This window comes from Streptosporangium sp. H13245 (genome assembly GCF_055690525.1).
Genome location: NZ_JBSZKT010000003.1, coordinates 1 through 115343 on the forward strand (window position 1 = coordinate 1; position 115343 = coordinate 115343).

The window sequence follows — 115343 nt, forward strand, 5'->3', positions numbered from 1 at the left end:
TCAGGAAGCCCATCATGAAGTCGATCTTCCCGTAGTAGGCCCCGGCCATCACCCCCGCCGCCCCCGCCAGCGCCGACCCGACGAAGAAGGTACGAGAGATCACCGCGTTGACATCGATACCCATCAACGCGCTGGTACGCGGATCCAGCGCGATGGCCCGCATCGCCCGGCCCTCACGGGTACGGGTGACCAGCAGGTTCAACCCGGCCATCAACACCACCGCCACCCCGATCAAAACCAGCTGCTGCACCGTGAGCCGAGCCCCGAACACCTCCAGCGAGGTGCCGCCCAGCCGCACCGGATACACCCGAGGATCGGCCCCGGCCACCGCGCGCATCCCGTACTCCAGGGCGAACGACGCCCCGACCGCGGTGATCAGCAGGGACAGTCGCGGCGCCCGGCGCAGCGGCCGGTAGGCGATCCGCTCCAGCGCCACCCCGGCCAGGCCGGTGACGAGCATGGTCGCCAGGAGCACCGCGAGCAGCAGCGGCAGGGCCAACGAGGAGGACACGCCGCCGACCGCGCCGAGGATGGCGAAACCGGCGAACGCGCCCAACATGTACAGGTCGCCGTGGGCGAAGTTGAGCAGCTTGATGATCCCGTAGACCATGCTGTACCCCAGCGCCACCAGCGCGTAGAACGAGCCGACGAACAACCCGTTCCAAACCAGCTGCGTCATGTCAGCGCGTCCTGCAAAGCGAACACACCGTTCTTGACCACCAGGATCTGGAACCCTCCGCCGGTCAGCGTGTGCTCGGGGGTGAACCTCAGCGGCCCGGAGAACATCGGGAAACCGTCGATCGCCTCAAGCGCCGCGATGACCTTGCCTCCGTCGGTGCCGCCCGCCTTGGTGACCGCCTCGGCGGCCAGCCGCACCGCGTCGTAGGCCTGGTTGGAGTACGGCCCCGGCTCGGCGTTGAACCTCTTCCTGTACGCCTCGACCCAGCCCTCCGCACCCTGGAGGGTGTCGGGCGTCTGGGTCATCGTGGCGTAGACGCCCTCGGCGCTGTCACCTCCGGCGATCTCGGCCAGCTTCGGCGACACCGAGCCGTCGCCGACCATGATCGAGCCCTTGTATCCGGCCTGCCGTAACTGGCGGACGACCAGGCCGCCCTCCTGGAAGTAGCCGGTCCAGTAGACGAAGTCCGGCTTCTTGGCCAGCACGTTGGTGATGTTGGCGCTGTAGTCGCTCTCCTTCGGGGTGACCGCCTCGACGATGACGGCCGACGAGCCGAGGCTCGCCTGGGTGCGCAGCGCGATGTCCTTGGAGTAACTGGTGTTGTCGTGCATCAGCGCGACCCGCCGACCGCCCTGCTCGGCGATCCACTTCTGCGCGGCCGCGGCCTGCTGCGAACCGGTGCCGTTGATCAGGAAGACGTGCTTGAGCTTCTGGTCCACCAGCTCCTGCGAGTTGGCGGCCGGGATGATCATCGGGATTCCGGCCTTACCGAAGATCGGCAGGGTGGGCAGCGTCGCGCCCGAGCAGTAACCACCTACCGATATGTGGACTCCCTCGGTGACCAGCTTGTTCGCCGCCGCGGAGGCCGACTGCGCGTCACAGGCGTCGTCGGCGGTCCTCAGCTCCAGCTTCCGGCTCAGCACCCCGCCCTTGGCGTTGATCTCGTCGATCGCCAGCTGCGCGGCGTTGCTCATGTACGGACCGATCGAGGCCTCGCCGCCCGACTGCGGGATCAGCATGCCGAGGACGATCGGGCCTTCTTTCCCGCCACCGCCGGTTTCTCCACCGAGCAGGCCCTGACCACATCCTGTGGCCAGGAGGCCGAGTGCGGCGACCGCCGCGAGGGACTTCAGAGGGATGGCACGCATATGCGACCCCTCCCTTCTAATGAGGTGTGACATGTCATGACCGGAGGCTCTTCTTCGTGCCGCGGGTCCCCTGTTTCCGTCAGCCGAACGAGATGCCCTGGGCCAGCGGCAACGCGGAGGAGTGGTTGATGGTGTTGGTCGCCCGCCGCATATAGCCTCGCCACGCGTCCGAGCCGGACTCCCTGCCGCCCCCCGTGCTCTTCTCTCCGCCGAACGCGCCCCCGATCTCGGCGCCGGACGTGCCGATGTTCACGTTGACGATGCCGCAGTCGGAGCCGTCGCCGGCGATGAACCTCTCGGCCTCACGCTGGTCCAGGGTGAAGATCGAGGATGAGAGCCCCTGCGGTACGTCGTTGTGCAGCCGGACGGCCTCCTCGAAGGTGTCGTACGTCATGACGTACAGGAGCGCCGCGAAGGTCTCCTGCCGCACGATGCCGGTCTGGCCGGGCATGCGCACGATGGCCGGCCGGGCGTAGTAGGCCTGCGGGGCTCCCTCAAGGTGCACCCTGCTACCGCCCGCGACGATCTCGCCGCCGTCGTTGACGGCGTGATCCAGCGCCTGCCGCATGGCTCCGAACGCGGCGCCGTCGATGAGCGGCCCCACCAGGGTGGTCTCGGCGAACGGGTCGCCGACCACGAGCCCTTCGTAGGCCTTGCTGAGCCGCCCCACCAGCTCGTCCGCCACCGACTCGTGGACGATCACTCTTCGCATGGTGGTGCACCGCTGGCCCGCGGTCCCCGCCGCGGCGAACAGGATGCCACGCATCGCGAGGTCAAGGTCGGCCGACGGCGCCACCACCGCGGCGTTGTTGCCGCCGAGTTCGAGGAGCGAGCGTCCGAAGCGCCGGGCGACCCGGGGGGCGATCGCGGCGCCCATGCGCTCGGAGCCGGTCGCACTGACCAGCGGCACCAGAGGGCTGTCCAGCAGTACTTCGGCCGCCGGGATGTCGCAGACCACCAGCCGGTTGACGTCGGACGGCATCCCGCACTCGGTCGTGGCGCGCTCCATCAGCGCGGAACAGGCGAGTGCGGTCAGGACTGTCGTCGGTGACGGCTTCCACACGACCGTGTCGCCGCAGACGAGCGCGATCGCGGCGTTCCACGCCCAGACAGCGGCCGGGAAGTTGAACGCGGAGATGACCGCGACGACTCCCAGAGGATGCCAGGTCTCCATCAGCCGGTGTCCCGGCCGCTCCGAGGGCATGGTGCGCCCCTCCAGGGAGCGGGAGAGCCCGACGGCGAAGTCGCAGATGTCGATCATCTCCTGGACTTCTCCGAGCGCCTCAGAGCGGATCTTGCCGACCTCGATCATGATCAGTTCGGCCAGGTCGTTCCTGTGTCGGTCGACCAGCTCGCCGAACCGCTTCACCAGTCTCCCGCGCACCGGGGCGGGTACGGTTCGCCACTGGAGGAACGCGTCGTGGGCGGCGTGGACGGCGGCTTCGACGTCAGCGGCACCTACCGCGGGGATGTCGAACAGGTCGTCTCCGGTCACCGGCGTGCGTGCGGTGACGGTGCTCGGTGCCGAGGTGTCGACGGCGACGCCGCACCGCCGCAGGCTTTCCCGAGCCATCTGGCGCAGTTCCTCGGTGGAGAGCGGGTGAGCCGACGTCGGGGGGGATGTTGTCACGATGAGTCTCCGGTTCAGCTCGTTACCAGGCCATGGTTCCGCCGGCCCCGTCGCGCAGCGCGCGACGGTAGGCCAGGTTGGCCGCGACCATGTCCTCCATGCCGATTCCCATGGCCTTGTAGACGGTGATCTCGGTGTCGTCCCGTCTGCCCGCGCGTTGGTCGACCGCGACCGCGCCGAGTGTCGTGGCCTTGGCGGGGTCCGCGGTGGACAGCTCCGCGCAACCGATGGGCACCACTTCGAACGCGTCGAGGGACTCCACGAACAACCGGTGCCGCTGGGCCAGTTCCCTGGGCAGCTCCCCCTCCGGCGGGTAGTAGCCCACGGAGGAAACGTGCGTGCCCGCCTTCAGCCAGTCGGGGTCGATCACCGGTGCGGCCGCGTGTGTCGCCAGGCAGACGACATCGGATTCGCGTACCGCCGCCTCCAGGTCCGCTGACGCGCGCGCCGTCTCGTCGCGCGAGGCCAGCCGCTCGGCGTCGTCGAAGTGGAGTGAGCAGATGTTGATGCGATCGAATCGGCGGATCAACGGCAGCAGTCGCAGGTGTTCGCGAGCCTGGACGCCCGCGCCGACGATCGTGGCGACCCGTGCGTCGGGCCGCGCGAGCAGCCGTGCGGACAACACCGCGGACGCCGCCGTGCGAATCCCGGTGATATACGTCCCGTCCATGACGCAGGTCGTCGCTCCGGTGAGCGGGTCGAACAAATTAATCATGGCGAGATGATTGGGCAACCCGATGTCGAGGTTCCTGTCGAATACGTTCACCACCTTCACGCACATCTGCAGGCCCGGCCGCCAAGCCGACATGGCCAGCGAGAAGCCCTCGCCGGGTACCGTCAGTTCCGGTCTGAAAGGCGACTGCACCTCGCCCAGCTCAAGGCCGCGAAACCCGTCCTCCAGGCCGTCCAGCAGCTCCCGCAGGTCAAGGTTCTCCTCCACCTCCGCCTCGGTGAGGGTGAGGATCTCGCGAACTCCTTTGACGATCTCGAACGCGGCTTTACCCGCCGTCTCGGTCATGAAATCTCCCTGTGCTCAATCAGGATCCGGTGCGTTTGATTGTGCGAGAACGACAGGTATCGTTCAACCGAAAAATCCGCCGTTCACATTATTAAAACTAATGCGACCGATCGGCCGAGAAGGGACGACCCTCAAGATCACTTGAATATCGCTAAAGATCTTTGGGATGGCCCAGAACGGGACGTCCGCCGTCCTGATCGCTACCCCGGTGGGATGCGTCCCTTGAGCCGCATGGCGACGCGGACGCGTTCCTGGGCGATCAAGCGCGCCGCCTCGTGGGGTCGTATGTCCCGCCTGCGGGCCTCCGCCAGCACCGCTTCGGTGTTGCCGCGCAGCTTGGCCGAGATGAGGGAGAAGATCTGCGCCGGGTCGGGCCGGAAGGGAGAGTAGCGGGCGTCCATGGCGAAGCCCGCGGCTATCACACCGCCGGCGTTGGCGATGAAGTCGGGGACCAGGACGACGCCACGTTCGGCCAGGATCCGCTGGGCGTCCGGGGATGTGGGGAGGTTGGCGCCCTCGACGACGATCCGGGCCCGCAGGCGGGTCGCGACGTCGGTGTCGATGACGTCCTGCAGGGCCGCGGGGACGAGAACGTCGCAGGGCACCAGGAGTTCGGCGCCCGGGGCGGACACGGGAACGGAGCCGTACTCGTTGACCAGGGCGTCTCCATGGATCTCGCGAAGCTTCAGGAGCCGCTCGACATCCAGGCCCGCCGGGTCGTGGATGGCACCGTGCGCGCTGGAGACGGCGACGACGGTCGCACCGAGTTCGGTCAGACGCCGGGCGGCGGCGCGGCCGACGGCGCCGAAGCCCTGGATGGAGACCCGGGCGGCGGTCAGGGACAGCCCGCCGACCTCGGCCGCGGCGTCCGCGGCCTCCGCGACCCCGTACCCGGTGACGCCCAACGCGTCGTAGGGAACGCCGCCGAGCTCGTGGGGCGTACCGACGGCGGCGCCCCGGTCCCCCAGTTCGTCCTGAACGATCGCCGCGTCGTTCTCGGTCAGCCCCATGTCCAGGCCGAGCACGTACTCGCGGGGGACCTCGTTGGACAGGGCGCGGACGAAGGCGCGAAGGACGCCCTCCTTGTCGGGTGAAGCCGGATCGGCGACGATGCCCGCCTTGGCGCCGCCGTGGAACATGTCGATGCCCGCCCACTTCCAGGTCATGACACGGGCGAGGCGGGCGACCTCGGCAACGGTGACGTGGGGGCTCATCCGGGTTCCGCCCTTGCCGGTACCTCGGGCGGTGTTGTCGATGACCAGCACACCTTTCATCCCGCTACGGCGGTGTGAGACGACCACGACTTTCTCGGGTCCCCATTCGTCGATCATCGCGAGCGTGTCCGTCACGGCTGATTCTCCTTCTGGCTGTTCTGTTTCCGGCTGTCCTGCGGAGCGGCCGGGGGCCGATGAACGCCCGCGTGTCACCCGGTGCGGTTCGGGGTGGCGGAGGCGAGCAGTTCGGCCATGTGCACGGCGGTGCGGTCACTGAGCTGGTCGATCTGGGTTCGGCAGCTGAAGCCGTCGGCCAGGATCAGCGTCTCCGGCTCGGCGTCGCGCAGCGCGGGAAGCAGGACCTGCTCGGCGGCGGCGGCCGAGACGTCGTAATGGCCTCTTTCGAAGCCGAAGTTCCCGGCGAGCCCGCAGCAGCCGGAGTCCAGGACCGTGTTGTCCACGCCCGCGCGCCGCAGCAGCTCGCTGTCGGCATCGAATCCGGTGTCGGCGTGCTGGTGACAGTGCGTCTGGCTGAGGGACCGGACGTCGATTCGCGGCGGCGTGTAGTGGGGGGCGTGCCGAAGGAGGAGTTCCGCGAAGGTGTGGACGCGCTCGGCGGTGTTCCGCGCGGCCGGGGTGTCCAGCAGTCGAGGCAGGTCGGAGCGCAGGGCCGAGGTGCAACTTGGTTCCAGGCCGACGACGGGCATGTCCGGGAGGGTTTCCAGCGCCGCGACGGCGCGCCCGGCTATGCGGCGGGCGATCTTGAGCTGGCCGGTGCTGATCCAGGTCAACCCGCAGCACCGGGTGCCGGGCGGAACGTGGACCCGGAAGCCGGCGGCCTCCAGGACGGTGACGGCGGCACGCAACACGTGCGGGCTGAAGTGGTTGTTGAAGGAATCGACCCACAACAGGACCGGCTTACCCCCGTCCACACCGGTGCGGTGGCCGAACCAGTCCAGGAAGGTCTCGCCCGCGAAGGAGGGGATGGCCCGCTGGGGCGCGATCCCGCCCAGCCGCTTGATCAGGGGTGCCAGCGATGAGCGCGTGACGGCGTTGACCAGGCGCGGGGCATGGGCGGCCAGCCGGGACCACAGTGGCAGCCATCCCATGGAGTAGTGGGACAGCGGGCGCGCGCGGCCGCTGTAGTGGTGGTGCAGGAACTCCGACTTGTACGTCGCCATGTCGACCCCGACGGGGCAGTCGGAGCTACAGCCCTTGCATGACAGGCACAGATCCAGTGCGTCGCGGACCTCCCGGGAGCGCCACCCATCGTTGATCACCTCGCCCTGCGTCATCTCGTACAGGAGCCGCGCACGGCCGCGGGTGGAGTCACGTTCGTCGCGGGTCACCCGGTAACTGGGGCACATCACCGACCCGTCGGCGCTGCCGGTGCGGCACTTGCCGACGCCGACGCAGCGGCGCGCCGCGCGGTTGAAATCGCCACCGTCGTCGGGGTAGGAGAACACGGTCCGCAGCGGGATCACGGTGCGGTACGGCGCGACGCGCAGGTCGTGGTCGGAGCGTCGAGGATGGACGATCATCCCCGGATTGAGCTTGTTGTCAGGATCCCAGATGTGCTTGAACGCTTCGAACAGGGCCACGGCCTGGCCGCTGTAGACCAGTTCCAGGAATTCCGAGCGTGCCTGCCCGTCACCGTGCTCCCCGGAAGGAGAACCGCCGTGCTCGGCGACCAGACGGGCGGCGTCGGCCACGAAGTCGCGGAACCTCTCCGTGCCTCGGGTGGTGGCGAAGTCGAAGTTGATGCGAACGTGCAGGCAGCCTTCACCGAAGTGGCCGTAGACAGCCCCTCGCAGGCCGTAGCGAGCCATCAGGTCGTTGAGTTCCCGCAGGTAGGCGCCGAGCCGCTCGGCCGGGACCGCGGCGTCCTCCCAGCCCGGCCACGCCTCCGAGCCGTCGGGGAGCCGGGTCGCCAGCCCGGCGCCGTCCTCGCGGACACCCCACAGGGCCCGCTGTTCGACCGGGCCCGCGGTGACGTACGCGCCCTGGAATCCCTGGGTCCGCCCGGCCTCCTCGGCCAGTTCGGTGGCCTTGAGCAAGGCCTCTTCCGGGGTGTCCGCCCCGACCTCGGCGAACAGCCAGGCGTCCCCCTCGGGAAGGCGTTCGAGGGCCGACAGGGCGTCCGGGCGTGTGACCATCCGGGTCAGGGCGCGGTCCAGCCCCTCAAGCGTCATCGGGGATCGCCGGAGCAGGAACGGCACCGCGTCCGCGGCCACGGCCGCCTCGGGGTATCCGAGTACGGCCAGCGCCCGCGCGCGGGGGCGCTGTACCAGGCTGAGCTTGGCCGACAGCACCACTACGCAGGTGCCCTCGGAACCGACCAGGGCCCGCGCGAGGTTGAAGCGCGCCTCAGGCAGGATGTGCTCCAGCGCGTAGCCGGACACCTGCCTCGGGAAACGGCCGAACTCGGTACGCAGCGTGCTCAGGTTGCCCATCGCGAGGTCACGTACGCCGGCCAGCAGCCGTCCGCGCTCGCCGCCCTCGGCGATGGCCTCGTCCAGCTCACCACTCGTCATCGGGCCGACGGTGAGGATCGTGCCGCCGTAGGTGAGGACCTCAAGCTCGATGACGTTGTCGCTGGTACGGCCCCAGGCGATGGAGTGCGATCCGCAGGCGTTGTTGCCGATCATCCCGCCGATGGTGCATCGGCTGTGGGTGGAGGGGTCCGGACCGAACGCCAGGCCGTGAGGGGCCGCGGCCGCCTGGAGGTCGTCCAGGATCACGCCGGGCTCGACCCGTGCGGTGCGCGCCCGCGGATCGAGTTCGAGGATCCGGTCACAGTACCGGGAGAAGTCCACCACGATCCCGGCCCCGATGGCCTGACCGGAGGTACTGGTTCCCGCGCCACGGGAGGTCAGCGGCACACCGTACCGCCGGCATGCCGCCACCGCCGCGATCACGTCGTCGCGGTCTCGTGGGAAGACCACGCCCAGCGGGATCCGCCGGTAGTTGGAGGCGTCCGCGGAGTACTGCGCGAGACGGCCGGGATCAGCGGTCGTCTCGCCTCGGACGGTGCTTCGCAGCGCGGCGAGGACCGCTTCGCGAGCCGGTGGCGCCGTGGCGGCTCCCGGTGTTCTCGCCATGTGAGGCTCCGTTCCAAAGGGTCACAGAGAGCGGCCGGCAGCGGGGCGGGGCCGCGTTCTCAGCCTGGGTTCTCAGCTTGGGTTCTCAGCTTGGAGGGGAGGAATCCGAAAGCCAAGGCCAAGGAGACCGGTAGCTTTTGGCCGTGAGAACAAGGGTTTCTTTCCCTGATGGAGCATGCCGATGTTGAATCCGACCCACCTGCGCACCCTTGAGACGGCCTGCCGAACCGGCTCCTTCGCCGTCGCCGCACGCGAACTCGGCTACACGGCCTCCGGCGTGTCCCAGCAGATGGCGGCGCTGGAGCGAGCCTGCGGCCTCGTGCTGTTCGAGCGTGAGGCCCATGGGATCCGTCCGACCGCGGCGGCCGACCAGCTCGTGGAACGGGCCGGCCGCGTGCTCGCGGTGCTCGGCGAGTTCGAGGACGAGGTGCGGGACCTGGCCGCTGGACGCGTGGGCCGCCTGCGGCTGGGAAGCTTCCCCACCGCCAGCGTGCGGCTGGTACCCGCCGCGCTGGCGGCCCTGGCCGCGGACCACCCGGCGGCGGAGATCCTGCTGGAGGAGGGGGAGCCTCGGGAGCTGGCCCCGATGCTCGTCAACGGCGAGTTGGACGCCGCCCTGCTGTACGAATACGGCCATGTGCCCCAGCGGTGGCCGGAAGACCTGGTGATGGTGCCGCTACTGCACGAGGCGCTGCTGCTTCTGGCACGCCGGCGGCGGCCGGCGGACACCGGTGAGGCCACGGCGCGGTTGTCGGCGATGCGTACGGAGAACTGGATCGCCAGCCGTGAGGGCACCGACGGGGCGATCTCACTGGAGCGGCTGTGTGCCGCCGCCGGTTTCGCGCCCGTCATAACGCGGCGCAGCAACAACTACGACGTCGTGCGGCAGCTGGTCGGAGCGGGCCTGGGGGTGGCCGTCGTGCCCGCGCTGGGACACATCCCCGACGAACGCGTCCACGCCCAGGCCGTCGATTCCGCGCCGGCCCACCGCCGTGTCCTGATGGCCTACCGCAGGGCCAACGTCAACCCACTCCTGCAGCCGGCGCTGCGGGCCATCAGGGCGGCCGTCCCGAGGAACCGTCCCTGGCTCGCCCCGCCGCGGGAATGATCGGGCCACCCCAAGAGAGCCCAAGAGCCCCAAGAGAAAGGACCTCTTGCCCTCACGGCCAAAAGCTACCGGTCTCCTTGGCCTTGGCTTTCGGATTCCTCCCCTCCAGGCTGAGAACCCAGGCTGAGAACCCAGGCTGAGAACGCGGCCCCCACTGCCGGCCGCGTCCCGTTCCACGGAACGACCACACCAGGAGGCTCGCATGATCCCCACCTGGCGGCTGCGCGCCGCATTCGCCCGTCGCCTGTCGGATATGTACGGAACCGAGGTGCCCGCCTACACCACGCTCCTCGACGTCGCCGGCGAGGTCAACCGCGAGGTCGCGCGTGAGAACGCCGACGCCGAACGCCTCGGGAGCATCGAACGGGTCACCGCGGAACGCCACGGCGCCATCCGCGTCGGTACCCCTCGGGAGATGCGTCAGGCGGCCCAGATCTTCGCCGCCCTCGGCATGCACCCGGCAGGTTTCTACGACCTGCGTGACGCGGCCTCCAGCGCCATACCGGTGATCTCCACCGCCTTCCGCCCCCTGGACGCCGACGAGCTGGCCCGCAACCCCTTCCGGGTCTTCACCTCGCTGCTCACTCCCGCCGATCGCCGCTTCTTCGACGCCGACCTGCAGCGCCGCCTGGAGACGTTCCTCTCCCAGCGCGAGATCTTCGCACCGGAGCTGCTCGACCTCGCCCACCGCGCCGAACACGAGGCGGGATTGCCCCGGGAACAGGCCGAACGCTTCCTCACCCTGGCCGTCGCCGCCTTCGAACTGTCCCCCGAACCCGTCGACCACGCCTGGTATGCCGAACTGGAACGCGTCTCCGCCGTCGCCGCCGACATCGGCGGCGTGTCCAGCACCCACATCAACCACCTCACCCCTCGCGTACTGGACATCGACCGGCTCTACCAGCGCATGGGAGACCATGGAATCGCCATGATCGACGAGATCCAGGGGCCCCCACGCTGGGAGGGGCCGGACGTCCTGCTGCGTCAGACCTCCTTCCGCGCGCTCGCCGAACCGCGAAGGTTCCGCCGGCCCGGCGGCGGCGTCACCACCGGCTCCCTGCGCGTCCGCTTCGGCGAGGTCGAGGCCCGCGGTATCGCCCTCACCCAGGCGGGACGCGCGCTGTACGACGAACTCATCACCGAGACCGATCGGCGACTCGCCGACCGTCCCGGCACCACCGGACAGGACCTGGCCCGCGACATCTGGCGGGTCCGCTTTCCTCGCGACGAACGCCAACTCGCCACCGAGAAAATGGCGTACTTCACCTGCCGACCGGCCGCGAGACGTCCCCGCGACGGGCAGCGGCCGCCCACGGACCTCCCCGGTCTGCTGGAGGGGGGCTGGATCACCGCCGATCCCATTGTCTACGAGGACTTCCTGCCCCGCTCGGCCGCTGGGATCTTCCAATCCAACCTCGCCAACGAGGGCACCCGGGACACCACCCAGAGCGGGGCCCACTACGACGCGCGCTGGCTCTCCGAGACCATCGAGCGCCCTGTCCACGACCCCTTCGACCTCTACGCGGCGCAACAGAACGGCTCCCTGCGCCTGGCCCGCCGGGCACTCGGGCTGCCCCCTTCGGCCGCCTGCTGACTCCCGACGAATCCCAGCACGATCACCCACGGCGTCGCGGCGGCGCACAGGGGACCGGCCGGCCGCGCGGGCCTGACCGGCCCTTGAGACGGGTCTGATCGAACCCTGAGAGAAAAAGACGAACGGCCCGGCGGAGAGGCCGGGCCGTTCGCGATGGGACCCTTACTTCTTCTTCTGCCCCTGGCGCTTCTCGCGGATCTTCATGGTGACCTCGATGGGCGACCCGGCGAAGCCGAACTCCTCGCGGATCCGGCGCTCGATGAAGCGGCGGTAGGTCTCCTCCAGGAAGCCCGAGGTGAACAGCACGAACTTCGGCGGCTCCGTCGACGCCTGCGTGGCGAAGAGGATCTTGGGCTGCTTGCCGCTGCGGACCGGGGGCGGGGTGGCCGCGACCAGGTCGGTCAGGAAGGCGTTGAGCCGGGCGGTGGGCACCCGGGTCGACCAGGAGTCGAGCGCCTTCTCGATCGCCGGGACGAGCCGGTCGACGTGCCAGCCGTTCTTCGCGGAGATGTTGACCCGCAGCGCCCACGGCACGCGGACGAGCTGGCGGTCGATCTCCTTCTCCAGGTAGTAGCGGCGGTCCTCGTCGAGCAGGTCCCACTTGTTGAACGCCACGACCATGCACCGGCCGGACTCGATCACCAGGGAGATGATCCGCAGGTCCTGCTCGGTCAGCACGTCGCTGGCGTCGATGAGCACCACCGCGATCTCCGAGCGCTCCAGGGCCCCCCGGGTACGCATGCTCGCGTAGAAGTCGGCGCCCTTGAGCTCGCGGTCGCGCCGCCTGATCCCGGCGGTGTCGACGAAGCGCCAGGTCTTGCCGCCGAGCTCGACCAGTTCGTCCACCGGGTCGCGGGTGGTGCCCGCCATCGGGTCGACGAGCACGCGCTCGGAGCCCGCCAGCTTGTTCAGCAGCGAGGACTTGCCCACGTTGGGCTTGCCGACCAGGGCGACCCTGCGCGGGCCGCGCTCGGGGCCGAAGCGCTGCTCGGGCGTCTCCGGCAGCTTGTCGAGGATCACGTCCAGCAGGTCGCCGCTGGAGCGGCCGTGCAGGGCCGAGACCGGCTGCGGCTCGCCCAGGCCGAGGGCCCACAGCCCAGCGGCCTCCAGCTCCATCTGCTGGTTGTCGACCTTGTTGGCGGCGAGGATGACCGGCTTGCCGGACCCGCGCAGCACGTGGCCGACGATCTCGTCCGCGTCGGTCACGCCCACGACGGCGTCGACCACGAACAGGATCACGTCGGCCAGCTCGGCCGCGACCTGGGCCTGCTCGGCGATCTTCAGCGCCATACCGGTCGCGTCGGGGTCCCAGCCCCCGGTGTCGACCACGGTGAACCGGCGCCCCCGCCAGGTGGCGTCGTAGGTGACCCGGTCGCGGGTCACCCCCGGCACGTCCTCCACGACCGCCTCCCGGCGGCCGATGATCCGGTTGACCAGGGTGGACTTGCCCACGTTGGGGCGGCCCACCACGGCCACGACCGGCTGCGGGGCCGTGTCGGGCCCCACATCCCGCTGCGAGCTGTCTTCGGTCCCCGAATCGGCGAGCTCCGCGTCGATCCAGCCGTTGTCGTCCTCGTATACCCCGGTCACGCCTTTTCCTTAATCACACGCAGTATTTCGGCGATGACCTCTTCGAGGTTCAGCGCCGTGGTGTCCAGCTCGACGGCGTCGGCCGCCTTCGCCAGCGGGTCCGCCTTCCTGGTCGAGTCAAGGGTGTCGCGGCGGGCCATCGCGGCCCGCTGGACGGCCACCGTGGTGCCGGTCAGCTCCGCCGTACGGCGCAGCGCCCTGGCGTCCGCGCTCGCGGTCAGGTAGATCTTGACCGCGGCGCCGGGCGCCACCACCGTGCCGATGTCACGGCCCTCGACGACGATGCCACCCGAGCCGATGATCTCACGCTGCTCGGCCACCAGACGGTGCCGTACCTCGGGCACCGCGCTGACCGCGGAGACGGCCGCGGTCACCTCGGCGGTGCGGATCGGCGCGACGGCGTCGACGCCGTCGACCTCGACCACCGCGGTGTCCGGGTCGGTGCCCAGCGTGAGGACCGGGTCGAGCGCCCTGGCGGCGATCGCCTCGGGATCGGTGAGGTCGACACCCCGCTGGAGCATCCACCAGGTGATCGCCCTGTACATCGCGCCGGTATCGAGATAACGCAGCCCCAAGGCCCGCGCCACCCCTCGTGACGCGCTCGACTTACCCGATCCCGAAGGACCGTCCATGGCGACGACCAGTCCGGTCACGACGCCTCTCCCTTGCAGCCCGCTTCAGTTGTCCGTACGAGGCTACCGGGAGCGGGGAAGGAACCACGCATCGAGCGAGAAGGCGGACGCCCTCACACACGAGCCGTCCTCACATCAGGTCACCACGGGGGTACGGGAGTGGCCACGGCGGCAGACCCCGACGACTCACCGCTGGAACACCGCGTACACGATCACACGGAGGCGAGATCGCGTAAAGACGAGGTCACACGAAGGCGCGATCACGTGACGGGGATCACGGCAGGTGCCAGCCGTTCGCCCGCAGGGCCTCGGCCAGCGCCGTCACCGCCTCCGGCTGCACCCAGAGCTCGGCGGCGCCCAGCGGCAGCCCGGGGGCGTGCTCAAGCCTGACGTCCTCGATGTTGACGCCCGCCTCCTTGGCCACCTGGAACAGCCGGGCCAGCTCACCGGGACGGTCGCCGACGATGACCTGGACGACCGCGTAGGTGCGCGCGGGACCACCGTGCTTGCCGGGAATCCTGCCCGTACCCGTGACCCCCCGGTACAGCAGCTCGGTGACGCGGGCCATGGCGTCGGGGTCGTCGGAGGCCGCCGAGGTGCGGAGCGAGGCCGCCGCGACGGCCAGGTCGGCCGCCACCGCCTCCAGCACCTCGGCCACCGGCAGCGCGTTGCCCGACAGGATCCCGGTCCAGAGCCTCGGGTCGCTCGCCGCGATGCGGGTGACGTCGCGCACCCCGGGACCGGCCAGGCCGAGCGCGGTGGCCGACGCCTCCGCGAGGCGGGCGGCCACCGCGGAGGCTGCCACGTGGGGGGCGTGCGAGACGACCGCGACGGCCCTGTCGTGCTCCTCGGCGCCGACCCTGACCGCCTCGCCGCCGCAGAGCTTGACGAGCCCGTACAGGGCCTCCACGGCGTCGGGAGAGGTCTCCTCGGTCGGGCACAGCGCCCACGGGCGCCCGAGGAACAGGTCGGCTCGCGCCGCGGCGGGCCCGGAGCGCTCACGCCCGGCGAGCGGATGCCCGGCGACGTAGGTCGTCAGGTCGCAGCCGAGGCCCGCGGCCTCCCTGATCGGGAGCGCCTTGACGCTGGCCACATCGGTGTAGAAACGGGCCGCACCGGCCTTCTGGAGGGCGGCGAGCCGCCCCGCGACCGCCTGCGGCGGGACCGCGATGATCGCGATGTCCACGGTCACGCCCTCGGCCCACTCGACTCCGGCGCCCAGCTCCCGCGCCAGCCTCAGGGATCCCGCGTCGCGGTCGGCCAGGTGGACGGCCACGCCCTGCTCGCGCAGGGCCAGGGCGATCGAGGTGCCGATCAGGCCCGTACCGACGACCAGGACGCTTTCCAGGCCGCTCACGCGCGCTCCTCCGAGATGGTGCCGCATAAGGGGATCACTGGGCGATGTCCACGCGAAGGGCGACCGCGCCACGCAGGTAGACGTGCTGGATGTCCTGGCGGGACCGCTCGACGTCGACGTGGGCCATCAGCCGCACCACGCGGGGCAGCGCTCCGGGAACGTCGATCTCGGAGGCGCAGATCAGCGGGACGTCGTGGAAACCGAGCTTGCGGGCGGCGAGGGCGGGAAACTCGGCGGTGAGATCGGGCGTGGCCGTGAAGATCACGCTGATCACGTCGTCGGTGGTGAGCCTGTTGCGCCCCATCACCTCCGTGACCAGCTCGGTGACCCCTGACAGGATCTCGTCCCGGTCGTTGGCCCCGATCTGGGTCGCGCCTCGGATCGCCCGCAGCATCGCCGCTCCTCCAATCCACCGTGCCGGACCACCTCGAGGTGATCCGGCACGTCCTAACACACGTGTCAGGGAAGGTTACAACCCGACGGCGGCGTAAAGCTCCCCGACTTCCGTGAGTGTCAGTGCCCGGACAGTGCCCGGCTTGAGGCGGCCGAGCTTCACCGGGCCGAACTCGATGCGGGCCAGGTCGATGACCGGGTGCCCGACCTCCTCCAGCATGCGGCGGACGATGTGCTTGCGGCCCTCGTGCAGCACGATCTCGATCAGGGCCTGCTGGCCGTGCTCCTGGACCAGGGCGAAGGAGTCGGCCTTGGCGAGGCCGTCCTCCAGCTCGACGCCCTTCTTCAGGCGGCGGCCGAGGTCGCGCTCGATCCGGCCGGGGACCTTCGCCCAGTACTTCTTCTGGACGCCGTAGCTCGGGTGGGTGAGCCTGTTGGCCAGCTCGCCGTCGTTGGTGAGCAGGATCAGGCCCTCGGTCTCGGTGTCGAGACGTCCCACGTGGAACAGCCGCTCGGTGCGGTCGGCCACGAAGTCGGCCAGCGAGGGGCGGCCGTCCGGGTCGGACATGGTGCTGACGACGCCGATCGGCTTGTTGATCGCGAGGTAGACCAGGTCGGGCATGGTCGGCAGGCGCTTGCCGTCGACGTGGATGACCTGCTTGGCGGGGTCGACCCGGGCGCCGAAGCGGCGCACCACCTGGCCGTCGACCGTCACCCGGCCCTCGCCGATCATGTCCTCGCAGGCCCTGCGGCTGGCGACGCCCGCCTGGGCGAGGACCTTCTGCAGCCGGATGCCGTCGGGGACCTCGGTGGTGTCGCGCTCGTCGACGTAGTCGCGGTCGTAGAAGTCGGAGTCGCGCTTGGGCTGGCGGGCGGTCTTGAACCGGTCGTTCGCGATCGTGCCCGGCCTGAGCTGCGCCTTCGCCGCGGGGGCGCGGCTGGCGGACCGGTCTGCGGGGGGACGGCGCTCACCGTACGCCCCGGCGCGGTCGCCGCCGATGGTCTGGACGTCGTCCCGGCGCCCTGTCTTGCCGAAGCGGCCACGGGACCCCCCGGCGGGCGCGTCGCCGCGACCACGGTCGGAGCCGGGCCTGCCCCGCGAGCCGTCACGGTCGGCACGGAAGCCGCCGCGATCGTCACGACGCGGGCCGTCTGAGCGGTAGCCGCCCTGGGAACCACCCGAGGGCCTGCCGTACTGACTCCGCGAACCATCACGCGACCCACCGAACGACGACCCACCGCGATCATCGCGACGTGGGCCGTCGGGACGGTAGCCACCCTGGGAGTCGCCCTCGGGCCTGCCGTACCGGCTGCGCGAGCCGTCACGGGACTCACCATCGCGATCGTCACGACGCGGGCCGTCAGAGCGGTAACCGCCCTGGGAACCGCCGAACGACGAACCACCGCGATCATCACGACGCGGGCCATCCGAGCGGTAGCCGCCCTGCGACCCACCGAACGACGAACCACCGTCACGACGCGGACCGTCAGAGCGGTAGCCACCCTGGGAACCACCCGAGGGCCTGCCGTACTGACTCCGCGAACCATCACGCGACCCGCCGAACGACGAACCACCACGATCATCGCGACGCGGGCCATCGGAACGGTAGCCGCCCTGCGACCCGCCGAACGACGAACCACCGTCGCGACGCGGGCCATCGGAACGGTAACCCCCCTGGGAACCACCCGAGGGCCTGCCGTACTGACTCCGCGAACCATCACGGGACCCACCGAACGACGAACCACCGCGATCATCACGACGCGGGCCATCCGAGCGGTAACCGCCCTGCGACCCACCGGACGACGAACCGCCACGATCGTCGCGACGCGGGCCATCCGAGCGGTAACCGCCCTGCGACCCACCGCGGGACCCGCCCTGGGGGCCACCACGGGACCCGCCGGACGAGGAACCGCCTCGGGAGGAGCCGCCCCGGAATCCACCGGACTGCGAGCCCCCACGGGGATTGCCACCGCGCGGGGCTCCGCCACGGCCTTGACCGCGTCCATCACCGGACGGGGTACTGCGCCTGTTGTTCACTACTTCTGCTCCTCTAGGGATTCCGTGTCGTCGGGCAGGAAGGGCGCCAGTTCGGGAAGCTCACCGAGCTCCCGCAGGCCCATCCGCTCAAGGAAATACGAACTTGTCCGGTAGAGCACGGCTTGGCTCTCCGGTTCGGTGCCGGCCTCCTCGACCAGCCCCCTTGTCATCAGCGTGCGCATGACGCCGTCGCTGTTGACACCTCGGATGGCCGCCACCCGGGCCCGGCTCACCGGCTGCCGGTAGGCGACCACGGCCAGGGTCTCCAGAGCGGCCTGGGTCAGGCGCGTCTGCTGGCCGTCGCGGACGAACCGCTCCACGAGTGGCGCGCACTCGGCCCGCGTGTAGAACCGCCAGCCGCCCGCGACCTCTCTCAGGTCAAAACCCCGCCCGGCGGCGGTGTATTCCGCTGAAAGCTCGCGAATCGCCCGCCCGATCTCGTGGACGGGCCGTTCCAGAACCTGGGCGAGGGTCACCTCGGCGACGGGCTCGTCGACCACCAGCAGGATGGCCTCCAGCCCGGCACGCAGATCCGGCTCGGCACGCGAACCGGCCTCGGCATCCGTACCGGCCTCGACACGCGGGCCAGGCTCGGCATACGGATCAGGCTCGGTACGCAAACCGGGCTCGGGTGCCAGGTCAGTCATCGGCGGGCTCTCTCTTCGGGCTGTTCGGGGTCTCGTCGTAGTCGTCGGCCACGGCGACGTCGCCGTCGTCACTGCCGGTCCAGGTCACGTGCAGCTCCCCGAGAGGCTCCACCTGCTCGAAGGAGACGGCCGCCTCCCGGTAGAGCTCCAGGACGGCCAGGAAACGCGCGACGACCTCGAAGGTACCGGCGCAGTCGGAGGTGAGGGCCCGGAAAGTCGCCCGGCGCATCCGCCGCAGCCGCTCGACAAGGATAACCGCCTGCTCGCGGACATTGGCGAGCGGTTGGTAGATGTGAGCCGTCGAGACCGACGGCGGCACCTTGGGGGCGAAGGCCCGCCGGGCGATCTCCGCGAGCCGGTCGGGGCCGATGCCGAGGATCAGCGCGGGCAGCAGGCTCGCGAACTCGGCCTCCATCGGCACCGTACGGGGGAAGCGCAGCGCCTCCTCGGCCATCCGGCCGGAGAAGACCTTGACGACCTCCTTGTAGGCCCGGTACTGCAGGAGGCGGGCGAACAGCAGGTCGCGAGCCTCCAGGAGGGCCAGGTCCTCCTCGTCGTCGACCTCGCCCGAGGGCAGCAGCCTGGCGGCCTTGAGATCGAGCAGGGTCGCCGCGACGAGCAGGAAGTGGCTCGTCTGGTCCAGGTCCCACTCCGGGCCCCTGGCCCGGATGTAGGAGATGAACTCGTCGGTGACCTGGCTGAGCGAGACCTCGGTGATGTCCAGCTTGTGTTTGGAGATCAGACCGAGCAGGAGGTCGAAAGGGCCCTCGAAGACCTCCAGATGCACCTTGAAGGTGTCATCGTCGGTCTTCGGCTGCTCGGTCATCCCTCCATTGTCCCGCACCCGGAGGCGGGATCACCGCTCCAGCGCGGCCCACCTGGCCAGGACTTCCCTGGCGAGCTCGCGGTACGCGCTGGCGCCGAGCGAGGACGAGTCGAAGCTGGTGATGGGTTCACCGGCCACGGTGGCGTCGGGGAAGCGAACCGTCCGGTTGATCACCGTGTGGTAGACCTTCTCGTCGAACGCCTCGACGACCCGGGCCAGCACCTCGCGGCCGTGCAGGGTGCGCGCGTCGTACATGGTGGCGAGCAGGCCCTCGATGACCAGCTCGTCGTTGATGCGCTCCTGGACCTTGATGATGGTGTCCATGAGCAGCGCGACGCCGCGCAGCGCGAAGAACTCGCACTCCAGCGGCACCATGACGCCGTGCGCGCAGGCCAGCGCGTTGATCGTGAGCAGCCCCAGGGAGGGCTGGCAGTCGATCAGGCACACGTCGTACTCGGGCAGGAGGGGCTTGATCACCCGGCCGAGCACCTGCTCGCGGGCGACCTCCGTGACGAGCTGGACCTCGGCGGCCGACAGGTCGATGTTGCTGGGCAGCAGGTCCATGCCCTCGACGCCGGTCTCCAGGAGCACGTCCCTGGCGGTGATCTGCCGCTCCATGAGGAGGTTGTAGACCGTCAGGTCGAGCTGGAGGGGGTTGATCCCGAGGCCGACCGAGAGGGCGCCCTGCGGGTCGAAGTCGACCAGCAGCACCTTGAGCCCGGCCTCCGCCAGCGCGGCGCCCAGGTTGATGGTGGTGGTCGTCTTGCCGACGCCGCCCTTCTGGTTGACCATGGCGACGACCCTCGCCGGTCCGTGCACCGTGCGGGGGGGCGGGTCGGGGAAGACCGGGCGGGGACGCCCGGTCGGGCCGAGGACTCCCCCACTGCGAGGGGTCCCGGCGGTCTTGGTGTCGCCCCAGGGATTCTCGGGGTTTGCTGGGGTCGTTCCCCGGATAGAACCGTCGGTGGTCACAGTCACCAGTCGAACCTCCCTGACGGCCTCTAACCGGACCGTCCGGACGGACACTATGGCGTCAACACGTATGCGGCAAGGCGGCACGCCCGGACATAAGCAAGGTCAATCCCGCGTGCGCGGATGCGCGGCGGCATAGACCTCGCGGAGCTTGTCGACCGTGACCTGTGTGTACACCTGGGTGGTGGTCACCGAGGCGTGGCCGAGTAGTTCCTGAACCACCCTAACGTCCACACCCCCGTCAAGGAGGTGGGTTGCGAACGAATGTCGCAACATGTGTGGTGACACTCCTTCGAGCCCGCCGCGCTCGGCGGCGCCCTGGAGGACCTCCCAGGCGCCCTGGCGGGTGAGCCGCCCGCCCCTGGCGTTGAGGAAGAGCCCCGAGGTGCCCCGGCCGTACGAGGCGATGCGGGGCCGCGCGCGGGTGAGGTAGGCGCGCAGCGCCTCCCCCGCGAAGCCGCCCAGCGGGACCAGGCGGGTGCGCCCGCCCTTGCCGCGCAGGCGCACCCGCTGCGCCTCGGCTCCCAGGTCGACGTCGTCGACGGCGAGCCCCACGGCCTCGGAGATACGCGCGCCGGTGCCGTACAGGAGTTCGAGCAGCGCCCGGTTACGCAGCGTGAGCGGGGCTCCGTCGGGCCCCGAGGCGGCGATCAGGCGTTCCACGTCGCGGACGCTGATCGCCTTGGGGAGCCGCCTGAGCTGGCGCGGCGAGCGCACCTCGTGGGCCGGGTCGTGGCGGCAGACGCCCTGGCTCAGCGCGAACCGGTGCAGGCCGCGCACCGCGGAGACGGCCCGCGCCGCCGAGGCGGCGACGAGGGCCTGGTGCTCCCCGTCGCCCTCCCCGAGCGCCGCCACGAAGGCGGTCACGTCGTCCTCGGCGACCTCGCCGAAAGTGACGCGGCCGCGCTGCTTGAGGTGCTCCACGTATCGCAGGAGGTCACGGCGATAGGAGGCCAGGGTGTTGGCGGCCAGGCCCCGCTCCACCGCCAGATGGGCGAGGTAGCTGGAGAGGACGGCCTCCGTCTCGCTCAGGGTGTCCTCCTGTCATGCCTCCGGTGCGTCGGCGGGCCGCAGTGAGGCGAATCCGTCCGCCGAAGCGGCGTATGCGGCGAGAATACCGGCCACGGCTTGGGAATTGTGGATCATTCCCGCCATGGCACGCCGAACCGCGTCGGACAGGGGAATCCACACCACCGGCATGTCGGCCTCCTCGTGCCGGTGGACGAAGTCCAGCTCCCCCTCGGGGATGGGGCTGACGTCCCTGGCGAGGAAGATGCGGGTGCGCTCGTCGCTCATCCCGGGCGAGGTGTAGGCGTCGACCAGGGTGTGCCAGGTACCCGCCCGGTAGCCCGCCTCCTCGGCGAGCTCGCGGGCCGCCCCGGCCCGCAGGGACTCGCCCTCGACGTCGCGCAGCCCCGCGGGCAGCTCCCACAGCAGCCGCCGTACGGCGTGGCGGTACTGGCGGATCAGCAGGACCCGTTCCCTGTCGTCGAGGGCCACGACGGCCACAGAGCCCATGTGGAGCACGTAGTCGCGGTTGACGACCTCGCCGTCCGGCATGACGACCGCGTCGGTGACCGCGGTGATGACACGGGCGCGCAGGTGCTCGGTGGAGGAGACGACCTTCCACTCCTCGGGAACGTCCGCCACCTCCAGGACGTCCCGGCCCTCCCCGGCGGCCGCTCGCGAACCGCTCACTTGCCCCGCCCCGCCTTGGCGGCGGTGCCGCGGATGTCGGCGTACGTCAGGGCGGCGCCGATCAGGCCCTTGAACAGCGGGTGCGCCCGGGTCGGCCGGGAGCGGAACTCCGGGTGCGCCTGGGTACCGATGAAGAAGGGGTGGACGTCGGCGGGCAGCTCGGCGTACTCCACCAGGCGGCCGTCGGGCGAGAGGCCGGAGAAGACCAGGCCGACCTTCTCCAGCTGCTCGCGGTAGGAGTTGTTGACCTCGTAGCGGTGGCGGTGGCGCTCGTCCACCTTCGCCATGCCGTACAGCCGCCGGGCGAGCGTGTCCTCGCCGAGCCTGGCCGGGTAGAGGCCCAGCCTCATGGTGCCGCCCATGTCGCGCTCGCCGGAGACGACGTCCTCCTGGTCGGCCATGGTGGAGATGACCGGGTGGGTGGTCTCCGCGTCGAACTCGGTGCTTCCCGCGTCCTCGATGTCCGCGAGGTTGCGGGCGGCGTCGATGACCATGCACTGCATGCCCAGGCAGATGCCGAGCAGCGGGATCTTGTTCTCCCTGACGTGCCGGATCGCGCCGACCTTGCCCTCGATCCCGCGTACGCCGAAGCCGCCGGGGACCAGGACGCCGTCGACGCCGTCGAGCTCGCGGGCCGCGCCCTCGGGGGTCTCGCAGTCGTCGCTCTTGACCCAGCGGATGTTGACGCGGGCGTCGTTGGCGAAGCCGCCCGCGCGCAGCGCCTCGGTGACCGACAGGTAGGCGTCGGGCAGGTCGATGTACTTGCCGACGAGCGCGATCGTGACCTCGTTGGCCGGGCGGTGCACCCGGCGCAGGAGCTGCTCCCACTCCTTCCAGTCGACGTCCCTGAAGGGCAGGCCCAGGCGGCGCACCACGTAGGCGTCCAGGCCCTCGGAGTGCAGGACCTTGGGGATGTCGTAGATGCTGGCGGCGTCGATGGCGGAGACGACGGCGTCCTCGTCCACGTCGCACATCAGGCTGATCTTGCGCTTGAGCGAGTTGGTGATCGGCCGGTCGGAGCGGCACACGATCGCGTCGGGCTGGATGCCGATGCTGCGCAGCGCGGCGACCGAGTGCTGGGTCGGCTTGGTCTTCAGCTCGCCGCTCGGCCCGATGTAGGGCAGCAGCGAGACGTGCAGGAAGAACACGTTGTCGCGGCCGACCTCGTGGCGGACCTGGCGGACGGCCTCCAGGAAGGGCAGCGACTCGATGTCGCCCACGGTGCCGCCGACCTCGGTGATGACCACGTCCACGTCGGGGCCCGCCATCGACCGGATGCGGTCCTTGATCTCGTTGGTGATGTGCGGGATGACCTGCACGGTGTCACCGAGATACTCGCCGCGGCGCTCCTTGGCGATGACGTTGGAGTAGACCTGGCCGGTGGTCACGTTGGCCGAGCCGTGCAGCTCGGTGTCGAGGAACCGCTCGTAGTGACCGACGTCGAGGTCGGTCTCCGCCCCGTCGTCGGTGACGAACACCTCACCGTGCTGGAACGGGTTCATGGTGCCGGGGTCGACATTGAGGTAGGGGTCGAGTTTCTGCATGGTGACCCGCAGGCCGCGCAGCTTGAGAAGGCGCCCGAGGCTGGAGGCCGTCAGTCCCTTCCCAAGGCTGGAGGCGACGCCGCCGGTGACGAACAGATGCTTGGTGTGTGCGGCGCTGCGCAAGAAGGCTCCCGTGGTCGTTACAGATCGTCGGCGCACCCTGATGAATGGCCTACAGGTCCACGGGCTCTCAGAATATCAAACGGTACCGGCGAAGTGCCCGGTCAACCCCCACCCGCATTCCGCCCAAACCCAACCAAGCGGTAATTTGATCCGTTATGTCACTTCGTGATGTGGTACGGCGTGCCCAGGGCAGGATCGTCCACCGACTCTGGGCGGCGGTCCGCACGGCCGGGGCCGTCACCCCCGTCAGCCCCGCCGGATACCGCTTCCGGCGCCTGGGCGAGGGGGCCTGCCTGTCGTTCCCGCTCGGAGCCGTCTTCGGCGAGGCCTGGATCGAGATCGGCGACCACACCCTGATCGGCGAGCGGGTCTCCATCTCCGCGGGCATGGGCCCCGGGGTCGACCTGGGCCCGGACTCGATCGTACGGATCGGCGGGAGCTGCTCCATCGGCAGGGGCAGCCACATCGTGGGCCACCAGTCGATCGACATCGGGAACGACGTCTTCACCGGCCCGTACGTCTACATCACCGACCAGAACCACGTCTACGACGACCCCGAGGCGCCGATCGGCCGCCAGTGGCCGCGCAACAACCCGGTGTCCATCGGGCCGGGGTCGTGGCTGGGCACCGGCGCGATCATCCTGCCGGGCACCCGGATCGGCAGGCAGTGCGTGGTGGCGGGCGGGGCGGTGGTACGCGGGGAGTTCCCCGACCACAGCGTGATCGCGGGCATCCCCGCCAAGGTGGTGCGCCACTACGTGCCCGGCCAGGGATGGCTGCCGCCCCACATGGAAGTCGTGGAGCCCGTGGAGATCTTGGAGACCGAGACCGGAGTGATACCGCGAGAGGGGACGGATCGGGATCGATCGACGGCCGGGAACCGTTGAAGGGGGAGAGAGACACTACGGAGGTACGATGCTCGCGGCACTGACGGGCCTTGGACTCTCCACCGCGGCCGGGCTCAACGCCTACATCCCGCTGCTGGTGGTCGGCCTGCTCGCCAACTTCACCGACCAGGTACGGCTGCCGCAGGAGTTCGCCTGGCTGTCCAACGGCTGGGTGCTCGGGATCATCGGCGTGCTGCTCCTGGCGGAGTTCGTGCTCGACAAGGTCCCGGTGGTCGACAGCGTCAACGACATGATCCAGACGGTCGTCCGCCCCGCCTCCGGCGGCGTGGTCTTCAGCGCCACCGAGGCCGCGGCCCGGCTGGACGGCTCGACCTGGATGAGCCACAACCCGTGGCTCAGCTGGGTCCTGGGGATCGCGATCGCCCTGGCCGTGCACACCCTGAAGGCGACCACCAGGCCCGTGGTGAACGCCACCACGGCCGGGGTGGGCGCCCCCGTGGTCAGCACGGTCGAGGACGCCGGGGCACTGGGCATCAGCCTGGTGGCGATCTTCCTGCCGGTCCTGGTCGTCGTGGTGGTGGCGGGGCTGGCGCTGTTCGCCTGGTGGGCGACCCGCAGGATACGGCGACGGCGGCGGGTGGCCGCCCCGAGCCTGCGATGAGCCCGCGCGACCGCGCCACGAGCCACGCCGCGGCCTTTTCCACGGCCCTTTCCGCGGACCGCACCGTGGCGCCCCTTGAGACCGGCACCACTTCCACGGCCCTTTCCACGGCCTTCTCCGCAGACCGCACCGTGGCGCCCCTTGAGACACCGGCGCCACTTCCACGGACCGCACCGTGGCGTCCCCCGCCGGGCGGGTGGCCCCCCGCCCGCTCCGCCTCGCCCGTCCGGCTCGTTCGGCTCGTCCGGCTTCGCGGGATGTGCCCGCCGCGCGAGGGCCGTGGCGCGGGCTATGCTCGAAACACCCTGTCCAGACACCCCGTCCAGCCCCCGCCGGGAGGTGGCTCCGATCGGCGATTTCCTCATCGTCCTGCTGGTGATCCTGCTGTTCTTCCTTCTCCTCGGAGGAGTCGGGATCTACCTTCTGGTCAAGGTCGGCAAGAAGGCCACGAAGAAGGCCAAGGCCGTCTCCACCAGGGTCGCCACCCACATGGCGGCGATGGGCACCGGCGACGCCGCGGAGACCGAGCGCATGCGCCTCGACCTGCGGCGCGAGGTCTCCCTGACCCGCCAGGCCGTCGACCACGCGCTGCGCGACGGCTGGGGCCTGGGCGACCTGCCCCACCTCGTGGCGGAGATCTCGGTGCACGCCGAGCAGCTCGACGCCCAGCTCGCCCACTACGCCCAGGAGCGCCGGGTCTCGCCCTATGTCGACCACACGGCGCTGAGCCGCCTGCGTGAGCACCACGCCAAGCTGACCACGTCCTGCGCCAGGATCAGGGCCGACCTGCGCGACGACCAGATGGCGCACTCATCCGGGGGCATCGACGAGATCCAGGGCCGCACCGACCTGGAGATCGAGGCGCGCCGCCGTGCCCCCGACCCCCTGGACCAGATCGACGAGCTCTACAACCGCACGATGATCAACCGCACCCACCCCGACGACTCCCGCTGACCGGCCGCTCACGGCGTCTCCCGCCGTGAGCGGAGACCGTCACCGGTGACCCCTTGTGGTCACCGCGTCCCGAACGGCCCGCGAGTCACACACGGTGAGTGGCAGGATGACTCCGTCAGGTAATGTTTCCGGGTGTCGCCGAAGGAGGTTCTCTGATGACAGCCGTTTTCCCCGAGTGGTTCTACCCGGGGCCGACCGGCGGGTGGACCGCCGACATGCTCGATCATCTTCCCCCCGACGCGCCCCGGCATGTCGAACTGATCGACGGGTCGCTCATCATGATGTCTCCGCAGACCGCTTTCCATATGTTCGTCATCAATCTGATGATCGATCAGCAACGCGGCATACGGCCACCGGCTCACCTCATGGTCGTCCGGGAGATGACCGTGACCCTGGGAATGAGGCAGCGGCCCGAGCCCGACATCATGGTGGTGGCGAGTTCCGCGCTGACGAGCCTGAGGACGACCTCGTTCAAGCCCGAGGACGTGCACCTGGTGGTCGAGGTGGTGTCTCCGGAGTCGCTGGAGCGAGACCGCACCACCAAGCCCATCAAATACTCCGATGCCGGGATCAGGCACCTCTGGCGCGTGGAGCAGGAGGGCGACAGGCCCGTCGTCTACACCTTCGAGCTGGAGCCCGCTGTCAAGGCGTACGTCCCGACGGGCATCCATCGGGGACACCTGAAGACGGACGTCGGCTTCGAGGTCGACATCGATCTCGATCTCGGCAGGTTCATCGGCCCTTGACGTCCTCCCCACGGCCGGAGGCAGCGGGCCCCGTATGACCGTCAAAGGCGCAGCCCGAGGGGGGCCGCTCCCACCAGGCCGCCGTCGATGACGAGGTCCTGACCGGTGATGTAAGACGCGTCGTCCGAGGCCAGGAAGGCGACGGCGGCGGCGACGTCGTCCGGGTGGCCGAGTGAGCCGAGCGGCACCTCCGCCATGATGCGGCTCTCCGTGGCGGGGTCGATGGCGGACCGGTACATCTCGGTCTCGATGTAGCCGGGGCTGACGGAGTTGACGCGGATGCCGCGCGGCGCGAGGTCGGTGCCGAGCGTACGGGCGAGATTGTGCACGGCGGCCTTGCTGGCGGCGTAGATCGAGGCGACCGGAAGGCCGCGGTGCAGGGTCCAGGAGGCGTTGATGACGACGGCACCTCCGTCGCTCATCAACGGCAGCGCCTTCTGGATCGTGAAGAACACGCCCTTGAAGTTGATTCCGACGGTGTGGTCGAAGTCCTTCGGGGTGAACTCCGGCTTGAAGTCCGCGATTCCGGCATTGGCGAAGACCACGTCGAGAGCGCCGCGCCAGGTCTCGACACGCCGTACGAGGAGATCGAGGTCGACGTCGACGCTGACGTCCGCGCGGACGGGCAGGACCCGCTCGGAGCCCAGGCGTTCCGCCGCGCTGTCGAGGCGGGCCTGGTCGCGGCCGGTGACGACGACGTACGCGCCCTCGTCGAGAAGCCTGCGCGCCGTCGAGAACCCGATACCGCTGGTACCGCCGGTGATCAGAACTGTCTTGTTCGTGAATCGCTTCATACCGACGATCTTCGAGCGGCGCGAGCCTACGCGGCAGTGTTGGCTGAGCCTAGGTCTGACACCACCACCAAGCGCTCCAGCAGGGCCTCCGTTCCCGTCCCGGGTGCGGGGGTGTGCAGCGACAGGCGGTGGCCGGGCAGTTCGGGCAGCGGCAGGATGGTCGCCTCGAAGGTCAACGTCCCCAGGCCGGGAATCTCCAGGGCCTTGGTGCCGTGGGTGGGACCGCCCACGGGGAGTTCCGCCCAGATCCCGGCGAAGGCGGGGCTCGCGGCGCACAGGTCCGCGGCCAGGCGGCCGAATTCGGGATCGTCCGGGTAGCGGGCGGCGTCCGCCCGGAACAGGCCGATCATCGCTCGCGCCGCGTCGTGCCAGTCCACGACCGCCGCACGGTAGCGGGCGTTGGTGAAGAAGCTGACCAGGCAGTTGTGGTCGTGCTCGTTGCACTGGAACACGATCTCCGCCGCGCGGTTGACCGCGAGGACGTTCCAGTGCCGGTCGATGACGTACGCGGGCCTCGGCAGCCAGCCCTCCAGCAGCCGCCGTACGGCATCGGGGACCTGGCCCTCGGACGGCGCCGCCGGTGGCGGGTTGAGACCGGCGAGGAGGTACAGGTGCTCGCGCTCGGCGGGCTTCAGGCGCAGCACCCTGGCGATGGCGTCCAGGACGTCGGCGGAGACGTTGATGTCGCGTCCCTGCTCAAGCCATGTGTACCAGGACACTCCCAGGCCGGCGAGCACCGCCACCTCCTCCCGCCGCAACCCGGGCGTACGACGGCCCTCGCCCGCCGGCATGCCCACGTCGGCGGGCGTCACCCGGGCTCGTCGCGACCGGAGGAACGCGCGCATCTCGGAACTGCGCCGCTGCCGCGCGTCGGTGGGGAGCCGGGAGATATCCACCGGGTCATGCTATGCCGCGATGACTGTCAGACCCGTTCGGGCCGGTGTCACAGGGCTCGGAGCAGGGGGTATCCCGAGGTCGGGGATGCCTGCCGGAGCCCACCTGCCGGACCGTTCGCCGACATCGACTCTCGGCACGGGTTCTCGATGCTCACCATCCACGACCCCACGCTTTCTCGGCCTCTCGGTCTCTCGGCGGAGTGCCGACAGACGAGGGTCTGCCGACACCGACCCGCGACCGGCCGGGAGGGAAGCGGGGTCAGGAGACCCCGGCCTCGCGCATGTCGCGCACCTCCCGTTTGAGCTCCTTGATCTCGTCGCGGAGCCGGGCGGCGACCTCGAACTGGAGGTCGGTGGCGGCCTGGTGCATCTGCTCGGTGAGCGACTCCATCAGCGCCTCCAGCTGGGCCCTGGGCATCTCTCCGGCGATCGCCCTGGCGTGCTGGCCCGCCTGCTTGACCGCGAAACCGGGCACCGGGGCCTTGCCGCGCGACTGCTGGCGGCCGCTGCCGCCGAGGAGCTGGGCGGTGTCGGCGTCCTCGCGGCTGAGCGAGTCGAGGATGTCGGCGATCTTCTTGCGGAGCGGCTGCGGGTCGATGCCGTTGGCCTCGTTGTAGGCGATCTGCTTGGCCCGGCGGCGGTTGGTCTCGTCGATCGCCCGCTCCATGGAGGGGGTGACCCGGTCGGCGTACATGTGCACCTGGCCGGAGACGTTTCTGGCCGCGCGGCCGATGGTCTGGATCAGGGAGGTCTCCGAGCGCAGGAAGCCCTCCTTGTCGGCGTCGAGGATGGCCACCAGCGACACCTCGGGCAGGTCGAGACCCTCGCGGAGCAGGTTGATGCCGACCAGCACGTCGTACTCGCCCATCCGCAGCTCGCGCAGCAGCTCGATGCGGCGCAGGGTGTCGACCTCGCTGTGCAGGTAGCGGACCCGGATGCCGAGCTCCAGCAGGTAGTCGGTGAGGTCCTCGGACATCTTCTTGGTCAGCGTGGTGACCAGGACCCGCTCGTCCTTCTCCGTACGGGTGCGGATCTCGTGGACCAGGTCGTCGATCTGCGACTTGGTCGGCTTGACGATCACCTCGGGGTCGATCAGGCCGGTCGGCCGGATGACCTGCTCGACCACGTCGCCCTTGGAGCGGCCCAGCTCGTAGGTGCCGGGGGTGGCCGACAGGTAGACCGTCTGGCCGATCCGCTCCAGGAACTCCTCCCACTTCAGCGGGCGGTTGTCCATCGCGGACGGCAGCCGGAAGCCGTGGTCGACGAGCGTGCGCTTGCGGGAGGCGTCTCCCTCGTACATCGCGCCGATCTGCGGGACGGTCTGGTGGGACTCGTCCAGGACCAGCATGAAGTCCTCGGGGAAGTAGTCGAGCAGGGTGTTGGGCGCGCTGCCCGGGGTGCGGCCGTCCATGTGGCGCGAGTAGTTCTCGATGCCGGAGCAGGTGCCGATCTGGCGCATCATCTCCAGGTCGTACGTGGTGCGCATGCGCAGCCGCTGGGCCTCCAGGAGCTTGCCCTGGCGCTCCATGGTCTCCAGGGTCTCGGCCAGCTCGGCCTCGATGCCCCGGATGGCGCTCTCCATCCGCTCGGCGCCCGCGACGTAGTGGGAGGCGGGGAAGATGTAGAGCTCCTCGTCCTCGGTGATCACCTCGCCGGTGAGCGGGTGCATGGTCGCGAGCTTCTCGATCTCGTCGCCGAACATCTCGATCCGCACGGCGAGCTCTTCGTACTTGGGGATGATCTCGACGGTGTCGCCGCGCACCCGGAAGGTGCCCCGGGTGAAGGCCATGTCGTTGCGGGTGTACTGCATGTCGACCAGGCGGCGCAGCAGGGTGTCGCGGTCGATCTCCTGGCCGACCTTGAGCCTGACCATGCGGTCGACGTACTCCTGCGGGGTGCCCAGGCCGTAGATGCACGACACGGAGGCCACCACGATCGTGTCGCGGCGGGTCAGCAGCGAGTTGGTCGCCGAGTGGCGCAGCCGCTCGACCTCCTCGTTGATCGAGGAGTCCTTCTCGATGTAGGTGTCGCTCTGCGGGACGTACGCCTCGGGCTGGTAGTAGTCGTAGTAGGAGACGAAGTATTCGACGGCGTTGTTGGGCAACATCTCGCGCAGCTCGTTGGCGAACTGGGCGGCGAGCGTCTTGTTGGGCTGGATGACCAGGGTCGGCCGCTGGAGGCGCTCGATCAGCCAGGCGACCGTGGCGGTCTTGCCCGTGCCCGTGGCGCCCAGCAGGACGTTGTCCCTGTCTCCGGCCTTGACGCGCCGTTCGAGCTCGGCGATCGCGGCGGGCTGGTCGCCCGAGGGGGTCATGTCGGTGACGACGTCGAAGGGCGCCACACTGCGCTGCAAATCTGTTACCGGCCTCACCTGTCCCACTGTAGGCGGCGTGACCGACAATCCTTCTTCAGAGGTCCGTCGTACGAGTTCACCGGTCCGCGTACGGACGGATCGCCGTCAACCGCGTGGCAAGTGATCCGCAAGCGGGATCCCCTTTACTGTTTCGCGTGTCAATGATCACAAAGCGTGATATATCGGGCTTTCGATATATCACTGACCCGGAGGTGTGATGTCCCGGCCAAGAGAAGCCGCGCAGTACGCGAGGGCCGCAGCGCAGGCCATAGGGCAGGGCGGCGACGTGCGCCAGATGGTCGGCCAGGCCGTGGGGCAGTACGCCGGGCAGGCCGCGGGACAGTACGCCGGGCAGGTGGCCGAGCAGTTCGTGGGGCAGGCGAACACCGGGAGCACCGGCGCGGACAAGGGCTTCGCGCTCAACCCCTCCGACTTCCTGGCCGCCCGCGACCAGGGCTCCTCCCTGGGCACGGTCATCGAGGCCCGCAGCGCCGCGCTCAACGAGGCCGGGGAGATCGTCAACCGGAGCTTCGGCGGCAACGGCCCGAACGGCGAGCCGGTCCACGTCATCTCCCCCGTGGTCATCCCCAAGGGCACCACCGCCAGGGTGGTCGTCCCGCTGGTCGTGCTGGCCGCGCTCGGCCTGGTCGGGCTCGTCGCCACCGGGCTGCCCGAGGGGGCCCGGGTGCTCTTCGGCCCGCACTACTGGGCCGTGCTGGTGCTGGCCGCGGCGTTCCTGTGGTGGCGCAGGAGCGTGGTCATGGTGCCCGAGGGCTGCAAGGCGCTGATCACGAAGTTCGGCAAGCTCGTGCAGATCGCCGAGCCGGGCCGGGTGACGCTGTTCAACCCGTGGAAGCGGGTCAGCTACATCGTCAACACCACCCGCGAGTACCCGTTCAACGCCCCCATCCGCGAGGCCCCCACCCAGCAGGGCGTCAAGGCCAGCGTCGACCTGTTCCTGCAGTTCCGGATCGAGGACCCGGCCGAGTTCATCTTCGTGCTCGGCTCGGTGAGCGGCTTCCAGGCCAAGCTGCAGAACGCCATCAGCGAGGTCACCCGCTCCCTCATCTACGCCCAGCGCGCCGAGGAGATCTACGACCTGGTGGGCGAGAGCACCATGGGCATGCTGGACAACCTCAACCAGCAGTTCCTGCCCGCCGTACGGCTCACCGACGTCAACATCACGCACGCCGAGCCGTCCAGCCAGGAGTACCGGATGGACCTGGCCGCCCCCGAGATGATCAGGGTCGCCAAGGAGGCGTACACCTACGAGTACGAGCTCCAGCTGCGCAAGGAGCAGAACGAGGGCGACCTGATCAAGGAGCTGGCCGGGCTGCAGGAGCAGCTGTCGGCCATCCACGCCGAGATCGCCGGGCACCAGGCCAGGATCGACACCGCGCTGGAGCGCGCCTCCCACCAGGCCAAGGCCCAGGGCGGCCAGCGGCTGGTGGAGGCGGAGTCCACCGCCAAGGCCAACGCGGCGCTGCTGGAGGCGCAGGCGCTGGACATCCGCTCGCTGAGCGCCGCCGAGGCTCCGGAGATCCTCGACTACCGCTTCCAGCAGGACCTGCTCGACAAGCTGGAGTCCGTCGCCTCGCACCTGCCGCGCCTGGTACAGGTCGGCGACGCCGTCGACATCGACCTGCTCGCCCTGGCCAGGCAGCTGGTCGGCAACCCCGAGGCCCAGCTGTTCTCCCCGGCGGACATGGCCGCGATCAGGGCGCGGATGAGCGAGATCGGCGGCCGCGTCGAGGAACGCGGAGCGGAGATCAGCTCCCTGCTCAACACCCCCGCCGACACCGTCGTCCCCGTCCCCGTCGCGGGGCGGGTCGTCCAGGAAGAAGAAGAGGTCCGATGAGCGGCAGAGAGTTCTCCAAGATCAAGGAATCTCTGGCCTCCTGGTCGGAGATCCGCCAGCTGCTGCGCGGCGGCGAGTCGGGCCAGCTGGTCCCGGTGGTGATCCCCAAGGACCGCCGGGGCTTCGCCTGGGTGGCGCTGCTCTTCCTCGCCCTCTACCTGGCCGGCACGGCGGTGTTCGCCGACGGGGCGCTCTCCCTGCTGGCCGCGGTCGGAGCGGTGTTCTCCCTGGTCGCGGCGCTGGTGTGGCTGTGGCGCCGGGCGATCATCGAGATCGAGGAGGGCACCACCGGCGTACGCAGCCGCTGGGGCGCCATCGTCGGCACGCTGCCCCCGGGACGCCACTACCTGTGGCTGCCGTGGGACCGGGTCGACGCGGTGGTCGACACCTCCACCGAGATCCCCTACTCCGCGCCGATCGTGGCCTGCCCGACGGCGGAGAACGTCCCGCTCAAGTCCATCGAGTTCTTCCTGAAGTTCCGCATCGTCGATCCGGTGGCCTTCGTCCGTACGATCGGCGCCGGTAACTTCGACCTGGTGCTCAGCAGCGCCGTACAGGACGCCATCCGCCAGCGCAGCCGCCTGGTGAACACCGAGCGGGCCTACGACCTGCGCGGATCCGACGTCGGCGACATGCAGGAGCTCCTCACCCGCCAGCTCGGCCGGTACGGCGTGCGCATCACCGGCGCCAACATCCCCGACGTGCAGCTGCCCGACCAGTACCAGCAGCACCTGGCCACCCGCGAGAAGGTCGCCAAGGAACTGTCGGCCTTCGAGCGCGAGTGGGAGCTCACCCGCAAGCGCAGGATCGACACCCTGCTGATGGAGATCGAACGTTCCAAAAAGACGCGGGACGCGCGTATCGTCGAGGTGAGAGCCGCCGCCAACACCGCCCGTAAGGACGTCGCCCGCATGCTGGAGGAGCACGAGACCGAGGCGCAGCGGGTGCGCTGGGAGATCGAGGCGAGGGGCCGGGCCGAGCTCACCTCCGCCGAGAACGAGGCGAAGGGGCTGCGCAGGCTCGCCGACTCCTACCGCGACAACCGCGCGGTGCTCCAGTACGAGCTGGCCCGCCGCAGGCTCGACGTGGGCGCCAGGCTCGCCGAGAGCGCCCCGCGCCCCGTCGTCGTCCGCACCTCCGGCGCCTCCGGCGACACCTCCGCCCTGTCCACCCTGCTTCTGGCCCAGATCCTGCCCCAGCTGAACGGCGGCGGCAACGGCCAGGTCAAACCGCAGAACCAAGCCCCCTGATGAGAAAATCTCCAACCCCTGGGAGTTCCAAATGGTGTTCCGTAAGCTGATGGCCGCGTTCGGCGCCGGTGTCGAGGTCGACACCGTGCTGCAGAACTCTCAGGTGCGGCCGGGCGAGGTCCTGCGCGGGCAGGTCAACTTCCGCGGCGGCGGCTCCGACTACAAGGTCGAGGGCATCTTCATCGACTTCACCGCCGTCGTCGAGGTCGAGAGCGGCGACAACGAGTACAAGTCGACGTACAGCTTCCTGCGTCAGCAGATCACCGGCCCGTTCCACCTCGCCGCGGGCGCCCCGCAGTCGGCCCCCTTCGAGATCCAGGTCCCCTGGGAGACCCCGATCAGCGCCATCGGCGGCCACCCGCTGCGCGGCATGCAGCTCGGCGTCTCCACCGAGCTCGCCCTGGCGGGCGCGCTCGACAAGGGCGACCTCGACGCGCTCTTCGTCAACCCGCTGCCCGCCCAGGACCACGTGCTCGGCGCGCTGGACAACCTCGGTTTCCGCTTCAAGAAGGCCGACCTGGAGCGGGGCACCCTGTCCGGCTCGCGGATGCCGTTCTTCCAGGAGATCGAGTACTACGCGGGCAACGACTACCGCCGCCACTTCAACGAGCTGGAGCTCACCTTCATCGCCGGGCCCCAGGCCATGGACATCATCCTGGAGGCCGACAAGCGCGGCAGCTTCGGCTCCAGCCACGACACCTTCAGCCGCTTCACCGTCCACTACAACGACCACCCGGGCCAGGTGGAGCAGTCCCTGCGCGGCGGCCTGCAGTCCATGGCCCAGAAGCGCGGCTGGTTCTAGCCTTCCCTCGCTTCCTCGCGTACGACGGGTGTGCCCTGTTTGCCGGGCACACCCGTTCCGCTTTTCGTCCGGGCGCGGGGAGCACCGGGCCGTGCCGTACGCGGCGTGCTCCTTGACAGGCCGCGATCCCGTCGTGCCTGTCGTAGGGTTCCTGCCAGGGGCCGGGCCGGGGGGCAGGGGCGAGGGGGCGGTTGATGGACGCGGGGGACGGCGACGCGGTGGTGGCCGCCGCGCGGGCGGGCGACGAGCCCGCGTTCGCGGCGCTCGTCGAGCGTCACCGGGGTGAGCTGCGGGTGCACTGCTACCGGATGCTGGGCTCGTTCGACGAGGCGGAGGACCTGGTCCAGGAGACGTTCCTGCGCGCCTGGAAGAGCCTCGGCGGCTTCGAGGGGCGCTCGACGTTCCGGACCTGGCTGTACCGGATCGCGACGAACGCGTGCCTGGACGCCCTCGACGGCCGGGCGTACCGGGTGCTCCCCCACCACCTGGCCGGGCCGTCGGACCCGAGCGCGGCGCTGTCACCCCGTACGGACATCGCGTGGCTTCAGCCGTTCCCCGACCGGCTGTGGGAGCCGGTCGCGCCCAGCGAGACCGAGCCGGACTCGGTGGCCGTCACCAGGGAGACGATCGAGCTGGCGTTCCTGGCCGCGCTCCAGCACCTGCCGCCCCGGCAGCGGGCGGCGCTGATCCTGCGCGACGTGCTCGGCTGGCCCGCCAAGCGGGTCGCGACGCTGCTGGAGGGCAGCGTGGCGTCGGTGAACAGCGCGTTGCAGCGGGCCCGGACGACGCTGAGGGAGCACCTGCCGGAACACCGCCTGGACTGGGCGCCGTCGGCGGAGCCCACCGAGCGGGAGCGGACGGTGCTGCGCCGCTACATGGACGCGATGGAACGCGCCGACCTCACCGCGGTCGCCGACCTGCTGGCCGAGGACGTACGGACGGAGATGCCGCCGTGGCCCATGTGGTTCCGGGGGCGCGACGCGGTCGTGGCTGCGCTGGCGGCGAGCTGGGACCCCGGCTCGCCCGACTACGTGGGCCGGTTCCGGATGCTGCCCACCCGGGCCAACCGGCAACCGGCCGTGGCGGCCTACGTACGGCGCCTCGACGAGCCCGCCCACAGCGCCTTCGGGATCTCCGTGCTGCGGATCGAGGACGACCTGATCGTGGAGGCCACCGCCTTCCACGACCTCGGCCTGTTCGCGACGTTCGCCCTGCCCATGACGCTGTCTCCGGAATCCCGATCTCCCGAACCCCGATCTCCGAAACACTGATTTTCCGAACACCGATGAGTTTTCGCACGGTCCGCCGTCTCAGCACGGGTCAGTTGGAAGTGATCCCGACGGAGGTACCTCATGGGCAGGATGCTGTATTCGGTCACCATGTCACTGGACGGTTTCATCGCCGGTCCCGGCGGTGACATGTCCTGGATGACCGAACACCTCGGCCCCAACCCGACGGTCGACAGGGTCGTCGAGGAGATCGGCGCGCTTCTCGTCGGCAACCGCACCTTCCGCGGCGACGACCCCCACCGGGGCACGGAGAGGGAGGGCAAGGCGTTCGGCGGAGGATGGACCGGGCCGCAGTTCGTACTCACCCACCACATCCCGGACACCCCGGTGCCGGGTGTCACCTTCGTCGGCGACCTCGGCACCGGCGTCGCCGCGGCCAAGGCCGCCGCCGGTGAGAAGTACGTCAACATCCTCGGCGCCGACACCGCCCGGCAGTGCCTTGAGGCGGGTGTGCTCGACGAGATCCTCGTCTTCGTCGCCCCCGTCCTGCTGGGCGACGGCGTCCGGCTCTTCGACCACCCGGGCGGGACCAACGTCCGGCTGGAACGCGTCGAGCTGACCCACGTGCCGCACGCGACGGGCATCCGGTTCCGCGTGGTCGGCTGAGCCGTTCCCGGTGGCAGGACGTTTCGCGGCCACCTCGGCCGCCTCAGATGGCGGCGGCGGTTGGGCGTCCTGCCACCACCGCGAACCTCACAGGTCCAGCTGGTACCTGATCGGCGGTCGGCCGCCTCAGATGGCGGTGGCGGTTGGGCGTCCTGCCACCACCGTGAACCTCACATGTCCAGCTGGTACTGGAACGTCCTGTGGGTGGGCCGGTAGCCGAGCGAGTCGTTGACGGCCCGCATGCGGGTGTTGCTGTCGGCGGTGTCGGCCAGCAGCCCGCCCAGGTCCGGGTGGCGTTCGCGGGCCTGCCGGATCGCCTCGGCCTTCATCCACCTGGCCAGGCCGTGGCCACGGTGTTCCGGCAGGACTCCCGTACCGTAGTGCTGGCCGTCGCCCTTGCCGTCGCCGGGGACGACCAGCTCGGTGAACCCGGCGATCGAGCCGTCGGACTCGTCGACGGCGACGACCGTGTGGAGCGACTCACCACGGTCCGCGATGGCCCGGGCCGCCGCCCTGACCCGTTCGACGTCCCAGACCACGACGCCGTAGTCGGTGTCGTCCATCGGCATGTCGTCCATGGCCCGGCGGGAGGCGGTGAAGGTGTCGGCCAGCTCGTCCGGCACCGTCCCGTCCCAGGAACGCAGCCGATACCCGGCGGGCGGGTCGCCGATGATCGTGTCCACGGCGGCGTCGGCCAGCACGAGCCTGGCGTACGTCAGGGTGAGCACCTTCCTGAACCCCCTGGCCGCCAGGAACAGGTCACCCGGCGTACCGGCCGTGGCCTGGGCGAGCACGCAGCGCCGCCCCTCCCCCTCGGCACCCGCGACCGCTCGCGCCAGCAACTCGGAGCCGACACCCGCGCGCCGCTCCGCCGGGTGCACGTTCAGCTCCAGCTCGGCCAGGTGGTCCTGGCCCTCCCGGTCGAACAGGCGGAGGAACGCCGATCCCACCGGAGTCCCGTCACCGTCGGAGGCCAGCCACACCAGCCGGTGACTGGACGCACCCGGATGAGAATCGACCAGCGGGACAATTCGAATCGACAAGATATCTCCATAGGACGACGGTGTCGTCGCGAGTAGAACAGGGATCAGGGTGCCTTATAGGCGAGGGTGAGCAGGTAGCCGCTCACGCCCAGCAGCGAGGGGACCGACTCCAGGCGACGCTGGGCGTCGAGCATGAGGGCACGGCACCCTGGGTCGCCGCGGCCACCAGGCCACCAGGCCATCGGGCCGTCGGGCCGTCGGGCCGTCGGGCCGTCGGGCCGCACCACCCGTACCGCCTCCGCGTAAGCGAGCGGTTCCGGTGTCATCGCCATGCTCGATCATGTCTTCTACGGGGACTCACGGGCAAACGAATTACATCACCGGGCGGGCGGTGGGGTTCACAGCCGTTCCGGACGATTGAAAGCGATGACTCGTAGAATTGTTATCTCAACGGCCGATTCTCACGCTTATTCTCGGCCGCCAGGCGGCGCACCATTTCCCCGAAGGTGGCCGCGCACATCACGTTGGACAGGTTTCTCGTGTTGAGAAACTCCTCGGACAAGCTGTGGCGGCGTACGGCGTAGTAGCCACCTCCCATCGCCTCGGAAATGAGCCAGTGCCTGCCGTACCGGGCGACGAGAACGGCCATCGTCCCGGGTTTCGGGTCGCCGGGCGTGCCGCTCATCGCCGTGCCAGCTGGAACCAGACGACGCGTCCCGCCGTGCCCTCGTACCAGCCCCACGACAGAGCCACCTCGCGGACCAGCCAGAGCCCACGACCGCCCTCGGCGTCCTCGGCGGGCTCGGCCGGGAGCCCGGGCATGCGGACGGAGGACCCTTCGTCGATCACCGCTATCCGGACGACGTCGACGAGGTTCGCCACCGCGACCGTCACCCGGCCACCGGCGCGTCCCGACTCCGAGTGCCTGACCGCGTTCGAGACCAGCTCACTGACGAGAAGCTCGGCGTCGTACGTATCCCTTCGGCCGGAGTTCTCCAGCACGCTCCGGACGTGGGGTCTGGCCACTTCGGACCGGGAGATCGAGGAGCAGGTCAGCGCCCGCATGCGGCGACAGCTGGTCCTCACAAAGGACAACCCGCTCGTCCTGTGGGCGCTTTTCGACGAGTGGGTGCTCCGCCGCCCCATCGGAGGCCCTGAGGTCATGTACGAGCAGCTCGACCACCTCGTGGCCCTCGCCAGTCGCCAGAACGTGAAGGTGCAACTCGTCCCCCACGACACCCCCTGCACAGCGGGCCTGATGTCCGGCTTCGTGATCGCCCAGCTGACGGACGCGCCGACCGCCGTCTCCGTGGAGTCGGCGGGAGAGGGCGAAGTGTCAGCGGAACACAATCTGGTAGGCGTCGTCTGGGACAGGTATGACAAGATCCGGGCAGAGGCGTACCGTCCCGGACAATCGCTAGAGATGAACAAAGAAGCGAGGGACCAATGGAAGCAGCAAATCTGACCGGCCCTGACCTTTCCGGGGCCGCCTGGAAAAAGAGCTCCCTCAGCGGCGACAGCGGCGGAAACTACGTCGAGGTCGCCGGAAACCTCCCGGTGGTCATCGCCATCCGAGACAGCAAGAACCCCGCAGGCCCGGCCCTCGTTTTCACCCCGGGCAAGTGGGGCACCTTCCTCACCGCTGTGAAGTCGGATCGCTTCGACTGACGGTGCAAGTGCGGCTTGCCACACAGCAGGTGGCGACAGTCCCGACGTACAGCCAGTTAGTAATGCTCAGGAGTCTAAAACAACGTCAACGATCTGCATCTTCTCGATGCTGCGATCCTTCGACAGTTTCATCAGCTCCTCCTGGTGACCTGTCACGAGATATCCGTATACCAGCCCTTCCTTAGCGCGGGCCTGTATCTCCTGCAGATCCAGATTCAGCTGCATTAAAACAGGCGCGTCGTTCGCTTCAAGCAGGGAGGCCCAACGTTGGAACTGCCGTATGGGAGACCGCATCATCTCCTCGTCGCAATCACCGATGCCTTTCCAGGCGCATGCGGAGGGTGACCACAACATGGGAGAGGTATTGTCATCCGGCGAATCCATGAAAACAGCGTCGAATCCTTTGTTCCACGACCTCCGCGCGGCATCCTCGCTCAGCGGGTGTGTCAACCACACAAGAGCTGTCACTACCACTGGCCCCTTCATACCGCGGAGCATGCTCGCAGCGGACTCCACACCAGTCTCTGCCTGATCGAGTGCATCGAGAGCCCTGGCAGCACTCGTGTCCACGAGCTGCGGAAGCTCCAAATCCCCAGACGGAAGAAGTTTCAAACTTGTTCTGTATCGGTGGCTCTGAACCGTTCCGGCAACGTAGGAAGATCGCGGGCCCAGGACAATTGAGATAGACCCTCCATCGGGCCGGACGCTCATATCCTCATCTTTGAGATCCTCAAAGACAACATAATGGCCCGGGTGGCTGACAGCGAACGCGTTGGCGACGACCAGACGAGCTCTGTCGTTGTTGCTGTATTCCTTCCATGGCCCGAACAGACGCCCAGAAAAAAGAAGAAGGATGACGATAGCCGCGGCTCCGATGACAACGGGGCTAGCGTGCCGAAAAATCTTCACGACCATTTACTTCTCCTTTCCGAAAATATGCTTGAGGCATACAGCAAGGGGTGAGAGAACATACGTTCCCCCACCCCCTGATCATCTCGAACGGTTGGCCGCTAGTCTAGCGAACCATACAGCTCAACCGCCTCCCCCTTACAGGCAATGGGATGCAGCTGTACCTCTGTTCCCACCAGACGGGCGATCAGCTTCGCCTCCAGATCACACGTGTAGGCATGCTCTGATCTGACCGAGTATTTCAGCGAACCGGTTTTTCCCGTCTGCGGATCTGTCGTCTTAACCGTGAAGTAGGCCTTGAGAAAGTTTCTCATGTAGTGGCCGTAACGGTCGATTTTACAGGTGCCCGAGAATGGCTCCTCGCATTTGACAACCACCTGACCCGTTTGATCCTTGGCAGTTGTGGGGTTGTTCGGATCCTCGTTCAGCGCGACCTGTTCGTGGCACTTTTCCACCTTGCTGCCACTGAAGGATATAGTTCCCTTCACCCCGTTGCTCGCCGGATCGAGGCTGAGCCCACCTTCCAGGTTCGCCTGCGCCTGAGAAAGATTGTGGCGGAAGCAGGCAATCGCCTTCATCTCCATTCCGCCCATATCCTTTTTTGGATCCTTGCTCTCATACCGGAGAGCCTTCTTGAATGCCTTGGCGAAATCCGTGTTCCAATACTTCTTGTTCTGCGGATATGCATACATGAAGTTGTTGAATTTCGACAGCTCCCACCTCTGCAGCCGATCGGTCGTCCCATACCGCTCAGGGTCGAGCCAGCTCGAATACACGGAGGACAGCACCCACCAATTTTTCTTCCCCAGTTTTTGATTGACCTCGCAGTAGAGGCTGTACTGCCCGATGGCACATTTCTGGCCACCACCGGGAGCGACGCCACCGGCAGAACCACACTGGGTGGCGGCCGACGCTCGGGCCTCCGAAGACTCCCCCGCACACTCGACAGCCCCAGGGTCACCAAAGTCAGTGGAGTCCTGCTCGGCGGGCATCGGGGCCTCGATGATGGTCAGACCGCCGCAACGATCGAAAACAAAGATCGAGATAGTGGATTCACCCGGCTCGACCTGGCCTGGGATGCCGTCGGCCGTCCTCGCGGCGGCCATCCCTTCCTCCGGTGTCGTGGGCACCTCTTCCCAGTCCCGTGTGACCTTGACGGTCACACGCACCATGTCACCCCCCACCTCCTGCACGACCACGTCATCAAGAGTGACGGTGGAATTGGTGCGAGCCAGCCCCAGGGCGGTCAGACTGTTCTTCTGACCGATCAGTGAAAGGTTGAGAAGAGATATCTGGGCAGTGATAGGACTGTCCGGAGTCACTCCGGGTGCTTGCCAGACCGTTGCCGCTTGATCTTCCAGGACCGCGTCCTGCGTCTCGTAGTAACTCCTGACCCTGTCCGTGTAGTCCTGTGTGGTCGACACCGACTGAGCATCTGTGGCTTGAGAACGCGTGTCCAGGTAAGGAACACACCCCTGAGAGGACGAGGGCGGAGGCGGGGGCGGCACCGCCTTGGGAGTAACGGTTGTGGACTCCCATCCACTGACACCGAAGGCAGTACGCGCTCGGACCTTGATCGTGTAGACAGTGCCGTTAGTGAGACCGGCGACCGGGGTGAACGGATCGGTGGCCTTGAGAGTGCGGACGCCGCTGGCACCGGACACCTCGATGTCGTAACCATCCAGGAGCGCGACACTCCCGTTGGTCTCCGGCAACCCCCAGCTCACGACCGCACCACCGTCACCAGCCGAGGCGACAAGATTGAGAACGTTGCCCGGAGGGCCCGCAGGCATGTAGGTAAGGACGATCGACGGCTGGTCGGTGACTCCTGAGCTGCCGAAGGCGATGGCCTCGTCGCTGCCGGAGGTAAGCATCAGCCACTGATACTCACTACCGGCGATGTCGGCCTGCGGCGCGGCGATCGGGAAGGTATAGGCAGCAGTGCTGTCATCGATGTCATCTTCCAGGTCTGATCCCTTGGTTTCTCCGGTCACCTCGCTCTTCAAAGGCACCGCAGTGATCACTGTGTCTGCCGGACACACCCCCGAAGAGCAGGTAGGCGTTCCGAGTTTGAGGATTCCCTCGGACACACCGGCACCGTCGGGCAACTCGCTGAGCTTGATGCCCAGCACGGTCGCGACCTTGTCCGCTCCCGCACCGCCCAGTTGGATGGTGGCGGAATCCGTGAGCACACAAGGGCCACCGTCACAGGCCGTCGGGTCGACCTTGGCGGTCTTGATGACGAAGTTGTCCTTGAGCAGGGTCAGACGGTTGACGGTTTCAGTGGGTGGTTCCGGTGGGGTGCCGGGGATGGTGACGCTGACCGGGGCGGTCTTGGCGGTGCAGATCTCCAGGGCGCAGGCCTGCATCTGCCAGGTGTAGGTTCCGCCGAGCTGGACGGTGTTCTCCGGCACCTGGAAGGACGCGCGCTCTCCGCCGTTGACCGTACGTTCGCCGAGCGGGCTGGAGCCGACCGGAGCGCCGGTGCTGTTGTAGAGGAAATACTTGGCGGTGACCGGACCGCCCGAGGGGCGGTTGACCATGCCGGACAGGATCGGCCGGGTTGGGTCGGCCATGCCGGTCTCGGCGTCCGTGGGAACGTACGGCGCGTCGGTGGTGATGCGGTAGTACGGGCTTTCGCTACAGGTGATGGGGGTGACCCCGTTGATGCACGCCCTGACGGAGATCTTGAAGCTGTCGACGTTGCTGACGTCGTAGGTGATGGACGCGCTCTGGCCGGAGGGCAGGTTGGCGTTGGTAGGCGGCGTGAGGTTGAGCATCCACTGGATCTCGGTGGGGCTCAGGGCCCGGTCGTAGGCGCGGATCTCGTCGTAGGCGGCCTTGACCGAGGAGTAGCCGGTACCGGCATGCTTGCCGTTGCCGAGCTCGAAGATCTGGTCGGCCTGCCAGGGGGTGACGGTGTAGTCGGCTTCGGCGGCCTGGACACCGTTGACGTACAGGCGGATCTTCTTGGCGACGGCGTCGTAGACGCCGGCCAGGTGGGTCCAGGTGCCGATCTGCGCGGCCGCAGAGGACTTGATCTCCGTTACGGCGCTGGTGGCGGTGTTGTCGTGGTGCATCTGCATGTTCCACTTGCCGCCGGTGGAGCTGTAGCCGACGGTGAAGGCGCTGTTGACAGTGCCGCTCTGGCTGATCAGCGGGATCGTGCTGGTGCCGACGTCCAGCCGGACCCAACCGGCCGCGGAGAAGCTCTTGTCGGTGCGCAGCACCGGCTCTTCGGTGGAGGCGGTCGACGGGTTGGCCGAGGTGCCGTTGAGGAACAGGGCCTTGCCGTCCTTGCCGTTGACCCATGAGTAGCGGTTGGCGATGAAAATCAGCGGGTTTCCCTTGCCGCTGGAGTCGGTGCCTTCGGTGCCCTCGGTGAAACTCCACTTGCCTACCTCCCCGCCGCCCGTGGTCCAGGTCGGAAGAGGAGCGGTGGAGTCGACGACGGAAACGTAGTAGTCGATGTTCCTTCCGTCGACGGAGGCGGACTTGTAGCCGACTCTGGCCGACTTCTCGCGGATGATCGCGTGCTCGCCGTCCATCGAGTCGACCGACTCGGCGGTGACCGTCGGGATCTCGGGCGGCAGGATGTACTGGGTGATCAGCTTGGGCGGGGTGGCGCCGGTGCCGGTCGTCTCCGCGGAGTGGTAGACCGCCGAGTAGCCGTTGAAGCGGTCGACGCTCTCGCTGGGTCCCTTGAGCTCGACACCGTAGTTGGGCTGCCCGCTCGCCCACCCCTTGACCCAGTTGGTGATCGGCCAGGTCATCACGCCGGGGGTAAGGACATTCGTGGTCGGGCAGGGGGTGGCCACGAAGTCGTTGGTGCCGGGCTTGTTGGACCAGGTCATCCTGCCCGTGGTCCAGTCGGCGTTGACCCGGCCCGCGTAGACCTTGCCGTCACCGCGCAGGTGGCAGCCGGGTGACTCGGTGCGCCACAGCTGCATGGTCGAGGAGATGATGGGCTTGTTCGCCAGGGTCGCGACGTCGAACTTCAGGTACGAGCGCCAGTAGTTGACCGCGCTCACCCCGTTGCAGCTGGAGTAGGCGGCACCGATCTTCAGCAGCGTGGCGCCCGGCTGGTCGTTGGTGACGCAGTCCGCACCGCTGGAGAGCAGCGTGTCGGTCTTGACGGTCAACGTGGAGGTGGGGTCCACCACGACGGGGTAGACGGTGGCGGGGTCGGCCAGCCAGCCGGTGTCCGGCTTGAGGACCAGTGTCCGTTCGCCACCGTCCTCGACGACGGAGGTGGCGATCGGGGCGTTACGCGGGACGGCGGTGGCCTTGGGGTCCCGCGCGCCGAAGCCGGTGCTGTCCCACATCACCGGCTTCGGCGCCTGGGCGACGACCTTGTCCTTGGCGTCGGTGAGCTCCAGGCCGCCCCGCTTGGACATGGCGAGGGTCAGCTCCGGAGACTCCACCGGGATGCGGATCTCCAGCGGCCCCTTGGGACGCTCACGCAGCACCACGTCGTGCCGGAAGCCGGTGGGCAGGGCGGTGACGACCAGGTCGGCCGCGGGCCCGGCGGCGTCCGGGTAGGTGGCGACGTTGCCCTTCACCACGGGACGGGGCAGTTTCCCGTCCCAGGAGAGGCTGAGGCTCTGTTTCGCGTCACGCTTCATCACCGCGAACGGGGTGTCGCCCCCGCCGAGGGAGAAGGCGAGGTCGGCCTTGGCCACCTTGGGCTTGAGAACACCGTCCTTCTCCACCAGCGTGGTGTCGATCCACGCCCACGAACCATCGGACTGCTCAACCTGCGCGGGGCCCGAGTACGACTCCGTCTTCAGGCTGCCGTCCGGAAAGGCCCAGGTGCGCGAGGTCTCGGTGAAGGCCCCGATGGCCTCGACAGGTTTGTTCTGCTTCCTGGCCTCCGTGATCGCCGCGCGCAGCGGGGCATCGGGGTCCTTCGGGCGGGGAAACGGCGTCTGGACCGGCACCGAGGGACCGGGCGTGGGGTCGGCCTGCGCGGGCAGGGTGCTGCCCGACACCAGGAGCGAGGCGGTCAGGGCCGCGACGGTCACGACCGTGGGCGTGATCCGTCTGAGTGATCCACGTCTTGACGGCGTGGAAGGGTGACTCGGTAAGGGAGACCCCACCGATTACCTCCAGTGCTTGTGGGGAGCCGGCCAGGATTCGAAGACAAAAGCGACCGGCCGGAGATGATCGTCACAAGCATCACGGTTGGCGCTGTTGATCTTGTCATATAGAATGTCATGATCTTGTTATTTGATTCGCCGCCATCTGTTTTCAGCAGGAAATCGCAGTTGAGTGGGCATGCGGCGACAAACATCCATGGGCTGTTCGACGAACAGCGCTTCTTGGCGTCTACCGTGCATCGGGGGTTGGAATGGAGATTCGCGTTCTCGGTCCGGTCGACATCTGGCGTGACGGTCGTTCGATCGCGATCGTCGGGCCGAAACAACGAACCTTGCTGGCCCTTCTGGTCTTGCAGGCGGACCGGGTGGTTTCCCACGACCGGCTCTTGACGGCTCTGTGGGGGACGAAGATCCCGGCCAGCGGACGACGGTTGTTGCACAACCACCTGTGGTCGGTACGACGCCTGCTCACCGACGGCAACTCCGTGGTGAGCACGCCCACCGGTTACTCGCTACGACTACCGGCGGGCGCCTGCGACCTTGACGTCTTCGTCACCGAGACGGCGCTCGCCCGCTCCGCCCTGGCCAAGGGGGACGTCGCCCACGCCTCGGAGGGATTCCACCGGGCACTGTCACTGTGGCGCGGCCCCGCACTCGGCGGTACCAGCTTCGAGCTGCAGGCGACCGAGGGGGCGGTTCTGGAGGAGCTACGTCTCGCCGCGCTCATCGATCGCATCGACGCCGATCTCGCCCTGGGACGGCACGCCGAGCTGGTCGGCGAACTGCGCCTGCTGGTGGCCGAGCATCCGCTGAACGAGAAACTGCGCGGCCAGTTGATGTCCGCCCTCCACCGTGCCGGGCGTACGGCGGAGGCGCTCGAGGAGTTCAGGATCGGCCGCCGGCACTTCCGCGACGAACTCGGCCTGGAACCCGGCGAGGAACTCGCCGGCATCCACCAGGCGATCTTGTCCGGAGGGGACGTCGCCGACGACGTCATGGCGACACCCCCTCCAGTCGGCCGTGCCTCGCACGTACCTCGGCAGTTGCCCGCCGACATCGCACGCTTCACCGGCCGCTTGGAGACACTGCGTCAGCTGAACGCGCTTCTCTCCGAGAAGGAGGGCGCGACAACCGTGGTGATCTCCGCCATCGCAGGCACTGCCGGAGTCGGCAAAACCGCTCTGGCGACACATTGGGGACACAGGACATCCGCCCGGTTTCCGGACGGGCAGCTCTACATCAACCTGCACGGCTATTCAGGAATACGGGCCACGACAGGGGCCCAGGCACTCAATCAGCTTCTCCGCGGGCTCGGCGTGGTGGACGACGAGATCCCGCACGACGTCGACGAACGAGCGACACTCTATAGATCGCTGCTGGCCGAAAGGCGAATGCTCGTCGTCTTGGACAACGCCGCCACACCAGACCAGGTCCGCCCCCTGCTGCCCGGCTCCTCCCCCTCCAGGGTCATCATCACCAGTCGTGACGCTCTGCGAAGTCTGTTCGTCACTCATGACGTGCACAGCATTTCGCTCGACGTGCTGTCGGCCGGTGAGGCGATCGATCTCCTCAGCAGCCTCCTGGGCGGGAACGGTGCGGCTCACGAGGTCGGCGCCGTCGCCGAACTGGCCCAGCTCTGCGGATATCTGCCACTGGCACTACGGCTGGCGGCAGCACAGCTCACGGGGGCTTCCTCTGCCGAGGTCGGGGAGTTCGTCGCCAAGCTCAGACAGGAGAACCGACTGACCGTCCTGGATCTCGACGAAGATCCGGGGATCGGCGTCCGTGCCGCACTGGAGGTGTCCTACCGGAGTCTCACGACACCGGCTCGGCGAATGTTCCGGATGCTCGGCCTGCACCCCGGACCGTCCATCGGACTGGACGCCGCAGCCGCTCTGACCGGTATGTCCGTCGCGAACGCCGCCGCCGCGGTCGGGACGCTGGTCAACGCGCACCTACTGCAGAAGAACGACGAGCAGAGGCTGTCGATGCACGACCTCGTGCGCGTCTACGCGGAAGAGCGGTGCGCTGACGACGAGACCGACGACGACCGTGACACCGCTCTGACGAGAACGCTCGACTGGTACCGGAACTCGGTCGTGAAGGCCATGGAACATCTGTCGCCCGAGGAAGTCACCTCCCCGGCGATCGTCCCGGTCGACGGGACACCGGATTTTCCGGGCTTCGAAGAGGCGATGGCCTGGCTGGAACGGGAGCACCACACCCTCGTGGCTGTGATCGTCCATGCGGCGCGACGAAGCCGGCATATGCACGTCTGCCGGATCTTCAGCAGGTTGTCGTGGTTCTTCTACGCGAGGAACCACCTTGACGATCTCTTCACGACAGGCGAGATCGCGTTGTCCTCCGCCCGTCTGATCGCTGACCGCGCCGGTGAGGCCGAGATCCTGAGCGACCTCGGCTACGCCAAGATGTTCACCGGGCGATACGCCGAGCATCTCGACCACCAGCAGAAGGCGTTGGAGATCCGGCGCGCGTCCGGAGACCGTACGGGGGAGGCGAACGCGCTGAGGCACGTGAGCTACGCCTCATACCTGGCCGGGCACCCCGTCAAGGCGATCGAGGTCGGCGAGCAATGTCTGGCTCTCACCCGCGAGATCGGGAACCGAGTCAACGAGATCGCCGTGATGGACAGCTTGGCGCTCAGTTATTCCTGCCTGGGCAGGCTCGACGAGGCGGCGGAAGTTTTGTCGAGGTGTCTGCGTCATTGGCGTGAAGTCGGCAGGGAGTACAACGAGGCTTACAGCCTCGTGCAATTGGGCATCGTCCACGGGAAATTGAAAAAAACGGTAGCCGCTCTGGACTATTTCGAACAGGCATTGCTGCTGGGGCGCGACCAGGGCAATCAACGAATCGAAGTCGACGCTCTCAACGGCATCGCCGTGGTTCTGCGGCAGGAGGAACGCTACCGCGAAGCCTTCGACTACCATGAGCAAGCGCTTGCCCTCGCGAGGGCTCTGCGGAGCAGGCCGCTTGAGGGCGAGATGCTCAGCAGTCTCGCGAACACCTGCCTTGCGAGCGGGGACGCCCAGACCTCCCTTGAGCACTACCAGGATGCCGTCCGCCGCGCCGACGAAGCGGACGACGTCTACGAGCGGGGATTCGCCCACGAGGGGTTGGGTAACGCGCTACGAGCCCTGGGGCGGGCAGATGAGGCCGTGGAGCACTGGAGGACGGCGTTCGGTATTTGGGCACCCATGGGCGTCCCTCAGGCAGAGGAGATCGCTAAGCGCATGCGCGAGGCCCGTCCGGCCTGACGGCGTCCGCGCTACGGCGAACGAAAGCACAACCGCGGCATCGCAGGCGCTCATCCCGCGTGACACAAGGTCGCGGCCACTGCTCAGGCCGTGAGCAGCAGCGCCGTCACCGTGGCGGTGACCCCCACCACGACCAGCGCCGTCCCCGTCAGGACGAACGTGAGCATCGGCACCCGCACCCCCCTGCGGCGGCACCACTCGAACCACAGCAGGGTGGCGAGGGAGGCCCACGGAGTGATCACCGAACCCGCGTTGGTGCCGACGAGCAGGGCGAGCAGCAGGTCCCGGTCTCCCGGAGGGATGGCCTGCTCTACCACGGTGTAGGCGGGCAGATTGTTGATCAGGTTGGACAGCACCGCGCCGACGGCCGCCACCCGATAGGCCCCGTCGCCTCCCGGGCCCCCGGAGGTCCCGACGAGGGAGCCCATCACCGAGGCCAGGCCGTACCGGCTCAGGGTGGGCACCACCAGGAACAGGCCGACGACGAAGACGAGCAGCTGCCAGGGGAACAGCGCGAAGGTGAGCTTCGAACGGTCGCGCCAGGCGAAGGCGGCGATCATCAGGGCGGCCCCGGCCAGGGCGGCGAACTGGATCGGCAGCTCCAGCAGGATCGCGGCGACGAACAGGACGCACGCCGAGGCCGCGATCCTGAACAGCACCGGGTCGGCGACCGGCCCCGGGGTCGGCGGGTCGTAGCGGACGGCACCGCGTCGGCCACGGCGCCAGAAGAACACCCACAGGAAGATCATGGTGACCGCGATGGAGACGAGCTGGGGGAACCAGAGCCGCCCGGCGAACTCGCGGGCGGACATGCCGAGCCGTTCCATGGCCAGCAGGTTCGTCAGGTTCGACACCGGCAGGAGCAGGGCTGCGGTGTTGGCCAGCCAGAGGGTCGTCATGGCCAGCGGCAGCGCGGCGATCCCGGTCCTGGCCGCGAGGGCGAGCATGACGGGCGTCAGCAGCACCACCGTGGTGTCCAGGTTCAGGAAGATGGTGACCACCGAGGCGAAGGCCGTGCACAGCAGGAAGAGCGCGACGTGGTTTCCCCGCCCCACCGCCGCCAGCCGGATCGCGATCACGTCGAAGAGCCGGGCCTCCTTGACGAGGTCCGCGAGGATGATCACCGCGCCGAGGAACAGCAGGATGGGCGCGATGCGCTCCATCTCGCTCCAGGCCTCCCGTACGGGGAGCAGGCCGGTCGCGACGAACAGGAGACCGAGGCCGAGGAGCCCGAAGCGGATCCGGTCCAGAACGCTCAATCGCCGCAGCACATCGGACATGGTCGCACGCCTCACCTGCGTGAACAGGGCCAGGGCAGGGTTATCACACCCAGGCGTCGCCCCAGAGTCATCGCACCTGGGCGTCGGGGCGGGGTTGTCTCATCCGGGCGTCGGCGCGGGTCATCGAGATCCCCGGACGCCGCCCCGCCCGGGCGGGCACCGAGGCCCGCCAAGGTGACCCCCGCTCGCACGTCGAAAGGGATCCCCACACGACCACCCCGCCCAGACGAGCACCGGGGTCCACCCGGATGACTCCCCGCTCAGACGAGCACAGGGGTCTGTCCGGACGACTCCCCGCTCAGGCGGGCACCGAGCGAGGCCCGCCAAGGTGGCCCCGCTCGGACGTCGAAAGGGATCCTCCACACGACCGCCCCGCCCAGACGAGCGCCGGGGTCCGCCCGGACGAGGCTGAGCCGCCCGTACGACTCTCCCGCTCAGACGGTGGCGCGGCGGGCTGTGAGGTCGGCCCAGACGCCGTCCATCCGGGCTTCCAGCTCCTCCAGGGTCCCCTCGTTCGGGATGACGATGTCGGCGATCTCCAGCCGCTCCTCGCGGGTCGCCTGGGCCGCGAGCCTGGCCCTGGCGTCCTGCTCGCTCATGCCGCGCAGCTCGACCAGCCGGGCGACGCGCACCTCGTCGGCGGCGTCGACGACGATCACCACCTCGTACATGGGACCGAGCTTGTTCTCCGCCAGCAGCGGCACGTCGTAGATCACGATGCTGCGGGGAGCCGCCTGCTCCTGCAGCTCGGCGACCCTCGCGCCGACGAGCGGATGGACGATGGCGTTGAGGGAGGCGAGCTTCTCGGAGTCGGCGAAGACGATCGAGCCGAGCTTCTCCCGGTTGAGCGAGCCGTCCTCGCGCAGGACGTCCGTGCCGAAGACCCCGGTCACGCGCGCCAGCCCGGGGGTTCCCGGCTCGACGACCTCTCTGGCGATCTTGTCGGCGTCGATGACCATGGCGCCACGGGCGCCCAGCCGCCGGGAGACCTCGCTCTTGCCCGACCCGATGCCGCCGGTAAGCCCCACCTTCAACATGATCCGCAGCATACGCCGTACGGGCCGCGATCCGGTGCGGTCGGCGACGGGGTCTTCACCTCGGATCGCCGTCGCCATGTCACGGCCCGCCGTTCGTCCCGCCGTACGAGAGCGATCTTCCCCTGGCCGGGGGCCGGACCCGCACCTCACAGTGCTCACCGGCTGACGATCCCAGCGGTGCCCCCTCGCGGCGCCGGAGAGCACGCCTGCCGCCCTTCTGGCCTACGACGTACGTAAGACCCTCACAGCTCCCTGCGCATGTGTACCAGGGTCAGGTGGTCGGTCATCCGCTCCCTGCGCGTCTCGCGGTAGCCGTGGCGGCGGTAGAGGCGGAGGTTGCCCTCCGACAGGTGGCCGGTGAACAGGTCGAAGGCGAGTGCCGTGGCGGCCTCGTCGTGCAGGGCCGCCAGCAGGGCTCCGCCGATGCCCGCGCCCTGACGGTCGGGGGCGACGACCAGGCGGCCCACCAGGCAGGTCGTGCCGGACATCCGGCCGCGGACCGACCCCACGATCCTCGACCCGTCCCTGGCGACGAGCACGGTGGCCGTCTCTACGGCCTTGCGGACCTGGGCGATCGACTCCACGAGCGGCGCGATGAACGGGTCGCCGTAGAGCTGGGCCTCGCCCACGTAGGCGGCGCGCTGCACGGTCAGGATCTCGCCCGCGTCCTCGGGCTCCGCCCACTCGATCACGGTCACGGCGTCACCCTAGCGGCCGGGAGGAAGGCCGGGGGAAGCGGGCCACCACCGCCGGACGCCGTCACGCCGTCTCAGCGGGCCCGCGGGTCCCATGAACTCACGGGACACACGAAAACACGAAAAACCGCCGCCAAGCCCCCGGGAGCCCTGGGAACCCCGGGAACACGGAAAGGGCCCCGCCCGAGCGGGGCCCTTCCGTCGATCTTCTACCGCGTTGTCAGCACCGTCTCGGCACCGTCAGTTCTGGCCGCCCGCGAGCTTCTCGCGCAGAGCCGCGAGAGCCTCGTCGGAGGCCAGGGCGCCCGCCGCCGGAGCGGAGGAGCCACTGCTGCTGCTGGAGGCGCCGGTGGAACCCGTGGCCGGGGTCTCGCCGGAGTAGGACGTGGGGGCCGCCTCGCCCGCCTCGGCCTCGGCCTTGCGGGCCTCCTCGACCTGCTTCTTGTGAGCCTCGAAGCGGGTCTGAGCCTCGGCGTACTGCCGCTCCCACTCCTCGCGCTGCTTGTCGAAGCCGTCGAGCCACTCGCCGGTCTCGGAGTCGAAGCCCTCGGGGTAGATGTAGTTGCCCGAGTCGTCGTAGGTCGCCGCCATGCCGTACAGCGTGGGGTCGAACTCGACGTCGGCGCCGATCGCACCCTCGTTCGCCTGCTTGAGCGACAGCGAGATCCGGCGGCGCTCGAGGTCGATGTCGATGATCTTCACGAAGATCTCGTCGCCGACCTGAACGACCTGCTCGGGGATCTCGACGTGGCGCTCGGCCAGCTCGGAGATGTGGACCAGGCCCTCGATGCCCTCCTCGACCCGGACGAACGCACCGAACGGCACCAGCTTGGTGACGCGGCCCGGAACGACCTGACCGATCTGGTGGGTGCGGGCGAACTGCTGCCAGGGGTCTTCCTGCGTCGCCTTGAGCGACAGGGAGACGCGCTCGCGCTCCATGTCGACGTCGAGCACCTCGACGGTGACCTCCTGGCCGACCTCGACAACCTCGGAGGGGTGGTCGATGTGCTTCCAGGAGAGCTCGGAGACGTGGACCAGACCGTCGACGCCGCCGAGGTCGACGAACGCACCGAAGTTGACGATCGAGGAGACGACGCCCTTGCGGACCTGACCCTTCTGCAGGGTGTTGAGGAACGTCTGGCGAACCTCGGACTGGGTCTGCTCAAGCCAGGCGCGACGGGACAGAACCACGTTGTTGCGGTTCTTGTCGAGCTCGATGATCTTCGCTTCGAGCTCACGGCCCACGTACGGCTGGAGGTCGCGGACGCGCCGCATCTCGACCAGGGACGCCGGCAGGAAGCCACGCAGGCCGATGTCGAGGATGAGACCACCCTTGACGACCTCGATGACCGTGCCGGTGACGATGCCGTCCTCGTCCTTGATCTTCTCGATCGTGCCCCAGGCCCGCTCGTACTGAGCGCGCTTCTTGGACAGGATCAGGCGGCCTTCCTTGTCCTCCTTCTGGAGGACGAGGGCCTCGACGTGCTCGCCAACCTCGACGACATCCGCCGGGTCGACATCGTGCTTGATCGAGAGCTCGCGCGAGGGGATGACGCCCTCGGTCTTGTAGCCGATGTCGAGCAAAACTTCGTCTCGATCGACCTTGACGACGGTGCCCTCGACGATGTCGCCGTCGTTGAAGTACTTGATGGTCAGGTCGATCGCTGCGAGGAACTCTTCCTCGGAGCCGATGTCGTTGACCGCTACCTGCGGGGTGCTCGAGGTGGCCTCAGTGCTGCTCGTCATGTGTGGAGTTGCTCCGAACGCGGACAGATGTCGATGTGGCGAACGCGCGGCAGGCCTCTTACCGTCAGCCGAAGAATTAGCATCGGCGTGATCGAGCGCGAGCCCACTCCGTCCGAGACACGCGCGAGCCCACAACGCAGCGATCAGCATATGAGACCAGACGGGTATGGTCAATCCAATGACTCTACGCGCCCGCGTGCCGGAAAGATAACGATCTCGCTTAATAGGCGTTGATCTTCTGCCTCCGGTCCGCCCTGATACTACCGCGAAGCCCGCGTGGGACGGAGATGCGGTCGGGATCCCCGTCGGCCGTGTAGCGCTCGCGGGGGTGCTTGTTCAGCCACCCGAGCCAGTATTCGGAACACCACTTCCGGCACTCCCCCTTCCTGCCGTTGCTCTGGATCCGCTGGATCGCGCGCCAGTTGTAGTCCTTGACGAACGGCGAGACCGACGGCTCGGCTCCGGCCAGGAAGACGCCCTTGAATCGATAGGACACGCCGTGCCACTTTCCCGACTGCACGGTAGATCTTTTGCGGGGCATCGCGCCGAACGGCAGCGCCAGCGTCTCCGAGGGGGGAACGCCGAGCTTCCTCAGCAGCCGCTCGACCCTGGCGACCTGCTCGACGATCTTCTTCTTGGGCAGGCCCGGCAGGTTAGGGTGGCTCCAGGTGTGGTTGGCCACCTCGAAGCCCCGCGAGGCCAGCCAGCGCACGGCCCGTTCCTGGTCCTTCTCCTCGCGCAGGCCGAACGGGTGGCGGTTGACCCAGAAGGTGGCGACGGGCCGGAAGCCGGGATACTTCACGGCGACCTGGTAGATGATGCCGACCGCGGTGTCCTTGGCCGGGGTGCCGTCCGCCTCCAGGGCGAAGTGGCTGGGGTGGCCGTCGTCGAAGGTCAGCACGACCGGGTGCTTGCCCGCCGGGATGTCCATCCTCCCGGTGGCGAACTCCCGCGCGGTGACCGGCACGTAGCCGTCCCTGGCGAGCTTCTCCAGCTCCTTGCGCATCTGGGCGGGGGTGCGGTCGATCGACGCCAGCCTCTTGCCGGTGATCCGGTGGTACATCAGGATCGGGACCGCTCCGGCCTCGTTGGCCCCCACCTGCCGCGCGAACTCCACCGAGGCGGTGATCGGCGGCGGCAGCTCGGCCGAGGGCAGGTCGGGCACCGGCGAGGGGACCGGGGGCGGCGGGGACGTGCTGGCCGTCGACACGCCCGGCCGGGACGCGCCGGGCGGCGCGGAGGCTGGCGGGAGGACGAGGAGCACCACCAGCGCCACCGCGACGACCACCACATTGGCGAGGATGATGATCTTCGTCAGGGGGATTGGACTCCGCACAGAACTCCCGTGCCCGTCGAGCTTTTCGGCTTGGATCACCAGCCTAGAACAGACTCGGACAGGCCCGGCCAACCAGCGGGACCCGACCCCTCGGAGACCGTCGCCGCGAGCCCGGGAGTGATCGTCGGCGCCCGGTGTCCTCCCAGGTGGGAGCCGTGACGGCCCCGCTGGCCGACATCCTCACGGATCCGTACGAGAGCCTGTTGGACAGTCCCCCTCGGCGCCCGGAGGAGCCGTCGGCGCCCCGGGGAGTCACCGGCTCCCGAAGGCCCGCCGGTCTCCGGCCGAGGCGACCCCTGCGGGCGCGCCCGCAGGGGCGCCGACTCAGGTCCCGGAGACTCCGGGCGCGCCCGGAGGGGGCCGCCGACGGCCCGGGGGCCGTCAGTGCCCGGCGTCCTCCCAGGTGCGGCCGACGCCCACCGAGACGGCCAGCGGGACGCGCAGGGAGTACGCGGCGTTCATGCGGTCGGTGACCAGCTCCCGCAGGGTCTCCAGCTCGCCGGGGGCCACCTCGAACACGAGCTCGTCGTGGACCTGCAGCAGCATCCGGGAGCCGAGGGCCGCCTCCTTCAGCGCGCTCTGCACGTTGAGCATCGCGACCTTGATGATGTCGGCCGCGGACCCCTGGATGGGCGCGTTGAGCGCCATCCGCTCGGCGATCTCGCGGCGCTGGCGGTTGTCGCTGTTGAGGTCGGGCAGGTAGCGGCGGCGGCCGAGGATGGTCTCGGTGTAGCCGTCGTTCCTGGCCTGCGCGACGATCGCGTTGAGGAAGTCGCGGACGCCGCCGAACTCCTCGAAGTACTCCTCCTTGAGCGCCCGCGCCTCGGAGACCGGGATGTTGAGCTGCTCCGACAGCCCGAAGTCGGACAGGCCGTAGGCGAGGCCGTAGTTCATCGCCTTGATCTTGGCCCGCATCTCCCCGGTGACCTTCTCCGGCTCGACGTCGAAGACCCGGGCCGCGGTGGCCATGTGGAAGTCGTGCCCGGACTCGAAGGACGCGATGAGCGCCTCGTCGCCGGACAGGTGGGCCATGACGCGCAGCTCGATCTGGCTGTAGTCGGCGGTCAGCAGGGTCTCGAAGCCCTTGCCGACCACGAAGCCCTGCCGGATGCGGCGGCCCTCGGCGGTGCGGATCGGGATGTTCTGCAGGTTGGGCTTCTCCGAGCTGAGCCGCCCGGTGACCGCCACGATCTGGTTGAACGTGGTGTGGATGCGGCCGTCGTCGGCGATCTCCTTGATCAGGCCCTCGACCGTGACCTTCAGCTTGGCCTGGTCGCGGTGGCGCAGCATGATCGTCGGCAGCTCGTGCTCGGTCTGGGCGGCGAGCCAGGCCAGCGCGGAGGCGTCGGTGGTGTAACCCGTCTTGGTCTTCTTCGTCTTGGGCAGGTTGAGCCTGACGAACAGGATCTCCTGAAGCTGCTTGGGCGAGCCCAGGTTGAACTGCTCGCCGTCCACGGACGCGTGCGCCGCCTCGACCGCCTGCTTGACGGCGGCGCCGAACTCGGCCTCCAGGCCGCTGAGGTGCTCCCTGTCGGCGGCGATGCCGGCCCGCTCCAGCTCGGCGAGCACGGTGACGAGCGGCAGCTCCACCTCGCGCATGAGGTGGGTGCCGCCCAGCGGCTCCAGGGACGTCTCCAGCGCGTCGGCGAGCTCACCGACCGCCAGCGCCCGCAGGGCCAGGTCGTGGGCGCCGTCGTCGTCCTCGGCGTCGAAGAGGCTGGCCTGGCCGCCGTTGTCGGCCTCGCCGCGCAGCTCGCGCCGCAGGTAGACCCGTACGAGGTCCTCCAGCGGGAACGAGCGCTGCCCCGGCGTCGCCAGGTAGGCGGCGAGCGCGGTGTCGCAGGTGAGGCCGCGCAGCTCCATGCCCTGCGCCCACAGGGCGAGCATCGGGCCCTTGGCGTCGTGCACGGCCTTGGGCTTCGAGGCGTCGGCCAGCCACTCGCGCAGGGCCGTCTCGTCGGCCTCGGTCAGCGTGGTCGGGTCGATGAACGCCGCGCCGGGCCCGCCCTTCGTGTCGGCCTCCGCGCCCGCTCCCGCCCCGGCCGGTGCGATGGCGACGCAGTCGACGCGGCCGGTGCCGCTGCCGTACGCGCCCTTGAAGGCGAGGCCCGCGCGGCCCTCGGGCAGCGCGCGCAGCCACGGGGCCACCTCGTCGGGGCCCAGGGTGACGACCTCGACCTCGAAGCCCTCCTCCGCCTCGGCCTCGGGCGAGCCGATCGTCTTGAACAGCCGGTCGCGGATCTCACCGCGGAACTCCAGCGTGTCGAGGATCTTGTTGACCTCGTCGCGGTCGGCCGCGCCGAGCTCCAGGCTCGTGACCTCGTGCTCCAGCGGCACGTCGCGGATCAGCTGGGTCAGGCGCCGGTTCATCAGCACCTGGTCGAGGTGGTCGCGGAGCTTGTCGCCGACCTTGCCCTTGACCTCGTCGACGCGGTTGACCAGCTCCTCCAGCGAGCCGAACTCGCGGATCCACTTGGCCGCGGTCTTCTCGCCCACGCCGGGGATGTTCTTCAGGTTGTCGCTGGAGTCGCCGCGGATGGCCGCGAAGTCGGGATACTGCGCCGGGGTGAGCTCGTACTTCTCCAGCACCGCCTCGGGGGTGAACCTGGTCATGTTGCTGATGCCGACGCGGGTCATCAGCACGGTGATCCGCTCGTCGACGAGCTGCAGCGCGTCGCGGTCGCCGGTGACGATCAGCACGTTCATGTCCTGGGCCGCGGCGCGGGTGGCGAGGGTGGCGATCAGGTCGTCGGCCTCGTATCCGGCCAGCGACAGGTGCGGCACGCTCATCGCGTCGAGCACCTCGTGGATCAGGCTCATCTGGCTGCGGAAACTGTCGGGGCTCGCGCTCCGGTTCGCCTTGTAGTCGGCGTACTCCTCGTGGCGGAACGTCGGCTCCGAGCGGTCGAAACAGACCGCGACGTGGGTCGGCCGCTCGTCGCGGAGCACGTTGACCAGCATCGAGGTGAAACCGTAGACCGCGTTGGTCGTCTGACCTGTGGTGGTGGAGAAATTCTCCTCCGGCAGGGCATAGAACGCCCGATAGGCCAGTGAATGCCCATCCAGCAGCAGGAGACACGGACGAGTGGGGGTCGCTTCGCTCTTCGGCACAACGAAAGCCTAGTCTCCTGGTGCGACAGAAAACCTGGCCTCGCACGACAGGAGACGTCCCCTTGACCGTGACAGACCCCGACGAAGCCGCCCGGCGGATCGAGGAGGCGCTCGGCGCCTCGCACCGGAACACGCTGGTGGAGCGGATGGGCATCGTGATCACCGAGGCCACCCCCGAGCGGGTGGTCGGCACGATGCCGGTCGAGGGCAACATCCAACCCTACGGCCTGCTGCACGGCGGCGCCTCGTGCGTGCTGGCGGAGACCCTGGGGTCGACGGGCGCGGCCATCCACGCGGGTCCCGGGCGGATCGCCATGGGCATCGAGATCAACGCCACCCACCACCGCTCGGCGACCTCCGGGCTGGTCACCGGGGTGGCCACCCGGATCCACGGCGGCCGTACGCTCGCCACCTACGACATCGAGATCGTCGACGAACAGGGGCGCCGGGTGTGCACCTCGCGCCTGACGTGCATGCTCCGCGACGTCTGAGCGCGCCCGATCACGTCCGCCGATCATCTGATCACATCTCGTCCTCGATCATATTCGGACCGCCTTTTTGCCTTCCTGGCGCGAGGAGTCCGCTACGGTGGGTGACGGCGATGCCCGTGGGGGGGCCGAGTAGAAAACGTACGGGGTCGGGGAAGCTCCGTATGGCGCCAAAGGCCTCCCCCGGGCTCGCCGGGCTCACACGCCCCCGGATCCACGGCACACCGTCCGCGTGATCCCGAGCGGCTTCGTACGACTCCACACGACCCCGTACGGCTTCAGGCACGCCCTGGAAGCGCGTACGGCCCGCGCCGGGCGGCGCGGGCCGTGTGAAGCCTGTGAAGCCGTACGAGGAAGCCGTACGTGGCGGAACCCGTCCGCCGGTGCGTGTCAGATGTCGGTGTGCGTCGGGTCGAGCACGCGGCGCAGGAAGGTCTTCGTGCGCTCGTGCCGCGGAGCGCTGATCACCTGCTCCGGGGTGCCGTCCTCCACGATCACGCCGCCGTCCATGAACACCACCCGGTCGGCCACGTCGCGGGCGAACGCCATCTCGTGGGTGACCACGAGCATGGTCATCCCCTCCTCGGCGAGCTTGCGCATGACCGTGAGCACGTCACCGACGAGCTCGGGGTCGAGCGCGGAGGTGGGCTCGTCGAAGAGCATCAGCGCCGGGCTCATGGCCAGTGCCCTGGCGATGGCCACGCGCTGCTGCTGCCCGCCGGAGAGCTGGGCCGGGAAGGCGTCGCACTTCTCCCCGATGCCGACCTTGTCCAGGTTCTCCCTGGCGATCCGCTCGGACTCCGCCTTCCCCCGCTTCAGCACCCGGCGCTGCGAGATCATCACGTTCTGCAGGACGGTCATGTGCGGGAACAGGTTGAACTGCTGGAAGACCATCCCGACGCCGCGGCGGGCGGCGTCGATGTCGACGTCGCGGTGGGTCAGCTCCACGCCGTTGACGACGACCTTGCCCGAGGTGGGCTGCTCCAGCAGGTTCACGCAGCGCAGCAGCGTGGACTTGCCCGACCCCGAGGGGCCGATGACGCAGACCACCTGGCCGGGGTCGACGGCGAAGTCGATGCCCCGGAGGACCTCGTTCTTCCCGAAGTACTTGTGCAGGTCACGGATCTCGACCGCGTGGTTTCCCGGGGCCGCCTGGGCTTCCGGATTCGCTGGGCTCACTGTCACCGTCCCCTCGCCTGGCGCTTCTCCAGCTGGGACGCGAGATAGCCCAGCGGGATGGTGACCAGTAGATACGTCACACCTACGACCAGGATGGGCGTGGCGTTGGCATAGGTCGAGGCCATGTCGTTGCCGAACTTCGTGAGCTCGACGTAGTCGCCGGAGACGCCGAGGAACAGCACCAGCGAGGAGTCCTTGAGAAGGGACACGAACTGGTTGGTCGTCGGCGGGATGACGATGCGCACGGCCTGCGGGATGACGATGGTGACCATGGCCCGCGTGTACGACATGCCCAGCGAGCGCGCCGCCTCCATCTGCCCCTTGGGCACCGCCTGGAGCCCGGCGCGGAGCGTCTCGGCCATGTAGGCCGAGCCGACGATCGTCAGGCCCAGGATGCCCTGGCCGTACGTGCCGCCGGGCACCTCGAAGCCGGTGATCGCCAGCGGCAGGAACAGGATGAGCAGGAAGATCAGCAGGGCGGGCAGGCCACGGAAGATCTCGATGTAGGCGATCGCGATCCACCGGTAGGGCCGCACCGACGACAGCCGCATCAGCGCGAACAGCAGGCCGAGCAGGAAGGCGAAGACGAAACCGCCGACCGAGTAGATGATCGTGTTCTTCAGCGCGACCGTGAACAGGTCGGGCAGCGTCTTCTCTGCGATGTCGAGCCTGGTGAAGTTTTCCCCAAGCTTGACCCACTCGATGCGCAGGGCGAGGAAGACCACCACGGCCGCCAGTACGAGGTACTGGACGCCTCTGCTGATCTGCTGCCTCTTGCGGGGACTGAGCCCACTCCTGACGGGGACGCCCCCGCCGGGAGTGGGCTCTGTCGTCGTTGGCTGGTCGGTCATCGTCGGTCAGCCGAGCTCGCCGGGCTTCTTACCGAACCACTTGACGAAGATCTGCTCGTAGGTGCCGTCGGCCTTGGCCTCGGCGATCGAGTCGTTGATCGCCTTGAGCAGGATCGGGTCGGAGCCCTTCTTCAGGCCGACGCCGTACTGCTCGCCGGTGTCGAGGCTGGCGGCCAGCTCGAACTTGTCGGCGATCTCGGGCTTCTTCAGCCAGGTCAGGACGACCGGGAGGTCCTGGACGATCACGTCGACCTGGCCGGACTGCAGGCCAAGCAGCTCCTTGGGAGAGTCGGCGAACTCCTTGGGGTCGAGCCCCTTCCCCTTGACGAAGTCGAGGCCCGTGGTCGAGGCCTGGGCGCCGAGCTTGAGGCCCTTGGCCTTCACCTCGTCGAGGGTCTTGACGCCGCTTCCCTTCTTGGCCAGCAGGGCCTGCGTGGCGTCGAAGTAGGGCTCGGAGAAGTCGATGTTGGCCTTGCGCTCCTCGGTGATCGTCATACCGGCGGCGGCGACGTCACACTTGTTGGTGGCCATCGCCGCACCGCTCTTGATGACGGCGAAGTCGATGTCGACGATCTCCTGCGTCAGGCCGAGCTTCTTGGCGGCCAGGTCGACGATGTCGACGTCGAAGCCGACGACCTTGTCGCCCTCCTTGAACTGGAAGGGCTCGTACGGAAGGTTCGTGCAGGTGGTCAGCTTGCCGGGAGTGACGAGCTGAGGACCGGCCGCAGCCGCGGGAGCGCTTGCCGAGGCACCATTGCTCGGGCTGGCGGAGGTGGACTCGCCACCACCGCAGGCCGAAAGGCCGAGCGCACCGGCGACGACCATGGCGCCCACCGCCATCGCACGACGGGAAACAAAACTCAGGCCCACGAAGGCCTCCTTACGGTCAATGTCGCTTCTTGTATGGATACCTCAGTGCAGGTCATGCTTCATCACCTGCATAATCATGCAGATCACCAGTACGACACAATTCGGACAACAACCGCGTCCGGAGTTTTCTGTTCAATACCCTGCCCCCCACGCGGATCGGGGCGCCGACACTTGCCGGATCGTCAACCGTCATCCGGGGAGTCGTTGAACTTCAGGATCCACCTCGGTTACGTTGCCGGGTGTGCGTGATCCCCTGGTCCTGTTCACCGGTGCCGCCCTCGCCGTCACCGTCCTGTCCGGCTGCTCCGGGGCGGGCCCGGCGAGCCCCGCCTCCCCTCAGGCCACGCCCACCCCGACCTACGAGCTCCCGCCGCGCCCCGTACGGCCGAGCGAGAGCCCCGTCAGGGCCGCGCCGGTCACCGACGGCGACACCCGCTTCCAGGTGATCGGCCTGCAGAAGGGCCTGAGCGGCTTCTTCGGCAGCCACGCCGAGTGGCAGGCCAAGGGACAGTACGTGGTCGTGCGGATCCTCGTGGAGAACCCCGGCCGCACCAACGCCCGCTTCGACGCCAAGCGGCAGAGGCTCGTCGCCGCCGACGGCACCACCTACACGATCGACAAGTTCGCGCAGGCCATCAAGCGCCAGCCCGACGAGCTCCCGCTCGGCGCCCAGGTCAGGATCGAGCTGGACCTCTGGTACGACATCCCCAAGGACGCGAAGGTCGCCGCGATCCGGCTGTTCGGCGACCCGCCCCTCGGCGTGACCGGCAGCACCGACGGCGTACAGGTGCCGCTGCCCTGAGCGCTGTCCTGAGCCGCTCCGGGATCGTGTGAAGAGGGCCCGCCGCGGACGCGCGGCGGGCCCTCACCTGTCACGAGGCCGTGAAGGCCGCGAAGATCATCACGGCATCATGGGTCAGGGCAGTTCCTCGGCGACGTCCCGCTTCTCCTGAGGGGCCGGAGCGGAAGCCGGGGCCTTCTGGGCCTTCTGGGCGGGGGTGGCCTGCGCCGCCTCCGCCTCCAGGTCGAGCTCCGCGCCGCCGCCGAGGTAGGCGGCCTGCACGGCGGGGTCGTTGAGCAGCTCGTCCGCGGGCGCGCTCTTGACCACCTTCCCGGTCTCCAGGACGTAGGCGCGGTGGGCCAGCTTCAGCGCCTGCTGGGCGTTCTGCTCCACCAGCAGCACCGTGGTGCCCCGGCGGTTGATCTCCTCGATGATCTCGAAGATCTGCTGCACCAGCAGCGGCGCCAGGCCCATCGACGGCTCGTCCAGCAGCAGCACCTTGGGCTTGGCCATCAGCGCGCGGCCGATGGCGAGCATCTGCTGCTCGCCGCCGGACATCGTGCCGCCCATCTGGGTCCTGCGCTCCGCCAGGCGGGGGAAGAGCTCGTAGACCTCGGCCAGGTCGGCGCTGAAGTCACCCGAGCGGGTGTACGCGCCCATGAGCAGGTTGTCGTGCACCGTCATGCCGGGGAACACTCCCCGGCCCTCGGGCGCCTGCCCCAGGCCCGCGAGGACCCGCTTGTGGCCGGGCATCTTGCTGATGTCCTTGCCGTCGAAGGTGATGCTCCCCGACGACAGGCCGCGCAGGCCCGAGATCGTCTTCAGGGTCGTGGTCTTGCCCGCCCCGTTCGCCCCGATGAGCGTGACGATCTCGCCCTCGTTCACCTCGACCGAGATGCCCTTGAGCGCCTCGATCTTGCCGTAGTGGACACGAATGTCCTTGACCTCAAGAAGCATCGGCGGGAGCTCCCAAATACGCCTCGACGACCCGGGGGTCGGTCCGCACCTCGTCCGGCAGGCCATCGGCGATCTTCTGGCCGAAGTCCAGCACCGCGATGCGGTCACTGATGCCCATGATGAGGCTCATGTCGTGCTCGATGATCAGAATCGTCCGGCCCGCGTCGCGGATGTCCCGGATCAGCTGCTGCAGCGCCACCTTCTCCGCCGGGTTCATACCGGCGGCGGGCTCGTCCAGCAGCAGCAGCTTCGGGTTGGTCGCGAGCGCGCGGGCGATCTCCAGACGGCGCTGGTCACCGTAGGGCAGGTTCTTGGCGTGCTCGTTGGCGCGGTGCGCGATGCCGACGAAGTCGAGCAGCTCCATCGCCAGCTTGCGCCCGTCCTTCTCGGCCCGGCGGTGCCAGGGAAGCCCCAGCGCCACGCTGACCATGCCGGACCTGTGGTGCGCGTCCGCGCCCACCATGACGTTCTCGATGGCCGTCATGTTGTGGAACAGCCGGATGTTCTGGAACGTGCGGGCGATGCCCCGCTTGGTGATCTTGAAGCGCTTGACGCCGCTGATCTTGTCGTCCAGGAAGCGGACCTCACCCTCGGTCGGCTGGTAGACGCCGGTCACCACGTTGAAGACCGTGGTCTTTCCGGCGCCGTTCGGGCCGATGAGAGCGAAGATCTCCCCCTCGTTGATGGTCAGGTTGACCTCGCGCAGTGCCGTGACACCGCCGAACCGCATGACGAGGTTCTTCAGCTCCAGCATGACGCGACCGGCGCGCTCCGCCTGGACCGCCTTGGGAGGCGCTTCGGCCGGGTTGACCTCGGCCGGGTTCACTTCGGCGCTCACTTGGAAGCCACCTCCTCACCGTGCGACTCGGGCCCGGGAACCTCGGCCCCGAGCGTACCCATACCGCCTGACCCCTCTTTCAGCTCCGCCTTGCGTTGCCGCGATGGCAGCAGACCCTCCGGACGGAAGATCATCAGCGCCACGAGCACCGCGCCGAAGATCAGCATGCGGTACTCCTGCAGCCCGCGGAACCGCTCGGGCAGCCAGGCCACCACGAAGGCGCCCAGCATGACACCCGGCAGGTTGCCCGCGCCGCCCATGACCACCGCGGCCAGGATCGTCGCCGACAGCAGGAACTGGAAGTCGTTCGGGTTGATCGAGATGGCCTTCGCCGCCCACAGCACGCCCATCGCGCCACCGATGGAGGCGCCGATGGCGAAGGCGAGCATCTTGAAGCGGAACGTCGGCACGCCCATGACCTCGGCCGCGTCCTCGTCCTCGCGGATCGCCGCCCAGGCACGCCCGACCCGGCTCTTCTCCCAGCGCTTCACCAGGATGATCACGATGACGGCCAGCGCGACCAGCAGGTAGTAGTAGGGTCGCGGATCCAGCACGCCGTACTTGAGCGGATCGACCCCGAACACGTTGGGGATGCTGATCCCGAACAGGTGCAGGTCCTCGTAGCTCGGCGGGTGCGGGATGCCGCGGATGCCGTTCGGGCCGCCGATCTCGTCGGTGTTGCGGGCGGTGATACGGATGATCTCACCGAAGCCCAGCGTGACGATCGCCAGATAGTCACCGCGCAACCGCAGCGTCGGGGCGCCGAGCGTGATGCCCGACAGGGCGCAGATCCCGATGCCGACCAGCAGGATGAGCCAGAAGTTCCAGCCCAGCCGGGTGCCGATCAGCGCCATCGCGTAGCCGCCGACCGCGTAGAACGCGACGAAGCCCAGGTCGAGCAGGCCGGCCTGGCCGACCACCACGTTCAGGCCGATCGCCAGGACGACGTACGTCCCGATCGGGAAGAACAGGATGCTCGCCCAGTCGGTGTAGGGCGACATGAAGGGGGCGAGGCTCTCCGACGGCAGCAGCAGCGCGCCGATGATCAGGGCCACATACAGGATCCAGCGCTGCCAGCCGGGAGTGATCTGCCAGCGGTCGTGCATGTCGTCACCGAAGCGGCCAAGGCCGTTGCGGATGCCTGCCAGGGGATTCTTCTGGTTCATGCGCGCGCCTGCTGGAGTGATTCACCGAGGATGCCGGTGGGGCGGAACATCAGGACCAAGACGAGGATGGTGAAGGAGATCACGTGCTTCCAGTCGGAGCCGAAGAAGATGGCCCCGTAGTTCTCCACCAGCCCGAGCGTGATTCCGCCGACCAGGGCGCCGCGCAGGTTACCGATGCCACCCAGGACCGCCGCGGTGAACGCCTTGATACCGAAGAGGAATCCGATGTAGTAGTTCGTGTTCTCGTACGAGATCAGGTAGAGCGCTCCCGCCACACCGGCCATGCTTCCGCCGATGAGGAAGGTCATCCGCACGATCCGGTTGATGTCGACGCCCATCAGGACGGCCGCCTCGGGGTTCTGCGCGGTGGCGCGAATACCCCGGCCGATCTTCGTCCGGTTCACCAGGGCGTCCAGCGCGATCATCATGCCGATCGCGGCGACGATGACGAAGATCTGGTCGATCCTGACCGCGTGGCCGAAGATCGAGAAAAGCTCTGTCCGCTCCATGATGCGGGGCAGACCCATCTGGATCCTGCCCTGCTCGGGGCGGTTGAAGACGTTCGGGATCACCAGGAGCGCGAACAGCTCCTGGAGGAAGATCGAGGCGCCGATCGCCGAGATCAGCGCCGCCAGCCGGGACGCGCCGCGCTGGCGCAGCGGCCGGTAGGCGATTCGCTCCAGCGCCACCGCGGTGCCCGCCGAGGCGAGCATGCCGGCCAGGATCATCGCCAGGATGAGGCCGACCAGCGCGATGCCCGTGAGGGGCGAGTTGATGCCGAACACGAACGGTACGAACATCGCACCGAATGTGCCGATCATGAAAACTTCGGAATGCGCGAAGTTGATCAGCCGCAGCACGCCGTACACCATCGTGTAACCGAGCGCGATCAGGGCGTAGATCGAGCCGAAGGCCAGGCCGTCGATCGTCGCCGGCCAGAACTGATTGATGAAGTCATTGAGCACTAGGGTTTACCACTTCTAGCGGGGGTCGCCTGCACGTCCGGGTAGCACACCGCCTCCAGCAGAACCTCGTGGACTCTCTGGAAGTACGAGAGGAGCGGGAACGCATTCGCGGCGTTCCCGCTCCCCGCGCGTCGACTACCTACTGTCCTTCAGCGCCGGACTAGCCCAGCTTGGCCTCGTTGGCCTTGCCCAGCAGGCCGATCGCGCCATCCTTGACCTGGTAGATGTAGATGTCCTTCGCCGCGACCTCACCGTTGGCCTCGAACTTGACCTGCTTCGAGACACCCGCGAGGTCCACCGTGGCGATGAACTCGTTGATCTTGTCAGGGGTGACGTTGCCCGCCTTGATGGCGTCGACGAAGACCGTCGCGGCGTCGTAGCCCTCGGCCGCGTAGATGGCCGGGTCGGCGCTGTAGGCGGCCTTGTAGGCGTCGGCGAACGCCTTCACCTTGGCGTCGGTGACGTCGGGGGTGGCGATGTAGCAGGGGCAGCCCACCAGGGCACCCTCGGCGTTGTCGGCACCGGCGCCGTCGATCAGGCCCTTGTCCAGCGAACCGTCGCCGGACAGGAACTTGGCGGTCACACCCTTGTCGCGGAGCTGCTTGAGCAGGTTGCCGCCCGCGGCGTAGTAGCCGCCGAAGAAGATCGCTTCGGGCTTGGCCGCCGCGACCTTGTTCACCACGGAGGAGAAGTCACTCTCGGCCGGGTCGAGCGAGTCGGTCGTCGGCTTGACGCCCTTGGCCTCGAGCGCCGCCTTGACGGCGTCGGCCAGCGGCTTGCCGTACTCGGACTTGTCGTCGATGACGAAAACGTTCTTCGCGCCGACACCGGTCGCGATGAAGTCGCCGATGCCGGGGCCCTGGATGCTGTCGCTCGGCAGTACGCGGTGCCAGAACTTCCAGCCGTTCGTCGCCAGCGCGGCGTTGGTGGCGGAGGCCGAGATGCTCGGCAGCTTCGCCTCCTCCAGCACCGGCGCCACCTGGGCGGACTCACCGGAGAACGCGGGACCGATCAGGCCGACGATCTTGTCGGTCTTGATGGCCTGCTGGGCCAGGGCGACCGCCTTTGACGGGTCCGCCTGGCTGTCGTACTCGACAAGCTCGATCTTCACGGCCGGGTTGGTCTTGTTGTACTCGTCGATGACGAGCTTCGCACCGTTCCGGGGGGGGATGACGATGCCGGCGTTGGCACCCGTCAGGTCGCCCATGAAGCCAAGCTTGACGGTGGTGGGGGCGGCAGCACCACTTGAGCCGCCCTCAGCCGGCGTGGCCTCCGTACCACCGCTGCTGCAGGCAGCGAGACCGAGGGTGAGCGCCACACCGGCGGCAAGCACTCCACCGAGGCGTGCAGTCTTAGGCCGCAAGGTTGCCTTCCTTTCGCCCAGTCCCTCGTCAGGACCGAGTTCACAGATGCCCTTCCCTGGCGGGTGGCCAGGGGTTGTGTCGGTTAGTACAACTAGCGGATGTCACGGGTCGATACAGGACGGCCCACCGTTACCGCTTCGTTATAACACCGATCCTTTTCGGCTATCAGATACAAAAGCCGTGGTCACTGGCAACCTTACGGTCTCCGCGGGGATCACTCCGACCATCCGGAAGCCCGTGCCGCGCCCTCCGGAACGCGCCCCGCGGGGGCCGGGGAGCCGATCAGGCCTCCGGAGCCTCCGCCTCGGGCCCCGCCCCGTCCGCCACGACGATCTGCGCCACCTGCCGCATGCTCAACCTGCGGTCCATCGACGCCTTCTGGATCCACCGGAACGCCTGCGGCTCGCTCCATCCGTGCCGCTCCATCAGCAGCCCCTTGGCCCGCTCGACCAGCTTGCGCGTCTCCAGCCGCTCCGAGAGCGTCCCGACCTCCCGCTCCAGGGCGGCGATCTCCTGGTGCCTGCTGACCGCCATCTCGATCGCCGGAACCAGGTCCGACTTCGTGAACGGCTTCACCAGGTACGCCATCGCACCGGCGTCCCTCGCCCGCTCGACCAGGTCGCGCTGCGAGAAGGCCGTGAGGATGAGACACGGCGCGATCCGCTGCGACACGATCTGCTCGGCCGCGGAGATCCCGTCCAGGATGGGCATCTTCACATCCAGGATCACCAGATCCGGCCGCTGCTCCATCGCCAGCTTGACCGCCGACTCCCCGTCCCCGGCCTCCGCGACGACCGCATACCCCTCCTCCTCCAGCATCTCCTTGAGGTCGAGGCGAATCAGCGCCTCGTCTTCCGCGATCACCACTCGCCGCTGCGTACTCACGAGCAAGAGAGTACCGACGTCCGCTAGATTGGGACCACGCCGGTGCCCGAGAGCCCTCTACTTCTCGGTAAGCTCTTAGCTGGCGCGCAAGGTCCGGACAAATGCAGAAAATGCCCCGATAGACCAACGGCAGAGTCGATGGACTCAAAATCCATTCAGTGTGGGTTCGAATCCCACTCGGGGCACCTCTATCTCCGTCGAACGCCCCGGGAGACTTCTCCGGCGCATTGTGGAACGGTTCAAAAACTGTCGGTGGCGCTTGGCATCGTAGCCCCGTGCGCCCTCGCGAAACCGTTGACCGTGCCCTCCACCTCCCGGCGATCGGCCTTATCCATCGACAGGTGGCCAAACTCCGCCGCGCGTCCGCTGGAGCGATCCAGAAAAGGCGCACCGGTGACTTCGAAGACGAGAGCCGACATCGCCGTTGTCCCCGATGCCACAGCCGCGGGCCTACGCCTGGCCATTTGGCCTGTATCCGGGTGACGGCCACCGCACTTCTACGTGAACTTCTACGTGAGAAGGGGTCCGCCGGTCGCCACTCTCCGGTCAGGACTTGTCGAGATGGCGAGTGCCGTCCTGTCGTCGGTTATGCCGACCGCATCGGTGAGTGGCGGGAAAGGGCTATTCCACGTCCGTTTCCCCGGCACGGTCCAGGACGCGAACAGGGACGCGAACACGGACGTGGGATCGAGCCGGAGCGGTGGTGGCGGCCGGACGGGTTCGCGGGGCCGGGGCCCCGGGGTGGCGGGTGGTGGTCCCGCGGGCGGAGTAGGTTGCTCGGGAAGTGGCCTGAAGTGGTGTAACGGGAGGTGGCGGCGTGGAAGCTGTGGGGGACGGCCGGGTGGAGCAGGGTGATCTCGGTGCCGGGCGGGTGTGCCTTCCCGAGCGGGTGCGGCTGAGCGGGCACGGGGTGGTGCTGCGGGAGTGGGAGGACGACGACCTGGCGGCCATGGTGGAACTGTTCGACGACCCCGAGGTGGCGTACTGGACGCCGCTCGCCTCGCCGTTCGACCCGGAGGCGGCGCGGGCCTATCTGGAGCGGGCCCGGCGGCGGCGGGCGGCCGGGGAGCGGATGCAGCTGGCGATCACCGTGGACGGGGGCGAGCCCGCGGGCGAGGTGTTGCTGATGCTGAGCGGGCTGGGCCTGGACGTCGCGGAGATCGGTTACGGGCTGGGAGCGGCCTACCGGGGGCGGGGGCTCGCCTCGGGCGCGGTGCGGGTGATGACGGAGTTCGCCCGGAAGACGGTGGGGGTGTCCCGGCTGCTGCTGGAGATCGAGGCCGACAACGCGGCGAGCGTGGCGGTGGCCCGCGCGGCGGGCTACCACCTGACGGACGCGCCGCCGGTCCCCTCGGAGGAGAAGGGGCGGTCGATGACGCTGCGGACCTGGGAGTACGAGGAGACCGATCACCGCGGGTAGGCGGGTTGTCCTGTCGATCTCGACGCAGTCAGACAGATATGTATGAATGTCATTAATCCTAAGGAAAGGTAAGCGACCTCGGAGAGACCTGGTGCGTTCCCCGGCCGCGGAGCGCGTCCAGCCCCCTGCCGAAAGTGAGACACGTGTGACGTCCTCGCCTGGCCAGTCCCTAAGCAGCACACAGCTTTCCGACGCCAAGCGAGCGCTCCTGGAGAAACGGCTGCGCCGTCGCGCGCCGGATCCGGTGTTCACGATCCCCCGGCGGCGGCCCGCGGGAAACACAGGAAACGCGGCCGGGGGCGCGGGAGGGAGCGTGGGAGGCGCCGAGGATCACGTGTTGCTGGTGGCGCTGCACCACATCCGCGGTGACGGCTGGTCCACCGACATCCTGGCCGAGGAGCTGCGGGCCTGTTACGCGGGGACGGAGCCTCCCGAGCCGCCGTTGCGGTACGGCGACTACGCGCTGCGGCAGCGGGAGCGGCCGGTCTCCGAGGCCGGTCTGTCCTGCTGGCGGGCGCGACTGGCCGGGGTGGTGCCGCTGAAGCTTCCCGTGGACGGGCGGCGGCGGGGCGAGCAGACGTTCGCGGGGGCCTCGCACGGTTTCACGCTGGGGCGAGAGCTCGTGGAGCGGCTGGCGCGGGAGTCCGGCGCGACCCTGTACATGGTGCTGCTGGCGGCGTACCAGGTGCTGCTCGGCCGGTACGCGCGCCAGGACGACTTCGCGGTCGGCTCCCCGGTGGGCGGGTGCCCCCGGCGGGAGCTGGAGAGCGTGATCGGCATGTTCGTGAACGCGCTGGCGATGCGCGCGGGCCTGTCGGGTGACCCGGGGTTCCTGGAGCTGCTGGAGAGGGTGAGGCGGACCACGACGGAGGCGTACGCGCACCAGGAGCTGGACCTGAGGCTGGCGCAGTTCACCGAGTTCGGCGGGGATCCGGGGCTGCACGCGGAGATCTCCGCGTACGTCGGGCGCAACCGCCACCTGGTGGCGCGCTGCGACTCCCCCGTGCTGTGCCACAACGACTTCCACGAGCGCAACGTCATGGTCGCCGAAGGGGATCCGCCGAGGATGACCGGGGTCGTCGACATGGACAACGCGCTGGGCGGCGACCCGCTGATGGACCTGGCGCGGACCGACTACTTCGCGGTCAGGGGCGACGCGGAGCGGCGGCGGCACCTGTTCGAGGGGTACGGCGACCTGCCGGACGACTGGCCGGAGCGCCTGGCCTTCTACCGGCTCCGCCACGCCTTGGAGCAGTGGCACTGGCTGGCCACCCTGGGCGAGACGGCCGCCCTGCCCGTGATCGCGGAACAGCTCCGCGAGTGCCTGAAGGAGAACGCGTAGATGGACGTCTTTCCCGCTTCGTTCGCCCAGGAGCGGATCTGGTTCCTGCACGAGCTCCTGCCGGACCTGGCCGTGTACAACATCGCCGTCCGCCTGGAGACGGCCAGGCTGCGTCCGATGGATCCCGGTCTCCTGGAGCGGGCGCTGGCGGTGCTCGCGAGGCGGCACGAGTCTATGCGGACGGCGTTCGAGCTGCGCGACGAGCGGGTCGTGCAGACGATCGCGGACCGGGTGCCGGTCTCGGTGGCCAGGAGCGACCTTTCCGCGCTGACCCCGGAGGCGGCGGAGAAGGAGTTCGAGCGGGTCGCGGCCGAGGAGGCGCGCGGCCCGTTCCGGCTGGACAGCGCCCCGCTCTGGCGGGTACGGCTGGTGGAGCTGGGCGGCGGGGAGTCGCGGCTGCTGCTGATCCTGCACCACACGATCTTCGACGCCTGGTCGTCCGGCATCCTGTGGCGGGAGCTGGCCGAGGTCTACCTGGCGCTGCGCGAGGGCCGCGAGCCCGAGCTGCCCGGGCTGGCGATCCAGTACGCCGACTACGCGGTCTGGCAGCGCGACCGGCTGGGCGGCGGCGAGCTGGACGGCGACCTGGCCTACTGGCGGGAGCGGATGCGCGGGAGCGTCCCGCTGGAGCTGCCGTCCGACCGGCCGCGCCCGGCGGAGATGAGTTACGTGGGCTCGGTGCTGGACTTCGCCGTGCCGGAGGAGCTGACCGGGCGGGTGGGCGCGCTGGCGAGGCGGCGGGGCACCACGCCGTTCACCGTGCTGCTGACGGCGTTCTCGGTGCTGCTGGCGCGCTGGAGCGGGCGGACCGACGTGGTGGTGGGCTCCCCCGTCGCCGGGCGGGAGCTGCCGGAGCTGGACGCGCTGATCGGCATGTTCGTCAACACGCTGCCGCTCCGTACCGACCTGGGCGGTGACCCGGCGTTCGGCGAGGCGCTGGACCGGGTCCGCACGACCGTGCTTGAGGCGTTCGACCACCAGAACGTGCCGTTCGCGAAGCTCGTGGAGGCGGTGGGCCCGCCCCGCGACCCCGGCAGGACGCCGCTGTTCCAGGTGGGGTTCAACCAGATCGCGGTGGACGGGCGCGGCCGGTACGGCAACGGCACCTCGAAGGCCGATCTCACCATGGAGCTCCACAATCCGGACGGCAGGATGGAGGGCTGGGTCGAGTACAGCACGGACCTGTTCGACGAGGACACGATCCGCCGCCTGGTGTCGGCGTACCTGACGCTGCTCGGCACGGCCGTCGACGACCCGGAGCTGCCGATCTCCCGGCTGCCGCTGATGGACGGGCGGGAGCGGGAGCGGCTGCTGGCCTCCTGGCACGGCCAGGCGGCCTCCTACCCCGAACGCTGCCTGCACGAGCTGATCGCCGAGCGGGCGGAGCGGGCGCCGGACGCCCCGGCGGTCGTCTCGGCCGAGGGGACGCTCACCTACGGGCACCTGGAGGAGCGGGCGGGCGCGCTGGCCAGGCGGCTGCGCGAGCGCGGGGTGGGGGTGGAGACGCCGGTCGCGGTGTGCCTGCCGAGGAGCCCCGAGCTGGTCGTGGCGCTGCTGGCGGTGCTGAAGACGGGCGGCTGCTACGTGCCGCTGGATCCGGACTATCCGGTGGAGCGGCTGGGGTTCATGCTGGCCGACTCGGGCAGCCCGCTGCTGCTGACCCGCTCGACGCTGGTCGAGCGGCTGCCGTCCGACCATCCCCCGGCGATCCTGCTGGACGCGCTGCCGGTGAATGGTTCGTCCGGGTCCGTCCCCTTCGTCCCCGGTCCCCTCTCGCCCGACGCTCCGGCGTACGTGATCTACACCTCGGGGTCGACGGGCGTGCCCAAGGGGGTGGTGGTCCCCCATCGCGGGGTGGTGAACCTGGTCGCCGGGCTGGGGTTCACCGAGCGGGAACGGATGCTGCTGCTCACCTCACTGTCGTTCGACATCGCGGCACTGGAGATCTTCGGCCCGCTGACGGCGGGCGGCGCGGTGGTGCTCGCTCCCCCGTACGGCAACGGCGGGCTGGGTGAGCTGGTGGCGGAGGCGGGGGTGACGACGGTGCAGGCGCCGCCGTCGGTGCTGGAGGAGATCCTGGAGCGGCTGCCCGCCGGGCTGCCGCGCGTGTTCAGCGGCGGGGAGCCGCTGCCGGTGCCGCTGGCCGGGCGGATCCAGCGGGTCGCCGGTGAGCTGTGGAACCTCTACGGGCCGACGGAGACAACGATCTGGTCGCTGGCGCACCGGGTGCCCGAGGGCGCGGAGTCGATGTCGATCGGCGCGCCGGTCGCGGGCACCACCGCGTACGTGCTGGACGAGGCGATGGAGCCGGTGCCCGTCGGTGTCGCCGGTGAGCTGTTCCTGGGCGGCGACGGGGTGGCCCGGGGCTACCGGGGGCGGCCGGGGCTGACCGCCGAGCGGTTCGTCCCCGACCCGTTCGGCCGGGGCGGCCGTCTCTACCGGACGGGTGACCTCGTACGGCGGCTGCCCGACGGCACGCTGGAGTTCCTCGGGCGCGCGGACGACCAGGTGAAGGTGCGGGGGGTACGGATCGAGCTGGGCGAGGTGGAGGCGGCGCTGGCGGCACACCCCGGGGTACGGCGGGCGGTCGCCTCGGTCAGGGACGACGCCCCCGGCGGTCGGGCACTGGTCGCGTACGTGGACACGGGCGCGGGCTCATCGGTGGGCGCGGATGCGGGAACGGGCGCGGGAACGGGCGCGGGAACGGGCGCGGGTGCGGGCGCGGGAACGGGTGCGGGTGCGGGTGCGGGCTCATCGGTGGGCGCGGGAACACCGGCGGGGGTGAAGGTGAGCGGGAGTACGGGCGTGGGAACGGGAGCGGGCGCGGAGGTGACGGCCGGGGAGTTGCGGGCGTTCCTGGCGACGCGGCTGCCCGCGACGATGGTGCCGAGCCTCTTCGTACCGATGCGGGATTTCCCGAGGCTGCCCAACGGCAAGCTCGACCGCGCCTCGCTGCCCTCCCCCGTCGCGGAGGAGGCCCCGGCCGCACCCGCGGGACCGGTCACCGCGAGTGAGGAGCTGGTGCACGAGATCTGGTGCGAGGTGCTGGGCAGGAACGGCATCGGGATCGACGACGACTTCTTCGACGTGGGCGGCCACTCGCTGCTCGGCACCAAGGTCGTCGCCAGGATCTGCTCGGCGGTGGGCATCGACCTGCCGCTCAACGCCCTGTTCACCACGCGTTCGGTCCGGGGGTTGGCGCTGGTGGTGGAGGAGTGCCTGGCGGCGGAGATCGACCGGCTCACGGACGAGGAGGCCGAGCGGATCGCCGGTGAATACGACCGAAATGACAGCGCGGTGAACTAAGACCGAAACTGGCATTTTGGACGCTTGCTCTTGGTAGCCTCCGGCCACATTTGGTGTCCACAGAGTGAGACGCTTCACGACGCACGGAAGTGGTAGGTCACCTTCCGTTCACCCCGATCGCCGTGAGCTGCGGCGATCCCGGAGCGTCAGGACGCTCGATGATCTTCCCGCGCGGCCGAAACCGGCATTCCGACACACGTTTAACTTTCAATCCTTGACTGCCGATGACACAAATAATAGGAATGATCTGGCTTATCGCTTGTGAATACTTGACAGGGCATAAACCCTGTTTGGGGCTATGGGGGGTGAATGCTCGAAGCGATGCGGGGGGACTCGTCGTCCGCCTCGTTGCACGGTCCGTCGCTCACTCCACCGGCGCCGCCGACGGCCCCCACACCCACCGGCTGGACGGCCGGGCCATCCCATGTCGCCCCGGACACGCTGCTGTGCGATCTCGTCGCCGCCCAGGCGGCGCGGACGCCCTCCGCCCCGGCGATCCGCCAGTGGGACACCGGCCTCACCTACCGCGAGCTGATCGGCGCCGCCACCGCGCTCGCGCTGCGACTACGCGCTCTCGGAGTGGGTCCCGAGGACCGGGTCGGGCTCTGTGTCAGGCGCACTCCGCTGATGACCGTCGCCGCCCTCGGCATCATGCTGGCGGGCGGCGCGTACGTCCCCCTCGACCCGGCGCATCCGCGCCGGAGACTCGACGAGGTGCTCGACGACGCGGGCGTCACGGTCGTCGTGGCCGACGGCCAGGGCCGCATGCTGCTGGACGGATGCGGGCGTCCCCTGGTCGAGCCGGAAACGAGTTCCGCGACCGCGACCGTGTCCGAAATTACCTCCGGGACCCCCACCGGGCCCCTGGCCGTAACTCCGGACGGGACCGAAACCAAAAACGACGGCGGCCGGGCGCTGCCGGGGAACGCCGCCTACGTCCTGTACACGTCCGGATCGACCGGGCGGCCCAAGGGCGTGGTGGTGAGCCACGCGTCCGCGGCCGCGTTCGCCTCGGCCGCGGCGGCCCACTTCGGCCTGGACGGCACCTGCCGGTCGATCGCGTTCTCCGCGCTCGGGTTCGACGTCTCGGTGCTCGACATGCTCGCGCCGCTCACCGTGGGCGGCTGCGTGCAGCTGGTTCCCGACGAGGACAGGACCGACCCGGCCCGCCTGCAGCGGTTCCTGGAGGCGCACGACGTCACCTGGGGGTTCGTCCCGCCCGCCCTGCTGCCGCTGGTCGACCCGGCCCGGCTGCCGCACCTGCGCGACCTGGTCACGGCCGGGGAGCCGCCGGGCCCCGAGCAGGTGGCCCGCTGGTCGGCGCACACCCGCTTCCACAACTGGTACGGCCCCACGGAGACCACCGTCTGCGTGGTCGGCACCGAGCTGTCGGGGACCTGGGAGCGGTCGCTGCCGATCGGGTACCCCCTGCACGGCTGCCGGGCGCACGTCCTGGACGAGGACATGCGCGAGTGTCCCGTCGGCGTCCCCGGCGAGCTGTACATCGGCGGCCCCCAGGTGAGCCGCGGCTACCTGGGCCTGCCCGGCATGACGGCCGAGAGGTTCGTCCCCGACCCCTTCGACGCCGTACCCGGGGCCCGGCTCTACCGCACCGGCGACCACGTCGCCTGGCAGGAGGACGGCCGGATCGCCTTCATGGGACGGCTGGACCGGCAGGTGAAGATCCAGGGGCAGCGGGTCGAGATCGGCGAGGTCGAGTCGGTGGTGCGGTCCCACCCCGGGGTGACGCAGGCGGTGGTCGACGCCCCCGGCGAGCTGGTCGCCTACGTCGCGCCGCTGGACGCGCCGGGGCTGGCGGCCCTGCGGGTGCACTGCGCGGGACGGCTGCCGGTCTACATGCTGCCCACCCGCGTGGTACGCGTCCCCGCCCTGCCGCTGAACACCTCCGGCAAGGTCGACCTCGCCGCCCTGCGCGGCCTCGCCGGGAACGCCTCCGGAGACGCCTCCGGGGCCTCGGGGCTGGCGGGGATCTGGGCGCGGGTGCTCGACGCCCCCCTCCCGGGCCCCGACGACGACTTCTTCGAGCGCGGCGGGCACTCGCTGCGGGCGATGCGCCTGGTGTCGGCCGTCCGGGCGGAGCTGGGCCGGGACATCTCGGTCGAGGACGTCTACGCGGCCCGCACCTACGGCGCCCTCTCCTCCGGCGTCGAGGCCGCCCCCCTCCGGGACACCGCGCCCTCGGAGGGCGTACCGCCCGGTGAGCCCCCGGCGCTGTCGCCCGCGCAGCGGCGCATGTGGTTCGTGGAGCGGCTCGCCCCCGACACCCCCGCGCACAACATCGCGATGGCCGAGCGCGTACGCGGCCCGCTGGACCACGGCGCGCTGCGGAACGCCCTGGAGTCCGTGGTGGCCCGGCACGAGACGCTGCGCTGGCGGATCACCTCCCGCGACGGCGTGCCCCACGTGTCGGTCGTGCCGCCCGGCGAGGTGCCGCTCCCGCTCGACGACCTCTCCGCGCTTCCCGATCCCGGGGCCGCGCTGGCGAGGGCGCTGGAGACGGAGGCGCGGACGCGGTTCGACCTGGCGCGCGACCCGCTGGTGCGGGCCAGGCTGATCCGGCTGGCCGAGGACGACCACGTACTCGCGGTGACGGCGCACCACATCGTCTTCGACGGCTGGTCCCAGGACGTCTTCCACCGGGACCTGAGCGCCGCCTACCGGGGTGACCCGCCGGGCCCGGCGGGCGCGTCGTTCGCCGACTACGCGCGCTGGTCGAGGGAGCGTTCCGACGGCGACGGGGTCGACTGGTGGCGCGAGCACCTCAGGGACGCCCCCATGGTGCTCGACCTGCCCAGGGACACCCCCCGCCCACCTGTGCAAACTTTTTTTGGAGCGCTCCGAACAGCCGAGATTGACGCCGAGACCGGAGACTATGTCAGGAGGCTCGCGGTCCGGCTGGGGGTCACCCCGTACCCGGTGCTGCTGGCCGCGTTCGCGCAGCTGCTCTCCAGGCTGTCCGGGCAGCGGGACCTGCTCGTCGGCACCCCGTACGCCGACCGGGGGCACGTCGCGTTCGAGTCGCTGATCGGCATGTGCGTGCGGATGCTGCCGCTGCGGCTGCGCCAGGACCCCGAGATCTCGTTCGAGGAGCACGTGGCCCGCTGCCGCGACGAGCTCGCCGAGGTCGTCTCCCACGGCGACGTGCCGCTGGAGCGCGTCGTGGAGGCGCTGCGCGTCCCGCGTGACCTGGGGCGCAACCCGGTGACGCAGGTGCTGTTCAACATGTACAACTTCGCGGAGCCCAAGCTGGACCTGCCGGGGTGCGTGACCGAGCCGCTGCCCGCCGGGCTGCCGGGCGCGCTGTTCGACCTGACGATGTACGTCAGCGAGCGCGGCGACGGTTACGCCCTGCAGCTCGTCTACAACCCCGACCTGTTCTCCGCCGCCAGGATGGACGCCCTGCTGGCCGGTTACGCGCACCTGCTGGGCGACCTGCTCGCCGACCCGGCGGGGGCGGCGCGCGCGGCCCGGCTCGCCCCGCAGGAGCCACCCGCCGCGCTGCCGGTCTGGGACGGTCCCGGGCCGCTGGACACCCTGCACGGCGACGTCGTGGTGGAGGGGGCGGGGCGGGTCCTCGGGTACACGGAGCTCACCGCGCTGCGCCACCGTACGACCTCGGCGCTGCGCGCGGCCGGGGTGGAGCCGGGCCAGGCGGTCGCGGTGCTCGGCGCGCGGGTCCCCGAGCTTCCCGGCCTGCTGCTGGGGGTGCTCGCGACCGGGGCCCGCTGGGTGATCCTCGACCCGGCGCACCCGGAGCCGGTGCTGGCCCGCCAGGCCGCCGCCGCCGGGGCCGTGGCGGCGCTGCGCTGTCCGGGCGCGCCCTCCCTGGCGGGCCTCCCGGAGATCACGCTCCCGGAGAGCGTGCTCTTGGAGACCGCGCTCTCAGAGAGTGTGCTCTTGGAGAGCTCGCCGTCCGAGGGCGCGTTTTCCGGGACGGTGCCGTCCAGGACTGTGCTTTCCGAGAGCGCGCTTTCCGGGAGCGGGCCGTCCCTGACCGGGACGCCGTGGGAGCCGTGGGAGCCGCATCCCGAACGGGGCTACCTGTCGCTCACCTCGGGCACCACCGGCGACCCCAAGCCGGTGGTGACCGGCGAGGGACCGCTCGCGCACTTCGTCGCCTGGTACGCGGCGACCTTCGCGGTGACCCCGGCCGACCGCTTCGCCCTGCTGTCGGGCCTGGCGCACGACCCCGCGCTGCGCGACGTGTTCGTGCCGCTCGCCACCGGCGCCCGGCTGTGCCTGCCGGAGCGGGAACTGCTCCGCGACCCCGTCCGGCTGGTCGCGTGGCTGCGCGAGCACCGCGTCACCGTACTGCACCTGACCCCGCAGCTGGCCAGGATGCTCTGCGGGACCGGCGCGGTGCTGCCCGGGGTCCGGCTGGTGGCGACCGGCGGCGACCGGCTCACCCACGCCGACGCCGCGCGGCTGCGCCGCCTGGTCCCGGCCGCCCGCCTGGTGGCCTTCTACGGCACCACCGAGACCCCGCAGGCCCACGCCTGGCACGAGATCCCCGCCGGGGTGCGCGAGAGCGCCGAACCCGTCCCCGCGGGGCGCGGCGTCGAGGGCAGCGAGCTGGTCGTGGTCGGCGGGCACGGCGGCCGGGCCGGGGTGGGCGAGCTGGGCGAGGTGGTCGTGCGCAGCGCCAATCTGGCGACCGGCTATCTCGACGCCGGGCTCACCCGGCTCCGCTTCACCGGGGACGCCTTCGCCACCGGCGACCTCGGCCGCCTCAACCCCGACGGGACGGTGACGATCGCCGGGCGGCGCGACGACCAGGTGAAGATCCGCGGTTTCCGGGTGGAGCTGGGCGAGGTGGAGGCGGCGCTGTCCGCCCACCCCGAGGTCCGCGCCGCCGCCGCGGTGGCCGACCGGGACGAGCGGCGCGAGACGGTGTTGCACGCCTACGCGGTGCCCCGCAGGCCGGGGCTGGCCGCGCCCCGGCTGCTCGACCACCTGCGCGCGGTGCTGCCCGAGCACGCGGTGCCCGCCGAGGTGATCGTGGTTCCCACGCTGCCGCTCACCCCCAACGGCAAGGTCGACCGCGCCGCGCTGCGCCGCCCCGTGTCCCGGCCGGGAGGCGAGGCGGGCGGGGAGGTGTCCGGCCCGACCGAGCGGGCCGTGGCCGAGGTGTGGCGGGCCGTGCTCGGCGTGCCCCGGGTGGGCGCGGCCGACAACTTCTTCGAGATCGGCGGCCACTCGCTGGCGATCGCCGCCGTCCAGGCCCGTCTGGGCTCGGCCCTCAGCCGGGAGATCCCGATCGTGGACCTGTTCCGGCACCCGACCATCCGTGCCCTGGCCGCGCACCTCGACGGTGGAGGCCCCACTCCCGGCCTCGACCGCGCCGCACGGCGACTCGCCGTACGGCGAGACCGACTCAAGGACCGCTCAAGGAAGCCGAGCTGACAACCGCACAATCACCCGCACCCGAATCCATCTCCGAATCCGCATCCGCCCCCTCGCCCGAGACCGGAACCGGCCCCGCAGCCGAGTCCGAGCCGGACCCCGAACCAGCAACCACACCCGAGAGCGGACCCGACCCCCCAGCCGAGTCCGAGCCCAAAACCGCCCCCGCACCCGAGACCGGAATCGGCCCCGCAGCCGAATTCGAGCCGGACCCCGAACCCGAGACCGGACCTGGCCCCGCAGCCGAATCCGAGCCGGGTTTCGCACCCGACCGCGCATCCGAACCGACGTCCCTCCCAGCCCCGGCCCTCGCGACCGGACCGAGCCCCGTCCACCCCCTCGCGCCCGAGATCGAACCGGCGACCGCACGACCTTCCGGAGCGCGAACCCGGCCGGTGCCCCATCCGACGACCGAGCCGGTGATCGGGTCGCCACCCGCGCGACCTTCCGTACCGGAAACCGAGCTGACATCCGTCCACCCCCCCGCATCGGCGCCGACCGCGCCAGGCATGGAAGAAAGGGACCTCCGCATGGCCGAGGAGCCCACCGTAGAACCCATAGCGATCATCGGCCTGTCGTGCCGGGTGCCGGGCGCCGGGGACGCCGGGCAGTTCTGGCGCAACCTCGCCGACGGGGTCGAGTCGCTGACGCACTTCACCCGCGAGGAGCAGCGGGCGCTCGGCGTGCCCGACCACATCCTCGACGACCCGGACTTCGTACCGGCCGCGATGATGCTCGACGACCACCAGGGGTTCGACGCCGCGTTCTTCGGCATGTCGATCAGGGAGGCGGAGATCCGGGACCCGCAGCACCGGCTCTTCCTCGAACTGTCGCACACGGCCCTCGAGGACGCGGGCTACGACCCGTTCAGGTATCCGGGCGAGATCGGCGTCTACGCCGGTTCCGGCTCGGACTTCTACCAGTGGATCAACATCAGGAGCAACGCGCAGGCCCACGCGAACGCGGGCTGGCTCGCCGTCATGGTCGGCAACCACGTCGACTACTGCGCCACGCTGTCGTCGTACAAGCTGGACCTGCGCGGTCCGAGCTACACCCTGCACACCGCGTGCTCGACCTCGCTGGTCGCGATCCACGTCGCCGCCGAGGCCCTGCGCAACGGCGAGTGCGACATGGCCCTGGCGGGCAGCGCGATGCTCGACCTGCCGCAGGGCCAGGGGTACGTGTACGACGAGGACGGCATCGTCTCCCCCGACGGCCACTGCCGGGCCTTCGACGCCAAGGCGGCCGGGACGATCTGGGGCAGCGGCGGCGGCGTGATCGTGCTGAAGCGGCTGTCGGAGGCGATCGAGGACGGCGACAACGTCCGGGCGGTCATCCTGGGCAACGCGATCAACAACGACGGCGCGAGCAAGGTCGGCTTCTCCGCGCCCAGCATGGACGGCCAGGCCGCGGTGATCGCCCAGGCTCTCGGGGTGGGCGGGGTCGACCCGCGCACGATCACCTACGTCGAGGCGCACGGCACGGGCACCGCGCTGGGCGACCCGATCGAGGTCGCGGCGCTGAGCAGCGTGTTCCTCCAGGACACCGACGACACCCAGTGGTGCGGCATCGGGTCGGTGAAGAGCAACATCGGTCACCTGGGCCAGTCGGCGGGCATCGCGAGCATCATCAAGGCGGTCCTGGCCCTGGAGAACGGGCTGATCCCGCCCACGCTGCACTACGAGAGCCCCAACCCGAAGATCGACTTCACCCGGAGCCCGTTCTACGTGACGGGGACGCCGACCAAGTGGGAGCGCAACGGCTTCCCCCGGCGGGCGGGCGTCAGCTCGTTCGGCATCGGCGGCACCAACGCGCACATCGTGCTGGAGGAGGCTCCGGTACCGTCCCGCGAGGAGCGCGAGAGGCGCGAGGGGCGCGAGCCCCGCCCGGCGCACCTGCTGCGGCTGTCGGGCAGGACCGACGGCGCGCTCGCAGCCGCCGCCGGGCGCCTGGCCGCGCACCTGGAGGCCCACCCCGACGCCGAGCTGGCCGACGTCGCCCACACCCTGCGGGTGGGGCGCAGGGAGCTGTCGCGCAGGAGCGCGGTGGTGGCCTCCGACGTCACCGGCGCGATCGCCGCGCTCCGCGACCCCAAGCGGACGATCTCCGGCGCCGCCTCCCGGCGCACCCCGCGCCCGGCGTTCCTGTTCTCCGGGCAGGGCTCGCAGTACGCGGGCATGGGCGCCGAGCTGTACCGCACCGAGGAGGTCTTCAGGGACGCGGTCGACGAATGCGCCGAGATCCTGCGGCCCGTGCTGGGCGAGGACCTGCGTGAGCTGATCTTCGCCACCGGCGAGGAGGCGAACGAGCGGCTGCGGCGGACGGAGCTGACCCAGCCCGCCCTGTTCACCGTGGAGTACGCCCTGGCCGCGCTCTGGCGCTCGCTGGGCGCCGAGCCCGCCGGGATGATCGGCCACAGCATCGGCGAGTACGTCGCGGCGACCGTGGCCGGGGTCTTCAGCCTGCCGGACGCGCTGCGGCTGGTGGCCGCGCGGGGACGTCTGGTGCAGGGCATGCCCGCGGGGGCGATGCTCGCCGTGCAGCTCGCGCCGGACGAGATCGGGCCGCTGCTGCCCGACGACGTGTCGGTGGCGACCGTCAACGGCCCCGGGACGTGCGTGGTGGCCGGTCCCCCGGCCTCGATCGCCGAGCTGTCGGCCATGCTGGAGGAGGAGGGCATCGGCAGGATGGAGCTGCGTACCTCGCACGCGTTCCACTCCTCGATGATGGACCCGATCCTGGGCGAGTTCCGCGCGCTGGTCGCCGGTGTCGAGCGGTCGGCGCCGAACCTGCCGTTCCTGTCGAACGTGACCGGCACCTGGATCACCGCGGACGAGGCGACGGACCCGTCGTACTGGGCCCGGCACATGCGTGAGCCGGTGCTGTTCGGCGACTGCGTGGCGGCCCTGCTCGCCGAGGGCGACTGGATCATGATCGAGTGCGGCCCCGGCAAGCAGCTCGCCGGGCTGGCCAGGGCGCAGACCCCGCCGGGCGCGGTCGCGCCGCTGCCCTCCCTGCCCGGCCCCAAGGACACCGGGGGCGACGTGGCCGTGCTGTCGGCCGCGTACGGCACCCTGTGGGTGAACGGCGTCGCGCTGGAGGCGTTCGGCGAGGAGGGGCACCGGGTCTCGCTGCCGACCTACCCGTGGGAGCGCCAGCGGGCCTGGATCGACCCCGACCCGCGGGGGGCGTTCGTCGGCGGCGTGGCCAACCCCGCGCCGGTCGAGGACGACCTGCCGCTGGACCGCTGGTTCAGCGTGCCGGTGTGGCGGCAGGTCCCGCCGGGACCGGCGCCGCTGTCGCCGGTCACCCGGGCCCTGGTGTTCGCCGACGACGGCTCGGCCGGGCTGGTGGACGCGCTGCGCGCGACGGGGGCCGAGGTGATCGAGGTACGGCCCGGCGACGGGTTCTCCTCACAGAGCCCGGGGAGCCCGGACGGCGTCTACACCGTTCGTCCCTCCGAGCGCGCCGACTACGACGCGCTGCTGTCGGCCGTGGGCGAGGTGCCGGGGCGGGTGGTCCACGCGTGGACCGTCGGCGCCGAGCCCGCCGCCGGGACCGAGGGGACCTGGAAGGCCCAGGACCGGGGCTTCTTCAGCGTGCTGGCCCTGGTGCAGGCGCTGACCTCGGCGCAGCCCGCCGACGGGGTGGAGCTGACCCTGTTCACCTCCGGGGCCCAGGACGTCACCGGCGGCGACCTGCTCCGCCCGGAGCACGCGACCCTCGCCGGGTTCCCCCGGGTGGTGCCGCTGGAGACCCCGTGGCTGCGGGTGCGCCACGTCGACGTCGAGGGGCGCAACTGGATCAGGCACGCCGCCGCGGAGCTGGGCAGGAGGCCGGAGCCGGACGAGGCGGGGCTGCTGCCCACCGTGAGCATCCGGGGCGGCCGCCGCTGGCTGCAGCACTACGAGCAACTGGAGGTGCCCCCGGCCTCCGCGGAGACGACCGGGACGGCCGGGGCGATCGGGGCGGGTCCCCGCGACGGGCAGGTCTACCTGATCACCGGCGGCCTGGGCGGCATCGGCATCTCGCTCGCCGAGGACCTCGCCGCGCGGGCCCGGGTGCGGCTGGTCCTGCTGTCCAGGGCCGGGCTGCCGGACCGGGCGGAGTGGGACGCGCACGAGACCGGCCGCGCGGGCCGGGCGATCGCCGCGATCCGCAGGATGGAGGAGGCCGGGGCCGAGGTCCTGGTGCTCGCCGCCGACGTCACCTCCCCCGCCGACATGCGCCGGGTGCGGGAGGAGACGATCGCCGGGTTCGGCCGGGTGGACGTGATCGTGCACGCCGCCGGACTGCCCGGCGGCGGCATGGCCGAGATCAAGGAGCGGGCCGCCGCCGAGGAGGTGCTGGCGCCCAAGGTGGTCGGCACGCTCGCGCTGCGCGAGTCCTTCGGCGACCTCGACCTGGAGGCCGTCGTGCTCTGCTCGTCGATCACCGCGGTCGCGGGCGGCTTCGGCCAGGTCGACTACTGCGCGGCCAACAACTTCCTCGACGCGCACGCCAGGGGCGAGCACGGCTGGGGAGCGGCCACGGTCGTCTCCGCCAACTGGGGCAAGTGGCTTGAGGTCGGCATGGCGGCGGAGGTCGCCGCGCCCGCCGGGTTCGTGGCGCTGCAGCGCGGCGACCGGATCAGGGCCGTCGACCACCCCGTGCTGTCGGCCTGGCACGAGGCCGACGGCGAGGGGCTCGGCTGGGCCGGGGGCAGCCTCTCCCCCGACACCCACTGGGCGCTCGACGGGCACCGCATCTCCGGGGTGCCGGTGTTCCCGGGTACCGGCCACCTGGAGCTGGCCCGCTGCGCGAGCGAGGCGGTGCTTCCCGGCCCCGGCGCCGTCGAACTGCGCGACGTGGTGTTCGTCGAGCCGCTGTCGGTGGCCGACGGCGCCTCCGCTGAGGTACGGGTGACGTTCAGCACCGAGGCGGACGGCGCGGACTTCCAGGTGCGCAGTCTCATCGGCGGCGAGCAGCGCACCCACGCGCGCGGCACCGCGGCCAAGGTCGACCCCGGGCCCGCCGGGCAGGCCGACGTGGCGGCGATCATCGAGCGCTGCACCCCGGCGACCGACGAGCAGGGCGGCGTGCCGCTGTCCGGGCTGCTGACGCTCGGCCCGCACTGGGGGCACATGAGCAAGTGGTACATCGGCCAGAACGAGGCCCTGGGGCTGTTCGAGCTGCCCGGGGAGCTGTCGGAGGACCTGGGCGGCTGGGGCCTGCACCCGGCACTGCTCGACAGCGCCACCTCCTTCACCTGGGTCGACGTCGTCGGCCACTACCTGCCGCTCGGCTACGGCCGCATCACCGTCAGGGACCGGCTGCCCGGCAGGTTCTGGAGCCACATGCGCTTCCGCGACAGCGGCACCGACGAGGTGCTGGCGGTCGACGTGACGCTCATCGACTCCGACGGTGTGATCGTCACCGAGATCTCCGACTACGTGCTGCGCCGCATCAACACCGACGCCGTGGTGGCCGGGGTGACGGCCGACGCCGGAGCCCAGCGGGCCGCCACGGTCGCCGTCCCCGACCAGGGCGGCCAGGTCGCGACGACCGCCGGAGGCCCCGACGCGGTCGGCATCCGCCCCGCCGAGGGCGCCGAGGCGTTCCACCGGCTGCTGGCCACCCCCCTCGGCGCGCAGGTGGTGATCGCCGCGACCCCGGTCGCCGCCTACCTGGCCGGTGTCGGGTCGGTCACCCAGGAGACGGTCGAGACGGAGCTGGACCCGGCCGCCGTGTCGGACCGTCCCCGTCCCGGCGGCGCGGCGGCCGACGACTACGTGGCGCCGCGCGGCGACGTCGAGACCGCCATCGCCCGGCTGTGGAGCGAGGTGCTCGGCGGCGAGCGCATCGGCGTCGACGACGACTTCTTCGAGCTCGGCGGCAACTCGCTGATCGCCGTACAGCTCATCGCCCTCATCCGCAAGGAGCTGGGCGTCCGGCTGCCGATGCGCAGCCTCTTCGAGGAGCCCACGGTGGCCGGGGTCACCTCGCTGATCGAGCAGGCACGCGCCACCGCGCCGGCGACGGAGACCGCCCCGGCCGCGAACCAGACCATGATCCCCCGCCTTCCCCGCAGGAGTGAGCAGCAGTGAGCGAACCCGTCCCCGATACCAAGGTCGTCCTCAACGACGAGGAGCAGTACTCCATCTGGCCCTCGGGCCGCGACAACCCGGACGGCTGGCACGACGCCGGTTTCACCGGCACCAAGGACGAGTGCCTGGCCCACATCGAGCAGGTCTGGACCGACATGCGTCCGCGCAGCCTGCGCGAGGCGATGAAAGCGGGAGACGCGGGATGACCGACCAGGTGGTGGACATCTTCCCGTCCTCCTCCGGGCAGGAGCGGATGTGGTTCCTCGCCCGCTTCGAGCCCGAGCTCGCCGTCTACAACATCGGCATGCTCATGCCGATGAGCGCCCGCCAGCCGGTCGATCCGCGCCGGCTGGAGGCCGCCGCCGCCCACGTGGTACGCCGCCACGAGGTGCTGCGCACCGTCTTCGAGTTCAGGGACGGCCAGGTGGTGCAGATCGTGAGCGGCGCCGTCCCCCCGGTGCGGGTCACCGAGACCGACCTCACCCACCTGCCCGCCGACCTGCGCGAGGCCGAGCTCGCCCGGCTGGCCAAGTCGGACTCGGTCACGCCGTTCGTCCTGGACCAGGCGCCGCTGTGGCGGCTGCGGCAGGTGCGGATGGCCGACGACGACCTGCGGCTGATCTGCGTGTTCGACCACACCCTGTTCGACGGCGTCTCCAGCCACATCTTCGTCAACGAGCTGGAGGAGTGCTACGACGCCATCGGCGAGGGGCGCGAGCCCAAGCTGGCGGAGCTGCCCATCCAGTTCGCCGACTTCGCCGTCTGGCAGCGGGGCCGGCTGACCGGGGAGTTCGTCGACGAGGAGCTGGCGCACTGGCGGGAGCGGCTGGCCGGTATCCCGGCCGACCTCGCCCTGCCCGCCGACCGGCCGCGCCCGCGCAGCCGGTCCTACCGGGGTGAGATGCAGCTGGGCGCGTTCTCCCCGGAGGTGTCGGCCGGGATAGGGCGCCTGGCCAAGGACCTGAACTCGACGCTGTTCACGGTCATGCTCACCGCGTTCGCGACCGTGCTGGCCCGCTGGTCGGGTCAGTACGACGTCGTGGTGGGCACCCCCATCGCGGGGCGGCTGCTGCCGGAGACCGAACCCGTCATCGGCATGTTCGTCAACGCCGTGGCGCTGCGCGCCGACCTGACCGGCGACCCGACGTTCGCCGAGGCGGCGGGCCGGGTGCGCACCACGGTCGCCGAGGCGCTGGACCACCAGGAGCTGCCGTTCGAGCGGCTGGTGGAGGCGCTCCAGCCGACCAGGGACCTGAGCGTGCCGCCGATCTACCAGGTGATGTTCAACCTGGCCGGCGACACCAACGAGGGCCAGATCGCCAACGGCACCGCCAAGGTGGACCTGCAGCTGGACCTCAACATGCGCGGGGGGCGGCTGCACACCCGACTGGAGTACAGCACCGACCTGTTCGACCGGTCCACGATCGAGCGGTTCGGCGCCTGCCTGGAGACGCTGGTCGGGGCCGCGGTCGCCGCCCCGGGGACGCCGATCTCCCGGCTGCCGCTGCTGACTCCCGCGGAACGCGACCGCGTCATCGCGCTCGGCGCCGGTGAGGACCCCGGGCGCGCGATGAGCGCCCTGGAAAGGGCAGCAGGCGGTGACGGTACGACGCTGACCTCGCTCATCGAGGCCCAGGTGGCCAGAACCCCGGACGCCCCGGCCGTGGTCACCGGTGACGTCACGCTGACGTACGCGGAGCTGGACGAGCGCGCCACCCGGCTCGCCCGCTGGCTGCGCGGGATCGGGGTCAGGCGGGGCAGCCCGGTGGCGGTGTGCGCCGAGCGGTCGGCCGAGCTGGTCGTCGGCCTGCTCGCGGTGCTCAAGGCGGGCGGGGCGTACGTCCCCCTCGACCCGGAGTACCCGCCGTCGCGGCTGGCGTTCATGCTGGCCGACAGCGGGGCCCGGGTGATGCTGACCCAGCGCCACCTGCGCGACCTGCTTCCCGAGGGCGCCGTCAAACCGGTGCTGCTGGACGCGCCGGACTCCTGGGGACCGCAGCCCCCGGGAACAGAGCTTCCGGTAACCGGTCCCGGTGACGCCGCGTACGTGATCTACACGTCGGGTTCGACGGGGCGTCCCAAGGGTGTCGTCAACACCCACGGAGGCATCGTCAACCGGCTCGCCTGGATGCAGGACCGGTTCGGCCTCACCCCGGCCGAGGTGGTCCTGCAGAAGACCCCGACGAGCTTCGACGTGTCGGTCTGGGAGTTCTTCTGGCCGCTGGTCACCGGGGCGTCCCTGGTGCCGGTCCGGCCGGGCGGGCACCGCGACCCCAACCACCAGCGCGACCTGATCAAGGCGCACTCGGTGAGCACCGCGCACTTCGTCCCCTCGATGCTGGCCATGTTCCTGGAGGAGACCGGCATCGAGTCGTGCCACTCGCTGAGGCGGGTGATCTGCAGCGGCGAGGAGCTGCCGCCGCGCCTGGCCGCCCGCTTCTTCGAACGGCTGCCCGGGGTGGAGCTGCACAACCTGTACGGGCCGACGGAGGCGGCGGTCGACGTGACCGCCTGGCGGGTCGAGCCCGAGGGGGTGGGCGAGCTGCACACGCTGCCCATCGGCCCGCCCATGCCGGGTAACCGCCTGCACGTCCTGGACGACCTGCTCCGGCCCGCGCCGGTCGGCGTACCCGGGCACCTGCACATCGGCGGGGTCCAGGTGGCGCGCGGCTACGCGGGACGGCCCGGCCTGACGGCCGAGCGGTTCGTGCCCGACCCGTACGGGCCGCCCGGCGCGCGGCTGTACGCGACCGGCGACCTGGCCAGGGTCCGCGCCGACGGGGACATCGAGTTCCTGGGCCGGATGGACGACCAGGTGAAGGTGCACGGCTGGCGGGTCGAGCTCGGCGAGATCGAGGCCGTGATCGCCGAGCACCCCAGGGTGCGCCGGGCGGTCGTGGCGCTGCGCGACGACGCCCCCGGCGGGCGCGGGCTGGTCGGCTACGTCGACTGGTCGGGAGAGGCCTCGGCGCTCACCGGGGAGCTGCGCAGGACGCTCGCCAAGAAGCTGCCCGCCGCGCTCATCCCGCAGGCGTTCGTCGGGATCGACGACATCCCGCTCGGCCCGAGCGGCAAGCTCGACCGGGGCGCGCTGCCCGCGCCGACCGGCTCGGGCCGCGCCGACCTCGGCACGCCGTACACGGAGCCGCGCACCCCGCTGGAGACCGAGCTGTGCACCCTGTGGAGCGAGCTGCTCGGCCGGGAGCGCATCGGCGTCGAGGACGACTTCTTCCAGCTCGGCGGCCACTCGCTGCTCGCGGTGCTGCTGGTCACCCGCTACCGGGAGACGTACGGCGTGGAGATGCCGCTGCGGCGGTGCTTCGAGATCACCACGGTGACCGAGCACGCCCTCGCCGTGCTGGAGCTACAGCTCGGGGGCGACGACGAGGAGCTGGCGGCGCTGCTCGCGACGCTGGAGGACCCCGCGGATGAGTGACCTGAGGGCGAGGCTGGCGCGGCTCAGCCCGGAACAACGGGCCGCGCTGGAGGAGAGGCTGCGGCGGCAACCGCCGCCTCGGCGGCCGTCGGGCATCCCCCGGCGCGCGGACGGCGGCGGGCCGCCACCCCTGTCGTTCGGCCAGGAACGCCTGTGGTTCCTGCAGCAGCTGGACCCGTCCGACGCCTCGTACAACATGTTCATGGTGCAGCGGCTGCGCGGGCACGTCTCGGTCGAGGCGCTCGGGTACGCGCTCGGCCGCCTGGTGGAGCGGCACGAGACCCTGCGCGCCCGCTTCACCTCGCACGAGGGCAGCCCGGTGCAGGAGATCGAGCCGCCCCGGCCGGTCGAGCCCGACCTGATCGACCTCACCCGGCTGCCCGCCGCCGAACGGGAGGCCCGCGCGACCGAGCTGGTCGCCGACCTCACCAACCGCCCGTTCGACCTGGCGGCCGGGCCGCTGCTGCGGGTCCACCTGATCACCATGTCGGAGACCGACCACGTGCTGTGCGTGGTGCTGCACCACATCGTGGCCGACGGCTGGTCGCTGAAGATCCTGCTGGGCGAGCTCGCCGCCTGCTACGGCGCGCGCCTGGAGGGACGCGAGGCGGACCTGCCCGCCCCCGTGCTGGAGTACGCCGACTACGCGGCCTGGCAGCGCGACCTGCTGAACGAGGAGAGCGTACGCCGCCAGCTCGACTACTGGAGCGGGCAGCTGGCCGGGGCACCCGCGCTGGACGTCCCCGCCGACCGGCCCAGGCCGCCGGTGAAGTCGTCCAACGGCGACTACGCGGCGCGGCGGATCGGGCGGGAGCTGACCGCCCGGCTGGACCGGCTGGCCAGGGACGAGCGGTGCACCCCGTTCATGGTGCTGCTGGCCGCCTTCCAGACGCTGCTCGGCGCCCACTCCGGGCAGGACGACGTGTGCGTGGGGTCGGTGATCGCCGGTCGGGAACGCCCGGAGCTGGAGCAGATCGTCGGGTTCTTCCCCAACACGCTCGCGCTGCGCGGCGACCTGTCGGGCGACCCCGGTTTCCGGGAGCTGCTGGGACGGGTCCGGGCGACGGTGCTCGACGCCTTCGCCCACCAGGACATCCCGTTCGAGCGGCTGCTCAACGAGCTGCGCGTCGAGCGCGACCTGAGCACCACGCCGCTGTTCCAGGCGATGTTCGTGATGCAGGACAAGGAGGCGTCCGAGCTGTTCATGTCCGGCATCGAGACCGACGTGTTCGACCCGGGCGCGCGGCAGGCCAAGTTCGACCTGATGCTCGACGTGACACCCCGCTCGGACTCGCTGTACGTGCTGCTGTCCTACAACGCCGACCTGTTCGAACCGGAGACGGTGGCCAGGATGCTGCGCAGGTACGAGCGCGTCCTGGAGGCCGTGGCCGACGACCCCGACGTCCCGCTGTCCCGCCTGCGGGCCGCGATGCTGCTCCCCGAGGACCGCCTGCCCACGGTCACCGCGTCACTGTCCACCGCTTTGCGTACGGGCGGGGCGGTGGGCGGTCCGGGTACGACGGGTGCGGCTTCGACGGGTACGACGGGTGTGGCTTCGACCGGAACGGCGGGTACGGCGGGGACGGTCCTCCCGGCCGCACCGGTTTCCCCGTCCGTACCGGTTCTCCCGGCCGGGATGATCGAGCTGTTCGAGGAGCGGGTGCGGCTGGCGCCGGACGCGGTGGCGGTCAGCCACGGCGACCGGCGGCTCGGCTACGCCGAGCTGCACGAGCGCGCCGCGAGGCTGGCGGCACGGCTGACCTCGGCGGGGGCCGGTCCCGAGACCGTGGTCGCGGTGTGCGCCCGGCGCGGTCCCGAACTGGTCGTCGCGCTGCTGGCGACGGCCATGGCGGGAGGCGCCTACCTTCCGCTCGACCCCGCCTACCCGGCCGAACGCCTGCGCTGGATGCTGCGCGACAGCGGGGCCGCGCTGCTGCTGTCCCAGGACGGCCTGCCGGAGTGCGACCTGCCGACGATCCCACTCAACGGCGTCGCCGACCCCGTCACCGGAGAGGACCCACCCACCGGATACGGCTCACCGGCCGATGCCCATGGGCCGGACGGGCACGGTGTCCCGGGGGCCGCCGGAGACGGCGAGCACAGCGAGCCCGGCGCGTACGGCGCACGGACGACAGCAGGTGACGGCCGGGTGACGAGGCCCGGCGGGCCGGGGAACCTGGCGTACGTGATCTACACCTCCGGTTCGACCGGCACTCCCAAGGGGGTGCAGGTCGAGCGGCGGGCGCTGGACGCGCGGGTGGCGTGGATGCGCGCCGAGTACGGCATCCGGCCGGACGACCGGGTGCTCCAGTTCGCCTCCGTGGGCTTCGACACGCACGCCGAGGAGATCTACCCGGCGCTCACCTCGGGGGCCGAGCTGGTGCTCGCCCCCGACGAGCCGCTTCCCGACTTCCTGCGTACCTCGCGGGGCGCGTCGCTGACGGTGATGGACCTGCCCACTTCCTACTGGCAGGAGCTGGTCGCCGCCCGGGTCTCCTGGCCGCCCGCGCTGCGCCTGCTGATCCTGGGCGCCGACCCGCTGCCCGGACCGGCGCTCGCCGCCTGGTACGAGGCTCACGGCGAGCGCGTCACGCTGGTCAACAGCTACGGGCCGACCGAGACGACGATCATCGCCACGGCCGGGGAGCTCGACCCCGCCGAGGCGTCCAGGCGGCCCACCGTGGGCCATCCGCTGTCCGCGACCCGCGTCCACGTACTGGACGAGCACGGCGCGCGGGTGCCCGTCGGCGTGCCCGGCGAGCTGTGCGTCGGCGGCGACGGGCTCTCTCGCGGCTACCTGGGGTCGCCCGCCCTGACGGCGGAACGCTTCGTGCCCGACCCGTACGGTCCGGCCGGTTCGCGCCTGTACCGTACCGGCGACCGGGCCAGGTTCCGTTCCGACGGGCGCCTGGAGATCCTCGGCCGCCTCGACCGCCAGGTCAAGATCCGGGGCTACCGCGTGGAGCCCGGCGAGATCGAGGCCCGCCTGCTCGCCCACCCCTGGGTGGGCCAGGCGACCGTGACGGTCAGGGAGGACACCCCCGGTGACCGCCGCCTGGTCGCCTACGTCGTACGCCACGACCGGACCGCCAGTGAGCAGGCGGCCGACGCGCGGGCGGACGACGGCGGCACCGGACGGACGGAAGGTGCCCGCGAGCGGTCCGGGTATCGGCCGGACGCCGGGGAGCTGCGGGAGTTTCTCGCGGCGGAGCTGCCGCCGCACCTGGTACCGAGCGCCGTGGTGGAGATCGGGCACATCCCGCTCACGCCGAGCGGGAAGGTCGACCAGGGCGCGCTGCCCGCCCCCGAACACCGCTCGGACGAGGGATACCTGCCCCCGGAGACCGTCACACAGGAGCTGGTGTGCTCGGTGTGGGCCGAGGTCCTGGGAGTGGAACGGGTGGGGGCACTCGACGACTTCTTCCAGCTCGGCGGCCACTCGCTGCTGGCCACCAGGACGATCGCCAGGCTCTCGGCGGCGACCGGGCTGGACCTGCCGTTGAAACTGGCCTTCAGCCACCCGTCCGTACGGAGGCTGGCGCAGGCGCTGGACGCGCTGGCGGAGGCCGGGCCCGGCACGGGTCCCGAGGTGGGACCCGGACCGGCACGGCGCCCGGAGGGCACGGCGCCACCGCTGTCGTTCGCGCAGGAACGGCTCTGGTTCATGGAGCAGTTCAGTCCCGGGACCGGCGCCTACGTGCTGCCCGCAGCGGCACGGCTGCGCGGACCGCTGGACCTCGCGGCGCTGGACGCGAGGCTGGACGCCGCCGTGACACGGCACGAGAGCCTGCGGATGCGCTTCCCCGCCTCTCCTGACGGACGCCCCGAGGTACGGATCGTCCCGGCCGGGGCCCCGGAGGCGCGGATCGCGATCCGCGTCGTCGAAACGGGCCCACCAACGGGAATCACCGCGTCGGGATCGGCCTCGACGGCCGACTCCGAGACGGTGGCGGAGGTACGGGCGGTTTCGGAGCCGACGGAAACGGCGGCGAAGGCGAAGACACAGGCACCCGTGGGAGCCGACGCGGAGGCGTTAGCGAAGGCGCACTCGGAAGTAGCCAAAGCGAGGACGCACTCGGAAATAGCGGAGGCGCGGCGGATCGTCAGTGCCGACGCGGCACGCCCCTTTGACCTCGGCGACGGCCCGCTGCTCCGGGTGACCCTGGTCAAGCTCTCCCCCGAGGACCACGTGCTGCTGATCGCCGTACACCACATCGTGGCCGACGGCTGGTCCGCGGAGATCCTGCTGAACGAGCTGCTCTCCGGGCACGACGACCGCGACGTTCGTGCTGCTCGTGACGGCCACGGCGTTCGTGACGACCGTCCGGAGCCGCGTGTCGGGTACGGCGACTACGCGCTCTGGCAGCGCGAGCGCCTGGCCGGGCCGCGCCTGGAACGGCACCTGGAGTTCTGGCGGGAGGAGCTGGCCGCGCTGCCCCCGCTCGAACTTCCCCTCGACCGGCCCAGACCGGCCCGGCAGGGGCACCGTGGCGCCTGGCACGACCTGCGGCTGGACGCCGGGCTCACAGGAGCGCTCGGCGAACTGGCGCGAGCAAGCGGCGGGACCCTCTACATGGCGTTGCTCTCCGGGTTCCAGGCCGTGCTCTCCCGCTGGTCGGGGCAGCACGACTTCGCGGTGGGCTCGCCGGTCGCCGGGCGCGACCTGACGGAGTTCGAGGACGTGGTCGGGTTGTTCGTGAACCTGCTACCGCTCCGGGCCCGCCTGGAGGGCGACCCCACGTTCACCGAGCTGCTCGGCCGCACCCGCGACGCCGCCCTGGAGGTCTACTCCCACCAGGAGCTGCCGTTCGAGAAACTGGTCGCCGAGCTGGACCTGGCCAGGGACGCCACCCGCCCGCCCGTGGTGCAGGTGCTCTTCGCCCTGCAGAGCTACCTGGGCGGCACGGTCCCGAGAGGGCGCCCCGTACCGGTAACCGGATCCACGACCGGACCGGGGACCGGTTTCACGACCGAAAAGCACACCGGGTCCGCGACCGAGGAAAGCCCCGAGTTCACGGCCGGGGAACACGCCGGTTTCACGGCCAAGAAGCACACCGGGTCCGCGACCGAGGAGAACCCCGGATTCACAACCGGGGAACACACCAGGTTTACGGCTGGGGAAAGCACCGGGTCCGCGACCGGCCGGGGAGGAAGGCCGGTGGTCGAGCCGTTCGCGCCGGACACCACCTCGACCCGGTTCGACCTGGAGCTGTACGTCTCGGAGACCGGTGACGGCCTCGCGGCGAGGTTCGTCTACAACCGTGACCTGTTCCTGCCGGACACCGTCGAACGGCTCGCCACCTCCTTCGAGACGTTCCTGCGCGCGGCCGTCGCCACTCCGGGGACCCGCGTGGGCGACCTGGAGATGCTCTCCGCCGGGGAACGGGACCTGGTGCTGACCGGCTGGAACGCCACCGAGACCGCGTACCCGCCCGGAGAGACGCTGCACGGTCTCGTCGAGGCGCAGGCCGCGCGGACCCCCGGCGCCCCGGCCGTGGTCTTCGAGGGCGAGACGCTGACCTACGCCGAGCTGAACGACCGCGCCGACCTGCTGGCCGCGCGGCTGCGCGCCACCAAGAACAACGGCGCCGCCTCCGGGGTGAGGGCGGCCGAGGGTACGGAGACGGGCGCGGGCGCCGGGAGGGTGTTCGCCGTACGGGCGGAGCGCTCGCTCGACCTGCCCGTGCGGCTGCTCGCCGTGCTCAAGGCCGGGGCCGCCTACCTGCCCCTCGATCCGGGGCTGCCCGAGCGCCGGGTCGAGGCCATGCTCGCCGACGCCGGGGCCGTGGAACTCACCGTGGCCGGACCCTCCGCCCCGGCGGGCGAGGCTCCCGGGAGTACGCCGCCGATGGCCTCGGAGTTCTCGCGGGAGGACCCGCCGGACTCGCTCGCGTACGTGATCTTCACCTCGGGGTCCACGGGAAGGCCCAAGGGCGTCGGGGTGTCGCACCGGGCGATCGTCAACCGGCTGCGCTGGATGCAGGAGACGTACGGCCTGGACGCGAGTGACGCCGTGCTCCAGAAGACCCCCGCCGGGTTCGACGTGTCGGTGTGGGAGTTCTTCTGGCCGCTGATCACCGGGGCGCGCCTGGTGCTCGCCCGGCCCGACGGCCATCGGGACACCGCCTACCTGCGCGACCTCGTCACCGAGCGGGAAATCACCACGGTCCACTTCGTCCCCTCGATGCTCGCCGCCTTCACCTCGGAGGAGCGGATCGAGGAGTGCCGCTCGCTGCGCCGGGTGATCTGCAGTGGCGAGGAGCTGACGGCGGTGGCCGCGGAGCGGCTGGCCGGGCGGCTGCCCGGGGTGGAGCTGCACAACCTCTACGGGCCGACCGAGGCCGCGGTCGACGTCTCCTGGCACCGCTACACGCCGGGCGAGAAGGTCGTGCCGATCGGCCGCCCGGTGGCCAACACCCGCCTGTACGTACTGGACGAAGCGTCGCGCCCGGTCCCGGTCGGGACTCCGGGAGAGTTGTTCATCGGCGGGGTCCAGCTGGCCCGCGGCTACCTGGGCCGCCCGGCCCTCACCGCCGAACGCTTCGTCCCCGACCCCTACGGCCCACCCGGCTCACGCCTGTACGCCACCGGAGACCGCGCCCGATGGCGACCCGACGGCGAACTCGAATACCTCGGCCGCCTCGACACCCAGACCAAAATCCGCGGCATGCGCGTCGAACCCGGCGAGATCGAGGCCGTACTCGGCGGGCACCCGGACCTGAGCGCGGCGGCGGTCGGCGTGTGGCACGACGGCGCCGGAGCCCGGCTGGTCGGGTACGGGGTGCGGCGCGAGGGGGCGCGGGGCCCTGTGAACACCGTGGACGCCGATCCCCGCGAGTGGCTCAGGGGCGAGCTGCCCGAGCACATGATCCCCACCGCCTGGGTGACGCTGGACGCGCTCCCGCTCACCCCCAACGGAAAGCTCGACCGGGCCGCCCTGCCGCCACCGCCCGGCCGGGGCGACCTTCCCTGGGAGCCGCCGCGCACCGACGCGGAACGCGCCGTCGCCCAGGTGTGGCAGGACGTGCTCGGCCTGGACAAGGTCGGCCGTCACGACGGGTTCTTCGGCGTCGGAGGTGACTCGATCCGCAGTCTCTCGGTGGTGGCCCGGCTGCGCGACCTGGGCTACGGGCTCGACCTGCAGAGACTGTTCACCCACCAGACCGTGGCCGAGCTGGCCTCCGTACTGGACACACCGGATACCGGCCCCTCCGCGACGGCGGAACCGGAGCCGGAGGCCGCGACCGGGGCGTTCGGCATGCTCGGCGCCGCGGATCTGGCCAAGCTCAGAAAGGGCGAGCGATGATCGCGGATCTGGCCAGGCTCAGGGAGGGCGAGCGATGATCGAGGACGCGTATCCGCTGGCCGCGCTGCAGGCGGGGATGATCTACCACAGCGAGCTCGAACCTGACGGTCCCACCTACCACGACCTGATGACCATCACCCTGCGCGGCACCCCGGACGTCCCGGCGCTGACCGGGGCGCTGGCCGGGGTCGTGGCCAGGCACCCGGTGCTGCGCACCTCGTTCGACCTGACCGGGTTCAGCGAGCCGTTGCAGCTCGTCCACGACACCGCGACCATCCCCCTGGAGGTCGCCGACCTACGCGGGAGCGGCTCTCGGGAGAAGCTGGCGGCGTGGCGCGAGGCCGAGAAGCACACCGGGTTCGACTGGTCGTCACCCCCGCTGCTGCGGGCGTACGCGCACGTGCTGGACGACGACGAGTTCGCGCTGAGTCTCAGCTTCCACCACGCCGTCCTCGACGGGTGGAGCGTCGCGGCGCTGGTCACCGAGCTGCTGAGCCGCTACGCCGCGAACCGCTCACACGGCTCGTACGAACCCGCCGCGCCTCGGGCCCTGTTCAGGGATCTGGTGGCGGCCGAGCGGGCCGCGACGGGCTCGGAGGCGGCGCGGGAGTTCTGGCGGGAGCGGGCCGAGGACGCGCCGGAGAGCCGCCTGCCCCGGCTGCCCGGGTTCCCGTCCGGCGGGCCGCGCGCCGCCGAGGTGATCGCCGTGCCGGTACCCCACGAGACGGTGACCGCGCTGGAGCGGCAGAGCCGCGAGCTGCGGGTCCCGCTGCGCACGACCCTGCTGGCCGCGTACGTGACGGCGCTGGGCCTGGTCACCGGCGAGCGGGAGGTCATGACCGGCGTCCTCAGCCACGGCAGGCCGGAGACCGAGGGCGGCGGCGAGGTGCTGGGGCTGTTCCTCAACACGCTGCCCCTGCGGGTCCACCTCGACGCGGGCGACCGGGCCGAACTGGTCAGGCGGGTCTTCGACGCCGAGGTGGCCGCGGTGCCGTACCGGCGCTACCCGCTGTTCGAGATCCAGCGAACCGCGGGCCGCTCGCCGCTGCTGGACACCCTGTTCGACTTCCGGGACTTCCACGTGTACGGCGGGCTGACCGGTGACGGCGTGACGATCACCGGGCAGGAGTTCTTCGAGCAGACCGACATGCCGTGCACGGTGGCCTTCGTCCGGGTACCCGGCGGCGGCCTCACCCTCACGGTCTCCTACGACACCTCCCAGTTCCCGCCGGAACAGATGGAGTCCCTGGCCGGGCGGGTGATCGACGCCCTGACCGGCGAGCCCGGCGTGGGCAAGGCGGAGAACGAGGCGATCGACCGCTGGAACGCCACCGGGCGCGAGCACCCGGGCGGCACGTTGCACGGCCTGTTTTTCGAACGGGCGAGGCTGACGCCCGACGCCCCGGCCGTGGGTTTCGAGGGCTCGTGGACCACCTACCGCGAGCTGGCCGGGCGGACCCTCGCGATCGCCGGGGAGCTGCGCCGCGCCGGGGTGTCACGCGACCGGCCGGTGGGGGTGCTGCTCGAACGGAGCGCGGACCTGCCCGCCGCGCTGCTGGGCGTCCTCGCCGCCGGGGGCGCCTACCTGCCGCTGGAACCCGGCCACCCGGCCGGGCGGGTACGGGGCATGCTCGACGACGCGGGCGCCTCGGTGCTGCTGACCTCCGCCGACCTGGCGGACGAGGCTCCCGGGGGTACGCGGGTCGTCCTGCTGCCCGCCGCCTCGGAGGTTTCCTCTGAGATCTCTTTACGGGAGGACCCGCCGGACTCGCTCGCGTACGTGATCTTCACCTCGGGGTCGACGGGAAGGCCCAAGGGCGTCGGGGTGTCGCACCGGGCGATCGTCAACCGGCTGCGCTGGATGCAGGAGACGTACGGGCTCACCCCGGCGGACCGGGTTCTACACAAGACGCCGGTCTCGTTCGACGTGTCGGTGTGGGAGCTGTTCTGGCCGCTGGTCACCGGCGCGGGACTGGTGGTGGCCAGGCCGGGCGGGCACTACGAACCCGGCTACCTCACCGAGCTGATCGGCGGCGAGGGGGTCACCACGGCGCACTTCGTGCCGTCCATGCTGGACCCGTTCCTCGACACCCCCGGCCTGGAGGCCCTCGGCGTCCCGGACGGACCGGCTGCCAACGAACCGGGCACGGACGGGCAGGCTGCGAACAACCCGGGGGCGGGCCGCTTGGTCGTGGACGGGCCAAATGGGGACGAGCCGGTCCCGAGCAGGCCGGACGCGGACAACCCCGCTGTGAACCCGGGCACCGGCAACCTGCGCAGGGTGGTGTGCTCGGGGGAGGCCCTCCCCGCCGACCTGGTACGACGCTTCGCCGAGCGGCTTCCCGGCGTGGAGCTGCACAACCTCTACGGGCCGACCGAGGCCGCGGTCGACGTCTCCTGGCACCGGTGTGACCCCGCCGAGCAGACGGTCCCGATCGGCCGCCCTGTCGACAACACCCGCCTTGAGGTGCTCGACGAGCGGTTCGGGCGGGCGCCCGTGGGCACCCCGGGGCAGCTGTTCATCGGCGGGGTCCAGCTGGCCCGCGGCTACCTGGGCCGCCCGGCCCTCACCGCCGAACGCTTCGTCCCCGACCCCTACGGCCCACCCGGCTCCCGCCTGTACGCCACCGGAGACCGCGCCCGATGGCGACCCGACGGCGAACTCGAATACCTCGGCCGCCTCGACACCCAAACCAAGATCCGCGGCATGCGCGTCGAACCCGGCGAGATCGAGGCCGCGCTGCTCGCCGAGCCCGAGGTCCGCGCGGCGGCGGTCGTCGCCGACGGCGACCGCCTGATCGGCTACGTGGTGACCGTCGAGGCGGGCGACGACGAGACGACCGGCGCGGAGGCGCGTACGGACGGGAAACCTCACGCGAACGCGGAACCCGGCGCGCGACCCGAAACGGGCACGAACCCCGGACAGGGCGCGCGACCCGAAACGAACGCGAACCTCGAAAAGGACCTACAGCCCGGCACGAACGCGGACCCCGAACAGGGCACGCGGCCCCGGACGGGGCCGGTGGTCGACTGGCGGGCGAGGTTGCGGGCCACGCTGCCCGACCACATGATCCCGTCGGCCTGGGTGACGCTGGAGGAGCTCCCCCTCACCTCCAACGGCAAGCTGGACAGGAGGGCACTGCCCGCGCCGGACCCGGTGGGCGCGGACGGATTCCGGGTGCCGCCGAGGGACCCGGTCGAGGGGCGGGTCGCGGCGATCTGGGAGGAGTTGTTCGACGTCCCGATGGTCGGGGTGTTCGACGACTTCTTCGACCTGGGCGGGCACTCGCTGCTGGCGCTCCGGCTGGCCGTGCGAATCAGGCAGGAGTTCGGCAGGGAGCTGCCCGTGGCGACCGTGCTGGCCTCGCCGACCGTGGCGGGCCTGGCGGACGTGCTGCGCCGCCCGGAGGACCTGGGCGAGCAGCGGGTGGTGACGCTCAACGCGGACGGCGACCGCACCCCGATCGTCCTGGTGCACGCCCTGGGCGGGCAGGTCTTCCGCTACCACCCGATGGCCCGCAGGCTCGGCCCCGACCAGCCCGTCTACGCGATCGCGGCCAGCGGGCTGGCGCCCGGCGAGGACCCGCACACCACCATGGCCGACATGGTCGAGGACTACGTCGACCGGCTGCGCGCGGTCCGTCCCAGCGGGCCGTACGTGCTGGGCGGGTTCTGCATCGGCGGGAACATCGCGATGGAGATGGCCAGGCGGCTGCGCGCCCTCGGCGAGGACGTCCCGCTGCTGGTGCTGTTCTACTCCGACGCGGACGAGCCCGTGATCACCAGCTCGCTGGAGGACGACGCCTCGCTCATGACCCACGCGCTGGCCGGAGGGCCGCTGGAGACGGGCGGCGCGGAGTTCGCCGGGCTCGGCCCCGAGGAGATGCTGCTGGCGGTCATCGCGGCCGCCGGGCGGGAACAACGCCTGGCGCCCGACACCGCCGACGTCGAGCAGGCCCGGCGCTTCCTTCGGGTGTTCCGGGCCAACGCCCACGCGGTCGGCCGCTACCGGCACGAACCGTACGACGGTGACGTGGCGCTGTTCGCCCCCGCCGGTGACCGGCCCGATCTGGGCTGGAACGGCGTGGTCAAGGGAAACCTCGCGATCGAGGCGATTCCCGGCGAGCGCGTGGTCATCCTGTTCGAACCCCTGGTCGCCGAGGCGGCCGCCAAGCTGAGGAGTTGGATCGACCATGGCGTCACCGGACACTGAGAGCACCCGGAGCGCGGGGAGCACGGGGCCGCCACAGAGCACCGGAAGCACCGGAAGCACCGCGACGGCCGGGACACCCGGAACGGCCGAGGGTGCCCGGAGCACCGGGAACGGCGAGCCCGCCTCGGGCCCCGAGGTCCTCGACCTCCCCCGGAACACCCCGGAAGCCCCCGAAATCCCCGGCACCCCCGGTACCCCCGAGACCTCCGAAGGCCCGGCAGACCCCGGCGCCCCCGGGGGCGAGAAGCGGCCCGAGGGAGCCGACGACGACGGCAGTCTCTGGCGCAACCAGGACTTCCTGCGGCTGTGGACCGGCCAGACCCTCTCCCAGTTCGGCTCGCAGATCTCGTACGTGGCGATCCCGCTGATCGCCGTCGTCACCCTGGGCGCGAGCGCGACCGAGATGGGGATCCTGGGCGCGCTGGTCCGGCTGCCGATGCTGGGCTTCCTGCTGTTCGGCGTCTACATCGACCGGATGCGCAAGCGGCCGGTGCTGATCTGGTCGGACCTGGGCCGGGCGGCGGTGCTGGCCCTGGTACCGCTGCTGTACGTGATGGACAGCCTCACGCTCGGGGTGCTGTACGCGGTCGTGTTCGTCCTGAGCCTGCTGTCGGTGCTGTTCCAGGTCGCGTACCGCTCCTACTTCCCGTCGCTGGTCCCGCTGCGGCACCTGGGTGACGGCAACGGCAAGCTGCAGCTGAGCGAGTCGCTGGCGCAGACGGCCGGTCCCGGCGCGGCGGCGGCGCTGATCAAGGTGGTCGCCGCGCCGCTACTGATCATGATCGACGTGCTCTCCTACCTGTTCTCCGCGATCGCCATCCTCCTCATCCGCAAGCGCGAGGAGGTGCCCACCCCGGACGACGAGACGGCCGGGAGCGTGCACCGGGCGATCTGGGCGGGCTTCCGGTGGGTGATGGACCAGCCGATGATCCGGCCGCTGGCCATCGCGAGCGGGCTGTACTCGTTCTTCGTCATGGGCGCCATGCAGTCGATCTACGTGCTGTTCCTGCTGCGGGGCGGGCCCGACCTGCCGGTGGAGTGGGTGGGCATCGTCATGGCGACCGGCGGCGTCGGCGCCATCCTCGGCGCGACCCTGTCGGTACGGACCATGCGCCGCATGGGGATCGGCCCGACACTGCTGTGGAGCACGATCGTCGGCAACTGCGCGCTGCTGCTGGTGCCGTTCGCGTCGGGACCGGTCTGGCTGGCCGCCGGGATGCTCGGTCTCTCCCAGTTCATCGTCTGGGCGAGCAACCAGGTCTTCTTCGTCAGCAACATGACCCTGGTGCAGTCGATCACCCCGCCGCACCTCCAGGCCAGGGTGATCGGCACGATCTACTCGCTGGGACTGATCCCGGCCCCGCTCGGAGCCCTGGGCGCGGGCCTGCTCGGTGAGACCCTCGGTCTGCGCCCGGCCATCCTGTTCGCGGTGGTCGCCGGAGCCATCCTGCCGATCCTGCTGCTGGTCTTCTCCCCGATCCCGAAGGTGAAGGAGATCCCCGGCACCTGAGCGGGCGCGACGGGCACCCGTCCCCGGACGCGACCGGCACCCGGGCCCTGTCGGTGGCGGGCGCGCGACCGGCACCCGTCCCCGGGCTATCGGGGACGGGTGCCGGTACGGGAGAGGATGATGGTAAGCCAGGCGGCAGCGGGCACGATCGGGAGGAGACCCCGGGTGGCCGCCCGGCTCGATCGTGACGGCTCACGCCGTCTCCATCCCGTCTCCACCCCGTTCCCATCCCGGCAGGAGAACCATGACCACGCTCGCCGACAGGACCATCACGGCTCTGCGTACCAACCATGACGAGCTGGCGGCCTTCGTCCGAGGTCTGGACGCCGCCGACCTCACCCGCCCCTCGGGCTGTTCGGAGTGGACCGTCGCCCAGGTGCTCAGCCACCTCGGCAGCGGCGCCGAGATCGGCCTGGCGACGCTGCGCGCGGCGCAGAACGGCCAGGACGCCCCGGGCCAGGACTTCAACCACCCCGTGTGGGACCGCTGGAACGCGAAAGCCCCCGGGGAGCAGGCCGAGGACTTCCTCACCGCCGACGCCGACATCGTCGCGGCGTACGAGAGCCTCGACGCCGACGCCCGCGAGCGGCTGCAGATCAAGCTGGGATTCCTCCCCATGCCCGGCAGCGTCGCACTGGTGGCCGGGATGCGCCTGAACGAGGCCGCCCTGCACGCCTGGGACGTCAGGGTCGCCTTCGACCCCAAGGCCACCGTCGCGCGGGACGCCGCCGGGGTGCTGACCGACCTGTACGCCGGGCCGCTCGATTTCATGATCGGTTTCATCGGCAGGTCGGACGGCCTGGACCCGCGCCTGGCCACGACCCTCCGGGTCGAGACGACCGACCCCGAGCACGTCCTGGGACTCACCCTCGGGGAGACCGTCGGCTTCAGCGAGGCGCCGGAGCCCGCCGACGTCACCCTGACGCTTCCCAGCGAGGCCTGGGCACGCCTGCTCGGCGGCAGGCTGGCCCCCGAGCACACCCCTCCGTCGGTGACCGTCACCGGCGACGGCGTCACCCTGGACGACCTCCGCCAGGTGTTCCCCGGCATCTGACGACCACCCGGCCCTCCGCTGCCCTTCCGCCCGGACGATGGATCCCGGCCCATCGCGGCCGGGACACCGGGCGAGGGTGGCAGGAGCCTCAGTACACGTCGCGTACGTAGCGCCTGCTCGTGGACAGATGTTTGACGTAGAGGGCGGCCTCGTCGTCGCCGAGGCCGCCGTGGACGGTGGCGATCTCGCGCAGGGCCAGGTCGACGTCCTTGGCCATCCGGCTGGCGTCACCGCAGACGTACAGGTGGGCGCCGTCCTGGAGCCAGGACCAGAGCTTGACGCCGTGCTCGCGCATGCGGTCCTGGACGTAGACCTTGGCGCGCTGGTCGCGGGAGAAGGCGAGGTCCAGCCGGGTCAGCAGCCCGTCGCGGCGTGACGCGTCGAGCTCGTCGCGGTAGTAGAAGTCGGTGGAGCGGCGCTGCTCGCCGAAGAAGAGCCAGTTGCGGCCGGGGTGCCCCAGCGCCCGGCGCTCGTCCAGGAAACCGAGAAAGGGCGCGACGCCCGTACCCGGGCCGATCATTATCATCGGCGTGGCCGGATCCGACGGTGGGCGGAAGTGCCTGGTGCGCTGGACGAAGACGGGTACGGGGGTGCGCTCGGGGCTGTCCGCCAGGAAGGACGAGCACACTCCCCTGCGCGCCGTGCCGCGCGGGTTGTCGAAGCGGACGACCGAGACCGTCAGGCGCACCCGGTGGGGATCGACCAGCGGGCTGGAGGAGATGGAGTACAGGCGCGGCTTCAGGCGCTTGAGGACGTCCGCCCACTCCTGGGCCGTGGCCCGGACCGGGAGTTCGCCGACCACGTCGACGGCCTGGCGCCCCCAGGTCCACTTGGCCAGCTCACCCCCGTTGCCCGAGCGCAGGAACCTGGTGAGATCGCGGTCGCGGGTCCGGTCGGCGACGAACCTGAGCAGGCCGGGAGTGATCCTGGTGATCTCCAGGTGGCCCCGCAGCGCCTCGCCGAACGGGAGGGAGCCGACATCGGGGATCTCGACGGTGTCGGCGGGGTCGAGACCGGTCACCGCCAGCCATTCGGCGACCAGGCCGGAGCCGTTGACCGGCAGCACCCCGAGCGCGTCACCGGCCCGGTAGGTCAGCTCGCCGCCGGTGTCGAAGGTGAACTGCCGCACCTCCTTCGCCGACCCGGGCAGGCTGAGCAGCCGGTTACCGGTCAGGAGGGCGCCGAACGGCGATCCCCTGCCGGACCCGGCCGACGACTCGGCCCCCGAACTCATCGCGAACGGAACTGGAGGCTCGGCGAGAACAGAAGGCTCGTTGAGAACGGGAGGCTCGGCGAGCACAGAGGACTCGGCAAGGACAGAGGGCTCGGCAAGCACGGAAGACTCGGTGAGGGTGGTGAGCAACCGCTCAAGCCAGCCGAGTGCCCGCGAGTGGTCGTCGGGCTCACAGTCCACGCGGGGTGCCAGACGCAGGGCGCCCAGCTCTTCGAGGCGCCGGTCGAGCCGTCGCCCGTGACCGCAGAAGTCGTCATAACTGGAGTCCCCGAAGGCGAGTACGGCATAGCGCACGCCGTCGAGCCGGGGTGCGCCGGACCCGATGAGGGCCTCCCAGAATCCGACGCCGTTGTCGGGGGCCTCGCCGTCACCGAAGGTACTGGAGATGACGAGCAGGTCCGCGCCACGGGGAATGCTGTCCGGGGCGCAGTCGGCCATGCTGACCAGCCGGGGGGCCCGCCCCGCGCCGGTCAGCCGGTCGGCGCTGGCGGCGGCGAACTCCTCGGCGTTCCCGGTCTGGGAGGCCCACAGGACGACGATGTCCCGTACCGGCGACACCGGATCACCGGTCGCTCCCCGAGGTGACGGCGCGAGGGTACGGGAGAACATCCCGGCCAGCACCCCGTTGATCCACAGGGCGTGGGCGGGATCGACCGGGGCGTGCTCCGGCAGGACCGGCACGGCCGTACCGGGGGACGCCGTAGCGTCGAGGTCGGGTGCCGCGCTGTCGAGGGCGGACAGGAAACCGGCCAGGTAGTGGCGTTCGTGGTCGGCGAGCACCGGCGGCGTCAGATCGGCCACCCCGAGCAGCCCGGCCAGCGCGGCGATCCGGGCGGACCCGGCGTACTCCGGAACCGCGTCCCCCAAAGCCCCCGAAGACACCGAAGACACCGACGGCGCCTCGGAGGCGACCCTGGTGAGGGAGACCGCGCACACCTTGAACTCGGGCTGGAAGGAAATGGGGTCGACGGCGTCGCTGGTGACCGCGTTGACGCTGAGGTACTCGCCGAACAGGTCGTTCCAGTGGAACGGCGCGAAGCAGTTGCCCGGCATGACCCGGTCGGTCAGGCGGGCGGGCAGCACGGCCCTGCCGCGCCGGGAGGCGATCTCCACCAGGTCGCCCTCGCCGATCTCGCGCTCGGCCGCGTCGTCCGGGTGGATCTCGACGAAGGGCCCGGGGTTGAGTTTGTTGAGCTTGGCGACCCTTCCCGTCTTGGTCAGGGTGTGCCACTGGTGCTGCAGCCTGCCGGTGTTGAGGACGAACGGGTAGGCGTCGTCGGGCAGCTCGGCGGCGGGCAGGTACGGGCGGGGGAAGAAGGCGGCCCGGCCGCTCGCGGTGGCGAAGGCGAGGCGCGGGCGGCTGCCGTCCGGCCGGGTGAGCGGGGTCTGGCTGACGCCGTCGTTGAGGTAGCGCACGGGGTTGCGGGCACCGCCGCCCGGCGGGCTCGGCCACTGGACGGGGGTCTCGCGCAGCCGCTCGTAGGTGACACCCCGCAGGTCGTAGCCGGTCCCGGGATTCCACGCCCGCTTGATCTCCTCGAACACCTCCTCCGCGCTCTCGTACGAGAAGGCGTCTTCGAAGCCCATCTCGCACGCGACGCGGGCGATGATCCGCCAGTCGGGCAGCGCCTGTCCCGGCGGTTCCACGGCCTGCCGGAGCAGGGTGAGGTTCCGCTCGGAGTTGACCATCACGCCTTCGGTCTCGGCCCACATGGCCGCGGGCAGGACCACGTCGGCGTAGGCGTTGGTCTCGGTGGCGGCGAAGACGTCCTGGGTGACGACGAACTCGGCGGCCTCCAGGCCCGCGATGACGGTCCTGCGGTTGGCGACGCTGGCGACCGGGTTGGTACAGATGATCCAGCACGCCTTGATCTCGCCCTCGGCCATGCGCGAGAACATCTCGACGGTCCCCTGGCCGACGTCGGTACGCAGGGTGCCGGGCGGCAGGTTCCACAGTTCCTCGGTGAAGAGGCGATCCTTCTCCACCAGCACCGAACGCTGGCCGGGCAGGCCGGGCCCCATGTAGCCCATCTCGCGCCCGCCCATGGCGTTGGGCTGGCCGGTCAGGGAGAACGGGCCGCTGCCGGGGCGGCAGATCGCGCCGGTGGCCAGGTGCAGGTTGCACAGCGCGTTGGTGTTCCAGGTGCCGTGCGTGCTCTGGTTGAGCCCCATCGTCCAGCAGCTCATCCACTCCCCCGCCGCGCCGATCCACTCGGCCGCCCGGCGCAGGTCGTCCTCGGGGATGCCGGTGAGGGCGGCGACCGTCTCGGGAGGATAGTCCCGCAGGAACTCCGGCATCGCCTCCCAGCCGTCGGTGTGTTGCTCGACGAACTCGTGGTCGACGTGGCCGCCCTCGACCAGCAGGTGCAGCAGCCCGTTGAGCAGGGCGAGGTCGGTGCCCGGCCTGACCCGCAGGAACAGGTCCGCCTTGTCGGCGGTGGCGGTACGGCGGGGATCGACCACGATGAGCCTGGCACCGGCCTTGACCCGGTCCAGCATCCGCAGGAACAGGATCGGATGGCAGTCGGCCATGTTCGCGCCGATCACGAGGAACAGGTCGGCGCGGTCGAAGTCCTCGTAGGAGCCTGGCGGGCCGTCCGACCCCAGCGACAGCTTGTAGCCGCTGCCCGCGCTGGCCATGCACAGCCGGGAGTTGGACTCGATCTGGTTGGTGCCGACGAAGCCCTTGGCGAGCTTGTTGGCCAGGTACTGCGCCTCCAGCGTCATCTGGCCCGACACGTAGAACGACAGCGCGTCCGGCCCGTGCTCGTCCAGGATCCGCCGCAGCCGCCGGGCGGTCTCGCCGATCGCCGCGTCCACGCTCACCGGCGCGGGCTCGGCGCCCCGGTCCGGCCTGACCAGCCCGCTTTCGAGGCGGCCGGGGGCCGCGAGCATGTCCGCGGTGGTGGCCCCCTTGGTACACAGCCGACCGGCGTTGGCCGGGTGACTCCTGTCACCGGAGGCCCTGACGACCCGGCGCCGCCCGTCCACCTCCAGCACGATCCCGCAGCCGACACCGCAGTACGAGCAGACCGTCTTCACCGTCTCTGAGGCCGTCATGGGTCCCTTCTCCGTGAGCGGGGCCTGTGGCGGACCGGGGACACCGAAGCCGCACCGGGCGGATCCAACGACGGAAACATAAGAAACAGGCGTTACACAGACGTCACAGACGCCCACGCCCGGCTGTTACATCCCCATCACCGCCGATCTCCCCCGGCCACGCGCGGGCGCCTTCGACGTACACCCGGACGTCGACCGGCACGAAACCCGGAAGGAGTGTCCCCCTGAGGACCTGGTAGAAGTCGCGAACCTGGGCGACGTTGTGGCCTTCCGCGATTCCAAGAACCCCGGCGGCCCCGCGTCGCCTCCTCGGTCAGGGCCGGAGCCGGAGGGGTGACGGCGTCACCCCTCCCCGCGCCGGACGAGGAGGGGTCCGCGAAGCCCGAAGACACAGGCCTGCCTGAGCGTGGCGTCACATCGTCCGGGGCGGCCAGAGCTGCATCCGGTAGAGGTCGACCTTGATGACATCGGCCGGAAAGTCGGGCTCCTCGGTGTTGACCAGGAGCCTGGTCGACACCCGGGCCGACCAGGTGCTGTCCTGCTCACCCGTGTCGAACTCCAGGTACTCGTCGTCTGACGCGTACGGGTCCCCGTAGTCCTCGGCGATGCCGATCAGGCCGGTGCGCAGGTGGAGGCGGCCTTCCCACATGCGTTCCCAGGAGGGGAGCGGGTCGGGCTCGGCGTCCCAGACCTCGTAGCGGACGTGGATCGGCCCACCCCGTAAAAGTTCGTCCCCGGGGTGGACCGCGCTGGTGATGCTGACGCCGTTGGGCCCCGCCCCGATCCTGGGGAGCGTATGCCTCATGCCGTCGCCCGGCGAGGGGCTGCCCATGGGAACGCCGTCCTTCATCTCGGTGATGAGAAAGCCGGAGCCCGACCAGATACGCAGGCTGTCGAGGGCGCTCGCGCGAAGGACTGCCATGGGAGCCCCGCCTTCCGGTGATGGGAGAAGGGCCCCGGCGCGTTCCGCGCTGACACGCGCCGGGGCCCTTCCGCTGGTCGATTCGGCTAGTTGAGGAGGTTGACCCAGAACTTATCGCTTCGGATCACCCGGTTGTTCGCGTACCAGAAGCCGAGAGCGCGTCCATGGAAGGTGTTCACATCCGCATTCACCAGCCGGATGGAGTAGTTGTTATCCGGCTCGGCGTTTTTGGCGCTCTGCTCGGTGCTGGCGAACGGGTACTCGTCGCACGCCTTGCCCACCCGCTCGGCCTTGGTGTACTCGTTCTGGCACGCCGTGTGGACAATGCCGTGGCTGCCTCCGGGGGTGGTGTTGTACTTGGCCCTTGTCAGCGGATGGTCCTTGTCGCCCCAGGCGCCCGCGAACTTCTTCTTGCTGGGGTCCAGGTCGTAGTAGGTCTTTCTGCCCGGCTTGCTGAGCCCCGGGAACTGCAAAGCACTTTTGACGTGACGGAATATTTCCGCGATCGAGGTGTAGCGATTCTCTTTCGCGTTGTATGTCTGGTCGCCCTCAGCCATGGCCAGCGTGAGCGCGCCGCGCAGGATCACACACCCTCCGTTGGGGTACGACTTCTTGAAGAGCGGCGAGGTGTCGCAACGTATGTTGCGCACCTTACCCAGCGAGAACAGCATGTTCTCGGTTCCATCGGGCATGGGGAATTTGACGCCGAACATGTTGGTCTCCGTGCACGATCCCTCCTTGTCCACCCCCACCATCTCGGTCGACCTGAAACCTCCGGTGATGTGCCACTCGTTGGGAGACGCCGCCCGCCACTCGTTGACCCGGTACCAATTGTTCATACCCTCTTCGGACTGGCTGGCGAGGCAGGTTCCCCTGTTACGCTCCCCTGCGGGGAAGATGTAGCGGAAGAGCAGAATGGGGGCGTTCGCGAGTGTTCCCGTGGCCGACTTGATGACCACGTGTTCCTGGGTCTTGAACTCGCGGTTGTTCTGGTTCGTGGTGATCCGCCAGTAGGAGTGAGCGAGCAATTCCCCGGCTTTCTGCCCGCCCAGCCATTGCGTGGCGCGGAACGGAATGCGCCGGCAGTAGTCGAACCTGTTCCGCTTGTACTCGGTGATCTTGTTGGGGTTGGTGTGCGCCGTCTCCTGCTTGCAGTCGGCCAGCGTCATCCGGGAGGCGTTCGCCCTCTGCTCCGGAAAGATCTGGCGAATCTCGACCGGGTCGCTGGCCTGCGCCTGAACCTGAGCCTGAGCCGACGTCGCGGTCGCGCGCTTCTCCGACCCGGCCGTCACGGGCTTGGCGGACACGTCGACGGTCAGCGACTGCCAGGCCGACCACGGGCCGGGCGTACCGGCGATGATCGTACGTGCCCGCCAGCGGACGCGCATGCCGTCGTCCAGTTTGCCGGCCGGGATCCGCACGGTCTTCCTCGGCTCGGCCGACGCCGCGCTCGTGCCCGACCAGATCGTCCTGCCCGCCTTCGACAGCCTGGCGGGCGGGGCGGCGACCTCGAACTCCGCCGAGGAGGATCCCGCCTTCCCGGTCACCCAGGCCGCCAGTTCCGGATTCCGCGTGGCGGTCAGCGCGCTGCCCCGGGACACGCCGGTGCCCTCCGACACGAGCTTGCCGATCTCCGGCTTCGCCACCGGTGCCGCCTTGAGCGTCCGCGCGGAGGCCGCCGCGCCGGTCGCCGTCGGGACCGGGGTGCTCATGTCGGTCTGGATCTGCGCCGCGGTCTGCGCCACGTTGTAGACGCGGACCTCGTCGATGAGGCCGTCGAAGTGGTCGCCCCAGACGGAGTGGCCGCCGATGTAGAGCGGGCTTCCGTCACTGATGAGAGCGTCGGTGAGTGGTGCCGACGCCACCGCGACGCCGTTCACCCAGAGACGGGCGCGGGTGCCGTCGTAGGTGAGGGCCAGGTGGCTCCAGGTGCCGGTCGGCAGGGAACCGGTCCCGGACAGTCCCCCTTCGTCCGACTCGGTGGCCAGGTATCCGGTCGGGACGCCGCCCTCGTCGGAGGCGTACAGGCCGTAGGACTCGTGTTCGCCGTTGCCCCAGTCCTGCATGACGACGGTGCGCCAGTTGCCGACCGTGTCGGGCTTCACCCAGGCCGACACGGTCATGTTCTCCGCCAGCCGCAGGGAGGGGGCGCCGTTGACGGTGATCCAGCTGGATTCGCCGTCGAACGTCATCGCCCTGCCGTACTTCCCGGCGGTCGTCCGGGTGGTGTCAAGGGCGCTGCCGGTGTTGCCGTGGCCGGAGGAGTCGGCGACGGTGCTGCCGACGGTCTCTTCCATGCCGTACGCCGCGACCAGCCCCGGAACGGGCGGGTCGGGGTCCGGGTCGGGATCGGGGTCGGGATCGGGGTCCGGGTCCGGGTCGGGGGGTGTGGAACCGTTGATCGGGGTGTTCATGTCGGCCTGGATCTGCGCCGCGGTCCGCGCCTCTTTGTAGACCCGGACCTCGTCGATGAGACCGTCGAAGAACTCGCCACTCCACGCGTTGTTGCCACCGATGCGCAGGGGGCCGCCCGCGTCGTCCAGCGCGCCGCTCGCGGGTGTCTCACCCGACAGAGCGCCGTTGACGTACAACCGCGCGTGCGCACCGTCGTACGTCACCGCGACGTGGCTCCAGGTCCGGATCGGCAACACCGACGTTCCACGGACCTGACTCACCGTGCCGTTCAGCTGCAGCCACCCTGACGGGCTGCTGCCGTTGGAGGCGTACAGCCCGTACGAGGCGCCCTGCGTCCCGGGAGCCAGCTCCTTCATCATCGCCGTGCTCCAGGAGGCGACCGTCTCCGGCCGCACCCACGCCGACAGTGTCATCGCCGAGCCCAGCCGCAACGACGCCGAATCCTGCACCGTCACCCAGCTGGTCAGGCCGTTGAAGTCCATCGCCTGGCCGAACTTTCCGGCTGTCCACGAGGCGTTACGGCTGGTACCGACGTTGCCCTTGCCCGACGCGTCACCCACCGTCGAACCCGTACCCTCGTCGAACCCGTAGGCCGCCACCAGAGTGGGGACCGGCGGGGCCTGAGCGGTGGCGCCGAGAGCCTTGAGCTCGTCCGCGTACAGCGTGACGGCGCCCGGGACGGTCAGCTTGAGCTGGGCCGTCACCGCTCCGTCCGGCGGGAACTCCTCGACCGACACCTCGGTCCAGGTGTCGCGCGGCAGCGTCTTCGACACCGGTGACGAACCGGCCGAGGAGCCGTCCGCCTTGAACCAGTCGAGCCCGTACTGCACCTCCGCGTCGGCACCGACGGGGAAGAACCAGCCGGTGGCCGCGTGCAGGCGGTCCGCGACGACCGGGAGACCGGCCTCGGAGCGGACGACGCCCTGCGCGCCCGCGACGATCTTCGCCGATGCCGTGCCCTCGTGCGCCCGGTCCGTCGAACGCTGCAGGGTGCCGTCGGCGACCGTCCACGGGGCGGACTCGGTCTCGAAGAAGGGGTTGGCGTTCAGCAGGCGGTCGGGTGGCCTCGGCACCGGTACGGAGTTCCCCGGGGGCGCCTCGCCGGGGAAGTCCGCCCCCTCCCCGGGGTTGTCGACCGTCTCCAGGAGATCCTCGTCGGAGATCCCCTCGGGAATGTAGGCGCCGTCGACGAGTTTGGCGTCCATCGAGATGCCCTCCGCGAGGGACTCCTCGATGGCCTGCTCCGGGGTCAGGTCCCGGGGCGGGGGGAGATCGTCGTAGACGTTACCCGCGTCCACCCATGCCTTGTCCTCCTCGTACGAAGCCGTCGGAGCGTCGTGCTCGGCGGGGTATTCGCGAACCACCATCAGGTCCCGGGGCGGTGCCTCGTACTTGACGAAGAGGTGCGGGGGGTGGCCGTCGCCGTCGGTGTAGTCGGCGGAGCGGAACTCGCGCCAGTTGACGACGTTGCCCTCCTGCAGGGCGCTGATCCGCAGGCCGTGGTTGGGCTGGCCCGCGGCCCAGTCACGGACGATGCCCTCGATGGTGTAGTACACGTCTCGCGAGGTCAGGTTGCCCGAGCAGTGGTCGCCGACGGCGCTGCCCTTGACGCCCTGGCCGCTGGTGGTCACCGTGGGCTGGGCGTTCCAGCTCAGCGAGTTGACCGACCAGGTGCTGGTGATGCGGCGCACGACGATGTCGCCCTTGGCGTCGCCGCAGGCGTGGGAGCGGTAGTTCCACGGCCGCAGGTCGGCGTTGATGATCGGACGGCCCATGAAGGGGGTGCCGGTCAGGTTGAAGCGCAGGTAGCTGCGCCAGATGGTGCTCGGGTCGTTGGTGGGGCCGTTGGAGATGGCGTTGCCGCCGTTGCCCGCCAGCAGCTTGAACATGCTCTGGTTGGGGCCGCCGGTGTTCCAGGTCTTGTTGTTGATGAACGTGTCGTCGGGGTAGCCCGGACCGTACCAGTCCGACTCGTCCGCGGCCAGGGTGACCGGGTAGACGACCTGCGGGTCGGCCAGGAACGCGGCGTCCGGCGACAGCACCAGCGCCGGGCCGTCCTTCTTCGGCTCCACGGCGGTCCGCGCCGCGCCGACGCGGCCGGTGCCGGGGGCGTCGGCCGCCGTCGCGTCCAGCATCCGCACCGTGGCCAGCTCGGTGACCGGCTTTTCGCCGTCCAGCACGGCCACCGTCCCGGAGGAGGTCTTTCCGTAGCTCATCCCGGCGGGCAGCTCCGCGGAGATCGGCAGCGTCAGCTTGCCCGCGGGCCGTTCCCGGATCACGATCTCCCGGTGGAACCCGGTGGAGGTCACGGTGACCACCAGGTCGATGCCACGACCGTAGGCGGACTCGTAAACCGCTTTGTTGCCCGACAGTCTCGGAGTGGGCAGCTCGGCCGGCGCGGTGATCTCCACCTCACCGGCCTTGCCCTCCTTCGTCCCCAGTGTCTCGCCCTTGGCGGTCAGCAGCGTGGTGTTCCCGCCGTTGGACAGGCTGATGTCCAGCTTGACCGCGCGTGGCCTGACCACGTTGTTCTCCACGACCAGGGTCGTGTCGACCGCCCGCCAGCCCCCGTCCCGTTTGACACGGACGGGCTGGCTGTAGACGTAGGTGCCGAGGGTCTTGCCGTCGGGGTTGGCGACCGTGGTGGAGTTCTCGGTGTGGAGGCTCTCGATTTCGATGGGTTTCTTGTCCCGCGCCGCCTTCTGCCCGGCGGCCCGCACCGGGTCGGAGGCGGCGGACCGCGCCAGGGGCGAGGAGACGGGGACGGGAGCGGGATCGGCGGCGGCGGGTACGGCCGCCAACACGGACGCGGACAGCCCGAAAACGGCTATCAGGGATGTACGGCGGCGGCTACGGGACAACGCACCAAGTCTCAGTCGGCGTGTGTTCACTCCGGCCTTCCATGATCGGTTCGATCAAACGCGGCGATCCTCACATAAGGTCGGCATAAAAGTAAAGATTGGTTGTTTCGGAAATAGGTTGTCACTGGGAAGGCGTGTGCAACCGTCGATTCTCAGCAGTCGCACACCGGGCCGTTTCCGCCCTGACGACCCTGTCCAGCGAGGCTTCGCGGACAAGAGGAGGCTCCTGGCAAAACAGCGGCCGGCCAGGGTACGATGCCCCGGCAGGAAGCCTCGTCGCTGTCGTGCCGCGCCCCGATTCCACTGTCCAACCACACGTGATCCGCCCGGTGCGACCTTCCTGAACGGGATCGTAAACACTCGCGACCCGGGGCCATGACGGTCTCAGGGAATTGTCATATCGAAACTGTTGTTCGCGTGCCCGCCGGTGGACGCCACCGAGGAACGGATAAGGGGCGGCTGGAACAGGGGTTTCCTAATGGCATTGGCGTGTTCATCCGCCGCACTACATCACACGACGTTCGACGTTGGGTGACCGACGCCAAATCGTGCGTATGCCTCGATTTTCTCGCCGCCTCGGCGAATTTTTTTTGCCCAAAACCTGTAGGTCCAGGTCGGAGCCGCCAAACGGCGACCCCTCCCTTCGCTGTGACGCAAGTCACACTGGTCGGCCAGCTGGTTTTCGAGCGAACGGCACACGCTTATGACTGTGGCCTTGACCTGGATCGACAGGACTTTAAAGGTGTGGCTTCACGACGGATCGTCGCACCGAGCAACCGCTAAGGCACCTTCCCGATCGTTGACCATTCCAGCGATCTCAATCATCATTCATAGCGATCTCCTCTTATTCGCCCTGTGACGCCTTCCGGCCTCTTATTCGGGCCGACCTGCACCGGGGTGTGGCGGTGGGACCTGGACCAGTCGACCGACGTCCACGAAAACGTCATCGACCACACCTGGGACTGATTCCCGCATCCATAGCCCGCATCCGCAAAGACGTATGACTTCCCGTATTCATCCTCCAGGAAGGTCATCTCTGCATGCGTGTCGCCCATTTTTCATACGAATATCCGCCTCACAGCACGGGCGGCCTTGGAACTTACATGGAGGCCCTGCTCAACCACCAGCGCGACCAGGGCGATGACGTCGACCTGTTCTATCTCGGCGACCGGCCGCTACATGCGAAGTCGATCCACATACCCGCTTTCCACGATGGTGAGATTTGCACGTACACCGCGTATGACCTCGAAGTCCGGTCCGGAGGCCGCGGCTACGACCTTGTGGTATGCCAGGACTGGCCGGGAGTGATCGCTTCTCAGAGCCTGTGGAAGAGCGGTGTACCGCTGGTGTACACCTGCCACCTGCCTTTGGCATGGGACATCGGCTCGTACGACGACGTGCCCGGCCCGTTCAACCTGGAAATGGAATTCTCCGCTCTCGCGCACGCGGACCTTGTCATCGCCGTGAGCGAGTCCGTGAAGTGTGACCTGAACGCACGGTTCCCGTTCACGAAGGGGAAGACCTGCGTTGTTCACAACGGCACGGACACCAACTTCTTCCAGCCACCCGAAGATGCGGCAACACGCGAGCCGGACACCGTCTCGTATGTCGGCCGGTTCTACGAGCAAAAAGGCTTCGACCTCCTCCCGGACATCTTTTCGGCCGTTCGTGCCCGCCACCCGGGAACCCGTTTCGAAATCATGGGGATTGGCGAGCTGGAGACGGACGCCCGAAAAAGGATTCGGATTCTCGGTCTGCAGGATCACGTTACCTGGCACCCCTTCTCCACTCTTGACATCGTTCGAGAGATGTACCGGCGGTCCTCGGTTGTGGTTATGCCGTCGCGGCTGGAGCCGTTTGGTCTGGTCGCGCTGGAAGCCATGGCATCGGGCGCGCCTCTCG

At 70.0% G+C, this 115343-nt stretch carries 73 protein-coding genes and 1 tRNA gene (1 of these 74 running past the window's edge); 29 read left to right on the forward strand and 45 right to left on the reverse strand.

Annotation, left to right across the window (positions count from 1 at the left end; genetic code table 11):
- From ACW9TB_RS07050 to ACW9TB_RS07075, 6 genes are all read right to left on the reverse strand, one after another.
- Positions 1 to 679, reverse strand: a 679-nt coding sequence (locus ACW9TB_RS07050; protein WP_472747117.1) for a branched-chain amino acid ABC transporter permease, incomplete at its 3' end; no start/stop codon positions are given.
- The gene (locus tag ACW9TB_RS07055) at positions 676 to 1827 is read right to left on the reverse strand and encodes a branched-chain amino acid ABC transporter substrate-binding protein (RefSeq protein WP_472747118.1); all 1152 of its coding nucleotides are present in this window, start codon (positions 1825 to 1827) and stop codon (positions 676 to 678) included. The genes ACW9TB_RS07050 and ACW9TB_RS07055, both read right to left, overlap by 4 nt.
- Before the next feature lie 79 nt (positions 1828 to 1906).
- The gene (gene amaB / locus ACW9TB_RS07060) at positions 1907 to 3400 is read right to left on the reverse strand and encodes an L-piperidine-6-carboxylate dehydrogenase (protein WP_472747573.1); all 1494 of its coding nucleotides are present in this window, start codon (positions 3398 to 3400) and stop codon (positions 1907 to 1909) included.
- 79 nt (positions 3401 to 3479) lie between these two features.
- A complete protein-coding gene (locus ACW9TB_RS07065) occupies positions 3480 to 4475 on the reverse strand; it encodes an ornithine cyclodeaminase family protein (RefSeq protein ID WP_472747119.1) in 996 nt (331 codons plus the stop codon).
- A 200-nt stretch (positions 4476 to 4675) separates the two neighbouring features.
- Positions 4676 to 5824 carry a Glu/Leu/Phe/Val family dehydrogenase gene (locus ACW9TB_RS07070; protein ID WP_472747120.1) on the reverse strand — a complete coding sequence of 383 codons (1149 nt, stop codon included), beginning with the start codon at positions 5822 to 5824 and terminating at the stop codon, positions 4676 to 4678.
- A 74-nt stretch (positions 5825 to 5898) separates the two neighbouring features.
- Positions 5899 to 8790, reverse strand: a complete 2892-nt coding sequence (locus ACW9TB_RS07075) for an FAD-binding and (Fe-S)-binding domain-containing protein (RefSeq protein ID WP_472747121.1) — start codon at positions 8788 to 8790, stop codon at positions 5899 to 5901.
- A gap of 181 nt (positions 8791 to 8971) precedes the next feature.
- On the opposite strand from ACW9TB_RS07075, the gene ACW9TB_RS07080 reads away from it, so the two are divergent.
- Together ACW9TB_RS07080 and hglS are read left to right on the forward strand one after the other, a co-directional pair.
- Positions 8972 to 9898 (forward strand): LysR family transcriptional regulator, encoded by a 927-nt coding sequence (locus ACW9TB_RS07080; RefSeq protein WP_472747122.1) that lies wholly within the window; start codon positions 8972 to 8974, stop codon positions 9896 to 9898.
- Positions 9899 to 10100: 202 nt separating this feature from the next.
- Positions 10101 to 11492 (forward strand): 2-oxoadipate dioxygenase/decarboxylase, encoded by a 1392-nt coding sequence (gene hglS / locus ACW9TB_RS07085; RefSeq protein ID WP_472747123.1) that lies wholly within the window; start codon positions 10101 to 10103, stop codon positions 11490 to 11492.
- 162 nt (positions 11493 to 11654) lie between these two features.
- Here hglS and der read toward each other — a convergent pair whose 3' ends face one another.
- From der to ACW9TB_RS07140, 11 genes are all read right to left on the reverse strand, one after another.
- A complete protein-coding gene (gene der / locus ACW9TB_RS07090; protein WP_472747124.1) occupies positions 11655 to 13082 on the reverse strand; it encodes a ribosome biogenesis GTPase Der in 1428 nt (475 codons plus the stop codon).
- Positions 13079 to 13735, reverse strand: coding sequence for a (d)CMP kinase (gene cmk / locus ACW9TB_RS07095; protein WP_472747125.1), 657 nt, complete (start codon positions 13733 to 13735; stop codon positions 13079 to 13081). The genes der and cmk overlap by 4 nt, the downstream gene beginning before the upstream one ends.
- A gap of 253 nt (positions 13736 to 13988) precedes the next feature.
- Positions 13989 to 15098: a prephenate dehydrogenase gene (locus tag ACW9TB_RS07100; RefSeq protein WP_472747126.1), complete on the reverse strand. Its 1110-nt coding sequence runs from the start codon at positions 15096 to 15098 to the stop codon at positions 13989 to 13991.
- A 7-nt stretch (positions 15099 to 15105) separates the two neighbouring features.
- Complete coding sequence (gene aroH, locus ACW9TB_RS07105; RefSeq protein ID WP_472747127.1) at positions 15106 to 15465, reverse strand: chorismate mutase; 360 nt, start codon at positions 15463 to 15465, stop codon at positions 15106 to 15108.
- 75 nt (positions 15466 to 15540) lie between these two features.
- The gene (locus ACW9TB_RS07110) at positions 15541 to 17502 is read right to left on the reverse strand and encodes a pseudouridine synthase (protein ID WP_472747128.1); all 1962 of its coding nucleotides are present in this window, start codon (positions 17500 to 17502) and stop codon (positions 15541 to 15543) included.
- Complete coding sequence (scpB, locus tag ACW9TB_RS07115; RefSeq protein WP_472747129.1) at positions 17502 to 18149, reverse strand: SMC-Scp complex subunit ScpB; 648 nt, start codon at positions 18147 to 18149, stop codon at positions 17502 to 17504. The genes ACW9TB_RS07110 and scpB overlap by 1 nt, the downstream gene beginning before the upstream one ends.
- Entirely contained in the window at positions 18142 to 18975 is an 834-nt protein-coding gene (locus ACW9TB_RS07120) for a segregation and condensation protein A (protein WP_472747130.1), read from the reverse strand. Before ACW9TB_RS07120 ends, scpB begins: the two co-directional genes overlap by 8 nt.
- Positions 18976 to 19005: 30 nt before the next feature.
- A complete protein-coding gene (locus ACW9TB_RS07125; RefSeq protein ID WP_329093373.1) occupies positions 19006 to 19953 on the reverse strand; it encodes a ParA family protein in 948 nt (315 codons plus the stop codon).
- Between the two features lie 99 nt (positions 19954 to 20052).
- Positions 20053 to 20979, reverse strand: a complete 927-nt coding sequence (locus ACW9TB_RS07130) for a tyrosine recombinase (protein WP_472747574.1) — start codon at positions 20977 to 20979, stop codon at positions 20053 to 20055.
- Positions 20980 to 20991: 12 nt separating this feature from the next.
- Positions 20992 to 21645 (reverse strand): NUDIX domain-containing protein, encoded by a 654-nt coding sequence (locus tag ACW9TB_RS07135; RefSeq protein WP_472747131.1) that lies wholly within the window; start codon positions 21643 to 21645, stop codon positions 20992 to 20994.
- The gene (locus tag ACW9TB_RS07140; protein ID WP_472747132.1) at positions 21642 to 23312 is read right to left on the reverse strand and encodes a CTP synthase; all 1671 of its coding nucleotides are present in this window, start codon (positions 23310 to 23312) and stop codon (positions 21642 to 21644) included. Before ACW9TB_RS07140 ends, ACW9TB_RS07135 begins: the two co-directional genes overlap by 4 nt.
- Positions 23313 to 23467: 155 nt before the next feature.
- Here ACW9TB_RS07140 and ACW9TB_RS07145 point away from each other — a divergent pair, with 155 nt between their 5' ends.
- The 4 genes from ACW9TB_RS07145 (at position 23468) to ACW9TB_RS07160 (ending at position 26521) form a co-directional block, all read left to right on the forward strand.
- The gene (locus tag ACW9TB_RS07145) at positions 23468 to 24199 is read left to right on the forward strand and encodes an acyltransferase (protein ID WP_472747133.1); all 732 of its coding nucleotides are present in this window, start codon (positions 23468 to 23470) and stop codon (positions 24197 to 24199) included.
- A 28-nt stretch (positions 24200 to 24227) separates the two neighbouring features.
- Positions 24228 to 24821, forward strand: coding sequence for a DUF4126 domain-containing protein (locus ACW9TB_RS07150; protein WP_472747134.1), 594 nt, complete (start codon positions 24228 to 24230; stop codon positions 24819 to 24821).
- A 339-nt stretch (positions 24822 to 25160) separates the two neighbouring features.
- Entirely contained in the window at positions 25161 to 25775 is a 615-nt protein-coding gene (locus ACW9TB_RS07155; RefSeq protein WP_472747135.1) for a hypothetical protein, read from the forward strand.
- A gap of 155 nt (positions 25776 to 25930) precedes the next feature.
- Complete coding sequence (locus ACW9TB_RS07160) at positions 25931 to 26521, forward strand: Uma2 family endonuclease (RefSeq protein ID WP_472747136.1); 591 nt, start codon at positions 25931 to 25933, stop codon at positions 26519 to 26521.
- A gap of 41 nt (positions 26522 to 26562) precedes the next feature.
- Here the strand turns inward: ACW9TB_RS07160 and ACW9TB_RS07165 are convergent, their stop codons facing one another.
- The 3 genes from ACW9TB_RS07165 to uvrB form a co-directional block, all read right to left on the reverse strand.
- Positions 26563 to 27315 (reverse strand): SDR family NAD(P)-dependent oxidoreductase, encoded by a 753-nt coding sequence (locus tag ACW9TB_RS07165; RefSeq protein WP_472747137.1) that lies wholly within the window; start codon positions 27313 to 27315, stop codon positions 26563 to 26565.
- Positions 27316 to 27341: 26 nt separating this feature from the next.
- Complete coding sequence (locus ACW9TB_RS07170; protein ID WP_472747138.1) at positions 27342 to 28211, reverse strand: helix-turn-helix transcriptional regulator; 870 nt, start codon at positions 28209 to 28211, stop codon at positions 27342 to 27344.
- 259 nt (positions 28212 to 28470) lie between these two features.
- Positions 28471 to 30582 (reverse strand): excinuclease ABC subunit UvrB, encoded by a 2112-nt coding sequence (uvrB, locus tag ACW9TB_RS07175; protein WP_472747139.1) that lies wholly within the window; start codon positions 30580 to 30582, stop codon positions 28471 to 28473.
- Positions 30583 to 30781: 199 nt separating this feature from the next.
- Between uvrB and ACW9TB_RS07180 the strand changes: the two genes are divergently transcribed.
- From ACW9TB_RS07180 to ACW9TB_RS07200, 5 genes are all read left to right on the forward strand, one after another.
- On the forward strand, positions 30782 to 32422 hold the full coding sequence (locus ACW9TB_RS07180) for an SPFH domain-containing protein (RefSeq protein WP_472747140.1): 1641 nt from the start codon (positions 30782 to 30784) through the stop codon (positions 32420 to 32422).
- Positions 32419 to 33672 carry an SPFH domain-containing protein gene (locus ACW9TB_RS07185; RefSeq protein WP_472747141.1) on the forward strand — a complete coding sequence of 418 codons (1254 nt, stop codon included), beginning with the start codon at positions 32419 to 32421 and terminating at the stop codon, positions 33670 to 33672. The genes ACW9TB_RS07180 and ACW9TB_RS07185 overlap by 4 nt, the downstream gene beginning before the upstream one ends.
- Positions 33673 to 33703: 31 nt before the next feature.
- Positions 33704 to 34474: a sporulation protein gene (locus ACW9TB_RS07190; protein ID WP_472747142.1), complete on the forward strand. Its 771-nt coding sequence runs from the start codon at positions 33704 to 33706 to the stop codon at positions 34472 to 34474.
- 194 nt (positions 34475 to 34668) lie between these two features.
- A complete protein-coding gene (locus tag ACW9TB_RS07195; protein WP_472747143.1) occupies positions 34669 to 35745 on the forward strand; it encodes a sigma-70 family RNA polymerase sigma factor in 1077 nt (358 codons plus the stop codon).
- Positions 35746 to 35826: 81 nt separating this feature from the next.
- Positions 35827 to 36369, forward strand: coding sequence for a dihydrofolate reductase family protein (locus tag ACW9TB_RS07200; RefSeq protein WP_472747144.1), 543 nt, complete (start codon positions 35827 to 35829; stop codon positions 36367 to 36369).
- A gap of 170 nt (positions 36370 to 36539) precedes the next feature.
- On the opposite strand, the gene ACW9TB_RS07205 is transcribed toward ACW9TB_RS07200, so the two are convergent.
- From ACW9TB_RS07205 to ACW9TB_RS07220, 4 genes are all read right to left on the reverse strand, one after another.
- Positions 36540 to 37412: a GNAT family N-acetyltransferase gene (locus ACW9TB_RS07205; protein ID WP_472747145.1), complete on the reverse strand. Its 873-nt coding sequence runs from the start codon at positions 37410 to 37412 to the stop codon at positions 36540 to 36542.
- 44 nt (positions 37413 to 37456) lie between these two features.
- A complete protein-coding gene (locus ACW9TB_RS07210) occupies positions 37457 to 37684 on the reverse strand; it encodes a hypothetical protein (RefSeq protein WP_472747146.1) in 228 nt (75 codons plus the stop codon).
- 110 nt (positions 37685 to 37794) lie between these two features.
- Positions 37795 to 38037, reverse strand: a complete 243-nt coding sequence (locus ACW9TB_RS07215; RefSeq protein ID WP_472747147.1) for a hypothetical protein — start codon at positions 38035 to 38037, stop codon at positions 37795 to 37797.
- Positions 38034 to 38417: an ATP-binding protein gene (locus ACW9TB_RS07220; RefSeq protein ID WP_472747148.1), complete on the reverse strand. Its 384-nt coding sequence runs from the start codon at positions 38415 to 38417 to the stop codon at positions 38034 to 38036. The genes ACW9TB_RS07215 and ACW9TB_RS07220 overlap by 4 nt, the downstream gene beginning before the upstream one ends.
- Between ACW9TB_RS07220 and ACW9TB_RS07225 the strand changes: the two genes are divergently transcribed.
- Together ACW9TB_RS07225 and ACW9TB_RS07230 are read left to right on the forward strand one after the other, a co-directional pair.
- Positions 38416 to 38817, forward strand: coding sequence for a DUF5753 domain-containing protein (locus ACW9TB_RS07225; protein ID WP_472747149.1), 402 nt, complete (start codon positions 38416 to 38418; stop codon positions 38815 to 38817). The genes ACW9TB_RS07220 and ACW9TB_RS07225 overlap by 2 nt on opposite strands.
- Entirely contained in the window at positions 38799 to 39020 is a 222-nt protein-coding gene (locus ACW9TB_RS07230) for a DUF397 domain-containing protein (RefSeq protein WP_472747150.1), read from the forward strand. The genes ACW9TB_RS07225 and ACW9TB_RS07230 overlap by 19 nt, the downstream gene beginning before the upstream one ends.
- Positions 39021 to 39086: 66 nt before the next feature.
- Here ACW9TB_RS07230 and ACW9TB_RS07235 read toward each other — a convergent pair whose 3' ends face one another.
- Positions 39087 to 39935, reverse strand: a complete 849-nt coding sequence (locus tag ACW9TB_RS07235) for a hypothetical protein (RefSeq protein WP_472747151.1) — start codon at positions 39933 to 39935, stop codon at positions 39087 to 39089.
- Positions 39936 to 40030: 95 nt separating this feature from the next.
- On the reverse strand, positions 40031 to 44953 hold the full coding sequence (locus tag ACW9TB_RS07240; RefSeq protein WP_472747152.1) for a LamG-like jellyroll fold domain-containing protein: 4923 nt from the start codon (positions 44951 to 44953) through the stop codon (positions 40031 to 40033).
- Positions 44954 to 45279: 326 nt separating this feature from the next.
- Here ACW9TB_RS07240 and ACW9TB_RS07245 point away from each other — a divergent pair, with 326 nt between their 5' ends.
- A complete protein-coding gene (locus ACW9TB_RS07245; RefSeq protein WP_472747153.1) occupies positions 45280 to 48303 on the forward strand; it encodes an AfsR/SARP family transcriptional regulator in 3024 nt (1007 codons plus the stop codon).
- Positions 48304 to 48386: 83 nt separating this feature from the next.
- On the opposite strand, the gene ACW9TB_RS07250 is transcribed toward ACW9TB_RS07245, so the two are convergent.
- The 6 genes from ACW9TB_RS07250 to polA all read right to left on the reverse strand — a co-directional run bounded on the left by ACW9TB_RS07250 (position 48387) and on the right by polA (position 57508).
- The gene (locus ACW9TB_RS07250) at positions 48387 to 49562 is read right to left on the reverse strand and encodes an SLC13 family permease (protein ID WP_472747154.1); all 1176 of its coding nucleotides are present in this window, start codon (positions 49560 to 49562) and stop codon (positions 48387 to 48389) included.
- 455 nt (positions 49563 to 50017) lie between these two features.
- Positions 50018 to 50620, reverse strand: a complete 603-nt coding sequence (gene coaE / locus ACW9TB_RS07255) for a dephospho-CoA kinase (RefSeq protein WP_472747155.1) — start codon at positions 50618 to 50620, stop codon at positions 50018 to 50020.
- 242 nt (positions 50621 to 50862) lie between these two features.
- Positions 50863 to 51318 carry a GNAT family N-acetyltransferase gene (locus tag ACW9TB_RS07260; RefSeq protein ID WP_472747156.1) on the reverse strand — a complete coding sequence of 152 codons (456 nt, stop codon included), beginning with the start codon at positions 51316 to 51318 and terminating at the stop codon, positions 50863 to 50865.
- Between the two features lie 237 nt (positions 51319 to 51555).
- Positions 51556 to 53061 carry a 30S ribosomal protein S1 gene (gene rpsA, locus ACW9TB_RS07265; protein WP_472747157.1) on the reverse strand — a complete coding sequence of 502 codons (1506 nt, stop codon included), beginning with the start codon at positions 53059 to 53061 and terminating at the stop codon, positions 51556 to 51558.
- Positions 53062 to 53281: 220 nt separating this feature from the next.
- Positions 53282 to 54397, reverse strand: coding sequence for a polysaccharide deacetylase family protein (locus ACW9TB_RS07270; protein WP_472747158.1), 1116 nt, complete (start codon positions 54395 to 54397; stop codon positions 53282 to 53284).
- A 381-nt stretch (positions 54398 to 54778) separates the two neighbouring features.
- The gene (gene polA / locus ACW9TB_RS07275) at positions 54779 to 57508 is read right to left on the reverse strand and encodes a DNA polymerase I (protein ID WP_472747159.1); all 2730 of its coding nucleotides are present in this window, start codon (positions 57506 to 57508) and stop codon (positions 54779 to 54781) included.
- 146 nt (positions 57509 to 57654) lie between these two features.
- Between polA and ACW9TB_RS07280 the strand changes: the two genes are divergently transcribed.
- Complete coding sequence (locus ACW9TB_RS07280; protein WP_472747575.1) at positions 57655 to 57999, forward strand: PaaI family thioesterase; 345 nt, start codon at positions 57655 to 57657, stop codon at positions 57997 to 57999.
- A gap of 387 nt (positions 58000 to 58386) precedes the next feature.
- On the opposite strand, the gene ACW9TB_RS07285 is transcribed toward ACW9TB_RS07280, so the two are convergent.
- Genes ACW9TB_RS07285 through ACW9TB_RS07295 form a run of 3 tightly spaced genes read right to left on the reverse strand, consistent with a single transcriptional unit; the run spans position 58387 to position 60896 of the window.
- Positions 58387 to 59175 carry an amino acid ABC transporter ATP-binding protein gene (locus ACW9TB_RS07285; RefSeq protein ID WP_472747160.1) on the reverse strand — a complete coding sequence of 263 codons (789 nt, stop codon included), beginning with the start codon at positions 59173 to 59175 and terminating at the stop codon, positions 58387 to 58389.
- A 2-nt stretch (positions 59176 to 59177) separates the two neighbouring features.
- Complete coding sequence (locus ACW9TB_RS07290; RefSeq protein ID WP_472747161.1) at positions 59178 to 60026, reverse strand: amino acid ABC transporter permease; 849 nt, start codon at positions 60024 to 60026, stop codon at positions 59178 to 59180.
- A 6-nt stretch (positions 60027 to 60032) separates the two neighbouring features.
- Positions 60033 to 60896, reverse strand: coding sequence for an ABC transporter substrate-binding protein (locus ACW9TB_RS07295; protein ID WP_472747162.1), 864 nt, complete (start codon positions 60894 to 60896; stop codon positions 60033 to 60035).
- Between the two features lie 241 nt (positions 60897 to 61137).
- On the opposite strand from ACW9TB_RS07295, the gene ACW9TB_RS07300 reads away from it, so the two are divergent.
- Entirely contained in the window at positions 61138 to 61698 is a 561-nt protein-coding gene (locus ACW9TB_RS07300; RefSeq protein ID WP_472747163.1) for a DUF4352 domain-containing protein, read from the forward strand.
- Positions 61699 to 61812: 114 nt separating this feature from the next.
- Here ACW9TB_RS07300 and ACW9TB_RS07305 read toward each other — a convergent pair whose 3' ends face one another.
- From ACW9TB_RS07305 to ACW9TB_RS07330, 6 genes are all read right to left on the reverse strand, one after another.
- The gene (locus tag ACW9TB_RS07305) at positions 61813 to 62634 is read right to left on the reverse strand and encodes an ABC transporter ATP-binding protein (protein ID WP_472747164.1); all 822 of its coding nucleotides are present in this window, start codon (positions 62632 to 62634) and stop codon (positions 61813 to 61815) included.
- Positions 62624 to 63472 carry an ABC transporter ATP-binding protein gene (locus ACW9TB_RS07310; protein ID WP_472747165.1) on the reverse strand — a complete coding sequence of 283 codons (849 nt, stop codon included), beginning with the start codon at positions 63470 to 63472 and terminating at the stop codon, positions 62624 to 62626. Before ACW9TB_RS07310 ends, ACW9TB_RS07305 begins: the two co-directional genes overlap by 11 nt.
- The gene (locus tag ACW9TB_RS07315; RefSeq protein ID WP_472747166.1) at positions 63469 to 64638 is read right to left on the reverse strand and encodes a branched-chain amino acid ABC transporter permease; all 1170 of its coding nucleotides are present in this window, start codon (positions 64636 to 64638) and stop codon (positions 63469 to 63471) included. The genes ACW9TB_RS07310 and ACW9TB_RS07315 overlap by 4 nt, the downstream gene beginning before the upstream one ends.
- Positions 64635 to 65603 (reverse strand): branched-chain amino acid ABC transporter permease, encoded by a 969-nt coding sequence (locus ACW9TB_RS07320; RefSeq protein WP_472747167.1) that lies wholly within the window; start codon positions 65601 to 65603, stop codon positions 64635 to 64637. Before ACW9TB_RS07320 ends, ACW9TB_RS07315 begins: the two co-directional genes overlap by 4 nt.
- A 160-nt stretch (positions 65604 to 65763) precedes the next feature.
- Entirely contained in the window at positions 65764 to 66936 is a 1173-nt protein-coding gene (locus ACW9TB_RS07325; RefSeq protein WP_472747576.1) for a branched-chain amino acid ABC transporter substrate-binding protein, read from the reverse strand.
- Between the two features lie 313 nt (positions 66937 to 67249).
- On the reverse strand, positions 67250 to 67852 hold the full coding sequence (locus tag ACW9TB_RS07330) for an ANTAR domain-containing response regulator (protein ID WP_472747168.1): 603 nt from the start codon (positions 67850 to 67852) through the stop codon (positions 67250 to 67252).
- Positions 67853 to 67964: 112 nt separating this feature from the next.
- On the opposite strand from ACW9TB_RS07330, the gene ACW9TB_RS07335 reads away from it, so the two are divergent.
- A tRNA-Leu gene (locus ACW9TB_RS07335) sits at positions 67965 to 68037 on the forward strand.
- A gap of 54 nt (positions 68038 to 68091) precedes the next feature.
- On the opposite strand, the gene ACW9TB_RS07340 is transcribed toward ACW9TB_RS07335, so the two are convergent.
- Entirely contained in the window at positions 68092 to 68271 is a 180-nt protein-coding gene (locus ACW9TB_RS07340; protein WP_472747169.1) for a hypothetical protein, read from the reverse strand.
- Positions 68272 to 68669: 398 nt separating this feature from the next.
- Between ACW9TB_RS07340 and ACW9TB_RS07345 the strand changes: the two genes are divergently transcribed.
- From ACW9TB_RS07345 to ACW9TB_RS07395, 11 genes are all read left to right on the forward strand, one after another.
- The gene (locus ACW9TB_RS07345) at positions 68670 to 69272 is read left to right on the forward strand and encodes a GNAT family N-acetyltransferase (RefSeq protein WP_472747170.1); all 603 of its coding nucleotides are present in this window, start codon (positions 68670 to 68672) and stop codon (positions 69270 to 69272) included.
- A 313-nt stretch (positions 69273 to 69585) separates the two neighbouring features.
- Complete coding sequence (locus ACW9TB_RS07350) at positions 69586 to 70614, forward strand: condensation domain-containing protein (RefSeq protein ID WP_472747171.1); 1029 nt, start codon at positions 69586 to 69588, stop codon at positions 70612 to 70614.
- Positions 70615 to 73920 carry a non-ribosomal peptide synthetase gene (locus ACW9TB_RS07355; RefSeq protein WP_472747172.1) on the forward strand — a complete coding sequence of 1102 codons (3306 nt, stop codon included), beginning with the start codon at positions 70615 to 70617 and terminating at the stop codon, positions 73918 to 73920. It begins immediately after the preceding gene.
- Positions 73921 to 74229: 309 nt separating this feature from the next.
- Positions 74230 to 79344 carry an amino acid adenylation domain-containing protein gene (locus tag ACW9TB_RS07360; RefSeq protein ID WP_472747173.1) on the forward strand — a complete coding sequence of 1705 codons (5115 nt, stop codon included), beginning with the start codon at positions 74230 to 74232 and terminating at the stop codon, positions 79342 to 79344.
- 509 nt (positions 79345 to 79853) lie between these two features.
- On the forward strand, positions 79854 to 85430 hold the full coding sequence (locus ACW9TB_RS07365; RefSeq protein ID WP_472747174.1) for a type I polyketide synthase: 5577 nt from the start codon (positions 79854 to 79856) through the stop codon (positions 85428 to 85430).
- Complete coding sequence (locus ACW9TB_RS07370) at positions 85427 to 85636, forward strand: MbtH family protein (protein ID WP_472747175.1); 210 nt, start codon at positions 85427 to 85429, stop codon at positions 85634 to 85636. Before ACW9TB_RS07365 ends, ACW9TB_RS07370 begins: the two co-directional genes overlap by 4 nt.
- Positions 85633 to 88866, forward strand: a complete 3234-nt coding sequence (locus ACW9TB_RS07375) for a non-ribosomal peptide synthetase (RefSeq protein WP_472747176.1) — start codon at positions 85633 to 85635, stop codon at positions 88864 to 88866. The genes ACW9TB_RS07370 and ACW9TB_RS07375 overlap by 4 nt, the downstream gene beginning before the upstream one ends.
- On the forward strand, positions 88859 to 96172 hold the full coding sequence (locus tag ACW9TB_RS07380) for an amino acid adenylation domain-containing protein (protein ID WP_472747177.1): 7314 nt from the start codon (positions 88859 to 88861) through the stop codon (positions 96170 to 96172). The genes ACW9TB_RS07375 and ACW9TB_RS07380 overlap by 8 nt, the downstream gene beginning before the upstream one ends.
- 34 nt (positions 96173 to 96206) lie before the next feature.
- On the forward strand, positions 96207 to 100385 hold the full coding sequence (locus ACW9TB_RS07385; protein ID WP_472747178.1) for an AMP-binding protein: 4179 nt from the start codon (positions 96207 to 96209) through the stop codon (positions 100383 to 100385).
- On the forward strand, positions 100366 to 101895 hold the full coding sequence (locus ACW9TB_RS07390) for an MFS transporter (protein ID WP_472747179.1): 1530 nt from the start codon (positions 100366 to 100368) through the stop codon (positions 101893 to 101895). Before ACW9TB_RS07385 ends, ACW9TB_RS07390 begins: the two co-directional genes overlap by 20 nt.
- A 244-nt stretch (positions 101896 to 102139) precedes the next feature.
- A complete protein-coding gene (locus ACW9TB_RS07395) occupies positions 102140 to 102949 on the forward strand; it encodes a maleylpyruvate isomerase family mycothiol-dependent enzyme (RefSeq protein ID WP_472747180.1) in 810 nt (269 codons plus the stop codon).
- 88 nt (positions 102950 to 103037) lie between these two features.
- On the opposite strand, the gene ACW9TB_RS07400 is transcribed toward ACW9TB_RS07395, so the two are convergent.
- From ACW9TB_RS07400 to ACW9TB_RS07410, 3 genes are all read right to left on the reverse strand, one after another.
- Complete coding sequence (locus ACW9TB_RS07400) at positions 103038 to 107243, reverse strand: molybdopterin-dependent oxidoreductase (protein ID WP_472747181.1); 4206 nt, start codon at positions 107241 to 107243, stop codon at positions 103038 to 103040.
- A 412-nt stretch (positions 107244 to 107655) separates the two neighbouring features.
- Complete coding sequence (locus tag ACW9TB_RS07405; protein ID WP_472747182.1) at positions 107656 to 108165, reverse strand: hypothetical protein; 510 nt, start codon at positions 108163 to 108165, stop codon at positions 107656 to 107658.
- Between the two features lie 86 nt (positions 108166 to 108251).
- Positions 108252 to 113441 carry a LamG-like jellyroll fold domain-containing protein gene (locus ACW9TB_RS07410; protein ID WP_472747183.1) on the reverse strand — a complete coding sequence of 1730 codons (5190 nt, stop codon included), beginning with the start codon at positions 113439 to 113441 and terminating at the stop codon, positions 108252 to 108254.
- Positions 113442 to 114481: 1040 nt separating this feature from the next.
- On the opposite strand from ACW9TB_RS07410, the gene ACW9TB_RS07415 reads away from it, so the two are divergent.
- A protein-coding gene (locus tag ACW9TB_RS07415; protein ID WP_472747184.1) for a glycosyltransferase family 4 protein crosses the window boundary here: on the forward strand, positions 114482 to 115343 show its 5' portion. The gene runs 260 nt beyond the window's last position; the window shows 862 of its 1122 coding nt (coding positions 1-862); its start codon is at positions 114482 to 114484; the stop codon falls past the right edge of the window.

Coding starts and splice junctions, on each gene's coding strand:
- ACW9TB_RS07055 (WP_472747118.1), bottom strand. CDS start 1,827: ATGCGTGCCATCCCTCTGAAGTCCCTCGCGGCGGTCGCCGCACTCGGC.
- amaB (WP_472747573.1), bottom strand. CDS start 3,400: ATGGCTCGGGAAAGCCTGCGGCGGTGCGGCGTCGCCGTCGACACCTCG.
- ACW9TB_RS07065 (WP_472747119.1), bottom strand. CDS start 4,475: ATGACCGAGACGGCGGGTAAAGCCGCGTTCGAGATCGTCAAAGGAGTT.
- ACW9TB_RS07075 (WP_472747121.1), bottom strand. CDS start 8,790: ATGGCGAGAACACCGGGAGCCGCCACGGCGCCACCGGCTCGCGAAGCG.
- ACW9TB_RS07080 (WP_472747122.1), top strand. CDS start 8,972: ATGTTGAATCCGACCCACCTGCGCACCCTTGAGACGGCCTGCCGAACC.
- hglS (WP_472747123.1), top strand. CDS start 10,101: ATGATCCCCACCTGGCGGCTGCGCGCCGCATTCGCCCGTCGCCTGTCG.
- ACW9TB_RS07100 (WP_472747126.1), bottom strand. CDS start 15,098: ATGCGGCACCATCTCGGAGGAGCGCGCGTGAGCGGCCTGGAAAGCGTC.
- aroH (WP_472747127.1), bottom strand. CDS start 15,465: ATGCTGCGGGCGATCCGAGGCGCGACCCAGATCGGGGCCAACGACCGG.
- scpB (WP_472747129.1), bottom strand. CDS start 18,149: ATGACTGACCTGGCACCCGAGCCCGGTTTGCGTACCGAGCCTGATCCG.
- ACW9TB_RS07120 (WP_472747130.1), bottom strand. CDS start 18,975: ATGACCGAGCAGCCGAAGACCGACGATGACACCTTCAAGGTGCATCTG.
- ACW9TB_RS07145 (WP_472747133.1), top strand. CDS start 23,468: ATGTCACTTCGTGATGTGGTACGGCGTGCCCAGGGCAGGATCGTCCAC.
- ACW9TB_RS07150 (WP_472747134.1), top strand. CDS start 24,228: ATGCTCGCGGCACTGACGGGCCTTGGACTCTCCACCGCGGCCGGGCTC.
- ACW9TB_RS07160 (WP_472747136.1), top strand. CDS start 25,931: ATGACAGCCGTTTTCCCCGAGTGGTTCTACCCGGGGCCGACCGGCGGG.
- ACW9TB_RS07165 (WP_472747137.1), bottom strand. CDS start 27,315: ATGAAGCGATTCACGAACAAGACAGTTCTGATCACCGGCGGTACCAGC.
- ACW9TB_RS07180 (WP_472747140.1), top strand. CDS start 30,782: ATGTCCCGGCCAAGAGAAGCCGCGCAGTACGCGAGGGCCGCAGCGCAG.
- ACW9TB_RS07185 (WP_472747141.1), top strand. CDS start 32,419: ATGAGCGGCAGAGAGTTCTCCAAGATCAAGGAATCTCTGGCCTCCTGG.
- ACW9TB_RS07190 (WP_472747142.1), top strand. CDS start 33,704: ATGGTGTTCCGTAAGCTGATGGCCGCGTTCGGCGCCGGTGTCGAGGTC.
- ACW9TB_RS07195 (WP_472747143.1), top strand. CDS start 34,669: ATGGACGCGGGGGACGGCGACGCGGTGGTGGCCGCCGCGCGGGCGGGC.
- ACW9TB_RS07200 (WP_472747144.1), top strand. CDS start 35,827: ATGGGCAGGATGCTGTATTCGGTCACCATGTCACTGGACGGTTTCATC.
- ACW9TB_RS07210 (WP_472747146.1), bottom strand. CDS start 37,684: ATGGCGATGACACCGGAACCGCTCGCTTACGCGGAGGCGGTACGGGTG.
- ACW9TB_RS07215 (WP_472747147.1), bottom strand. CDS start 38,037: ATGAGCGGCACGCCCGGCGACCCGAAACCCGGGACGATGGCCGTTCTC.
- ACW9TB_RS07225 (WP_472747149.1), top strand. CDS start 38,416: ATGCGGCGACAGCTGGTCCTCACAAAGGACAACCCGCTCGTCCTGTGG.
- ACW9TB_RS07220 (WP_472747148.1), bottom strand. CDS start 38,417: ATGCGGGCGCTGACCTGCTCCTCGATCTCCCGGTCCGAAGTGGCCAGA.
- ACW9TB_RS07230 (WP_472747150.1), top strand. CDS start 38,799: ATGGAAGCAGCAAATCTGACCGGCCCTGACCTTTCCGGGGCCGCCTGG.
- ACW9TB_RS07235 (WP_472747151.1), bottom strand. CDS start 39,935: ATGGTCGTGAAGATTTTTCGGCACGCTAGCCCCGTTGTCATCGGAGCC.
- ACW9TB_RS07245 (WP_472747153.1), top strand. CDS start 45,280: ATGGAGATTCGCGTTCTCGGTCCGGTCGACATCTGGCGTGACGGTCGT.
- coaE (WP_472747155.1), bottom strand. CDS start 50,620: ATGTTGAAGGTGGGGCTTACCGGCGGCATCGGGTCGGGCAAGAGCGAG.
- rpsA (WP_472747157.1), bottom strand. CDS start 53,061: ATGACGAGCAGCACTGAGGCCACCTCGAGCACCCCGCAGGTAGCGGTC.
- ACW9TB_RS07280 (WP_472747575.1), top strand. CDS start 57,655: ATGGGCATCGTGATCACCGAGGCCACCCCCGAGCGGGTGGTCGGCACG.
- ACW9TB_RS07290 (WP_472747161.1), bottom strand. CDS start 60,026: ATGACCGACCAGCCAACGACGACAGAGCCCACTCCCGGCGGGGGCGTC.
- ACW9TB_RS07305 (WP_472747164.1), bottom strand. CDS start 62,634: ATGCTTCTTGAGGTCAAGGACATTCGTGTCCACTACGGCAAGATCGAG.
- ACW9TB_RS07315 (WP_472747166.1), bottom strand. CDS start 64,638: ATGAACCAGAAGAATCCCCTGGCAGGCATCCGCAACGGCCTTGGCCGC.
- ACW9TB_RS07340 (WP_472747169.1), bottom strand. CDS start 68,271: ATGTCGGCTCTCGTCTTCGAAGTCACCGGTGCGCCTTTTCTGGATCGC.
- ACW9TB_RS07355 (WP_472747172.1), top strand. CDS start 70,615: ATGGACGTCTTTCCCGCTTCGTTCGCCCAGGAGCGGATCTGGTTCCTG.
- ACW9TB_RS07360 (WP_472747173.1), top strand. CDS start 74,230: ATGCTCGAAGCGATGCGGGGGGACTCGTCGTCCGCCTCGTTGCACGGT.
- ACW9TB_RS07365 (WP_472747174.1), top strand. CDS start 79,854: ATGGAAGAAAGGGACCTCCGCATGGCCGAGGAGCCCACCGTAGAACCC.
- ACW9TB_RS07375 (WP_472747176.1), top strand. CDS start 85,633: ATGACCGACCAGGTGGTGGACATCTTCCCGTCCTCCTCCGGGCAGGAG.
- ACW9TB_RS07380 (WP_472747177.1), top strand. CDS start 88,859: ATGAGTGACCTGAGGGCGAGGCTGGCGCGGCTCAGCCCGGAACAACGG.
- ACW9TB_RS07385 (WP_472747178.1), top strand. CDS start 96,207: ATGATCGAGGACGCGTATCCGCTGGCCGCGCTGCAGGCGGGGATGATC.
- ACW9TB_RS07390 (WP_472747179.1), top strand. CDS start 100,366: ATGGCGTCACCGGACACTGAGAGCACCCGGAGCGCGGGGAGCACGGGG.
- ACW9TB_RS07395 (WP_472747180.1), top strand. CDS start 102,140: ATGACCACGCTCGCCGACAGGACCATCACGGCTCTGCGTACCAACCAT.
- ACW9TB_RS07400 (WP_472747181.1), bottom strand. CDS start 107,243: ATGACGGCCTCAGAGACGGTGAAGACGGTCTGCTCGTACTGCGGTGTC.
- ACW9TB_RS07405 (WP_472747182.1), bottom strand. CDS start 108,165: ATGGCAGTCCTTCGCGCGAGCGCCCTCGACAGCCTGCGTATCTGGTCG.